Source organism: Sphingomonas sp. BRN-1R, assembly GCF_057748035.1.
Genome location: NZ_CM173236.1, coordinates 2,756,983 through 2,868,519, shown reverse-complemented (window position 1 = coordinate 2,868,519; position 111,537 = coordinate 2,756,983). Strand labels below are relative to the sequence as shown.

The 111,537-nt window shown below is 67.9% G+C and carries 110 protein-coding genes and 4 tRNA genes (2 of these 114 cut by a window edge); 58 read left to right on the top strand and 56 right to left on the bottom strand.

What is annotated here, in order from left to right:
• The 5 genes from leuC to AC3ANX_RS13270 all read right to left on the bottom strand — a co-directional run.
• On the bottom strand, positions 1-983 hold the 5' portion of the coding sequence (gene leuC, locus AC3ANX_RS13290; RefSeq protein ID WP_488333743.1) for a 3-isopropylmalate dehydratase large subunit. The gene continues 457 nt to the left of window position 1, outside the view; 983 of the gene's 1,440 nt are visible here — the first part of the coding sequence; it begins with the start codon at positions 981-983; its stop codon lies beyond the left edge, outside the window.
• 127 nt (positions 984-1,110) lie between these two features.
• Positions 1,111-1,995: an alpha/beta hydrolase gene (locus AC3ANX_RS13285; protein WP_488336952.1), complete on the bottom strand. Its 885-nt coding sequence runs from the start codon at positions 1,993-1,995 to the stop codon at positions 1,111-1,113.
• Positions 1,995-2,642 carry a CoA transferase subunit B gene (locus tag AC3ANX_RS13280; protein ID WP_488333742.1) on the bottom strand — a complete coding sequence of 216 codons (648 nt, stop codon included), beginning with the start codon at positions 2,640-2,642 and terminating at the stop codon, positions 1,995-1,997. Before AC3ANX_RS13280 ends, AC3ANX_RS13285 begins: the two co-directional genes overlap by 1 nt.
• Positions 2,642-3,934 (bottom strand): HAD family acid phosphatase, encoded by a 1,293-nt coding sequence (locus tag AC3ANX_RS13275; RefSeq protein WP_488333741.1) that lies wholly within the window; start codon positions 3,932-3,934, stop codon positions 2,642-2,644. Before AC3ANX_RS13275 ends, AC3ANX_RS13280 begins: the two co-directional genes overlap by 1 nt.
• Positions 3,931-4,635, bottom strand: coding sequence for a CoA transferase subunit A (locus AC3ANX_RS13270; RefSeq protein ID WP_488333740.1), 705 nt, complete (start codon positions 4,633-4,635; stop codon positions 3,931-3,933). The genes AC3ANX_RS13275 and AC3ANX_RS13270 overlap by 4 nt, the downstream gene beginning before the upstream one ends.
• Positions 4,636-4,761: 126 nt before the next feature.
• On the opposite strand from AC3ANX_RS13270, the gene AC3ANX_RS13265 reads away from it, so the two are divergent.
• From AC3ANX_RS13265 to AC3ANX_RS13225, 9 genes are all read left to right on the top strand, one after another.
• The gene (locus tag AC3ANX_RS13265) at positions 4,762-5,130 is read left to right on the top strand and encodes a BlaI/MecI/CopY family transcriptional regulator (protein ID WP_488333739.1); all 369 of its coding nucleotides are present in this window, start codon (positions 4,762-4,764) and stop codon (positions 5,128-5,130) included.
• Positions 5,127-6,755 (top strand): M56 family metallopeptidase, encoded by a 1,629-nt coding sequence (locus tag AC3ANX_RS13260; protein ID WP_488333738.1) that lies wholly within the window; start codon positions 5,127-5,129, stop codon positions 6,753-6,755. Before AC3ANX_RS13265 ends, AC3ANX_RS13260 begins: the two co-directional genes overlap by 4 nt.
• 55 nt (positions 6,756-6,810) lie before the next feature.
• Positions 6,811-7,668, top strand: a complete 858-nt coding sequence (locus AC3ANX_RS13255; protein ID WP_488336951.1) for an MBL fold metallo-hydrolase — start codon at positions 6,811-6,813, stop codon at positions 7,666-7,668.
• The gene (locus AC3ANX_RS13250; RefSeq protein ID WP_488333737.1) at positions 7,658-8,386 is read left to right on the top strand and encodes a DUF4230 domain-containing protein; all 729 of its coding nucleotides are present in this window, start codon (positions 7,658-7,660) and stop codon (positions 8,384-8,386) included. Before AC3ANX_RS13255 ends, AC3ANX_RS13250 begins: the two co-directional genes overlap by 11 nt.
• 59 nt (positions 8,387-8,445) lie before the next feature.
• The gene (gene nadA / locus AC3ANX_RS13245) at positions 8,446-9,447 is read left to right on the top strand and encodes a quinolinate synthase NadA (protein ID WP_488333736.1); all 1,002 of its coding nucleotides are present in this window, start codon (positions 8,446-8,448) and stop codon (positions 9,445-9,447) included.
• 232 nt (positions 9,448-9,679) lie between these two features.
• Positions 9,680-10,534 carry a hypothetical protein gene (locus AC3ANX_RS13240; RefSeq protein WP_488333735.1) on the top strand — a complete coding sequence of 285 codons (855 nt, stop codon included), beginning with the start codon at positions 9,680-9,682 and terminating at the stop codon, positions 10,532-10,534.
• A 69-nt stretch (positions 10,535-10,603) separates the two neighbouring features.
• On the top strand, positions 10,604-11,140 hold the full coding sequence (locus AC3ANX_RS13235) for a 3'-5' exonuclease (protein ID WP_488333734.1): 537 nt from the start codon (positions 10,604-10,606) through the stop codon (positions 11,138-11,140).
• A gap of 72 nt (positions 11,141-11,212) precedes the next feature.
• Positions 11,213-12,061, top strand: coding sequence for a carboxylating nicotinate-nucleotide diphosphorylase (nadC, locus tag AC3ANX_RS13230; RefSeq protein WP_488333733.1), 849 nt, complete (start codon positions 11,213-11,215; stop codon positions 12,059-12,061).
• A gap of 42 nt (positions 12,062-12,103) precedes the next feature.
• A complete protein-coding gene (locus tag AC3ANX_RS13225) occupies positions 12,104-12,808 on the top strand; it encodes a ribonuclease T2 family protein (protein WP_488336950.1) in 705 nt (234 codons plus the stop codon).
• 90 nt (positions 12,809-12,898) lie between these two features.
• Here the strand turns inward: AC3ANX_RS13225 and AC3ANX_RS13220 are convergent, their stop codons facing one another.
• Genes AC3ANX_RS13220 through AC3ANX_RS13210 form a run of 3 tightly spaced genes read right to left on the bottom strand, consistent with a single transcriptional unit; the run spans position 12,899 to position 15,692 of the window.
• On the bottom strand, positions 12,899-13,321 hold the full coding sequence (locus AC3ANX_RS13220; RefSeq protein WP_488333732.1) for a DUF4112 domain-containing protein: 423 nt from the start codon (positions 13,319-13,321) through the stop codon (positions 12,899-12,901).
• A gap of 6 nt (positions 13,322-13,327) precedes the next feature.
• On the bottom strand, positions 13,328-14,776 hold the full coding sequence (locus tag AC3ANX_RS13215; RefSeq protein ID WP_488333731.1) for an ABC transporter substrate-binding protein: 1,449 nt from the start codon (positions 14,774-14,776) through the stop codon (positions 13,328-13,330).
• A 49-nt stretch (positions 14,777-14,825) separates the two neighbouring features.
• A complete protein-coding gene (locus AC3ANX_RS13210) occupies positions 14,826-15,692 on the bottom strand; it encodes a helix-turn-helix transcriptional regulator (protein WP_488333730.1) in 867 nt (288 codons plus the stop codon).
• Between the two features lie 90 nt (positions 15,693-15,782).
• Between AC3ANX_RS13210 and AC3ANX_RS13205 the strand changes: the two genes are divergently transcribed.
• The 4 genes from AC3ANX_RS13205 to AC3ANX_RS13190 all read left to right on the top strand — a co-directional run bounded on the left by AC3ANX_RS13205 (position 15,783) and on the right by AC3ANX_RS13190 (position 20,177).
• Positions 15,783-16,667: an SDR family oxidoreductase gene (locus tag AC3ANX_RS13205; RefSeq protein WP_488333729.1), complete on the top strand. Its 885-nt coding sequence runs from the start codon at positions 15,783-15,785 to the stop codon at positions 16,665-16,667.
• A gap of 164 nt (positions 16,668-16,831) precedes the next feature.
• Positions 16,832-17,953: a fumarylacetoacetate hydrolase family protein gene (locus tag AC3ANX_RS13200; RefSeq protein WP_488333728.1), complete on the top strand. Its 1,122-nt coding sequence runs from the start codon at positions 16,832-16,834 to the stop codon at positions 17,951-17,953.
• On the top strand, positions 17,950-18,696 hold the full coding sequence (gene xylB / locus AC3ANX_RS13195) for a D-xylose 1-dehydrogenase (RefSeq protein WP_488333727.1): 747 nt from the start codon (positions 17,950-17,952) through the stop codon (positions 18,694-18,696). Before AC3ANX_RS13200 ends, xylB (AC3ANX_RS13195) begins: the two co-directional genes overlap by 4 nt.
• 98 nt (positions 18,697-18,794) lie before the next feature.
• A complete protein-coding gene (locus AC3ANX_RS13190; RefSeq protein ID WP_488333726.1) occupies positions 18,795-20,177 on the top strand; it encodes a sugar porter family MFS transporter in 1,383 nt (460 codons plus the stop codon).
• Here AC3ANX_RS13190 and AC3ANX_RS13185 read toward each other — a convergent pair.
• Both AC3ANX_RS13185 and AC3ANX_RS13180 read right to left on the bottom strand, forming a co-directional pair.
• A complete protein-coding gene (locus AC3ANX_RS13185; protein ID WP_488333725.1) occupies positions 20,174-21,256 on the bottom strand; it encodes a LacI family DNA-binding transcriptional regulator in 1,083 nt (360 codons plus the stop codon). The genes AC3ANX_RS13190 and AC3ANX_RS13185 overlap by 4 nt on opposite strands.
• Before the next feature lie 51 nt (positions 21,257-21,307).
• Entirely contained in the window at positions 21,308-23,362 is a 2,055-nt protein-coding gene (locus AC3ANX_RS13180) for an alpha-glucuronidase family glycosyl hydrolase (RefSeq protein ID WP_488336949.1), read from the bottom strand.
• Between the two features lie 332 nt (positions 23,363-23,694).
• On the opposite strand from AC3ANX_RS13180, the gene AC3ANX_RS13175 reads away from it, so the two are divergent.
• The 5 genes from AC3ANX_RS13175 to AC3ANX_RS13155 all read left to right on the top strand — a co-directional run bounded on the left by AC3ANX_RS13175 (position 23,695) and on the right by AC3ANX_RS13155 (position 33,240).
• On the top strand, positions 23,695-26,019 hold the full coding sequence (locus tag AC3ANX_RS13175) for a glycoside hydrolase family 3 N-terminal domain-containing protein (protein WP_488336948.1): 2,325 nt from the start codon (positions 23,695-23,697) through the stop codon (positions 26,017-26,019).
• A gap of 8 nt (positions 26,020-26,027) precedes the next feature.
• On the top strand, positions 26,028-27,239 hold the full coding sequence (gene manD / locus AC3ANX_RS13170) for a D-mannonate dehydratase ManD (RefSeq protein ID WP_488333724.1): 1,212 nt from the start codon (positions 26,028-26,030) through the stop codon (positions 27,237-27,239).
• Between the two features lie 5 nt (positions 27,240-27,244).
• Positions 27,245-28,876, top strand: a complete 1,632-nt coding sequence (locus AC3ANX_RS13165) for a GH35 family beta-galactosidase (protein WP_488333723.1) — start codon at positions 27,245-27,247, stop codon at positions 28,874-28,876.
• 141 nt (positions 28,877-29,017) lie between these two features.
• The gene (locus AC3ANX_RS13160) at positions 29,018-31,948 is read left to right on the top strand and encodes a TonB-dependent receptor (protein ID WP_488333722.1); all 2,931 of its coding nucleotides are present in this window, start codon (positions 29,018-29,020) and stop codon (positions 31,946-31,948) included.
• Between the two features lie 74 nt (positions 31,949-32,022).
• A complete protein-coding gene (locus AC3ANX_RS13155) occupies positions 32,023-33,240 on the top strand; it encodes an SGNH/GDSL hydrolase family protein (protein ID WP_488333721.1) in 1,218 nt (405 codons plus the stop codon).
• Between the two features lie 191 nt (positions 33,241-33,431).
• On the opposite strand, the gene xylA is transcribed toward AC3ANX_RS13155, so the two are convergent.
• From xylA to AC3ANX_RS13135, 4 genes are all read right to left on the bottom strand, one after another.
• The gene (gene xylA, locus AC3ANX_RS13150) at positions 33,432-34,742 is read right to left on the bottom strand and encodes a xylose isomerase (RefSeq protein WP_488333720.1); all 1,311 of its coding nucleotides are present in this window, start codon (positions 34,740-34,742) and stop codon (positions 33,432-33,434) included.
• Positions 34,742-36,190, bottom strand: coding sequence for a xylulokinase (gene xylB, locus AC3ANX_RS13145; RefSeq protein ID WP_488333719.1), 1,449 nt, complete (start codon positions 36,188-36,190; stop codon positions 34,742-34,744). The genes xylA and xylB (AC3ANX_RS13145) overlap by 1 nt, the downstream gene beginning before the upstream one ends.
• Before the next feature lie 8 nt (positions 36,191-36,198).
• Entirely contained in the window at positions 36,199-37,284 is a 1,086-nt protein-coding gene (locus AC3ANX_RS13140; RefSeq protein ID WP_488336947.1) for a glycoside hydrolase family 43 protein, read from the bottom strand.
• Between the two features lie 174 nt (positions 37,285-37,458).
• Entirely contained in the window at positions 37,459-37,998 is a 540-nt protein-coding gene (locus tag AC3ANX_RS13135) for an alpha/beta hydrolase (protein WP_488333718.1), read from the bottom strand.
• A gap of 330 nt (positions 37,999-38,328) precedes the next feature.
• Here AC3ANX_RS13135 and AC3ANX_RS13130 point away from each other — a divergent pair, with 330 nt between their 5' ends.
• A complete protein-coding gene (locus AC3ANX_RS13130) occupies positions 38,329-39,141 on the top strand; it encodes a ferredoxin--NADP reductase (protein WP_488333717.1) in 813 nt (270 codons plus the stop codon).
• 18 nt (positions 39,142-39,159) lie between these two features.
• Here the strand turns inward: AC3ANX_RS13130 and AC3ANX_RS13125 are convergent, their stop codons facing one another.
• The gene (locus AC3ANX_RS13125) at positions 39,160-40,509 is read right to left on the bottom strand and encodes a glycoside hydrolase family 28 protein (RefSeq protein WP_488333716.1); all 1,350 of its coding nucleotides are present in this window, start codon (positions 40,507-40,509) and stop codon (positions 39,160-39,162) included.
• A gap of 185 nt (positions 40,510-40,694) precedes the next feature.
• On the opposite strand from AC3ANX_RS13125, the gene AC3ANX_RS13120 reads away from it, so the two are divergent.
• From AC3ANX_RS13120 to AC3ANX_RS13110, 3 genes are all read left to right on the top strand, one after another.
• The gene (locus AC3ANX_RS13120) at positions 40,695-43,538 is read left to right on the top strand and encodes a beta-galactosidase (protein WP_488333715.1); all 2,844 of its coding nucleotides are present in this window, start codon (positions 40,695-40,697) and stop codon (positions 43,536-43,538) included.
• Positions 43,539-43,577: 39 nt separating this feature from the next.
• Positions 43,578-44,105, top strand: coding sequence for a hypothetical protein (locus AC3ANX_RS13115; protein ID WP_488333714.1), 528 nt, complete (start codon positions 43,578-43,580; stop codon positions 44,103-44,105).
• A gap of 124 nt (positions 44,106-44,229) precedes the next feature.
• A complete protein-coding gene (locus AC3ANX_RS13110; protein ID WP_488333713.1) occupies positions 44,230-46,608 on the top strand; it encodes a hypothetical protein in 2,379 nt (792 codons plus the stop codon).
• Here AC3ANX_RS13110 and AC3ANX_RS13105 read toward each other — a convergent pair.
• The gene (locus AC3ANX_RS13105) at positions 46,605-47,210 is read right to left on the bottom strand and encodes an arylesterase (RefSeq protein ID WP_488333712.1); all 606 of its coding nucleotides are present in this window, start codon (positions 47,208-47,210) and stop codon (positions 46,605-46,607) included. The two genes, AC3ANX_RS13110 and AC3ANX_RS13105, sit on opposite strands and share 4 nt — an antisense overlap.
• Positions 47,211-47,260: 50 nt before the next feature.
• Between AC3ANX_RS13105 and AC3ANX_RS13100 the strand changes: the two genes are divergently transcribed.
• Both AC3ANX_RS13100 and AC3ANX_RS13095 read left to right on the top strand, forming a co-directional pair.
• The gene (locus AC3ANX_RS13100; protein WP_488333711.1) at positions 47,261-47,962 is read left to right on the top strand and encodes an ABC transporter ATP-binding protein; all 702 of its coding nucleotides are present in this window, start codon (positions 47,261-47,263) and stop codon (positions 47,960-47,962) included.
• Positions 47,959-50,460, top strand: a complete 2,502-nt coding sequence (locus AC3ANX_RS13095; RefSeq protein WP_488333710.1) for an ABC transporter permease — start codon at positions 47,959-47,961, stop codon at positions 50,458-50,460. Before AC3ANX_RS13100 ends, AC3ANX_RS13095 begins: the two co-directional genes overlap by 4 nt.
• Here AC3ANX_RS13095 and AC3ANX_RS13090 read toward each other — a convergent pair.
• Positions 50,446-51,051, bottom strand: coding sequence for an alpha-ketoglutarate-dependent dioxygenase AlkB (locus AC3ANX_RS13090; RefSeq protein ID WP_488333709.1), 606 nt, complete (start codon positions 51,049-51,051; stop codon positions 50,446-50,448). The genes AC3ANX_RS13095 and AC3ANX_RS13090 overlap by 15 nt on opposite strands.
• 20 nt (positions 51,052-51,071) lie before the next feature.
• Positions 51,072-51,359: a hypothetical protein gene (locus AC3ANX_RS13085; protein WP_488333708.1), complete on the bottom strand. Its 288-nt coding sequence runs from the start codon at positions 51,357-51,359 to the stop codon at positions 51,072-51,074.
• 136 nt (positions 51,360-51,495) lie between these two features.
• Here AC3ANX_RS13085 and AC3ANX_RS13080 point away from each other — a divergent pair, with 136 nt between their 5' ends.
• Positions 51,496-51,687: a ComEA family DNA-binding protein gene (locus AC3ANX_RS13080; protein WP_488333707.1), complete on the top strand. Its 192-nt coding sequence runs from the start codon at positions 51,496-51,498 to the stop codon at positions 51,685-51,687.
• An 8-nt stretch (positions 51,688-51,695) separates the two neighbouring features.
• Here the strand turns inward: AC3ANX_RS13080 and AC3ANX_RS13075 are convergent.
• From AC3ANX_RS13075 to rpsA, 3 genes are all read right to left on the bottom strand, one after another.
• Positions 51,696-51,778 (bottom strand) — tRNA-Leu (locus tag AC3ANX_RS13075).
• A gap of 52 nt (positions 51,779-51,830) precedes the next feature.
• Positions 51,831-52,109, bottom strand: coding sequence for an integration host factor subunit beta (locus AC3ANX_RS13070; protein ID WP_488333706.1), 279 nt, complete (start codon positions 52,107-52,109; stop codon positions 51,831-51,833).
• A gap of 196 nt (positions 52,110-52,305) precedes the next feature.
• On the bottom strand, positions 52,306-54,024 hold the full coding sequence (rpsA, locus tag AC3ANX_RS13065; protein WP_488333705.1) for a 30S ribosomal protein S1: 1,719 nt from the start codon (positions 54,022-54,024) through the stop codon (positions 52,306-52,308).
• Positions 54,025-54,379: 355 nt separating this feature from the next.
• Here rpsA and AC3ANX_RS13060 point away from each other — a divergent pair, with 355 nt between their 5' ends.
• On the top strand, positions 54,380-54,508 hold the full coding sequence (locus AC3ANX_RS13060) for a hypothetical protein (protein WP_488333704.1): 129 nt from the start codon (positions 54,380-54,382) through the stop codon (positions 54,506-54,508).
• A gap of 39 nt (positions 54,509-54,547) precedes the next feature.
• Here AC3ANX_RS13060 and cmk read toward each other — a convergent pair whose 3' ends face one another.
• On the bottom strand, positions 54,548-55,192 hold the full coding sequence (gene cmk, locus AC3ANX_RS13055) for a (d)CMP kinase (RefSeq protein ID WP_488333703.1): 645 nt from the start codon (positions 55,190-55,192) through the stop codon (positions 54,548-54,550).
• Positions 55,189-56,535, bottom strand: coding sequence for a 3-phosphoshikimate 1-carboxyvinyltransferase (aroA, locus tag AC3ANX_RS13050; protein ID WP_488333702.1), 1,347 nt, complete (start codon positions 56,533-56,535; stop codon positions 55,189-55,191). Before aroA ends, cmk begins: the two co-directional genes overlap by 4 nt.
• A gap of 120 nt (positions 56,536-56,655) precedes the next feature.
• Between aroA and AC3ANX_RS13045 the strand changes: the two genes are divergently transcribed.
• From AC3ANX_RS13045 to AC3ANX_RS13025, 5 genes are all read left to right on the top strand, one after another.
• Positions 56,656-56,970 (top strand): TIGR02300 family protein, encoded by a 315-nt coding sequence (locus AC3ANX_RS13045; RefSeq protein WP_488333701.1) that lies wholly within the window; start codon positions 56,656-56,658, stop codon positions 56,968-56,970.
• A 109-nt stretch (positions 56,971-57,079) separates the two neighbouring features.
• Positions 57,080-57,155: transfer RNA gene (locus AC3ANX_RS13040), tRNA-Ala, on the top strand.
• Positions 57,156-57,231: 76 nt separating this feature from the next.
• Entirely contained in the window at positions 57,232-58,035 is an 804-nt protein-coding gene (xth, locus tag AC3ANX_RS13035) for an exodeoxyribonuclease III (RefSeq protein ID WP_488333700.1), read from the top strand.
• Between the two features lie 318 nt (positions 58,036-58,353).
• Positions 58,354-59,403, top strand: coding sequence for an SPL family radical SAM protein (locus tag AC3ANX_RS13030; RefSeq protein ID WP_488333699.1), 1,050 nt, complete (start codon positions 58,354-58,356; stop codon positions 59,401-59,403).
• Complete coding sequence (locus tag AC3ANX_RS13025; RefSeq protein WP_488333698.1) at positions 59,400-60,119, top strand: DUF72 domain-containing protein; 720 nt, start codon at positions 59,400-59,402, stop codon at positions 60,117-60,119. Before AC3ANX_RS13030 ends, AC3ANX_RS13025 begins: the two co-directional genes overlap by 4 nt.
• Positions 60,120-60,168: 49 nt before the next feature.
• Here AC3ANX_RS13025 and AC3ANX_RS13020 read toward each other — a convergent pair whose 3' ends face one another.
• On the bottom strand, positions 60,169-60,510 hold the full coding sequence (locus AC3ANX_RS13020) for an SWIB/MDM2 domain-containing protein (RefSeq protein WP_488333697.1): 342 nt from the start codon (positions 60,508-60,510) through the stop codon (positions 60,169-60,171).
• A 167-nt stretch (positions 60,511-60,677) separates the two neighbouring features.
• Here AC3ANX_RS13020 and AC3ANX_RS13015 point away from each other — a divergent pair, with 167 nt between their 5' ends.
• On the top strand, positions 60,678-60,932 hold the full coding sequence (locus AC3ANX_RS13015) for a hypothetical protein (RefSeq protein WP_488333696.1): 255 nt from the start codon (positions 60,678-60,680) through the stop codon (positions 60,930-60,932).
• 204 nt (positions 60,933-61,136) lie between these two features.
• Here the strand turns inward: AC3ANX_RS13015 and AC3ANX_RS13010 are convergent, their stop codons facing one another.
• A complete protein-coding gene (locus tag AC3ANX_RS13010) occupies positions 61,137-61,325 on the bottom strand; it encodes a hypothetical protein (protein WP_488333695.1) in 189 nt (62 codons plus the stop codon).
• 90 nt (positions 61,326-61,415) lie between these two features.
• On the bottom strand, positions 61,416-62,249 hold the full coding sequence (locus AC3ANX_RS13005) for a methyltransferase domain-containing protein (protein WP_488333694.1): 834 nt from the start codon (positions 62,247-62,249) through the stop codon (positions 61,416-61,418).
• A 42-nt stretch (positions 62,250-62,291) separates the two neighbouring features.
• On the opposite strand from AC3ANX_RS13005, the gene AC3ANX_RS13000 reads away from it, so the two are divergent.
• From AC3ANX_RS13000 to AC3ANX_RS12980, 5 genes are all read left to right on the top strand, one after another.
• Positions 62,292-63,017, top strand: a complete 726-nt coding sequence (locus tag AC3ANX_RS13000) for a ComF family protein (protein ID WP_488333693.1) — start codon at positions 62,292-62,294, stop codon at positions 63,015-63,017.
• A 35-nt stretch (positions 63,018-63,052) separates the two neighbouring features.
• The gene (gene grxC / locus AC3ANX_RS12995) at positions 63,053-63,310 is read left to right on the top strand and encodes a glutaredoxin 3 (RefSeq protein WP_488333692.1); all 258 of its coding nucleotides are present in this window, start codon (positions 63,053-63,055) and stop codon (positions 63,308-63,310) included.
• Positions 63,307-64,128, top strand: a complete 822-nt coding sequence (locus AC3ANX_RS12990; protein WP_488333691.1) for a carbon-nitrogen hydrolase family protein — start codon at positions 63,307-63,309, stop codon at positions 64,126-64,128. The genes grxC and AC3ANX_RS12990 overlap by 4 nt, the downstream gene beginning before the upstream one ends.
• Positions 64,125-64,577 (top strand): DUF1178 family protein, encoded by a 453-nt coding sequence (locus tag AC3ANX_RS12985; protein WP_488333690.1) that lies wholly within the window; start codon positions 64,125-64,127, stop codon positions 64,575-64,577. The genes AC3ANX_RS12990 and AC3ANX_RS12985 overlap by 4 nt, the downstream gene beginning before the upstream one ends.
• Before the next feature lie 47 nt (positions 64,578-64,624).
• Positions 64,625-64,701 (top strand) — tRNA-Arg (locus AC3ANX_RS12980).
• Positions 64,702-64,754: 53 nt separating this feature from the next.
• Here the strand turns inward: AC3ANX_RS12980 and AC3ANX_RS12975 are convergent.
• The 3 genes from AC3ANX_RS12975 to AC3ANX_RS12965 all read right to left on the bottom strand — a co-directional run bounded on the left by AC3ANX_RS12975 (position 64,755) and on the right by AC3ANX_RS12965 (position 68,485).
• The gene (locus AC3ANX_RS12975; protein WP_488333689.1) at positions 64,755-65,390 is read right to left on the bottom strand and encodes a hypothetical protein; all 636 of its coding nucleotides are present in this window, start codon (positions 65,388-65,390) and stop codon (positions 64,755-64,757) included.
• A gap of 133 nt (positions 65,391-65,523) precedes the next feature.
• On the bottom strand, positions 65,524-65,796 hold the full coding sequence (locus tag AC3ANX_RS12970) for an SWIB/MDM2 domain-containing protein (protein ID WP_488333688.1): 273 nt from the start codon (positions 65,794-65,796) through the stop codon (positions 65,524-65,526).
• 211 nt (positions 65,797-66,007) lie between these two features.
• The gene (locus AC3ANX_RS12965) at positions 66,008-68,485 is read right to left on the bottom strand and encodes a TonB-dependent receptor (RefSeq protein WP_488333687.1); all 2,478 of its coding nucleotides are present in this window, start codon (positions 68,483-68,485) and stop codon (positions 66,008-66,010) included.
• 224 nt (positions 68,486-68,709) lie between these two features.
• On the opposite strand from AC3ANX_RS12965, the gene folE reads away from it, so the two are divergent.
• The 3 genes from folE to AC3ANX_RS12950 are packed head-to-tail and all read left to right on the top strand — an operon-like array spanning position 68,710 to position 70,476.
• The gene (gene folE / locus AC3ANX_RS12960; RefSeq protein WP_488333686.1) at positions 68,710-69,330 is read left to right on the top strand and encodes a GTP cyclohydrolase I FolE; all 621 of its coding nucleotides are present in this window, start codon (positions 68,710-68,712) and stop codon (positions 69,328-69,330) included.
• Positions 69,331-69,335: 5 nt separating this feature from the next.
• On the top strand, positions 69,336-70,100 hold the full coding sequence (locus AC3ANX_RS12955; RefSeq protein ID WP_488333685.1) for an SDR family oxidoreductase: 765 nt from the start codon (positions 69,336-69,338) through the stop codon (positions 70,098-70,100).
• Position 70,101: 1 nt separating this feature from the next.
• A complete protein-coding gene (locus AC3ANX_RS12950; protein ID WP_488336946.1) occupies positions 70,102-70,476 on the top strand; it encodes a dihydroneopterin aldolase in 375 nt (124 codons plus the stop codon).
• A gap of 190 nt (positions 70,477-70,666) precedes the next feature.
• Here AC3ANX_RS12950 and leuA read toward each other — a convergent pair whose 3' ends face one another.
• On the bottom strand, positions 70,667-72,328 hold the full coding sequence (leuA, locus tag AC3ANX_RS12945; protein ID WP_488333684.1) for a 2-isopropylmalate synthase: 1,662 nt from the start codon (positions 72,326-72,328) through the stop codon (positions 70,667-70,669).
• A 273-nt stretch (positions 72,329-72,601) separates the two neighbouring features.
• Between leuA and AC3ANX_RS12940 the strand changes: the two genes are divergently transcribed.
• Positions 72,602-73,003, top strand: coding sequence for a BLUF domain-containing protein (locus AC3ANX_RS12940; protein ID WP_488333683.1), 402 nt, complete (start codon positions 72,602-72,604; stop codon positions 73,001-73,003).
• On the opposite strand, the gene AC3ANX_RS12935 is transcribed toward AC3ANX_RS12940, so the two are convergent.
• The 6 genes from AC3ANX_RS12935 to miaA form a co-directional block, all read right to left on the bottom strand.
• Positions 72,988-73,617 (bottom strand): TMEM175 family protein, encoded by a 630-nt coding sequence (locus AC3ANX_RS12935; RefSeq protein ID WP_488333682.1) that lies wholly within the window; start codon positions 73,615-73,617, stop codon positions 72,988-72,990. The genes AC3ANX_RS12940 and AC3ANX_RS12935 overlap by 16 nt on opposite strands.
• Positions 73,614-74,231: a YceI family protein gene (locus tag AC3ANX_RS12930; RefSeq protein ID WP_488333681.1), complete on the bottom strand. Its 618-nt coding sequence runs from the start codon at positions 74,229-74,231 to the stop codon at positions 73,614-73,616. The genes AC3ANX_RS12935 and AC3ANX_RS12930 overlap by 4 nt, the downstream gene beginning before the upstream one ends.
• 392 nt (positions 74,232-74,623) lie before the next feature.
• The gene (ilvC, locus tag AC3ANX_RS12925; protein WP_488333680.1) at positions 74,624-75,643 is read right to left on the bottom strand and encodes a ketol-acid reductoisomerase; all 1,020 of its coding nucleotides are present in this window, start codon (positions 75,641-75,643) and stop codon (positions 74,624-74,626) included.
• Between the two features lie 137 nt (positions 75,644-75,780).
• Positions 75,781-76,296, bottom strand: a complete 516-nt coding sequence (gene ilvN, locus AC3ANX_RS12920) for an acetolactate synthase small subunit (protein WP_488333679.1) — start codon at positions 76,294-76,296, stop codon at positions 75,781-75,783.
• A gap of 114 nt (positions 76,297-76,410) precedes the next feature.
• A complete protein-coding gene (ilvB, locus tag AC3ANX_RS12915; RefSeq protein ID WP_488333678.1) occupies positions 76,411-78,168 on the bottom strand; it encodes a biosynthetic-type acetolactate synthase large subunit in 1,758 nt (585 codons plus the stop codon).
• A 77-nt stretch (positions 78,169-78,245) separates the two neighbouring features.
• Positions 78,246-79,166 (bottom strand): tRNA (adenosine(37)-N6)-dimethylallyltransferase MiaA, encoded by a 921-nt coding sequence (miaA, locus tag AC3ANX_RS12910; protein ID WP_488333677.1) that lies wholly within the window; start codon positions 79,164-79,166, stop codon positions 78,246-78,248.
• A gap of 99 nt (positions 79,167-79,265) precedes the next feature.
• On the opposite strand from miaA, the gene serB reads away from it, so the two are divergent.
• The 7 genes from serB (at position 79,266) to AC3ANX_RS12875 (ending at position 87,004) form a co-directional block, all read left to right on the top strand.
• Positions 79,266-80,147: a phosphoserine phosphatase SerB gene (gene serB, locus AC3ANX_RS12905; RefSeq protein ID WP_488333676.1), complete on the top strand. Its 882-nt coding sequence runs from the start codon at positions 79,266-79,268 to the stop codon at positions 80,145-80,147.
• Between the two features lie 91 nt (positions 80,148-80,238).
• Positions 80,239-82,764, top strand: coding sequence for a thiamine pyrophosphate-binding protein (locus AC3ANX_RS12900; RefSeq protein WP_488333675.1), 2,526 nt, complete (start codon positions 80,239-80,241; stop codon positions 82,762-82,764).
• The gene (locus tag AC3ANX_RS12895; protein WP_488333674.1) at positions 82,751-83,728 is read left to right on the top strand and encodes an NAD-dependent epimerase/dehydratase family protein; all 978 of its coding nucleotides are present in this window, start codon (positions 82,751-82,753) and stop codon (positions 83,726-83,728) included. Before AC3ANX_RS12900 ends, AC3ANX_RS12895 begins: the two co-directional genes overlap by 14 nt.
• Positions 83,725-84,360 (top strand): hypothetical protein, encoded by a 636-nt coding sequence (locus tag AC3ANX_RS12890; protein WP_488333673.1) that lies wholly within the window; start codon positions 83,725-83,727, stop codon positions 84,358-84,360. The genes AC3ANX_RS12895 and AC3ANX_RS12890 overlap by 4 nt, the downstream gene beginning before the upstream one ends.
• Positions 84,357-85,286, top strand: coding sequence for a glycosyltransferase family 2 protein (locus AC3ANX_RS12885; RefSeq protein ID WP_488333672.1), 930 nt, complete (start codon positions 84,357-84,359; stop codon positions 85,284-85,286). The genes AC3ANX_RS12890 and AC3ANX_RS12885 overlap by 4 nt, the downstream gene beginning before the upstream one ends.
• The gene (locus tag AC3ANX_RS12880) at positions 85,279-85,683 is read left to right on the top strand and encodes a GtrA family protein (RefSeq protein WP_488333671.1); all 405 of its coding nucleotides are present in this window, start codon (positions 85,279-85,281) and stop codon (positions 85,681-85,683) included. The genes AC3ANX_RS12885 and AC3ANX_RS12880 overlap by 8 nt, the downstream gene beginning before the upstream one ends.
• Positions 85,667-87,004 carry a hypothetical protein gene (locus tag AC3ANX_RS12875; RefSeq protein ID WP_488333670.1) on the top strand — a complete coding sequence of 446 codons (1,338 nt, stop codon included), beginning with the start codon at positions 85,667-85,669 and terminating at the stop codon, positions 87,002-87,004. Before AC3ANX_RS12880 ends, AC3ANX_RS12875 begins: the two co-directional genes overlap by 17 nt.
• Here AC3ANX_RS12875 and AC3ANX_RS12870 read toward each other — a convergent pair.
• From AC3ANX_RS12870 to AC3ANX_RS12800, 15 genes are all read right to left on the bottom strand, one after another.
• Positions 86,914-87,411 carry a hypothetical protein gene (locus AC3ANX_RS12870; RefSeq protein ID WP_488333669.1) on the bottom strand — a complete coding sequence of 166 codons (498 nt, stop codon included), beginning with the start codon at positions 87,409-87,411 and terminating at the stop codon, positions 86,914-86,916. The genes AC3ANX_RS12875 and AC3ANX_RS12870 overlap by 91 nt on opposite strands.
• 10 nt (positions 87,412-87,421) lie before the next feature.
• Positions 87,422-87,985, bottom strand: a complete 564-nt coding sequence (locus tag AC3ANX_RS12865) for a hypothetical protein (protein ID WP_488333668.1) — start codon at positions 87,983-87,985, stop codon at positions 87,422-87,424.
• On the bottom strand, positions 87,985-88,869 hold the full coding sequence (locus AC3ANX_RS12860) for a DUF4123 domain-containing protein (RefSeq protein ID WP_488333667.1): 885 nt from the start codon (positions 88,867-88,869) through the stop codon (positions 87,985-87,987). The genes AC3ANX_RS12865 and AC3ANX_RS12860 overlap by 1 nt, the downstream gene beginning before the upstream one ends.
• Position 88,870: 1 nt before the next feature.
• Entirely contained in the window at positions 88,871-89,230 is a 360-nt protein-coding gene (locus AC3ANX_RS12855) for a PAAR domain-containing protein (RefSeq protein WP_488333666.1), read from the bottom strand.
• A gap of 174 nt (positions 89,231-89,404) precedes the next feature.
• On the bottom strand, positions 89,405-89,707 hold the full coding sequence (locus AC3ANX_RS12850) for a hypothetical protein (protein ID WP_488333665.1): 303 nt from the start codon (positions 89,705-89,707) through the stop codon (positions 89,405-89,407).
• A gap of 59 nt (positions 89,708-89,766) precedes the next feature.
• Positions 89,767-90,537, bottom strand: a complete 771-nt coding sequence (rfbF, locus tag AC3ANX_RS12845; protein ID WP_488333664.1) for a glucose-1-phosphate cytidylyltransferase — start codon at positions 90,535-90,537, stop codon at positions 89,767-89,769.
• Between the two features lie 63 nt (positions 90,538-90,600).
• Positions 90,601-90,822 carry a hypothetical protein gene (locus AC3ANX_RS12840; protein ID WP_488333663.1) on the bottom strand — a complete coding sequence of 74 codons (222 nt, stop codon included), beginning with the start codon at positions 90,820-90,822 and terminating at the stop codon, positions 90,601-90,603.
• A 65-nt stretch (positions 90,823-90,887) separates the two neighbouring features.
• Entirely contained in the window at positions 90,888-92,141 is a 1,254-nt protein-coding gene (locus tag AC3ANX_RS12835; protein WP_488333662.1) for an N-succinylarginine dihydrolase, read from the bottom strand.
• Entirely contained in the window at positions 92,141-93,157 is a 1,017-nt protein-coding gene (locus tag AC3ANX_RS12830) for an arginine N-succinyltransferase (RefSeq protein WP_488333661.1), read from the bottom strand. The genes AC3ANX_RS12835 and AC3ANX_RS12830 overlap by 1 nt, the downstream gene beginning before the upstream one ends.
• On the bottom strand, positions 93,154-94,362 hold the full coding sequence (locus AC3ANX_RS12825; RefSeq protein ID WP_488333660.1) for a hydrolase: 1,209 nt from the start codon (positions 94,360-94,362) through the stop codon (positions 93,154-93,156). Before AC3ANX_RS12825 ends, AC3ANX_RS12830 begins: the two co-directional genes overlap by 4 nt.
• 56 nt (positions 94,363-94,418) lie before the next feature.
• Positions 94,419-94,928 (bottom strand): hypothetical protein, encoded by a 510-nt coding sequence (locus AC3ANX_RS12820; RefSeq protein WP_488333659.1) that lies wholly within the window; start codon positions 94,926-94,928, stop codon positions 94,419-94,421.
• Between the two features lies 1 nt (position 94,929).
• Positions 94,930-95,529: a hypothetical protein gene (locus AC3ANX_RS12815; protein ID WP_488333658.1), complete on the bottom strand. Its 600-nt coding sequence runs from the start codon at positions 95,527-95,529 to the stop codon at positions 94,930-94,932.
• A gap of 128 nt (positions 95,530-95,657) precedes the next feature.
• On the bottom strand, positions 95,658-96,575 hold the full coding sequence (locus tag AC3ANX_RS12810; RefSeq protein ID WP_488333657.1) for a DUF481 domain-containing protein: 918 nt from the start codon (positions 96,573-96,575) through the stop codon (positions 95,658-95,660).
• A 70-nt stretch (positions 96,576-96,645) separates the two neighbouring features.
• Positions 96,646-97,131, bottom strand: coding sequence for an RNA pyrophosphohydrolase (locus AC3ANX_RS12805; protein ID WP_488333656.1), 486 nt, complete (start codon positions 97,129-97,131; stop codon positions 96,646-96,648).
• The gene (locus tag AC3ANX_RS12800; RefSeq protein ID WP_488336945.1) at positions 97,128-98,048 is read right to left on the bottom strand and encodes an alpha/beta hydrolase; all 921 of its coding nucleotides are present in this window, start codon (positions 98,046-98,048) and stop codon (positions 97,128-97,130) included. Before AC3ANX_RS12800 ends, AC3ANX_RS12805 begins: the two co-directional genes overlap by 4 nt.
• A 127-nt stretch (positions 98,049-98,175) precedes the next feature.
• On the opposite strand from AC3ANX_RS12800, the gene AC3ANX_RS12795 reads away from it, so the two are divergent.
• From AC3ANX_RS12795 to AC3ANX_RS12780, 4 genes are all read left to right on the top strand, one after another.
• Positions 98,176-99,075: a histone deacetylase family protein gene (locus AC3ANX_RS12795; protein ID WP_488336944.1), complete on the top strand. Its 900-nt coding sequence runs from the start codon at positions 98,176-98,178 to the stop codon at positions 99,073-99,075.
• Positions 99,076-99,213: 138 nt separating this feature from the next.
• Entirely contained in the window at positions 99,214-101,151 is a 1,938-nt protein-coding gene (locus AC3ANX_RS12790; RefSeq protein WP_488333655.1) for a potassium transporter Kup, read from the top strand.
• Positions 101,148-101,681, top strand: a complete 534-nt coding sequence (locus tag AC3ANX_RS12785) for a 2'-5' RNA ligase family protein (RefSeq protein ID WP_488333654.1) — start codon at positions 101,148-101,150, stop codon at positions 101,679-101,681. The genes AC3ANX_RS12790 and AC3ANX_RS12785 overlap by 4 nt, the downstream gene beginning before the upstream one ends.
• A gap of 44 nt (positions 101,682-101,725) precedes the next feature.
• Positions 101,726-101,802, top strand: a tRNA-Met gene (locus tag AC3ANX_RS12780).
• Between the two features lie 7 nt (positions 101,803-101,809).
• Here AC3ANX_RS12780 and fdhD read toward each other — a convergent pair.
• The gene (gene fdhD, locus AC3ANX_RS12775) at positions 101,810-102,604 is read right to left on the bottom strand and encodes a formate dehydrogenase accessory sulfurtransferase FdhD (protein WP_488333653.1); all 795 of its coding nucleotides are present in this window, start codon (positions 102,602-102,604) and stop codon (positions 101,810-101,812) included.
• Positions 102,601-103,137 (bottom strand): molybdenum cofactor guanylyltransferase, encoded by a 537-nt coding sequence (mobA, locus tag AC3ANX_RS12770; protein ID WP_488333652.1) that lies wholly within the window; start codon positions 103,135-103,137, stop codon positions 102,601-102,603. The genes fdhD and mobA overlap by 4 nt, the downstream gene beginning before the upstream one ends.
• Before the next feature lie 266 nt (positions 103,138-103,403).
• Between mobA and trxB the strand changes: the two genes are divergently transcribed.
• Entirely contained in the window at positions 103,404-104,369 is a 966-nt protein-coding gene (gene trxB / locus AC3ANX_RS12765) for a thioredoxin-disulfide reductase (protein WP_488333651.1), read from the top strand.
• Positions 104,370-104,538: 169 nt separating this feature from the next.
• On the opposite strand, the gene AC3ANX_RS12760 is transcribed toward trxB, so the two are convergent.
• From AC3ANX_RS12760 to AC3ANX_RS12750, 3 genes are read right to left on the bottom strand one after another with little or no spacing between them, the layout of a single operon-like run.
• Positions 104,539-105,315 carry a hydrolase 1, exosortase A system-associated gene (locus tag AC3ANX_RS12760; RefSeq protein WP_488333650.1) on the bottom strand — a complete coding sequence of 259 codons (777 nt, stop codon included), beginning with the start codon at positions 105,313-105,315 and terminating at the stop codon, positions 104,539-104,541.
• Positions 105,303-106,001: an alpha/beta hydrolase family protein gene (locus tag AC3ANX_RS12755; RefSeq protein WP_488333649.1), complete on the bottom strand. Its 699-nt coding sequence runs from the start codon at positions 105,999-106,001 to the stop codon at positions 105,303-105,305. The genes AC3ANX_RS12760 and AC3ANX_RS12755 overlap by 13 nt, the downstream gene beginning before the upstream one ends.
• Before the next feature lie 10 nt (positions 106,002-106,011).
• Entirely contained in the window at positions 106,012-106,281 is a 270-nt protein-coding gene (locus AC3ANX_RS12750; protein WP_488336943.1) for an acyl carrier protein, read from the bottom strand.
• Between the two features lie 105 nt (positions 106,282-106,386).
• Here AC3ANX_RS12750 and AC3ANX_RS12745 point away from each other — a divergent pair, with 105 nt between their 5' ends.
• From AC3ANX_RS12745 to AC3ANX_RS12725, 5 genes are all read left to right on the top strand, one after another.
• Positions 106,387-107,895, top strand: coding sequence for an acyl-CoA ligase (AMP-forming), exosortase A system-associated (locus AC3ANX_RS12745; protein ID WP_488333648.1), 1,509 nt, complete (start codon positions 106,387-106,389; stop codon positions 107,893-107,895).
• On the top strand, positions 107,892-109,142 hold the full coding sequence (locus tag AC3ANX_RS12740) for a pyridoxal-dependent decarboxylase, exosortase A system-associated (RefSeq protein WP_488333647.1): 1,251 nt from the start codon (positions 107,892-107,894) through the stop codon (positions 109,140-109,142). The genes AC3ANX_RS12745 and AC3ANX_RS12740 overlap by 4 nt, the downstream gene beginning before the upstream one ends.
• Positions 109,143-109,241: 99 nt before the next feature.
• On the top strand, positions 109,242-109,853 hold the full coding sequence (locus AC3ANX_RS12735) for an XrtA/PEP-CTERM system exopolysaccharide export protein (RefSeq protein ID WP_488333646.1): 612 nt from the start codon (positions 109,242-109,244) through the stop codon (positions 109,851-109,853).
• A 13-nt stretch (positions 109,854-109,866) separates the two neighbouring features.
• Positions 109,867-111,390: an XrtA system polysaccharide chain length determinant gene (locus AC3ANX_RS12730; protein WP_488333645.1), complete on the top strand. Its 1,524-nt coding sequence runs from the start codon at positions 109,867-109,869 to the stop codon at positions 111,388-111,390.
• On the top strand, positions 111,387-111,537 hold the 5' end (the start) of the coding sequence (locus AC3ANX_RS12725) for an AAA family ATPase (protein ID WP_488333644.1). 782 nt of this gene lie beyond the right edge of the window; 151 of the gene's 933 nt are visible here — the first part of the coding sequence; it begins with the start codon at positions 111,387-111,389; its stop codon lies beyond the right edge, outside the window. The genes AC3ANX_RS12730 and AC3ANX_RS12725 overlap by 4 nt, the downstream gene beginning before the upstream one ends.

Sequence of the window (111,537 nt, the reverse complement as noted above, 5' to 3'; positions counted from 1 at the left end):
TGCGCGGCGACCTGCTTGGACGGATCGGCGAAGCTCATCGGATCGGGCACGGTGCCGGTGATCGGCACGACGTCCTCGGGGCTGGTTCCCCAGGTGAGCGATGGCGCGATCGCGCCCGCGTCGATCAGCACGGTGCGGTCGTACACCGCGCCCGCGTCGCTCGGCAGCGTCTTCCAATAGGCGACCGCCGCGTCCCATGCCGCGCCCTTGGGCGCCATCGGCCGGTCCTTCAGATAGGCGAACGTCGTCTCGTCGGGGGCGATCAGGCCGGCGCGCGCGCCGCCCTCGATCGACATGTTGGCGATGGTCAGCCGCCCCTCGACCGACAGGTCGCGGATCGTCGAGCCGGTATATTCGATCACATAGCCGGTGCCGCCCGCCGCGCCGATCCTGCCGATGACGTGGAGGATCACGTCCTTCGCGGTCACGCCCGCGCCGAGCGCGCCGTCGATGCGGACCTCCATCGTCTTGGACGGGGTCAGCAGCAGCGTCTGCGTGGCGAGGACATGCTCGACCTCGGACGTGCCGATGCCGAACGCCAGCGCGCCGATCGCACCGTGCGCCGATGTGTGGCTGTCGCCGCAGACGAGCGTCGTGCCGGGGAGCGTGAAGCCCTGTTCGGGGCCGACGACATGGACGATGCCCTGTTCGGGCGCGGTCGCGTCGATATAGTCGATGCCGAACTCGGCGGTGTTGCGCTCGAGCATGTCGAGCTGCTGCGCGCTCTCCGCATCGGCGATCGGCAGGCGATGGCCCTCGGCATCGCGGCGTGGCGTGGTCGGCAGATTGTGGTCGGGCACCGCAAGCGTAAGGTCGGGACGGCGCACGCAGCGGCCGTTGGCGCGAAGCCCGGCAAACGCCTGGGGGCTCGTCACCTCATGGACGAGATGACGGTCGATATAGATGAGGCACGTGCCGTCGTCGCGCTTCTCCACGACATGAGCGTTCCAGATTTTTTCGTACAGCGTCTGCGGATTAGCCATGATGCTCGCGCTTTAACCATTTGATGCGCGGCTGCAACCTTTCGCTGCATGTTCGTTGCGCGGCCGTGCGTTGATGTGGCGTTTACCACATCATGTGGGTGCGCCATATTCGGGATGATGCGTAGGCTCAGCGCCCAAGCGTGCGGTGGAGGAAGGCAGCGCTGTCGGCCAGCACCGGCGCGATCCTGCGGAACGGCACCGACAGCGCCATCGCCACGCCTTCATGGCTGAGCGCGTCATACTCGCGCACTTCGGCATACGCCCCCAGCGCGGTGAGCCGCCGTGCGAGGCTGATCGCGTTGCGCGGCTCGACCTCGGTATCGCCTGAGGAGGTGACGAGCAGCATCGGCGGCGCGTCGGCGCGGGCATAGCTGATCGGCTGGGTGGTGAGCGGATCGCGCGTGCCCCTGAACGCCTCGATCGCGCGCGGGGAGGTCCAGGGGTAGAAGTCATAGGGGCCGGACAGGCCGACCACCGCCTTGATCGTATCGGGTGCGACACCTTGCGCCGCGAGGTAGTGCCGGTCGAGCGCGAGCAGGGTGGCGATGTGCGATCCCGCCGAATGGCCGGCGAGGCCGATCCGCGCCGGGTCGCCGCCGTAGCGAGCGACGTGGGCGCGCGTCCACTTTACCGCCTCCGCGCCATCCTCGACAAAGGCGGGGAAGCGCACGTCGGGCACCTTGCGATAATCGGGCACGACCACGACGAAGCCGGCCCGCGCGAACGCCCGCGCCGCGAAGCCGTAGGCGTCGTGCGAGCCCGCCACCCAGCCGCCGCCGTAGAAGAAGATCACCACCGGCAGCGTCTTGCTCGCCGCGTTCGCCGGCCGCCACACGTCGAGCGTCTGGCCGTGGCTGCCGAACGCCACGTCATGCCCCGGCCGGCGCGCACCCCAGCCACCACCGAGCGCCGCGTCAAGCAGGGTAAGCTGTCCCGGTGGCGTCAGCAGCAGCAGGATCGCGCCCACCAGCACCGCGACGACCAGCAGGCCGATCGCGGCGATGCGCAGCATCACGCGGCGAGGGCTACGGTGTAGCTGGCGGTGGTCTTGGCGGCGACCTCCTCAGGCGTCACGCCGGGGGCGACTTCGATCAGCGCGAACGGGCTGCTATGGTCGTGCCGCTGGAACACGCACAGATCGGTGACGATCATGTCGACCACGTTCTTGCCGGTGAGCGGCAGCGTGCAGGCGGGGATGAACTTGGGGTCGCCGTTCTTGCTGGTGTGCTCCATGACGACGATGATCTTCTTCACGCCGGCGACGAGATCCATCGCGCCGCCCATGCCCTTGATCATCTTGCCCGGGATCATCCAGTTGGCGATGTCGCCGTTCTCGGCAACCTCCATCGCGCCGAGCACGGTGAGGTCGATATGCCCGCCACGGATCATCGCGAAGCTGTCCGACGACGAGAAATAGGCGCTTTGCGGCAATTCGCTGATCGTCTGCTTGCCTGCGTTGATGAGATCGGCGTCTTCCTCGCCCGCATAGGGGAACGGGCCGATGCCGAGCATGCCGTTCTCGGACTGGAGCGTCACCTCGACACCCTCCGGGATGTGGTTCGCGACCAGCGTCGGGATGCCGATGCCGAGGTTGACGTAGAAACCGTCCTGAAGCTCGCGCGCAGCGCGCGCGGCCATGTCGTCACGGGTCCAAGGCATTATTTCGTCTCCGTAGGAGCGGGATCAGAGGCAGGGGTCGCCCCGGGCGTCCAGCGCTTGTCGGCGGGGAAGATCTCCGCCTGCGAGCCGTTGAGTGCGGTGCCGTAGGCCGGGTTGGGCAGCATGAACCAACCATGCCCCCACAGCAGATAGAGTTCCTTGCTGGCGGTAAGCTGGCGGCGCTCGGCAAGGGTAAGGTCGCTCGCGTTGAACAGATCGGTGAAATCGCCGAGCTGGTCGCCGACCATCGCGATCACGCAATAATGCACCGAAATGTCCTGCCGGCGCGCGTCCTTGCCGTTGCCGGTGCTGCCGCTGTCGCCCTTCAGCCACAGATTGGTGCCGTAAGCGACCGGCCCGACGCCGAGCCCGTTGAGCATCGCCGCGGTCTTGTCGGCGTTCGCGCCCGAACGGTTCGAATTGAAGATCACCTCGACATGCGCGTCGCGTGCGACCTTGATCGCCTCCTCGACACCGGGCGCGAGCGAGACCGCCTTGCTGCCCGATTTCTCCCAGGCGTCCCAACGCTGGGCACTGTAGCCGCCGCCGGCCGCTAGGCTCGCCTGTTCGTAGCCGAGGTTGAACACCACCGTCTCGTCGATGTCGAACACCACCGCCATCGGCTTCTGGTCGCACGGCAGGAAAGCGGGGTTCTGGAGCGTGGCGCTGGGCGTGAGCACGACCGAATGGACGATATGCCCGATCGCCCGGTCCGAGGTGACGCCGAGCAGATAATTCTCGAGCGCGATATAGGTCTGGAGATAGGCGGCGGCCGCCTCGCCCGAACCGTAGAGATATTGCATGCCCGCCGGCACCGCCGTGGTGGTGCGCGGCGCGGGTGGGGGCGGGGCCTTGCGGCGGCCGCGTGGCGCGACATAGACGCGCGATCCCGGCGCTTCCCGCGCGTCGCCGGTCTGCGCCTGTTCGACATCGGCGCTGACCATCGCGATGTCGGTCGATTTGGTCGCATCGGTGCGCGGCGAAGCGCGGCGGTCGCGCCGGCGGATCAGGCCGGAGGGCATGTCCGCCATCGCCACCGCAGGCATGATCGGCTGCACCATCGCCGCATGGATCGCGGGCGGCGCGGTGTCCGGCCCGGCGAGCGCGGCCGGGATGATCGGCGGTGCGCTCGCTTGCGTCAGATAGACGGCGAAGTCCGTGTCGCTCTCGATCCGGCCGCCCAGGCGCGCGTCGTAGTGCCGCTTGCCCATGTAATTGGCGGCCACCGGAATCGCCGCACAACCCTGTAGCAGCAGGAGCGCGGCGGGTAGTACGGCGAGGCTCAATCTCACGCGGCGCGCTCGCGCACGGTACGGAACTCGATCTTCTTGTCGTAGGGGCTGCCGACGATCAGCCGCTTCACATAGACGCCGGGCAGGTGGATCGAATCGGGGTCGAGGCTGCCGACCGGCACCACTTCCTCCACTTCCGCCACGCACATGTGGCTGGCGGTCGCCATCGGCTGGTTGAAGTTGCGCGCGGTCTTGCGGAAGATCAGGTTGCCGCTCTCGTCGGCCTTCCAGCCCTTGATGATCGACAGATCGGCGACGATGCCGCGTTCGAGGATATACTCCTCCCCGTCGAACACCTTCACTTCCTTGCCCTCCGCGACGAGCGTGCCGACGCCCGTTTTGGTATAGAAGCCGGGGATGCCCGCGCCGCCCGCGCGGCACCGCTCGGCGAGCGTGCCCTGCGGGCAGAACTCGACCTCAAGCTCACCGGCGAGATACTGGCGCTCGAACTCCTTGTTCTCGCCGACATAGGAGGAGATCATCTTCTTGACCTGACGGGTGCGCAGCAGCTTGCCGAGCCCCTCGCCGTCGATGCCGGCATTGTTGCTGGCGATGGTAAGATCCTTGGTGCCCGCGTCGCGGATCGCGTCGATCAGGCGTTCGGGGATGCCCGACAGGCCGAAGCCGCCCGCGCAGATCGTCATGCCGTCGCGGAGCAGGCCATCGAGGGCTGCGGCGGCGTTCGGGTAGAGCTTCTGCATGCGTACTCCTCCAATATCCGGCGGATAGGGGTGCGGTGCAGCACTGGTCAAGGGAGCATGCGCCGGGGCTCTTGACTACATGCGTAATCGTATGAGACTACAAGCGTAGTCGACAAGGAGCGAATCGTGGCTGAACGGATCAGCGATGCCGAGCATGCGGTGATGGAGGTGCTGTGGGACGATTCCCCGCTCACCGCGCAGGACGTGTCCGAACGGGTCGCGCCGGGGCGCGACTGGTCCGCCAACACGGTGAAGACGTTGCTCGGGCGGCTGCTCGCCAAGAACGTGATCGCGCACGAGGCGGAGGGGCGGCGGTATCTGTACCGCCCGCTGGTTGCGCGCGAGGATTATGTCGCGGGCGAATCGCGACGGCTGATGGACCGGCTGTTCGGGGGGCGGTTGAGCCCGCTGGTCGCGCATCTCGCCGAGCGTGACGCGCTGACGACGCAGGATATCGCCGAGATCGAGGCGTTGCTGAAGGAGCTGAAGGCATGATCGGCTGGGCGATCGAGGCGTTGGTCGCCTCCGCGGTGTTGATGGCGCTGGTGCTGGCGATCCGGAAGCCGGTGCGCCGCGCGTTCGGGCCGGAGGTGGCATATGCCTTGTGGGCGCTGCCGGTGTTGCGGCTGTGCCTGCCGCCGCTGCCGCAGGTGGTGCCGCAGGCGATCCGCCACGCGGCAATCGCGCCCGTCGCCGATGTCGGCGCGCCGATGACGATCCTGCTCGCCAGGCCGGTCCACGGCGCGGCACAGGTGGCGGCGCAGGGGTTCGACTGGGCGATCCTCGTGCCGGTGCTGGCGGGCGTGTGGCTGGTCGGCGCGGCCGTGTTCGCCGGCTTCCACGTCCTCGCGCACCGGCGCTTCTGTCGCGATCTGCTCGCCGGGGCCGCGCCGGTCGAGGCGCGGGGCGGCATCGACGTGATCGAGACGCCCGCCGCGCGCGGGCCTCTCGCGTTCGGCATCTGGCGGCGCTACGTCGCGTTCCCGGCCGATTTCAGCGAGCGCTACGACGATGCCGAGCGCGACCTCGCGCTCGCGCACGAACTCGGCCACCATGCGCGCGGCGATCTCGTCGCCAACTGGATCGCGCTCGCGGTGCTGGCGTTGCACTGGTTCAATCCGCTGGCGTGGGTCGCTTTCCGGGCGTTCCGCACCGATCAGGAGGTGGCGAACGACGCGCGCGTGCTCGCCGGGCGGCCCGCGATCACCCGCCACACCTATGCGTGCGCGATCCTCAAGGCGGCGCACGGCGGCACGGTGTCGGCGGCGTGCCACCTCCACACGATCGACGATCTGAAAGGGCGGCTGCGTATGCTGACCACCCGCCGCATCTCGCGCGTTCGGCTCGCCGGGGGTGCCGCCACCGTCGCGCTGGTCGGCGTGGCGACGCTCGCGCTCACCGCCTCGGGCACGCAGGCGGCCGAGCATGTCCGCGCGAAGGTGCGGACGGTGACGGGCGTGGACTTCGATCATATGCCGTCGATGCCTGCCATGCCGTCGATGCCCGTTATGGCGGCGCTGGCGCACGGTCTGCCGAACGGCGGCCTCGGGAAAGCGAGCATCGTCCCGGCGGCCAAGCCGGACATCTATGTCGAGCCGCCGCGCATCTTTGATGTGCCTGTCGAGACGTCGCGCTCGTCGACGATCTTCGTCGAGCCGCCGCGCGCACCCGAAGCGCCCGTTCGCCCTGCCGGCGCGCCGCCTGCGCCGGTTGCGCCGCCCGCGCCCCCGGTGCCGCCCATGACGGCAACCATCGACCGCGCCACGGTGGCAAGCGGTCTCGCCAGCGCCGACGCGCAACTCGCCAACATGCCGCGCGTGACCAGCACGAACTGTGGCGGCGATCGGCCGATGGTGATCCACAGCGTTCGGGATGGCCGCCGCAGCATCACCATCTGCAACGATCGGATCGAGCGTGCCGCCGCGCGCGGCGAGGCGCTGGCGGCGAACGGCGTGGCACGGGCGCAGCGCAGCTATGGCACCGCGCTCACCGCGCTCCGCAGCGCCCGCGCCCGCATCGCGGCGGACGCGCATATGCCAGCCGATGCGCGCAGCGAAACGCTCGCCTCGATCGACGAATCGATCGCGAACCTGCGCGAGGACATGGCGGACCGCGACTGACCGCAGGCCGGGCGCGGACTTGCGTTCCGCGCTCGTCGCGGCCACATCGGCCGCTATGGATGAGCAGCACACCGGCACCGCGCAACATCTGGAGCCGCTCGTCGCGCGGGTGCTCGCGCCCAATCCGTCGCCCTTCACCTACACCGGCACGCAGACGCACATCGTCGGCACCACCGATCTCGCCGTGATCGACCCCGGCCCCGACGACCCCGCGCACATCGACGCGATCGTCGCCGCGATCGCGGGCCGGCCGGTGCGCGCGATCGTCATAACCCACACTCACCGCGATCATAGCCCGGCCTCGCGCCCGCTCGCCGCCTTGACGGGCGCGGCCGTAGTCGGGTGTGCCCCGCTTGCCGGCAGCGATACCGGCCCGCGTCTCGAAGCGGGGTTCGACATGGACTATGCCCCCGACCGCGTGCTCGCCGAGGGCGACACCGTGGCGGGGGACGGGTGGACGCTCACCGCGCTGCACACGCCCGGCCACACCTCCAACCATCTGTGCTTCGCGCTTGAGGAGATCGGCGCCTTGTTCAGCGGGGATCATGTGATGGGCTGGTCGACCAGCGTCGTCGCGCCGCCCGATGGCGATATGGCCGATTACATGGCGAGCCTCGAAAAGCTGATGCAGCGTGACGATCGCATCTATTACCCCGCGCATGGCGACCCGATCGAGAACCCGCGCCGATTGGTGCGCGGGATGATGGGGCACCGCAAGCAGCGCGAGGGGCAGATCCTGCGCCTGCTGCGCGAGGGCGCGCGGGGCGTACCGGCGATGGTCGAGCGGATGTACGTCGGGCTCGACCCCAAGCTGTTCCCCGCCGCCGGTCGCTCGGTGCTCGCGCATCTCATCGACCTGCGCACGCGCGGGCTGGTGCGCGAGGACGGCGAGGTCTGGTCGCATGTCGGCTGAACCGCCGCGCCGGCTGCCGCTGTGGCTTGCCCCGGCGATCGCGGGGGCGGTGGCGCTGACGGTGCTGATCGGGCTCGGCTGGATCGGCTACGGCGCGTACCAGCGCTATACGGTGCACTACACGGTCGAGCGCGAGAGCGACGGCATGACGATCTCCAAGGTGGTGGACGCGACGCTTTCCGGCGCGACCGATCTGCGCGTCAGCCGGCTGACCGGCACGGTGCAGGCGACCGCATCGGATGCGGGCTGGGGCGGCATCCTGCCCTCGGGGCTGGTGTTCAAGGCACCGTTCGCGGCGGACTATTTCGTCGATCTCAGCAAGCTCGATCGCAGCCGCTTCTTCTGGAACGCGAAGACGCGCACGCTGATCGTCACGCCGCCCGACGTGCGCGTCGACGGCGTCAACATTGACGAGGCGCGCGCGACGGTCGATCAGGCGACCGGCCTCATCGTCACGCGCGGCGCGATGGCGCGGTTGCGCCAGCGTGCCTCGGGCCGCGCCGAGCATGTCGTGCAGGCCGAAGCGAGTAGCGCCGCAAACATGATAAAGGCGCGCGAGGCGGCGCGGCGCGAGATCGCCGACCTCTACCAGCGCCCGCTCACCATCGCCGGGGTCGATGCGCACGTCGTCGTGCAGTTCCAGGGCGAGGGGCAGCGCAATTCGGAGCAATGGGACCGCAGTCGCTCGCTCGAGGAAATTCTCGCCGCCGGCAAATAGGGATCGGCTGACAAGCGCGCGCCAAGCTCCTATCTGCACGCGCGAGGGAGACCAAGCGCATGACCGTTCAGACTCAAGACTTGCAGGGGCTCGACCTGCGCGCCGAGATCGACCGGCTGCGCAAGGAGCGCAACGCCGTCATCCTCGCGCATTATTATCAGAAGTCCGAGATTCAGGACTTGGCCGATTTCGTCGGCGACAGTCTCGATCTGTCGCGCAAGGCGCAGGCGACCGATGCCGATGTGATCGCCTTCTGCGGCGTGCGCTTCATGGCCGAGACCGCCAAGATCCTGTCTCCTGAGAAAATCGTCGTGCTGCCCGATATGGACGCGGGCTGCTCGCTCGAGGATAGCTGCCCGCCCGAGCAGTTCGCCGCCTTCCGCGCCGCGCACCCCGATCACATCGCGCTCACCTACATCAACTGTTCGACCGAGGTGAAGGCGCTCTCCGACGTGATCGTCACCTCGTCTTCGGCCGAGAAAATCCTGTCGCAGATTCCGCCCGAACAGAAGATCATCTTCGGGCCGGACAAGAACCTCGGCGGCTATCTCGCGCGGAAAACCGGGCGCGAGCTGCTGCTGTGGCCGGGGGTGTGCATCGTCCACGAGGCGTTCAGCGAGACCGAATTGCTCAAGCTCCAGATCGAGCATCCCGGCGCGCCGATCGCCGCACATCCCGAATGCCCGCCCTATATCCTCGACCATGCCGATTACGTCGGCTCGACCAGCGGCATCCTCGCCTTTGCCGATACGATGCCGGGCGACACTTTGATCGTCGCCACCGAGCCGCACATCATCCACCAGATGCAGAAGGCCGCGCCGGCCAAGACCTTCATCGGCGCGCCCGGCGCCGACGGCAACTGCAACTGCAACATCTGCCCGTACATGGCGCTCAATACGATGGAGAAGCTCTACATCGCGCTGCGCGATCTCACCCCGCGCGTCGAGATCGAAGAAGGCTTGCGGCTGCGCGCCAAGAAGAGCCTCGATGCGATGCTGGCGATGGCGTCGGGCACGGTGGGGCTGGGCGATCTCGGGCCGCTTCGCGCGACGGCCGGTTAGGCGCGCCGCCACCAGACAAGCGTCACTCCGGACCTGTTCCGGGGTCCACGGTGGCGCAGGAGCGGCGGCCTGAGCGTGCGCGGAGCCGTGGATGCCGGATTACGTCCGGCATGACGGAAGGGGGGGGCTGTGTGCAAGTCCGCCCGTCTGCGTCCGAAGCGGCTATAATAGCGCTTGCCTACAGGCCGTGATCTGGAGAACATCCAGCCCGGTTTCTGTGGGGGAGGCTATGATGAGCGTTGCGGCTGCCGTGCGTGCCAGTGATATCGTCGCCAAATTCGCGCCGGGCGCGCACACCAATTACAAGCAGGCGTTTCAACACGGCGATGCGCTGCTCGCCAGGAGCGGCATCACCACGCCACTTCGACTTGCGCACTTCATGGCGCAGGTTCTGCACGAGACCGGCGGTCTGACGATCCTGGTCGAAAGCGGCGCCTATTCTGCCAAGAACCTCGGCGATATGTGGGATACGGGCAATTGGCACACGTATTTCGCCAATCGTGCCGCCTGCGTGAAGATGGCCGACCAGTGCAAGGCCGATCGCGGGGTGGCGCTGTTCAGCCGTGTCTATGGCGGCCGCATGGGCAATGGCCCCGCCGCCACGCAGGATGGCTGGATCTATCGCGGGCGTGGCCTCCTCCAGACCACCGGGCGTGCGGCATACGCCACGTTCGGCACCCGCTGCGGGGTCGATTTCGCTGCTCAGCCCGATCTCGTCGCCTCCGCCGAACATGCGCTCAAACCCGCGCTCGCCGAATGGGACGATTCGCATTGCAACGCCGCTGCCGACCATAACGATATCGAACTGGTGACACGGCTGATCAACGGCGGCCTCATCGGACTTGTCGGGCGTCGAAAATGGTTCGCGAAAATCTGGCCGTTCGTGATCGGCGCGCCACCGGTCGAACATTCCACAGAGTTTCGCGTGCAGGCCGCGCTCGATGCGGCGGGGTTCGATTCGGGCGACCCCGACGGCGTGGTCGGCAGCACCACCCGCGCTGCGATCCTCGGCTATCGCGCCAAGATGCACCTGCCGATGACGCCCGCGATCAGCAACGACCTGCTGCTGTCGCTCGGGCTGCACTAAGCGTTGTGCGCCGCACAAACACCGTGACAGGAAACATATTTGTCGCCAGAGTGTCACGCGGAGGTGATCTTGGCGACTCGTTTGCTTTCCGGTGAGGTGACGCGGCAGGTGGCGATCATCGATTTCGAGGCGTCCTGCCTCCCCGAGGCGGGCGAGTCCTATCCGATCGAGGTCGCGCTGGCGAAGGTCGACGGTTCGACGCGAAGCTGGCTGATCCGTCCGCTGCCGCAGTGGCAATATTGGGACTGGTCAGTCGAGGCCGAGCACCTCCACGGCATCAGCCGCGACATGCTGCTCGAACATGGCCAGCGCCCGCAGGAGGTGCTCGACGAACTGATCGCCGAGGCGGGCGGCTGTGACGTTTACGCGGATTGCGATCTCGACGCCTATTGGCTCGAAACGCTGGCGCACGGCTGCGAGCGTGCGCCGCCGTTCACGGTGCGCTACCTCGGCGAACTGCTCTGCGCCGAGGGTGTGTCGCGCGGCGATGTCGTCTCCGCGCTCGACCGCGCCAAGCGGCTGCTCCCGGCCGAACACGTCGCGCGTGACGATGCCAGCCGGCTCGCGCTGGCGCTGCGCCTGCTGGCTTTGTCGCGCCCGCACTGACGACGCGGCTGTTCGCACAAGCGGCGATCTGGCAAGGCGGTGACGCCGATCAACCGTTCCCGGACCCTGCCGATGCCTTTCCATCTCGACCGCTTCGATCTCGACGCCTTCGTCGCCGCGACGCTTGCCGAGGATCTTGGCGATGGCGGCGACATCACCGCGGCGGCGGTGATCCCGGCGGATGCGCGCTTCACGGGCGTGATGGACAGCCGCGACGCCATTGTCGTGGCGGGGCTGCCGATCGCCGAAGCCTTTTTCCGCGCGCTCGACCCCGAGGTGAAGATCACGCGGCTGGTCGAGGATGGCGAGCGCGTCGCGCCCGGCACCGAATTGCTGCGGCTCGAAGGGGCTGCGCGCGCGATGCTGACGGCGGAGCGGTCCGCGCTCAACACGGTGCAGCATTTGTCGGGCATCGCCACGCTGACGCGCAGCTATGTCGATGCGATCGCGGGCACCGGCGCGACCCTGCTCGACACGCGCAAGACCATCCCGGGCCTGCGCGTGCTGGAGAAATACGCCACGCGGATGGGCGGTGCGACCAACCACCGCATGGGGTTGTGGGATTCGGCGATGATCAAGGACAATCACGTCGCGGTGGCGGGCGACATCGGCGAGGCGGTGCGGCGCGCGAAGGCGGCGGGGATTGCCGCGATCATCGCCGAGGTCGACACGCTCGCGCAGATCGCGCCCGCGCTGGCGGCGGGGGCGACGCATCTGCTGCTCGACAACATGGGGCCGGAGATGCTGCGCGAGGCGGTTGCGCTGGTCGCCGGGCGCGTGCCGACCGAGGCGTCGGGTGGGGTGCGGCTCGACACGATCCGCGCGCTGGCGGAGAGCGGCGTCAGCTATGTCAGCGTCGGGCGGATCACCCAGTCGGCACCGGCGGCCGATATCGGGCTTGATTTCGCCGCGCTTTCCTGACTTTGCCGGCAGCGGTGACGAAGGGGAAATGCTGCCGTGAAGCTGACTCATATCCTGCCGCTGCTTGCGGTCGCTCTGCCCGGCGTCGCGCAGGCGCAGGCGCTGCAATGCGCGATCCCCACATCGGTGCCGCGCCCGCATCCCGAACTGCCGTCCGAGAAGGAGCCGGTGCGCAACCTGCCGATCGGCAGCTACACGCTCGCACTGACCTGGGCGCCCGAATATTGCCAGGCGCACCGCCGCGACAGTGGGGCGGACATGGAATGCGGCGGCAATAATCGCTTCGGCTTCACGCTGCATGGGCTGTGGCCTGATGGGGTCGGTCCGCAATGGCCGCAATATTGCCAGGCGACGCCGATCCTGCCGGCTGCGCTCATCAAGCAGCATCTGTGTTCGACACCCTCGGCTCAGTTGATGCAGCACGAATGGGCCAAGCACGGTACCTGCATGCCGACGACGCCTGCGGCCTATTTCAAGCGTTCGACCGGGCTATACGGCAAGCTGCGCTACCCCGACATGGACGCACTGTCGCGTAAAGCCCTGACGGCGGGCGACTTCGCGGCGGCGTTCGCGGCGGCCAATCCCGGGCTACCGGCGAGCGCGATCCGCGTGACTGCGAACCGCAAGGGCTGGCTCGATGAGTTGTGGCTGTGCCTCGACAAGAGCTTCGCGTTTGAACGGTGCAAGCCGAACTCGGGCGGGGTTCCGGCTGGCATGGCGCTCAAGATCTGGCGCGGGCACCGCTAAGCGTCACGCCGGCGCAGGCCGGGGCCGCTGCGTGGCTTGGCGAGCTGTTCGCGCAAAACTCAGCGGCCCCGGCCTGCGCCGGGGCGACGATTATTGATCGACCACCGCGTTCGACGGGTAGGTCTTGTCGATATGGCGCTTGATGATCTTGAGGTTGCGCGAGTTCGAGCGGAACAGCGCATCGGGGATCGCGCCGATGAACGGGATCAGCCCAAGCGCGAAGTCGACGCCGACATTGCCGAGCATCCGCGCGATCTGCGTCTTCGACATGCCGAGGTTGCGCGCCTCCCACACCATGTACGCGCCCATCGCCGCACCGACCGCATCGCCGCCGACCGGGATGAGGTCGAGGATCACGTCGAGCCCGATCCGCCGGTTGATGCCGGGGATGACGAACAGCCCTTCGAGCAGATGTTCCAGCGCCTCGATCCGCTTGCGCACCGCCGCAACGTCACGACCGGCATAGCCGCCGAAGGCATGGAGATCGGGCTTGATGCGAGTGGCTTGGGTCATGTCACCTCAAATGGTATCGGAGCGTAGCCGATTCAACGGATGCCATGCGCGCGGGTTCCCCGTCCACGCCTTGAGCCGCAGCGACACCAGCGACCAGCGCAGCGGCCGCGCGATCGGCACGAACGCCACATCGGCGGCAAGCGCGGCGTCCGCCTCGGCGATGTGGCGCGCACGTTCGACCAAGGTGGGGGCGTCGCGTGCGGCGTCGATCGCGGCCTGAGCAGGTTCGCCGCACGGCTGGCAGGCGGTCGCCAGATACCAGCGCGCGCTGTCATACGGGGCGACCGCGTCGACCAGCCGCAAGTCGGCGAGGTCGGCCCATCCGACCCGCTGCGGCGTTATGCCGATCCGCATCAGCGCGGCGGCGACGTGGCCATAGAGGATCGTCGCCCCTGGCCCGTCGGGCAGGGCGATGCGCATCACGAGCGGCGACGGGTGTGCTTGCCGCCACGCCTGCACGCGGCTGGCTGCCGAAACCGCACCGATCGCCTGCGGCCAGTTCGGTGCCGTCGGCGGTGCGGCCGAATCGAGTTGTTCGGGCAGGACCGTCTGGGTCGCTGCCAGGGGCGCGAACGCCGCGACGATCGCGTCGCGATCGATCACGCTGGCGATGGCGGCGCGGTTGCCCGCATCAGCAAGGAAGTCGCTGCGGCTGGCGATCGCGAAGCCGAACAGCCCGGCGGCGGGATCGACGTGCAGGTTGGCCGGCGCGATCGCCGCTTGCGCGAGCAGAGGCCAGTCGGCGAACGTGCCCCCTGTCACCAGATCGGACTGCTGGCGGGCGAAGCGCAGCACGGCCTTTGCCGCACGTTCCCCGATCAGGCGGACCGAAGCGTCCGACCGGGGCGCGTCGGCATCGTCGTCGCCCGCGCGCTGCGGGTCGGGGGCGGGGCGCAGCGTCATGCGCTCGCCGCGGGCGGCGGCGATGCGGAACGGGCCGCTGCCACCGGGCGGCGCGGTGCGGAAGATCGCCAGTTCGGGCTGGGCGAACAGCTTGAGCAGATCGGGCCGGGGCCGGGCGAGACGCACCTCGATCACCTCGGGTGTCATCTCGACGATCTCGTCGATCGCGCTGAGGAACGGGCGCAGCGGGTTGTGCGAACTGCGCGCGAGCTGGCGCTTGAGGATGGCCACCACCTCGGCAGCGGTGACGGGCTTGCCGTCGCTCCATGCCGCATCGCGGATGCGGAAGATGTAGCTCATGCCGCCGTCGATCACCGTCCAGCGTTCGGCGACGCCGGGTTCGATCTGCCCGGCGGCATCGAAGCGCACCAGCCCCTGCGCGGCCGAGTCAAGGAGCAGCCGGTCGGGCGCGGCGAGTAGCCCCCGCGACGCGTCCTTCAGTTCGGGGGCGGCGCCGATCGCGCTCACCACCACCGCGCCCGCGTCGGGCCGCGCGTCGCACCCGGCGAGCGCGAGCAGAAGGGTGAGGGGCAGCAGGCAGCGTCGCATCATCGTACCGCGTCTTGCCACCGCGCGCGCGTCGCCGCCACCGGCGCAGCGGTCAGCGCGCAAAAAACGCCGGCACCGTGTCCGCCGCTTCGGCGGGCGGGTACAGCAAGGTGCGGATCCGCGCGGCATCATCGGGCGTCGCAGGGTTATAGACGATCAGCCCGAGGTCGGGCCGCCCGTCCACCGCAAACGCCGAATATTCGAACGAAACCGGGCCGAGCACGGGATGGCGCAGGTTCTTCACGCCGTCGCCATAGTGGCGCACGTCGTTGTCCGCCCACAGCCGCGCGAAATCCGCGCTGGTTCCGCACAGCTCCTCCACCAGCGCACTCGCCTGCGCGGTCGCGCCCGCGCGCACCACGTCCGCGCGAAACGCCGCGACGACGAAGCGCGCCACGCTCTCCCAATCATATTGCGCGGCGCGGACCTGCGCATTGCCGAACATGTTGCGCAGGATGTTGCGCCGTTCGGGCGGGAGCGCGCCGTAGTCGGTCAGCACCGTCGCCGCAGCGCGGTTCCACGCCACCACATCCCACGTCAGCGTCTTGACCAGCGCGGGGCTTGTCTCCAGCGCATCCAGCACCCGTTGGAGACGCGGCGTGACGCCTTCGCTTTGCTGATAGCGCACCTCGGGCTGGCGGCCGAGGCCGAGCAGGAAGATATGCTCGCGCTCGACATCGGTGAGCATCAGCGCGCGGGCGATGCGGTTGAGCACATCGGCGGAGGGCGCGCCGCCACGCCCCTGCTCGAGCCAGGTGTACCAGGTCGCGCTGATGTTGGCGCGCTGTGCGACCTCCTCGCGGCGCAACCCCGGCGTGCGGCGGCGTGAGACCGGAAAGCCGAGCGACGCCGGATCAAGCCGTACTCGCCGGTCGCGCAAATAGGTGCCGAGTGGATTGTCGTCGCTGCGCGTCGCCATGCTGTTACTCGCTATACCCGGATAATGTCCCTACTTTAACCCGATAACGCCGCGTCCGATAGCCTCCGCTTCAACCAGAGGAGATGTGGCATGCGTGTTTTCGTAACCGGGGCGACGGGGTTCGTCGGGACGGCGGTGGTGCGCGACCTGATGGCGAACGGCCATGCGGTGACCGGGCTCGCGCGTTCGGATGCGGCGGCAGCGACCTTGGAGGCGGTCGGCGCGGGCGTCCAGCGCGGGACGCTCGGCGATCTCGACAGCCTGCGCGCGGGCGCCGAGGCGGCGGATGCGGTGATCCATACCGCCTTCGACCATGATTTCTCCAAGTTCGCCGCCAATGCCGCCGAGGATGCGCAGGCGATCGCGACCATGAGTAAGGTGCTGGCCGGCTCGACGCGACCGATGCTCGTCACCTCGGGGCTGGCGATGCTGGCGAGCGGGCGGCTTGCGACCGAGGATGACGCCCCGGCGGCGCACTTCCCGCGCGTGTCGGAACAGGCGGCGGGCGAGGCGCGCGCGGGCGGTGCGCGGGTGGCGACGGTGCGGCTGGCGCCGACGACGCACGGCGCGGGTGACCGCGGCTTTGTGCCGACGCTGATCGACATTGCGCGGCGCAAGGGCATGTCGGCCTATGTCGGGGATGGCGGCAACCTGTGGTCGGCGACGCACCGGTTCGATGCGGCGCGGGTGTACCGCCTCGCGCTGGAGCAAGGCGCGCAGGCGGACGTCTATCACGCGATCGCCGAGGAAGCGCTGCCGTTCCGGACCATCGCCGAGGCGATCGGGCGCGGGCTGGGTGTGCCGACCGTGTCGGTGTCGGCTGAGGCCGCGCCCGAGCATTTCGGCTGGTTCGCGATGTTCGCAGGCATCGACATCGCCGGTTCGGGTGCGCGGACGCGCGCCGCGCTCGGCTGGGAGCCGACCCAGCCGACGTTGATGCAAGACCTTGCCGACGCAGGGTATTTCACCGCCTGACGGTTGGCGTGGCGCGAGCGCGGCAGATCGTTTACTGCCGCGCCCGTCATGTTTGTGTTTGAAAATTGCGCCTTTGCTGCGCAAGGCGATGACCCACTACTTGACAGAAGCGCGCGCCGCGTGCTGGTAGCGCTATCAAATCGAAAACGTCAGCGGAGTGGGATATGAGGGGCGAAACCGCAATCACCGGCAGCTTGCCAGCGGACTGGCAGGCCGGCCGCTTCGTCGGCCGCGTGATGACGCAGGCTGGCCCGAGCCCGGTACTGGTGCTCGGCGGCGAAGTGTTCGACATGTCCCGCGTAGCGCCAACCGTCTCGGCGCTGGTCGAGGCGGGGGATTTCTCCGGCGCGGGCGGCGTGTCGCTCGGCGCGCTCGATGCGGCCGATCTTGCGGTGCTGAGTCCGATCGACCTGCAATGCGTCAAGGCGTGCGGCGTCACCTTCGCGGTGTCCGCTGTAGAGCGCGTGATCGAGGAGCGCGCGCGCGGCGATTGGGCGGCGGCGGGCGCGATCCGCGACAGTCTGGAGGCACGCGTCGGCGGCTCGATCCGCTCGGTGCGGCCGGGGTCTCCGGAGGCGGCGGAACTCAAGGCGGCGCTGGTCGAAGCAGGGCTGTGGTCGCAATATCTCGAAGTCGCGATCGGTCCGGATGCCGAGGTGTTCACCAAGGCGCCGGTGCTGGCGACGGTCGGGCCGGGCGACGAGATCGGCATCCGCTCCGATTCGAGCTGGAACAACCCCGAGCCCGAGATCGCGCTGCTTGTCGACAGCCGCGGCACGGCGGTCGGCGCGACGCTCGGCAACGACGTCAACCTGCGCGATTTCGAAGGGCGTTCGGCGCTGCTGCTGGGCAAGGCGAAGGACAATAACGCGTCCTGCTCGCTCGGGCCGCTGGTGCGGCTGTTCGACGACGGCTTCACCATCGACGACGTGCGCAAGGCCGAGGTTCGCCTCACCATCGCGGGCGAGGACAATTACCGGCTGGAAGGCGCGAGCAACATGGCCGAGATCAGCCGCGATCCGCTCGATCTCGTCAGGCAGACGCTCAGCGAGCATCAGTATCCCGACGGCTTCGTGCTGTTCCTCGGCACGTTGTTCGCGCCGGTGCAGGACCGTGACGAGCCGGGCCGCGGCTTCACCCACAAGGTCGGCGATACCGTGACGATCGAGAGCGATCGGCTTGGCCGGCTGGTCAACCGCGTGGTCTTCTCGCGCGATGCTGCACCTTGGGAAACGGGAATCAGCGCGTTCTTCGCCAACCTCGCGAAGCGCGGCCTGCTCGCATGAGCGGTGCCGTCTATCCGAGCCTGAAGGACAAGCGCGTGCTGGTGACCGGCGGCGCGACCGGGATCGGCGCGGGGCTGGTCGAGGCGTTCGCGCGGCAGGGCGCGCGCGTCGCGTTCCTCGATATCAACGCCGAGGCCGGTGTGGCGCATGCGGCGCGGTTCGACGGCGTCGTCTTCAAGCCGTGCGACCTGCGTGATCTCTCCGCGCTGAAAGCCGTGATCGAGGCGATCACCACCGAGCTGGGCGGCATCGACGTGCTCGTCAACAATGCCGCGAGCGACGATCGCCACACGCTCGACGAGGTGACGCCCGACTATTGGGACGAGCGGATGGCGACCAACCTGCGCCACCTGTTCTTCGCCGCGCAGGCGGTGGTGCCGGGCATGCGCGCGAACGGCGGCGGTGTGATCCTCAACTTCGGGTCGATCAGCTGGCACCTCGGCCTGCCGGGCATCGCCTTGTACGAGACCGCCAAGGCCGGCATCGAAGGCATGACGCGGGCGATGGCACGCGATCTCGGCCGCGACGCCATCCGCGTCTCGACGATCGTGCCCGGCAACGTGCAGACGCCGCGTCAGGAACGCTGGTACACGCCCGAGGGCGAGGCCGAGATCGTGGCCGCGCAATGCCTCGACGGGCGCATCCAGCCCGCCGACGTCGCCGCGCTGGCGCTGTTTCTCGCCTCGGACGATGCGCGGATGTGCACCGGTCACGAGTATTTCGTAGATGCCGGCTGGCGTTGACACCATAGCGCTGTACGGAGCGATGAGTCCGACGGTGTAACGAAAAGGAGCAGGACGTGACAGGAACGGCGGCATTATCCCCCGGACAGGCGCTCAACATGCGCTTTATCGGCCTGATCGTCGCGGTGGCGACGATCGGCGGGTTCATGTTCGGCTATGATTCGGGCGTCATCAACGGCACGCAGAAGGGGCTGGAGGCGGCGTTCGCGCTCGGCAAGCTGGGCCTCGGCATCAACGTCGGCGCGATCCTGGTCGGCTCCTCGATCGGTGCGTTCGTCGCCGGGCGGCTGGCGGATGCGATTGGCCGGCGCAACACGATGATGCTCGCGGCCATCCTGTTCCTCATCAGCGCGTTGCTTGCGGGTGCGGCGGGCAGCTCGGCGGTGTTCATCGCGGCGCGCATTCTCGGCGGCTTCGGCGTCGGCGCGGCGAGCGTGATCTCGCCGGTGTATATCTCGGAAGTCACCCCGGCGGCGATCCGTGGCCGGCTGTCGAGCGTGCAGCAGGTGATGATCATCACCGGCCTGACCGGCGCGTTCGTCGCCAATTATGCGCTCGCGCATTACGCCGGCGGCTCGACCGCGGAGTTCTGGCTCGGCTTTACGGCGTGGCGCTGGATGTTCTGGTTGCAGGCGGTGCCGGCGGCCGTTTACCTGCTCGCGCTGTTCCTCATCCCTGAAAGCCCGCGCTTTCTCGTCGCCAAGGGGCGCGACGACGAGGCACGCACCGTGCTGACCAAGCTGTTCGGGTCCGACGAAGCCGATCGCAAGGTTGCCGAAATCCGCGCCAGCCTCGCGGGCGATCACCACAAGCCCAAGCTGTCGGACCTGATCGACAAGCATACCGGCAAGATCCGCCCGATCCTGTGGACGGGCATCGGCCTTGCGGTGTTCCAGCAGCTCGTCGGCATCAACGTCGTATTCTATTATGGCGCGACGCTGTGGGAAGCGGTCGGCTTCTCCGAGAACGACGCGCTGATGATCAACATCCTGTCGGGCGTGCTGTCGATCGGCGCGTGCCTATTCACCATCGCGACGGTGGACCGGATCGGGCGCAAGCCGCTGCTGCTGATCGGTTCGGCGGGTATGACGGTGACGCTCGCCACGGTCGCCTGGGCGTTCTCGACCGCGATCACGGGGGCTGGCGGTGCGGTGACGCTGCCGGGCAACAACGGGCTGATCGCGCTGATCGCCGCCAATCTCTACACCGTGTTCTTCAATCTGAGCTGGGGCCCGATCATGTGGGTGATGCTCGGCGAGATGTTCCCGAACCAGATCCGTGGTTCGGGCCTCGCGGTGTCGGGCTTCGCGCAGTGGATCGCCAATGCGGTGGTGTCGGTGAGCTTCCCGTCGCTCGCAAAGTCACCGGGGCTTGCCGTCACCTATGTCGGCTATGCGGTGTTCGCCGCGATCTCGTTCTTCTTCGTGCAGAAGATGGTCCGCGAGACGCGCGGGCGTGAGCTGGAAGCGATGGAAGGCTAACGTCGCGGTGCCGCCCGCGCCGCCGGGCGGCGGCGCGGCGCGGCATCGGATTGCCGACGGATCAGCTCGTACTCGGCGAGCAGATGCTGGCGTGGGCCGCTCTCGCTCGCCTTGCGCGTCTTGATCTCGCGCACCAGCAGGTCGACCGCCATGCGCGACATATCGGTGACGGGCTGGCGGATCGTGGTGAGTTCGGGCCAGATCGTCGTCGCCAGCGCGGTATCGTCGAACCCGCAGACGGTGAGATCGCCCGGCACGTCGAGCCCACGCCGGTGCGCGATCGCCACCGCCGCCGCCGCCATATCATCGTTCGACGCGAAGATCGCCGACGGCGGATCGTCGAGTTCGAGCAACTGGTCCGCCGCATCGAGCCCGGAGCGATAGGTGAACAGCCCTTCCGCGATCAGTTCGGGTGCCTCTGCCAGCTTGAGATCGGCGAGCGCGGCGCGATAGCCTTCCAGACGCTCGCCGCTGGCGGTGAGATTGCGGTTGCCGGTGATGAAGCCGATCCGCCGGTGGCCGAGCCCGCCAAGATGGCGGGTCATGTCATAGGCCGCCTGCCGGTCGTCAATGCTGACCGACATCGCCCACTCCGGCGCGTGGCCGGTCGACAGCGCGACGACCGGAATATCGTAATCCGCCAACGCCGCGAGGATGGTGGGCGAATCGCCCAGCGGCGGCGGCAGCACGAGCCCGTCGATCCGGCCACGCAGCAGATGCTCGATCGCGGACGCCTCGCTGCCCTCGTCATCGCATTTCTCGACCACGATCTGCACGTTGTTGCGGCTCGCCTGATCGAGACTGCCGACCAGCAACGCGCTGAGATAGGCGAAGCTCGGGTTCGAATAGAGCAGCCCGATGCGGATTTCGTCACCCCCGGCGAGGGTGCGTGCGGCGGCGCTCGGGCGGTAGTTGAGCGCGGCGATCGCTTCCTCGACGCGGCGGCGCGTCTCGTCGCGCACGTTGGTCTCGTGATTGATGACCCGGCTCACCGTCATCGGCGATACCCCGGCCTGCGCGGCGACATCGCTGATCGTCGGCACGTTGCGCTGGCGACGGGAACCGCGAGGCTCTTTCAATGGCGAGACCTTTCCAAGGACAAATGACGCCTCCGCGAGGCTGTCATGCGATCACTTCCCCTGACCCGGCGCAAGCGGAAATTGCAACCGCTTATACCAGCCGAGATCATGCGCGGGCGCAGCCGCACCGGGGGGCAACGGCAGGTGGTTGACCGACATCCAATAGGCGAGGCTGGCGTCGCGCCACCACTGCGCCTCGCGTTCCTGCACGGCGAGATAGGTTGCGGTCTTCTGCCAGCGTTCGGCATCGACCAAGGGCTTTACCGCCGCCCAGCGCGTGCGCATGCCCGCGACATAGCCGATGCCGCGATCGTAATGCGCGACCATCTCCGCCCACAGCGTCCGGCCCGACGCCATCTTGTGATCCCACGTGACGTGGTGGAACCACAGCAGGTCGCGCTCCGGCGTCAGCGCGGGATCGGCGAAGACCTTCGCCACCGGCGGTGCATATTGCGCGACCGCGTTGCTGCCAGTCGCGGTACGATCGAAGCCGATGCCGCTCGCGTCGGCGCGGTTGTAATAGGCGGGGTTCCATTCGGGCCGGGCGAGGTCGGCGATCCACGGGCCCGGGCCGTAATGCGCGGAGGTGCCCATCTGGTGCGCGAGGCCAAGCGGCGTCATGTAATCGACCACCGCCTCGCGCGAGCCCTGCATCATCGCCACCGCCGTATCGGTGACGCGGCGATCGCTGCCGAAGGTCTGCTGCGCCCATTCGCGCGCGATCGCCTCGGAGGACAGCGACGGGTTCCACGCCAGCCGACCGAACGCATACCAGTTCGCCTGGTTGAAGGTCGAACCCGACCAGTCGCGATCGCGGCCGATGTTGGCGACGCCGGCGATGCCGGTAAGCGTGTGCCCCTCGAGCGACCCGTCGATCACTTTGGCGACGGTCGAGCCTGCACCTTTCTCGAACGTGTCGGCGTCGAGCGTTTCCTTGAACAACGGCCCGAGATAGGCGAGGTGCGTCGCGAAGCCGAGATATTCCTTGGTGATCTGGAATTCCATCATCAGCGGCGTCTTCGGCATCGCGCCGAACAGCGGGTGGAACGGCTCGCGCGGCTGGAAGTCGATCGCGCCGTTCTTGACCTGCACGATCACGTTGGGCGCGAATGTCCCGTCGAGCGGCTTGAACTCGCTATAGGCCTGCTTGGCGCGATCCTCGGCGTTGGTTTCGGCATAGACGAACGCGCGCCACATGATGACGCCGCCGTGCGGTGCGACCGCTGCCGCCATCATGTTCGCGCCATCCGCATGGGTGCGGTGATAATCGCGCGGGCCGGGCTGGCCCTCGCTGTTCGCCTTGACGAGGAAGCCGCCGAAATCGGGGATCGCACGGTAGATCTCGTCGGCCTTGGCCTTCCACCACGCGGCGACCCGCGGATCGAGCGGGTCGGCGGTCTTGAGCCCGCCGATCTCGATCGGGGCGGAGAAGCGCGCGGAGAGATACACCTTGATACCGTAAGGCCGGAAGATGTCGGCGAGCGCGGCGGCCTTGGCGATATACGGCGCGGTCAGGCTGGTCGGGTTGGAATTGACGTTGTTGAGGACGGTGCCGTTGATGCCGATGGCGGCGTTGGCGCGCGCGTAATCGACATAGCGCGGGTCGCGATAGTCGGGAAGCGTCCACCAGTCCCACAAGGATTGTCCGGCGTAACCGCGCTCGACCGTGCCGTCGAGATTGTCCCAATGGTCGAGCACGCGTAGCTTGATGCGCGGGGCGGAGGTGAGGGTGGCGGTGTCGACGTTGCCGCCGGTCTGCGCGTGGCGGATCAGCGCGAACGCACCGTAGAGGATCGCGCGGTCGCTGTTGCCTGTGACGAGCGTCACCGCGCGCCCGCCCAGCCGCACCGGGCGGATCGCATAGCCCTCGTCGCCGAGTGCGCCAAGGTCGAGCCGGAGTGCGGCCACCTGCGGATCGTCGCTGCGGGCGAGCACGATCTGGCGGGCGCTGGTTGGCAACGCCCGCCGCACCTCGTCCCCCGCCACGGCGAGCGTTGGAGAGGATCGCGGCACCGTCACCCGGGCGGGCGTATGCGGGCGATAGCGCAGCCACAGATTGTAACCATCCTCGGCGTGCGCGATGCCGCTGGTCAGGCCAAATACCATGATCGTGGCGAGTGCCGAACGAACTGCTTTCACAACCGTCTCCTGCGGTGGAGCATCATTGACAATCGTGCCGTTCCCCGCGATTGATAGCGTTATCACTACGACGGCAGCACAGCAATGCCGCTTTTCCGGTTCAATATGGGAGAGGATATGATGCAGCAAGAGCGTGCCGCCCGCACAGCGTGCGATCGCCCGTCGCGCACGATTATGGCTTCCAAACGCGCATCGCTCCGATCATATGATCTTACCAATTTGGGAGGGGTGGTCAGGTCTTGGGGTGCGGAGCTGTGAACGGCCGTCGCGATTTCCTGCGCTGGAGCGCGGGCGTGTCGATGCTGACCTTGCTCCCTGCCGCCACGCGTGCGGCTGGACCGATCTACAAGGATGCGCGCGCGCCGATCGACCTGCGCGTGCGCGATCTGATAGGGCGGATGACGCTGGAGGAGAAGGTCGCGCAGCTCGACGTGCTCTCCACCCGCAAGCGCGCGGTGATGACCCCGGCGGGCGCGTTCGACCCTGCGCTGGCGGACAAAGCGCACCCGAACGGCATCGGCCAGATCACCCGCCCGTCCGACCGCTCGGGCGCGGCGACCGCGACCAACACCGGCACCGACGTGACCGGCCGCTGGCGCAGCCCCGCCGACACGATCGCCTATGTCAACGCCGCACAGGCCTGGGCGCGGAGCCGCACGCGGCTCGGCATCCCGATCCTGTTCCACGAGGAGGCGCTGCACGGCTATATGGCGCCCGACGCGACGAGCTTCCCGCAAGCGATCGCCTTGTCGGGCACGTTCGATCGCGACCTGATGCAGCGCGTCGGCAGCGTGATCGCGCGGGAGGTGCGCGCGCATGGCTCCACCCTCGTGCTGTCGCCGGTGGTGGACATCGCGCGCGATCCGCGCTGGGGACGGATCGAGGAGACGTTCGGCGAAGATCCGTATCTGTGCGGCGAGATGGGTGTCGCGGCGGTGACGGGCTTGCAGGGCGAAGGCCACGAACTCGCGCCCGGCAAGGTCCACGCCACGCTCAAGCACATGACCGGGCACGGCCAGCCGCAGGCCGGCGACAATATCGCGCCCGCGCTGCTCGGCGAGCGCGAGCTGCGCTCCGCCTTCTTTCCGCCGTTCCGCAAGGTGGTCGAACGCACCGGCATCGGCGCGGTGATGCCGTCGTATAACGAGATCGACGGGGTGCCGAGCCACGCCAACCGCTGGCTGCTCACAAAGGTGTTGCGCGGCGAATGGGGCTTCGACGGCGCGATCGTCAGCGATTATGCGGCGATCGGCGAACTGGCGACGCTCCACCATGTCGCCGCCGATGCCGGCGAGGCGGCGCGGATGGCGCTCGATGCGGGCGTGGATTGCGATCTGCCCGATGGCAAGAGCTATGGCGCACTCGTCGATCTGGTGCGGAGCGGCAAGGTGCCGCTCGCCGCGGTCGATGCGGCGTGCCGGCGGATGCTGACGATGAAGTTCCGCGCCGGCCTATTCGAGGCCGGGCCGGTCGACCCGCATGCGGCCGCGCGGCTCACCGGCAATGACGAGGCGCGTGGCCTCGCGCTGGAGGCGGCGCGCAAGAGCATCGCGCTGCTCGTCAACGACGGCACCTTGCCGCTCGACGCCAAGGCGCTGAAGCGGGTGGCGGTGATCGGCCCGAATGCGGCGGTCGCGCGGCTGGGCGGCTATTCGTCGATCCCCAAACGAACGGTGTCGCTGCTGGAGGGCGTCACCGCGCACCTCGCCGGCAAGGCGGAGGTCGTCCATGCCCAGGGCGCGTTCATCACCCAGAGCGAGGATCGTCAGGCCAATGCAGTGCTGCTCGCCGATCCGGTACGCAACCGGGCGCTGATCGCCGAGGCGGTGGAGGTTGCAAGGAGCTCCGACGTGATCGTGCTCGCGATCGGCGATACCGAACAGACCAGTCGCGAAGGGTATGCGGCGGGGCATCTGGGCGACCGGATCGACCTCGATCTGCTCGGCGAACAAAACGCTTTGTTCGCGGCGATGAAGGCGACGGGCAAGCCGGTCGTCGTGGTCGCGATTAACGGGCGCCCGCCATCCTGGCCGAGCGTCGTCGCGCAGGCGAATGCGCTGCTCGAATGCTGGTATGTCGGGCAGGAGGGCGGCACCGCGATGGCGGAGGCGCTGTTCGGCGCGATCAATCCGGGCGCGAAGCTGCCGGTGACGGTGGTGCGCGAGGTCGGACAGGTGCCGCTCTACTATGACGAGAAGCCGAGCGCGCGGCGCGGCTATCTGTTCGCGGACAAGGCGCCGCTGTTCCCGTTCGGCTTCGGGCTCAGCTACACCACGTTCGACGTCGGCGCGCCGCGCCTCTCCGCGCCCAGCATCGCGCGCGCCGGCAGCGTCACCGTCGCGGTCGATGTGCGCAACACCGGCTCCCGTGCGGGCGACGAGGTGGTGCAGTTGTACGTCCACGACCGGGTCTCGTCGGTCAGCCGTCCGGTCAAGGAGCTGGCCGGTTTCGAACGCGTCACGCTCGCGCCGGGCGAGCAGCGCACCGTCGAGTTCGAACTCGGCGCCGAGGCGTTCCGGTTGTGGAACGCGGACATGCGCGAAGTGGTCGAGCCCGGCCTGTTCGACATCATGGCGGGGTCGAACTCCGTCGATCTGAAAACCGTCACTCTCGAAATCGCCTGAGGAGTCCCATGCCCAAGATCGTATCCGCCAAGGTCATCATCACGTCGCCCGGCCGCAACTTCGTCACGCTAAAGATCGAGTGCGACGACGGCACCACCGGCGTCGGCGACGCGACGCTCAACGGGCGCGAACTGGCGGTGGCGAGCTATCTTGCCGATCACGTCGTGCCGTGCCTGATCGGCCGCGACGCGCATCGGATCGAGGATATCTGGCAGTATCTCTACAAGGGTGCGTACTGGCGGCGCGGGCCCGTGACGATGACCGCGATCGCGGCGGTCGACATGGCGCTGTGGGACATCAAGGGCAAGCTCGCCGGGTTGCCGGTCTATCAGTTGCTCGGCGGCGCGGCGCGCGAGAGCGTGATGGTCTATGGCCATGCCAACGGCACCACGATCGAGGACACGATCGCGGCCGCGCTCGACTATCAGGCGCAGGGGTATAAGGCGATCCGCATCCAGTGCGGCGTGCCGGGCATGCCGTCGACCTACGGCGTGTCGAAAGACAAATATTTCTACGAACCCGCCGATGCCGATCTGCCGAGCGAGAACGTGTGGAACACGAGCAAATATCTCCGCATCGTACCCGAACTGTTCAAGGCGGCGCGCGAGGCGCTCGGCTGGGACGTGCATCTGCTTCACGACATCCACCACCGCCTGACGCCGATCGAGGCGGGGCGGCTCGGCAAGGATCTCGAACCCTATCGCCCGTTCTGGCTGGAGGATGCGACCCCGGCCGAGAACCAGGAAGCGTTCCGGCTGATCCGCCAGCACACCACCACGCCGCTCGCGGTGGGGGAGATCTTCAACTCGATCTGGGACGCCAAGGATCTCATCCAAAACCAGTTGATCGACTATATCCGTGCGACCGTCGTCCATGCCGGCGGCATCACGCACCTGCGCCGCATCGCCGCCTTCGCCGACATGTATCAGGTCCGCACCGGCTGCCACGGCGCGACCGATCTGTCGCCGGTGTGCATGGCGGCGGCTTTGCATTTCGATCTGTCGGTGCCGAACTTCGGCGTGCAGGAATATATGCGCCACACGCCCGAGACCGACGCGGTGTTCCCGCATTCCTATACGTTCGAGGACGGCGCGATGCATCCGGGCGACGCGCCGGGCCTGGGCGTCGATATCGACGAGGATCTCGCCAAGGGGTACGAATACAAGCGCGCCTTCCTGCCGGTGAACCGGCTGGAAGACGGCACGATGTTCAACTGGTGATCGCTATGATGCGTCCCGCCATCCTGCTCGCCGCGACCGCGCTCACCGTGACTGCGGCGCACGCGGAGGCACCGGTGCTGCGCAAGCAGGGCACCGCCACGCAATTGATCGCGAACGGTCGACCGCAACTGATGATCGCGGGCGAACTGAGCAACTCGGCATCGTCGAGCGCGGCCTATATGGCGCCGCACTGGGCGAAGCTGCGCGCGATGCATCTCAACACCGTGCTTACCCCGGTGTCGTGGGAGTTGATCGAACCGCGCGAGGGGCAGTTCGACTGGTCTTCGGTCGATTCGATGCTCAAGGCCGCGCGCGCCAATGATCTGAAGCTGGTGTTCCTGTGGTTCGGCGCGTGGAAGAACTCGATGTCCACATATGTGCCCGGCTGGGTCAAGCGCGACCAGACCCGCTTCCCCCGCGCGCAATTGCCGAACGGGCAGGGGGTCGAGATCCTCTCCACCTTCGGCGCGGAGACGGTGAAGGCGGACGCCCGCGCGTATGCCGCGCTGATGGCGCATCTGAAGGCGGTCGACGGCACCGACAACATCGTGCTGATGACGCAGGTAGAGAACGAGATCGGCATGCTGCCGGTCGCGCGCGATTACAGCGCCGCCGCCAATGCGGCCTTCGCCCAACCGGTGCCGCAGGAACTGATTGCCTATTTGACCGCACACAAGGCGGCGCTCGTCCCCGAGATGCAGCGCATGTGGGTCGAGCGTGGCGCGAAGACGAGCGGAAGCTGGGCCGAGCTGTTCGGCGAGGGCGACGCCGGTGCGGAGGTGTTCGCCGCATGGCATTACGCGCGCTATGCCGAGGCTGTGACGGCGGCGGGCAAGGCGGCCTATCCGATGCCGATGTACGTCAACGTCGCGCTCAATCGGCCAGGCCGCATTCCGGGCGAATATCCGAGCGGTGGCCCGCTGCCGCACCTGATTGACGTATGGAAGGCCGGCGCGCCGAGCCTCGACCTGATCGCGCCCGATATCTACTTCCAGAACTTCGTCGATCTGGTGAATCGCTACAAACGGTCCGACAATCCGCTGTTCGTTCCGGAAGCGAACAATGCCGACAACGCGACCGTGCCCGCCAACGGTTTCTACGCCTTCGGTCAGCTCGACGCGATGGGGTTCGGCCCGTTCTCGATCGATTCGGTCGACGACAAGCCCGGTGCGCTCGGCGACGCTTACTGCGTGCTCGAACAGCTCAGGCCGGCGATCCTCGCCGCGCAGGGCAGCGGGCGCATGGCCGGTTTCAAACCGCGCCAGCTCTACGACGACACCGTGATCTACGAACCGCAGACGCGGGTTATCGGCGATTACCGTTTCACCGTCGCATATGCCGACATCCAGAAGCCGGCGATGATGCCCGCGACGGTGGGCTATGGCGGCCTCATCATCCAGACCGGGCCTGAGGAATATCTGATTGCCGGGCAGGGGATCACCGTCACCTTCGCCGGCGTCGGCGACGGGCCGGGGCAGGTCGGGATCGATCAGGCCTGGGAAGGGCATTTCGACGCGGCAGGCAGATGGGTGCCGCTGCGGCTGCTCAACGGCGACCAGACCCATCAGGGTCGCCACATCCGCCTTGAACCCGGCACGTGGCAGATCCAGAAGGTGAAGCTGTACCGCTACCGCTGAGGCAGCCGCTCATCTGAAGCGAGTGGCTGACCAATGGTTGGCCACTTGACAAGAATCGGCCAGATAGCTAATCAAAACTGATAGCGCTAACAAAGCGCAGGCACGCCCCGCGAAGTCGGGACTTGAAGGAGGAGGGGACATATGAACTTCATCGCACGCACCACCGCAAACCGCACCGGCCTGATGACCGCCGCCGCACTCGGCGCGCTGATCGTCGCATCGGCCGCGTCCGCGCAGACCGCGCCCGCACCCACCGACGCCGCCACCAGCCAGTCGTCGGCCACCATTCCCGATGATGCCGCGCAGGACATCGTCGTCACCGGCATCCGCGCCAGCCTTCAGAGCGCGACCAACGCCAAGAAGACCTCGGTCGGCTTCGGCGATTCGATCTTCGCCGAGGATATCGGCAAGCTGCCCGCCACCAACCTCGCCGAGACGTTGAACCGCATCCCCGGTGTCCGCCTCAACCGCGACATCAACGGCGAAGGCTATCAGGTCGCGATCCGTGGGCTTGGTCCGCAATTTTCCAAGGTGCTGCTCAACGGCAGCCAGATCGCGGTCGCCTCAGACGGCGGCACCAACGGCAGCAACGCGAGCGGCGGTCGCGAAGTCGATCTCGACTTCTTCCCGTCCGAGCTGTTCACCCGTCTCGACGTGTCCAAGAGCGCGCAGGCCGACCAGATCGAAGGCGGCATCGCCGGTACGGTCAACCTCCACAACGCGCGGCCGTTCGACAACCCAGGCGATCACGTCACCGTCATCGCGCAGGGGCAATATACCGACAGCAATTTCGCGGTTTCCCCACGCGGCGCGATCGTCGCGAGCCACACCGGCAGCAACTGGGGCATCCTCGCCGGCGTGTCGGGCGTCAGCACCAAGACGCGTATCGACGGGTTCGAGACGGTCGGCTGGACCGACGGCAACGTCGCCGCCTGCGGCACCGGCTGCAAGCTGCCGACCGACACCGGCAATGGCTTCTCCTACGCGTCGGTCGTGCCCAACAACACCGGCCACGGGCTCGTCCCCGGCACCCCGGTCAACCTCGCCGCGACCTCGGGGCTGACGCTCCAGCAGATCAGCGACGCCAAGATCCCGCGTCTTGCGCGCAACAGCCTGACCGACGGCACCCGCTCGCGCATTTCCGCGGTCGCTTCGTTCGAATGGCGGCCGAGCGACGAACTGCACTTCGCGCTGGACGGCATCTGGGCGAAATCCAAGCGCGACTACACCCGTCTCAACATGAACTGGTACGTCCGCAACTCAGGCCCCGGCACCTCGCCGACCGCGACCGGCGGCATGGTGCCGATCGGCCTGACCGTGGACGGCAACGATGTCGTGACCAAGGGCACGTTCGCCAATTCGTCGTTCTTCCTCGAAGAAGATATTTTCAAGCAGACCACGACGTTCTGGAACATCAACCCGAACGTGACGTGGAAACCGACCGACAACCTGCGCATCGACGGATCGTTCAACTACAGCAAATCGGACTTCTTCCGCGAACAGCCGCAGTTCGATTTCCAGACGCCCGCGCAGTCCGGTCTCGACGTTTATTACGACAACACCAGCGGCAATCCGCAGCCGATCATCACCAGCAACCGCGATCTGGGCGATCCGAATCTCGGCTGGAAATGGTATCGTGTCAACGTCCAGGCGGTCCGGCGCAACACCAGGACGAAGGGCGCGCATATCGACCTGACCTGGGGCGACGCCAACCTGAACCTCAAGGCGGGCGCGGCGTACGACACCAATTCGCTGCGCATCCGATCGTTCGACAACAGCGCGGCGTTCCAGACCTCGGTCTGTGGCGCGACCTGCGACGGCACGACGGGCTCGGTCCCGAACAGCGCGCTTTCGCAGTATCTCCAGCGCATGACGACGACCGACTTCGGCCACCTTGCGGGCGCCAATGTCGGCTACACCAGCATGATCCAGGCGAATATCGCCGCACTGGAGAAGGCGACCAACTACGACGCCTATATCAACAACGCGCCGGAGGCGATCGGCGCGGTGACGGGCGGCGCGACCGGCCGGATCAACGAGAAGACGTTCGGCGGTTATGTCGAGACCAACGGCCTGTTCCAGTTGATGGATCGCGACCTGCGCCTCAACGCGGGCATCCGCTACTTCCACACCGATCAGGCGGTCGCCGGCCCGACCTCGACCGCGAACGGGATCGTCTATGTGTCGCAACAGGCGACCTACGACAATTTCCTGCCGTCGTTCAATCTAAGCTACGACGTCGCGCACAACCTCAAGGTTCGCCTTGCCGCCTCGCGTTCGATGACGCGCGCCGATCCGGGTTCGCTGCTGCCGGGGCTTACCTTCTCGGACCCGTCGGCGCAGATCGCGACCGCCGGCAACCCGAACCTGAAGCCGTATTATTCGAACAACATCGACTTCGGCGGCGAATATTACACCGGCGGCATCGGCTACATCGGGTTCGATCTGTTTCAGAAGGACATTTCGGGCTTCACCGTGACGCAGCAGAACACGCTGCCCTTCAATTCGTTGGGCCTGAACTTCACCGATCTGACCGTCACTCAGCAGCAGGCGATCACCCTGCGCGGCGGCGCCGACGTCGCGACGGTGGTGGTCGGCCAGCCGGTCAACCTCCAGAACCTGCGCATCCAGGGCATCGAGGCGACCTGGGTCCAGCCGCTCGACTTCCTCGTCAAGGGGCTCGGCTATTCGGTCAACGGCACGCACATTCACCAGTCTTCCGACAGCGGGCTGGTCGCGCCGGGCGTCGCGCCGTGGAGCTACAACCTCCAAGGCTTCTACGAAGGGCACGGCGTCTCGCTCAGCGTGAACTACGTGTGGACCGACAAGCTGATCGCCGCCAACGGGCCGCAGAACGGCCTGGCGCTGCCGCTCAAGGCGGATGCGCGCGGGCAGCTCGATCTGTCGGCGGGCTATCAATTGCCGTTCTTCAACAAAGCGGCGCGGATCACGCTGGACGTGCTCAACATCACCAACGAACCGATCCGCACCACCTTCGGCTACGACAACGCGACCTACAGCGTCTATTATCCGGGCCGGCAGATCCTGTTCGGCATTCGCGGCAAGTTTTGAGAGCTACACTCCCCAGTGTAATCCTTGGGGGCCGGCCGGCTTGGCCGGCCCTCTTTTTGTGTGAGGAACGGCGGATGCGGGTGATCTTCAAGGTGGCGGCGCTGGCTGGTGCGCTCGGCTGCGCGGGCGTGGCGCAGGCGGCACCGGCCTGTTCATGGCAGGCGGCGTGGGCGTCTTCGCAGATGACCCCCGATGCCGGTGCGGGCGTGCCCGCTCCCGGGCTGACCGGCGGAACGCTGCGCCAGATCGTGCGGCCGACGCTCGGGGCGAAGCAGGTGCGGGTGCGGTTCTCAAACGCGTTCGGCCGCATGCCGCTGGTGATCCTCGGCGCGGGCATCGCGCGTTCGGCGGATAATCGCAGCGCCCGCATCCTCGCGCCCACACGCCGCACGCTGACGTTCGCGGGCGCGGCCGGGATCACCATCCCGCCCGGCGGCGACTGGCTATCCGACCCTGTCGCGTTCGACCTCAAGCCGTTCGACGATCTCGCGGTGTCGCTGCGGGCTGAGGGCGATTCCGCGAGCCAGACTGCGCATCCGGGTTCACGCGCGACCTCCTATGTCGCGGCGGGCGATCAGATCGGCGCGGAGACGCTCGCCGGTGCGACGCCGGTCGATCACTGGTATATGCTCTCCGGTGTCGAGGTGGAGCGCTGCGCAGGCGCGAACGGGGTGGTTGCGCTCGGCGATTCGATCACCGACGGGCACGGCGCCACCACCAACGCCAACGACCGCTGGCCGGACGTGCTGGCGCGGCGGCTGGGCGGGCGTGCGGCGGTGCTCAACGAAGGGATCGGCGGCAATCGCGTGCTGCTCGACGGGCTGGGGCCGAACGCGCTGTCGCGGCTCGACCGGGACGTGCTGGCGGTGCCGGGGGTGCGCTATGTCCTGCTGCTGGAGGGGATCAACGATCTCGGCACGCTCACCCGCCTCGAGGCGAAGACGCCCGAGCAGCGCCGTGCTTTCATCGCCCAGCTTACCGCCGGCTATGCGCAGATCATCGAGCGGGCGCATGCGCGCGGGCTGAAAGTCTATGGCGCGACGCTGACGCCGTACATGGGCAGCGACTATTACCATCCCGATGCGGGCAGCGAGGCGGACCGGCAGGCGATCAACGCTTGGATTCGCGCGCCCGGGCATTTCGACGCGGTGGTGGATTTCGACCGGGTGACGCGCGACCCGGCTGACCCCTCGCGGCTGGCGGCGGCGTTCGATTCGGGCGATCACTTGCATCCCAACCCGGCCGGCTACAAGGCGATGGGCGAGGCGGTGCCGCTGGACTTGTTCCGCTGATGATCCCCGGCGAAGGCCGGGGGCCAGCTACGGAACGCGCATAAACGGGCGTTGCGCGTCGTAACTTCCACCTTTCCAATTAACCCCGGCCTTCGCCGGGGAACGTAACGAAAGCAGGCCCGGAACCGCGTGGTTCCGGGCCTGCTTTCGTTCAGCGAGGGGGCGGGGAGGGCGAACCTCCCCGCCGCACATCACACGAAGCGGTTGACGAGGTTCTCCAGCCGCTCCTGCTGGCCCGAGCGCGGCTTGGGATCGATCGCCTTCTCGACTGCGAGATCGGCGATGCCGGCGAGGTCAAGCCCGCCGATCTGCGTGCCGAGATCACCCGTCCAGCCGGCATAGCGCTCGGCCTTGATCTGGTCGACGCGGCCGTCCTCGATCAGCGCCGCCGCGGCCAGCAGGCCGCGCGCGACGGTGTCGATCCCGCCGATGTGGCCGTGGAACAGATCGACTGCATCCATCGACTGGCGACGCACCTTCGAATCGAAGTTAAACCCGCCGTCGGTGAAGCCACCCGCGCGGATGATCTCGACCACCGCCAGCGTCAGCTCCTCGGCCGAGTTGGGGAATTGGTCGGTATCCCAGCCGTTCTGATGGTCGCCACGGTTGGCGTCGATCGAGCCGAACAGACCGAGCGCGTTTGAGGTCGCGATCTCATGTTCGAACGTGTGGCCGGCGAGGGTCGCGTGGTTCGCCTCGATGTTGACGCGCACTTCGTTCTCGAGGCCGTAGCGCTTGAGGAAGCCGTACACGGTCGCGGTGTCGAAGTCATACTGGTGCTTGGTCGGCTCATGCGGCTTCGGCTCGATCAGGATCGTGCCCTTGAAGCCGATCTTGTGCTTATGCTCGACGACGAGGCTGAGGAAGCGCCCGAAATTGTCGAGCTCGCGCTTGAGATCGGTGTTGAGCAGCGTCTCGTAGCCCTCGCGACCGCCCCACAGCACGTAGTTCGCGCCGGCGAGCCGGTGCGTCGCTTCAAGCGCGTCGCGCACCTGCATCGCGGCGAAGGCATAGACTTCGGGGTCGGGGTTGGTGGCGGCGCCGGCGGCGTAGCGCGGGTGGCTGAACGCGTTGGCGGTGCCCCACAGCAGCTTGCGGCCCGACGAGGCCTGGAGCTTCTCGAGATGATCGACCGCTTCGGCGAAATACTGGCGGTGCTCGGCGACCGAGTGCGCGTCCGCCATCACGTCGATGTCGTGGAAGGTGTAGAACGGGATGTCGAGCTTCTGGAAGAAGTCGAACGCGACTTCACGCTTGCTCGCCGCCGCTGCGCTGTCGTTCGGGCCCTGATGCCACGGGCGGTTAAAGGTGCCGCCGCCGAACACATCGCTGCCCTGCCACACGAAGGTATGCCAGAAGCACGCGGCGAAGCGGAGGTGATCCTCCATGCGCTTGCCGAGGACGATCTTGTTCTTGTCGTAGAAGCGGTAGGCCAGCTCGTTGCGGCTGTCCGGGCCTTCGTACTGAATGGTGGGAATGTCGGCAAAGAAGTCGATGGCCATCAGGCGCTCCTTGGAGTGATTTTGGAATAGGCTTTGCGGAAGGCGTCGAGCTTGGGCGCGAAGCGATCGACCAGCGCGGCGTCGGGCGCAATCGTGTGCGAGACCGGCGGCGCGACGCAGACCTCGGCGGGCGAGCCGCCATCGACCGCGATCTGCGCAAGCCGCGCCGCGCCGAGTGCGGGGCCGACCTCGCCGCCTTGCAGATAGACCAGCGGTGTGTTGAGCGCCGCCGCGAGCGTCTGCCCCCAGTAACGCGAGCGCGCGCCGCCGCCGATCACCGACAGTTGCGCGACTTCGGTGCCCGCACCACGCAGCGCCTCGAGCCCGTCGGCGAGCGCGAACGCCACGCCTTCGAGCACCGCCTGCGCGAGCCGCTCCGGGCCGGTGTCGTTGTCGAGCCGCAGGAACGCGCCGCGCACCTCGGCATCGTTATGCGGCGTGCGCTCGCCCGACAGATAGGGGAGGAACAGCTCGGGGCCGCTGGCCGGGCCGACCGTTTCAGCGCGTGCGAACAGCTCGGCCGCGCCGGCAGCACCGGTGATGCGCGCGACCCAGTCGATGCACGACGCGGCGGAGAGGTGGACCGACATCTGGTGCCACATCGCGGGCAAACAGTGGCAGAAGGCATGCACCGCGCGCGCCGGATTGGGCTTGAACGCATCGTTGGCGACGAAGATTACCCCCGACGTGCCGAGCGACAGCAGGGCATCGCCATCCTTGACCACGCCGACGCCGGCTGCCCCTGCGGCATTGTCGCCGCCGCCGCCCGCCACTGGCACCTGATCCATGCCCCACGCTTCCGCGACCTCGGCGCTGAGCCGTCCGGTCGTCTCCGGCCCCTCGACCAGCGCGGGCATCTGGCTGGCGTCGAGCCCGCAGGCGTCGAGCAACTCGTCGCTCCACCTGCGCCCGGCCACGTCGAGCCACAGCGTGCCCGCCGAGTCGGACATGTCGGACGCCTTGTCGCCCGTCATCTTGAGGCGGACGTAATCCTTGGGAAGCAGCACCAGCCGGGTCGCGTCGAACACCTCGGGCTCGTGCTTGCGCACCCATGCCAGCTTTGGGGCGGTGAAGCCGGGCATGACGATGTTGCCGCCGATGGTGCGGAACGCCGGCGTCGCCGCTTCGAGTTCGGCGCATTCGGCGGCGCTGCGCCCGTCGTTCCACAGGATGGCCGGGCGAAGCGGGCGATCGTCCGCGCCGAGCAGGGTCGCGCCGTGCATCTGCCCGGCGATGCCGACCCCGCGCACGCCACGCCGCACGTCGGCGTCGATCGCCTGTACGGCTGCGGTGGTGGCAGCCCACCAGCTATCGGGATCCTGTTCGGACCACAACGGATGCGGGCGCTGCACGGTGAGCGGGGCGGTGCCCTGGCCGATCACCGCGCCGGCCGCGTCGATCACGACGGCCTTTACGCCCGACGTGCCAATATCGATGCCGAGAAACATGCGCTGCCTTACTTCACGAACGGATCGATGGTCTTGATCGAGCCATCGGGGTTGAAGAACAGCTCGGTCACCTTGACGTTGCGCAGGTGGTTCTTGTTGCTGAGCTGCGTGTCGGCATAGAACAGCCACCACTTGCCCTTGTCCTGGATGATCGAATGGTGCGTCGTCCAGCCCTGCACCGGCAGCAGGAAGTGGCCGCGGAACTTGAACGGGCCATAGGGGCTGGTGCCGGTCGCATAGTTGAGGAAATGCGTGTCGCCGGTCGAATAGGTGTAGTAATAGGTGGCACCGCGCTTGAACATCCACGAGCCTTCGAAGAAGCGCTTGTCGTGTTCGCCACCCTTCACCGGCTTACCGTCTTCGCCGAGGATGACGGCGTCGCGTGGGCGTTCGGCGAAGGTCTTCATATCCGGGTTCATCCGCACGACCTTGCCCGAGAGCGCGGGCTGGTCGTCCTGATGGAGATCGGTGTCGCTGCCGTTGGGATCGAACTTACCAGTCGCCCAGCGCTGGAGCTGGCCGCCCCAGATGCCACCGAAATACATATAGGTCTTGCCGTCGCCGTCGGTGAACACCGCCGGATCCATCGAGAAGCTGCCCGGGATCGGCTTGGGCTCGGCCTTGAACGGCCCCATCGGGTTCTTCGAGGTGGCGACGCCGATGCGGAACGTACCGAGCCCGTTCTTGTCGAGTACCTTATCGCGCGCCGGAAAGTACAGGTAATAGGTGCCGTTCTTGTAGGCGGCATCGGGCGCCCACATCTGCTTCGACGCCCACGGCACGTCCTTCACGTCGAGCGCGATCGGGCCGATCGTGACCGGGCCGCCGATCCGATCCATGCGCAGCACGCGGTAATCGTGCATCGCATATTCGTTGCCGAGATCGTCGTCGGGAATGTCGGTCGGCACGTCGTGCGAGGGATAGACGTAGATCTTGCCGCTGAAGACATGCGCCGACGGATCGGCGGTGTAGATCGACGTAACCAGCGGCTGCGACAGGAACTTCGCCGTGTCCGCGCCGCCGGTCTGCGCGGATGCGGCGGTTGCGCCCACGCACAGCAGCGCGGCGACCGTTAGGCTCTTTGAGATTGTCATGCCGTTCATCACCCCTCTACGCCTTCTGATGAGGCTCGCTTCCGATTAGATAGCGCTACCATATCGGCGAAGCAGAAGCGAGGCAACGCACCGCCGCAGCTTTTTACCGGGACAAAAAATGCCGTCGCGAACGGAAGTGCGCGACGGCGTGGAATGGAGACGAGGGTGTGAGGGTCAGACCCAGAGACTGTCGGCCTTGGGTTCGGGCGGTTCGACGCCCGGCGGTGAGACGCTGCCGCTTGCCGACACTTCGCTGACGTCGACGAAGCGGCTGCCCCAACAATCGACCAGCGCGAGCAGATGCCCGATCAACGGCGAGGTGCGATGCTCGATCACGGTGGAGGGGAAGGGCAGCGGCAGCGTCGGGCTCGGTTGCAGCGCCTGCGCGAGTGTCGCCTGCGCCGGCGTGAACGACAGCGGCGAGAACAGCACCGCGCCCGCGATGTTCGCGATATAGGATTTCGGCGATAGCTGCGCCCAGCGGACCACCGCCAGACAGGCGAGCCCGCGCGCCACCACGATGCGCGGCTCACGCAGCGGCCGTGCCGCCTCGTCGAGCTGCATCGCCCAGAACCCGCGATGATGTTTGTGGCTCATGTCGAGCGTCAGCGTGGCGACATCGTCGCGCCCCGCCGCCGGCCAGTCGGGCGTGCGATCACCCGCCAGCGACACCATCAGATACGGGCCTGCGCCCAACGCGCTCTCCAACGTCATGACCGTCTCCTCAAGGGATCTGCGTCTCAGGGTCGGGTGTGCCGCGACTCCCGTTTATCCGTGGAGGATATTCCCATCCTGCGCATAGGCAATCGGAATTGCGTCGAGATGATGACGGAATGCGCCGGTCCGCCGGTCGTCGTTCAAGGGCGGTTCAGCGCAGTCGTATTCTGGAAGCTTAGTATGCGCCACCTGCTATTGCGATCGACTTGCAAAAATGCGGCTGGGAGGTTGACGTCGGCGGGCGGGTCTGTAGAGCGCTGCGCGTTGCACTGGCCGCTCTAAGCCGCCACTTATGCCCCACGGTTTGACTGAACGGAAGTCTGTTACATGAATGCGCCTGTCCGAACGCCGCGCCTGCTTCCCGAGCACACGAGCTTCCACTCGGTCGCGGTGAACTGGGTCCGCCACTGGAACGAGCATCTGTTCAGCTTCGCGATCGAGCGGCCTGCGTCGTTGCGCTTCCGCTCGGGCGAATTCGTGATGATCGGGCTCGACAATGGCGGCAAGCCGCTGATGCGTGCCTATTCGGTCGCCAGCCCGGCCTATGCCGAAGAACTGGAATTCCTGTCGATCAAGGTGGAGGACGGTCCGCTCACCTCGCGGTTGCAGCAGATCGAGGCGGGCGATCAGGTCTATCTCGCGCGCAAGCCGACCGGGACGCTCGTGTGCGATGCGCTGCTGCCCGGCAGCCGGCTGTTCCTGCTGTCGACCGGCACCGGCCTCGCACCGTTCCTCAGCCTGATCCGCGACCCCGACGTGTACGATCGTTTCTCGCAGGTGATGGTGGTGCACAGCGTGCGCCGCGTCAGCGATCTTGCCTATCACGACGAACTCGCCGGCCGCCTCGCCGACGATCCGCTGGTGGCGGATCAGGCGCAGGAGCAGCTCCACTATGTGCCGACCGTCACGCGCGAGCCGTTCCATACCTCCAAGCGCATCAACGGGCTGATCGAGGACGGCACGTTGTTCAAGGGGCTTGCCGGCCCGGCCAAGCTTGACCCCGAGACCGATCGCGTGATGCTGTGCGGCAGCAACGCGATGATCCACGAATTCGCCACCATGCTCGAATCGGAAGGTTTTGCCGAAGGGTCCAACGCGAACCCAGGCCACTTCGTGATCGAGCGCGCCTTCGTCGGCTGACGGCGCGCTCGACCGGCGTCACGCGCCCGACGCGCGATAGCCTTCCTTGGGCGCAGGCGCGGTGGTGAGGGTCGGCCCGCTTTGCGGCTGGCCGTTCACGACCACATCCTCGAACTGCACGCCGTTGGTGCCCGACACCGCCAGCGTTGGCTCGACGCTTAGCTGCACCGCGACGTGGCTGATGCGGATACCGGCAATGTCGGTCTGCCCGGGGTTGGGCCGCACGATCCCGAACGAGCCGAACCGCCCGCTGATCCGTTCGAGCGTGATGTTGCGTACGATCGATTTGGGCGGGGCGGCGCCTTTCAGATCCTGATATTGCGCCCACGGCTCGACCAGCAGCAGCCGGCCGCCGGTGCTGTCGAGCGTGATGTCGCGGATGTGGACATCCTCGTAATGCTGCGGCGTGTCGGCGCGCAGCTTGAGCATCAGCAGGTTGATCGCGCCGCTCACCCGGCATTTCTCGACCACGACGTCGCGCACCAGGGTCGCCTCGCTGCCGCAGGTGAACGCCTGATGCCCGCGCCGGAAGTGGCAGCCGCGCACTCGGATATGCTCGACCGGCGGGCTCGACGTGTCGAGCAGCGCGTTCGGCCCCTTCGATCCCTTGGCGACGATGCAATCGTCCGTCACCGAGAAATAGCAATTCTCGACCAGCACACGTTGGCAACTGTCGATGTCGACACCGTCGGTGCTCGGCGCCTGTTTGTAATCGTCGGGCACCTCGAACCGGCAGGCGCGCACCGTCACGTCCTGACATTTGTAGAGGTGCAGGTTCCAGAATTGCGAATCCTTGAAGGTGATGCCTTCGATCCGCACGCCCTTGCTGTTCTCGATCAACGCCAGCCGCGCGCGCGGAATGCCGACGTTCTTGAACGTGCTCGGATCGCGGGCCTCGGCGCGCAGCTTCCAGAACAGATCCCACACCGGCCGCCCCGATCCGTCGAGCGTGCCTTCGCCGGTGATCTCCAGCCCATCGCAGCCGTCCGCGTTGATGAAGGCGGGGGTGAAACTCTCCTCGAAATGCCCCTCGATACGCGTGCGCCGGGGCGGAAAGTTCGACATGTCGTTCGAACATTTCAGCACCGCGCCCTTGTCGAGCCGCAGGTGGACGCCGGGCTTGAGGAAGATCGCGCCGCTGACGAACACGCCCGCCGGCACCACCGCCACGCCGCCGCCCTGTTGCGCCAGTCCGTCGATCGTCGCCTGGATCGCGTGCGTGTTGACCGTGGTGGCGTCGGCGCGCGCGCCGTGATCGGTGATGCGGGCTTCGCGCATGGCGGTCCTCGTCTGGGCGAGCGCCGGCCACAGCGGCACGGCGGCCAGCGACAGCGCGACGCTGCGCCGGGTGAGTTGCGGGAACGTCATGCTCGATTGCCCTCCTCGAAATCGCGCGATCGTGGCCGCGTTGTGGATCGCCTTATAGCGCGGCGGCGCAACAGGGAAAGCGGTGTCAGTGGGTCGCGCATGTGACACCGGCCGCGCTGAAGCGCCTTGCCACCGCGCCCCGGCCCGGTATTCTTGTCCGACAAACAGGGGAGATGAAGATGGGAATGCGGGCACGACGGGCGCCGTTGCTTGGCGCGGCGCTGCTGGCGATCGGGCTCGCCGCCCCGGCGCGACCGCAGGCACCGGCCACGCATCGCATCGAGATCGACGGTTACAGCTTCAAGCTGGACGGCCAGCGCGTCTATATCTGGTCGGGCGAATTCCACCCATACCGCCTGCCGAGCCCAGATCTGTGGCGCGACATCCTCCAGAAGATGAAGGCGGCGGGGTTCAACGCTACCTCGATCTACTTTTCCTGGGGGTATCACAGCCCCAGGCAGGGCGTGTACGATTTCACCGGTGTACGCGACATGGATCGGCTGCTCGACATCGCCGCCGAGGAGGGCGTGTACGTGATCGCGCGGCCGGGGCCGTACATCAACGCCGAAGTGGACAGCGGCGGCTTTCCGTTGTGGCTGACGCGACACCCGGTACGCAATCGCAGCGCCGACCCGGCCTATCTCGCGCTTGCCGATGAATGGCTGGCGAAGATCGACGCGGTCATCGCGCGGCACCAATATTCGAACGGGCAGGGCAGCGTGATCGCCTATCAGGTCGAGAACGAATATTACCGCGGCGATCAGCCCGGCGCGCGCGCCTATATGGAGCACCTCAAGCAACAGGCGATCGCGCATGGCATCACCGTGCCGCTGATCGGCAACCACAATGCCAATTTCGTCGAGGGCGAGGGTGCGCTGAAGGTCGATGGATGGGATTATTACCCGCAAGGCTTCGACTGTTCGCATCCCGAAGTGTGGAAGCCGGTGCCCGACATGGCGAGCAAGCGCGTGCCCGATCAGGCGCTCATCACGCCGGAGTTTCAGGGCGGCGCGTTCGATCCGTGGGGCGGCCCCGGCTATGCCAAGTGCGCGACGCTCATCAACGACCGCTTCGCGAGCGTGTTCTACAAGCAGAACATCGCGGCCGGCGCGACGTTTCAGAATTTCTACATGGTCTATGGTGGCACGAGCTGGGGCTGGCAGGCGATTCCGCAGAACTACACCTCCTACGATTACGGCGCGGCGATCACCGAGGGGCGGCAGTTTGACGCCAAGTACGCCGAGGACAAGCGCATCGGCTATTTCACCCATGCGGTCGCGCCGCTGACGATGACGATCGGGTCGCGGCCGGCTGGGGTGGACAACAAGGCCGTCACCGACACCGCGCGGCGCAACCCGGAGACGGGCACGCAATTCCATTATCTGCGCCACACCGACTCGACCGCGAGCACGGTGGAGCGCTTCCACCTCGACATGACGATCGCCGGGCGGCGCTACAAAAGCGTGCCGCAAGCGGCGGATACGGCGATCACGCTCGATGGGCGGCAGGGAAAGGTCCTGCTCGCCGACTATGCGCTCGGCCCGGCGAGGTTGGTCTATTCGACCTCCGAACTGATGACACACGCGCCGATTGCCGGCCGTGAGGTCGCGCTGATCTACGGCGATTCCGGCCAGCCCGGCGAGACAGTGCTGCGCACGCCTGAGCGCCCCAAGGTCGAGGTGCTGGAGGGCAAGGTCGATCAGGACTGGTCGGATGGCGACCTGCGGCTGAACTACGTTCACGGCGGCCTCGCGCGGGTGCGGGTGTCTGGCGGCGGGCTCGCCAAACCGTTGCTGCTGCTGATCGCGGACAAGGATACGGCGGCGACGTTCTGGCGGCGCGACACGCCCGCCGGCGCGGTGCTGGTGCGCGGCACGCACCTTCTGCGTGGCGCAGGCGTCACGGGCACGACGCTCGACCTGACCGGCGACACCGGCGGCGACGGCGCGGTCGAGGTGTTCGCCGACGCGCCCGCGCTCCGCTGGAACGGCGCGGCGGTGAAAGCCCGCTCCACCGCGAGCGGCAGCCTCGCCACGACGCTGCCGACCGCGCGCGCGGTGAAACTGCCGGCGCTCAAGTGGCGGATGCACGCCGAAGGTCCGGAGATCGACCCCGCGTTCGACGAGAGCGGCTGGGCGCATGCCGATCGCACCACCACCGCGAGCATCACCAAACCGGAAACGCTGCCCGTCCTGTTCGCGGACGATTACGGCTTCCACACCGGCAACATCTGGTATCGCGGCCACTTCAAAGGCACGGCCACCGGCGTGACGATCAAGGCGATCAGCGGTGGCAAGGCCGGCGCGGTCTCCGCGTGGCTCAACGGGCATTTTCTCGGCAGCGTGCAGGGTGAGAAACTCGAGCAGAACTTCGCCTTGCCCGCAGGCGTGCTCAAGGCGGATGGCGACAACGTGCTGTCGGTACTGACCGTCAACATGGGCCATGAGGAGGATTATGACGATCGTAGTGAGAACCGCACCGCGCGTGGCCTCGCCGTCGCTGCGCTGACCGGCGGCGACGCGCGGATCGACTGGCGGCTGCAAGGCGTGCGCGGGGGCGAGGATCTCGCCGATCCGGTGCGGGGGCCGCTCAACAACGGCGGGCTGTTCGGCGAACGCTCGGGCTGGTCGCTGCCCGGCTTCGCCGACCGGGGTTGGCAGTCGGTGACGCTCCCCGCCGCCGCGCCCGCGCCCGGCGTCGCCTGGTATCGCAGCCGCTTCACGCTCGCGCTGCCCAAGGGGCAGGATACGTCGCTCGCGCTCGACATCGCCGACGATCCCGCGCGGCCGTATCGCGCGACGATCTTCGTCAACGGCTGGCAGATGGGCAATTACGTCAACCAGCTCGGCCCGCAGCATCGCTTCCCGATCCCGACCGGCATCCTCAATCCGAATGGCACGAACACGGTGGCGGTGGCGGTGTGGAGCACGGCGAGCGGCGGCGGGCTCGGGCGGGTGTCGCTGGTCGATCTCGGCTCGTATCGCTCGCCGCTGCGCGTGGGGCTGGTCGCATCGCCGGGTGCGCGATAGCCGTTTGCCGGCCGCACGATCCGACGTATTCAGCGGCGCATGACCGTTTGCAAAGTCCTGTGGCTGGTGCCGCTGCTGCTCGCCGGCTGCGGCCCGCAGCGCACGCCGCCGCCATCGACGCAGTTCGGCGGATTGCCGGTGACGGGCAGCCTCGCCGATGCGAAACGCGCCGGCTTCACCGATTGCGTGTCGTTCGATGCCGCCAGCATGCGCTGCCGCAAGCACAGGGCGATGCTGGAAGGCGCCGGGCCGTATGAGGCGGCGGTCGATCTCGTCGGCGGCGACGGCAGCGGCGGCTTCGACCAGCTGACCGTGTGGCACGACACCGATCAGGATGCGGTGTACAAGATCACCGATGCGCTGGAGCGACAGGGCTGGCTCAGTTGCAACATCGCCACGCCCGACCAGCATGGCGACCAGATCATCTACACGCACCCGGGCGTGCGCAAACGCGTGTCGATGGACCTCAGCTATTGGGGCAAGCGCCGGCTGCGCGTGCTGCCCGCGTCGAACCGGGAGCGGCGCTGCGTGCCTGATCCGACCACGCGGCGCGGCCCCGCCCGCTGAGGCGCGGAACCAGCGGCGTCGGCGCGGGTTCAGGCCGGACCCTGATCTTCGCGCCGCCACCTGCCGCATTACGAACACAGGCTGGCGGCATGACCGCGGGCGACGACACGGTGCGGAGACGTTGGTGCGGCTTTTCTCTTTCCTCTGCCTGCTCGGCCTGACGCTTCCGGCCACGGCGGCGCATGCGGCGACATCCTCGTTCGATCTGGTCGGCCCGCGCCTGCGCATCACGGTGACGCACGGCGGCAAGCACCTCCCGCTCGAACGCGTGCCCAACCTCACCGAAGGCGATCAGGTCGCGATCGCGCTCGATGCGCAGGCCGGGCAGGGCGAGCATTACCGGCTGGTCGCCGCCTTCCTGCGCGGCACCACCGATCGCCCGACCGACAAATGGTTTCACGAAGCGCAAAGCTGGAAACCCAAGAAGGACTCCCTATCGCTGACCGTGCCCGAGGGCGCGCAGCAGATGGCACTGTTCATCGTGCCCGAACGCGGCGGCAGCGCCGATGCGATCAGCAGCGCGGTGCGCAAGCAGCCGGGCGCGTTCGTGCGTGCGGTGCAGGAGCTCAACCAGGCCTCGCTCGATCGTGCGCGGCTCGATCTGTTCTCGCAGACGATGCTCGCCGCCGAGCGCACCGCCCCGCAATCGGTCGCGTCGATCTCGCCGGTGCTGGCGCGCAGCCTGTCGATTCGGTTGAAGGCGGAGTGCCTCCAGCAGCCGGTCGAGCTGCAAGCCGCCTGTCTGACGGTCGATCGCGAGACGTTGCTGCTCGCCGACACGCACAGCTCCGCGCTGGCCGATACGCTGGCGGGCACGCCGACCGATCTGGCCTTCCAGTTGAGCGCGACGCCGCAGGCGGGGTACGGCTCGTACAGTTCGTATATCGGCGTGGTGCGCGATCTGTTCCGGCTGGTCGGCGCGTTCCAGTCGACCCAGTTGCAGTTCATCCCTGCGCTGTCGAAGATGGACGGCGGCGGGGTGACGGTGCTGCTCAACACGCCGATCTCCTTCGCCAAGCCCGCCTCGGTGATGGTGGTGGCGCTCCCCGCGATCGAGGCGCCCAAGCCGCCGCCGCTGCGCCGTGTCGAGCCCGCCGGCGCCTTCTGCGCTGCGCCCGGTCTCAAGCTGCCGGTGGAAGGCGCGCCGCTGATCTACGCGACCGATTATGCGTACGATATGAAATTGCGATTGAAGCGCGCCGACGGCACGACGGTGGACCTGCCGCTCCATGCCGATCCGAGCGTCGGCGGTTTCGTCGCGGACGGCGCGATCCCCGATGGGCCGTTTGGTGCGACGATCGCCGCGCAGCTCCACGGCAACTGGGGTTTCGCGCCGTTCGACGGCCCTGCCTTCACGCTGTCGAAGCCGGGTGAGGGCGCATGGAAGGCGGCCGAGCACAGCTCGCTGGTAGTCGGGCGCACCAACGAACTGGCGCTGTCGGGCGGTGGTGCCGGCTGTGTCACGAGCGTGGAGATGCGGCGCGGCGATGCGCCCGCGCAGGGCGTGACGTGGAAGCAAGCGGGGCCGGACGGCATCGTCGCGACGCTGCCGCTCGACAAGGTCGATCCGGGCACGCTCGCCATCCTCATCCATATGCGTGGGGCCAGCGATCCGGCGATGCTGACGCTGCGCGCGTTTCAGGAAAGCGGCAGCCTCGACGACCTGACCGTCTATGCCGGCGACACCGAGGCGGTGTTGTCGGGCACGCGGCTCGATCAGGTGAGCGGCGCGACGCTCGGCAAGCTGGCGGTGCAGCCGGGCGCGTTGACGCGGGTCGGCAAGCAGGACCGGCTGGCTTTACGCATGACCGATCCTGCCGCCGGCGTTGCGCTGGTCGCGGGCAAGACCGTGACGGCGGACGTCACCTTCGCCAACGGCCGCCACAAGAGCGTCTCCACCACAGTCGAGCCGCCGCGCCCGGCGGCGACGCTGGTGCGGGTCAGCGCGCAACCGGCCGCGCATGAGGGCGCGCGCGCGATCGCGCTCGGCGCGCCGGACGTGTTCGCGCAGGATTCGCGGCTGACCTTCGCCTTCCATTTCGACGGCGCGGCGGCGCTGACCGGGCACGAAACGATCGAGGTCGCCACGCTCGACGGACGTGCCCGCACGACGATCGAGGCGGGCAAGGGCTATGACTTGCAGGACGCCAGGACCGGCATCGTCACCCTCCAGCCTGCCGATGCGCTCGGGGCCGCCGGTTTCGGCCCCTTACGCTTCCGCACGGTGAGCGACGGGACGGCCTCGGCGTGGGTGCCGCTCGGCACGGTGGTGCGGCTGCCCGAGATTCGCGGCGTGTCGTGTGCGGCCAAGGGCTGCCGGATCAGCGGCGACCGCCTGTTCCTGATCGAGAAGGTCGCGGCGAGCGCATCGTTCGACGCTGCGCAGGCGGTGCCGGACGGCTTCGTCGGCGATGCGATCAGCGCCCCCGCCGCGACCGAGGGACGCATCTTCCTGCGGCTGCGCGACGACCCGCAGGCAGTCGGCTCGGTGGCGACACGCTAGCGCGGCAACGCGGCGCGCACGCTCGGTGCGATACGCGCGACGATGATGTCGACCCCGCGCGCGTTGGGGTGCAGCCCGTCCGCTTGCAGCAGCGCGCGATTCGCCGCCACGCCGCTGAGGAAGAAGGGATAGAGCGGCACATGGTGCGCCTTGGCGAGCGCGGGGTAGATCGCCTCGAACTCGCGCACGTAATCCGGCCCGAGATTGGGCGCGGCGCGCATGCCGACGAGCAGCACGGCGATATGGCGGCGCTGAAGCTCGGTCAGGATCGCGTCAAGATTGGCGCGCGCCTGCGCGACCGGCAGACCGCGCAGCATGTCGTTCGCGCCGAGTTCGACCAGCACGAGATCGGGCGTCGCACCCAGCCCGCGCAGTCCCCAGCGCAGCCGCGCACGTGCCTGCGCGGCGGTATCCCCGGCGATGCCGCCGTTGCGCACCGTCGCCGGCATTCCGTCACGGCGCAACGCCAGTTGCAAGCGCGTGGTGAAGCCTTGCACGGGCGGCAGACCGTAGCCGGCGGTGAGGCTGTCGCCGAACGCCCAGATCAGCGGCTGGCCCGGCGCGGCGACGGCAGGGGCGGCGATTGCGCCCGCCCCCAGCAAGGCGAGATGGACAAGCCGCCTTCGCCACCCGTATCGCAAGCGCTGTGACCATGACCGCATCCGCCACCGATAGCGCGCTGATCGCCGCGCGCAACGTCTCCCTGTCGATGGGCGCGCCGCCGGCACGCGTCGAGATCCTGCGCGGGATCGACCTCGACGTGACGGCGGGGGAGAGCGTCGCGCTGCTGGGGCCTTCGGGGTCTGGCAAATCGTCGCTGATGGCGGTGCTCGCCGGGCTGGAACGGCCGAGCGGGGGCAGCGTATCGGTGGCGGGGCTCGACTTCGCCACGCTGGGCGAGGATGCGCTGGCGGTGGCGCGGCGCGGGCGGATCGGCATCGTGCTGCAAGCCTTCCACCTGTTGCCGACGATGACCGCGCTGGAAAATGTCGCGGTGCCGCTCGAACTGGCGGGGGAGCGCGATGCGTTCGCGCGCGCGCGCGACGAACTCGCCGCGGTCGGCCTCGGGCACCGCGTCACCCATTATCCCGCACAGCTTTCCGGCGGCGAGCAACAGCGCGTCGCGATCGCACGCGCGCTGGTCGGCCGCCCGGCCTTGCTGTTCGCCGACGAGCCGACCGGCAACCTCGACACCACCACCGGCGCGGCGATCATGGACCTGCTGTTCGCGCGCCATGCCGACAGCGGCACGACCCTGTTCGTCATCACCCACGATCCCAAGCTGGCGGCGCGGTGCGGCCGGGTGATCGAACTGGCCGACGGGCGGATCGTCGCGGACAGGCGCACCGCGTGAGCATCGCCTGGCGGCTGGCGTTGCGCGACCTGCGGCGCGGCGGGCGCGGGCTGCTGCTGCTTGGCCTGTGCCTGTTCCTCGGCACCGCCGCGCTCGCCGGGATCGGCAGCCTGTCGGCCAGCATGCTCGCCGCGCTCGATGCACAAGGGCGGCAGATGCTTGGCGGCGACGTCGAGCTACAGGTGTCGCAACGCCGCGCTACCGTGGAGGAAGCGGCCGCGTTCGCGGCGGCCGGGCGCATGTCCGAAACCGTATCGCTGCGCGCGATGGCGGATACGGGGGCCGATGCGGGGCAGGGGCCGACGCTGGTCGATCTGCGCGGGGTGGACGATGCTTGGCCGCTGGTCGGGCGCTTCCGCCTCGCCCCAGGTGCGATCGCGGCGCGACCGCATGGGGCGCAGATCGCGATCGCGCCCGCGCTGGCGGACCGGCTCGGCGTGCGCGTCGGCGACATGCTGCGGCTCGGCACCGCGCGGCTGCGCGTGATCGGCATTATCGCCGCCGAACCCGACCGACTTGGTGCCGGTTTCACGCTCGGGCCGCCGGTGCTGGTCGACATGGCCGGGCTCGACGCGACCAGGCTGGTGCAGCCGGGCAGCCTCTACGAAAGCCACTACCGCATCGCGCTCGCCCGCCGCGACACCGCCGCCGCGACCGGTCAGCGGCTGGTCGCGCGCTTCGCCAATCTTGGCTGGACCGCCAAGACCGCCGATCAGGCGGCGGGTGGTTTGCGACGCGGCATCGCCCAGCTCGGCCAGTTCCTGCTGCTGGTCGGGCTCGCCGCGCTGGCGATCGCCGGCATCGGCGTAGGCAGCGGCGTGGCGGCGTATCTGGCGGCGAAGACGCGGATCATCGCCACGCTGAAGGTGCTTGGCGCGAGCTCCCGCACGATCGCGGCGATCTTCCTCGCGCAACTCGGCGTCGTCACGACGGCGGGGGCGGGGGCGGGGCTGGTTGTCGGCGCGCTGGTGCCGTGGCTGGTGACGGCGGTGGCCGGAGCGGCGCTGCCGGTCGTGCCCCGGCTCGCGGTATATTCGGTGCCGCTGCTGACGGCGGCGGCGCTGTCCACGCTCGTCGGCCTGCTGTTCGCGCTGCCCGCGTTGGCACGGGCGCGCGCGATCCCGGCGGCGACGTTGTTGCGCGATGCGCTGGTGGCGCGCGTGCTGCCGTCCGCACGGGTGCTGGCGGTGATGGCGCTGCTGGTGGCGGCGCTGGTCGTGCTTGCGGTCGGCACCGCGTCTGACCGCTGGCTGGCGCTCGGCTTCGTCGGTGCGGTGATGGCGCTGATCGTGCTGCTCTGGGGCCTCGGCCTCGCAATCCGCGCCGGCGCGACGCGCCTGCCGCGCCCGCGTCGCCCGCTGCTGCGGCTTGCGCTCGCCAACCTCCACCGGCCCGGTGCGCAGACCGATCGGCTGGTGGTCGCGCTCGGGCTCGGCTTTTCGCTGTTCGTCGCGCTGGCGGTGATCGACACCAGCCTCGCCGCCGAGCTGCGCGATGCCGCTCCCGCCAAGGCACCGCGCTTCTTCGCGATCGACCTCCAACCCGAAGATGCGGCGACCTTCCGAAGCGTGGTGCTTCGCGCCGCTCCCGCCGCGAAAATCGAGACGGTGCCGTCGCTGCGCGGCTCGATCAGCGCTTTGCGTGGGCTACGGGTCGCCGACATGAAATCCATCCCTGAGGGCGCATGGATCCTGCGCGGCGATCGCAACCTGACCTGGTCGGCGACGGTGCCGCCGCGCAATACGGTGGTCGCTGGGCATTGGTGGCCGGCCGGGTATCGCGGGCCTCCGCTGGTTTCGCTGGAAGACAAAGCGGCGGCGATGCTCGGGCTCAAGGTCGGCGACCGCATCACCGTGTCGGTGTTGGGTGTCGATGTGCCCGCGCGGATCGCGGCGCTGCGGCAGGTCGACTGGGGTGGGCTGGGGCTCAACTTCGCGATCGTCTTCTCGCCGGGCTATATCGAGGAAGCGCCGCACGGGCTGCTCGCCAGCGTCTATGCGCCGCCCGGGCAGGACGGCGCGATCGCGCGCGGCGTCGCGCGCGCTTTGCCCTCGGTCACGCTGATCCGCACCGGCGACGTGATCGGCCAGATCGGATCGGTGCTGGGGCAGGTCGCGCTGGCGATCCGTGCGGCGGCGGCAGTTACGGTGGCAGCGGGGATCGCGGTGCTGGTCGGCGCGGTCGCCGCATCGGCGCGGGCACGGCGCTACGACGCGGTGATCCTCAGGCTGCTCGGCGGTAGCCGGCGGCAGGTGCTCGGCGTGCAGGCGCTCGAATATGCGATGCTGTCGGCGGTGCTGGTGGCGGTCGCGCTGCTGGTCGGCGGGTGCGCGGGCTGGTTCGTGGTGGTGCGCATCTTCGCGGTGGCATGGGCGCCCGACTGGAGCGTCGTCGCGCTGACGCTCGGCGTGGCGGTGGCGATGACGCTCGGCATCGGGCTTGCCGGCAGCCTGTCGGCGCTGCGTGCGCGGCCCGCGCAGGCGCTACGGACGCTGTGAGCGCGCCGCGATGCTCCGCAAGCTGGCGGCGGTGAAGCTGCGGAAGGTGATAGACCAGCGTGGCTCGGTCATCTCGGCGATGCTGTGTTCCCACACATGCCGCGCCTCGCCGCTGAGGTGATAGATCGAGCGCGGCGCGAGATCGACCGTCGCGCGATCGAACCCCGCGTCGCGGCGGCGACGGAAGCGCAGCGTCGCCGCCACGCCCAGCGAGATGCCGACGACATGCTCGAACACCGGGCGGTCGCGGTGCCAGCCGATGCCTGCTCCCGGATCGTAGCGGATCAGCAGTGCCTGCACGAGGTCGCCTTCGGCCAGCCCTGCGAACGCGGCGGCACGCGCGCGGATCGGCAGCAGCCAGTCCGGGAGCGGATGAGTCTCCCCAAACGTGCCGCCGTCGAAATCATAATGCCAGCCGAACGATACCGTCAGCCGCTTGCCGAGCCAGCCCTGGAAGCGGAACGGCATCAGCGCCTGCGCGTCGATGTGGGCGATCAGCGCGGCTTCCTCGGCAGCGGCGAGGAACGCCTCGCGATAGGCGAGACCGGGCAGAACCGGCGTGCCGAACAGATCGCTGAGGGGAAGCGTCATTGCACCTCGCTTATCGTGCTTCAGCCCGCTTGCGTTCCGTCGGCGCGAAGATGCTCCGCCAGAGCCGCAATCCCCTCGCCCTCGAAAGCAGCATGCGCGACGCCGTCGATCTGCACCGGCCGCTCGGGCGTGAGCACTGCGGCGGAGCGATGTGCCGGATCGAGGTCGCGCCAGGCGCGCACCGCGCGCTCGAGGCTCGTCACCTCGGCCACGTCGCTCCCGCCGCGCGCGACGTTTTCGAGCGAGGCGCTCATCCGCCAGTCGATCGTCGGGGTCTTGGCGCTCTCGCCCCAGCTTGCTTCGGTCATGGTTTCATCCTTGCTGGGCCGGGCGGTGCCGGCTCTGGCTGGCAAAGCGCCTATGAGGGGCGGGATGTTCCCTCCGGCGCGGGAGCGATCGCCGTACCGTGCGCGTTACGGTGTCGGCATGAAACGAGGAGCGGACATGGCGAAGGTAAATGTGAACACGGCCGATCAGGCGCAACTTGACGGCGTGGAGGGTCTGCGCGGGCATGGCTTCGAGATCGTGCGCTACCGGGAGGAGCGTGGCCGCTTCACCAGCCTGCGCCAGCTCGACGAAGTGCCCGGCCTGTCCGGCAAGGTCGATGATGCCGCGCGCGCGCAGCTCGACGTTTAGCTTGTGAGTGGTGCGGACGGCGGGACTCGAACCCGCACTCCGAAGAGGGAGATTTTAAGTCTCCTGCGTCTACCGATTTCGCCACGTCCGCGGGTCCGTTCCGCCAAACCGCAGGAGCGGCCGCGCGTCAAGCCGGTGCCGCCTTATACGTTAAGGCGGACGCGCATTTCCTTGCCGGGCTTGAAATAGGGCACGCGTTTGGCGGTCACATCGACCAGCTCGCCGGTGCGCGGATTGCGACCGGTGCGCGCGTCGCGCGCGCGGGTGGAGAAGGCGCCGAAGCCGCGCAACTCGACACGCCCGCCGCTGGCGAGTCGTTTGGAAATCTCATCGAAAAAGGTGGCGACGATCGCTTCGATGTCCCGCAGCGCAAGATCGGGATTCTCGTCGGCCAGTAACTGGACCAGTTCCGATCGGATCATTGCGCGCTAAGCTCCAGAGGCGATGACAGACACAATCAGCGCGTCGTTCATCACCATCCGGCGCGCACTTCCGGAATAGATATACATCAATTCGCGAAAAGTAAATGCGACAATGGAGTCAAAGAAGCCGGATCGGACCGACCCGTCCCATTGTGGGTAGTAGGTGGCCGGCATTGTCGACCACCTACCAAGTCAATCAGCGCTTTTCGTTGCGAGCCTTGAGGGCCTCGCCAAGAATATCGCCGAGCGACGCGCCCGAGTCGGACGAACCATATTGCGCCACGGCCTGCTTCTCTTCGGAGATCTGCATCGCCTTGACCGAGAACGTCGGCTTCTTCGAACGGTCGAAGCCGGTCACCATCGCATCGAACTTCTGGCCGACCTGGAAACGCTCCGGACGCTGCTCATCGCGGTCGCGGCCGAGATCGGTGCGCTTGATGAAGCCGGTCGCGCCATCGTCGCCGACCTGAACCTCGAGGCCTGCATCGCGAACTTCGAGAACGGTGACGGTGACGACCGCGTTCTTGTTCAGGCCCGAACCCGAACCGCCGCCCGCTGCCGGTGCACCCGACGGCGCGCCACGCTCAAGCTGCTTCATGCCGAGCGAGATACGCTCCTTCTCGGCATCGATGTCGAGCACGACCGCCTGAACGACCTCGCCCTTGCGGTGCAGGTTGAGCGCGTCCTCGCCCGACACGCCCCAGGCGATGTCCGACATGTGGACCATGCCGTCGACGTCGTTGTCCAGGCCGATGAACAGGCCGAACTCGGTCGCGTTCTTGACTTCGCCCTCGACGGTCGAACCGATCGGATGCGCCTCCAGGAAGGCCTCCCACGGATTGGCCTGCGCCTGCTTGAGGCCGAGCGAGATGCGGCGCTTGTCGGGATCGACCTCGAGCACGACGACATCGACTTCTTGGCTAGTCGAGACGATCTTGCCCGGATGGACGTTCTTTTTGGTCCACGACATTTCCGACACGTGGACGAGGCCCTCGATGCCCGGCTCCAGCTCAACGAACGCACCATATTCGGTGATGTTCGTGACGCGGCCGGTCAGCTTCGCGCCGACCGGATACTTGGCCGATGCACCATCCCACGGATCGCTCTCGAGCTGCTTCATGCCGAGCGAGATGCGCTGCGTGTCCTTGTTGATGCGGATGATCTGGACACGGACGGTGTCGCCGATGTTCAGCACTTCCGACGGATGGCCGACGCGCTTGTAGCTGAGGTCGGTGACGTGCAGCAGGCCGTCGATGCCGCCGAGATCCACGAACGCACCGTAATCGGTGATGTTCTTGACGACGCCGTCGATGATCTGACCCTCGGCGAGGCTCAGGATCAGGCCCGAACGCTGCTCGGCGCGAGTTTCTTCGAGGATCGCGCGACGCGACACGACGATGTTGCCGCGCTTGCGGTCCATCTTGAGGATCTGGAAGGGCTGCGGGATGTCCATCAGCGGGGTGACGTCACGCACCGGACGGATATCGACCTGCGAACCGGGCAGGAACGCCACGGCGCCGTTGAGGTCGACGGTGAAGCCGCCCTTGACGCGGCCGAAGATGACGCCCTCGACGCGTGCGGTCTTGGCGAATTCGGTCTCGAGCGTGTCCCAGGCGGCCTCGCGGCGCGCGCGGTCGCGCGACAGCATCGCTTCGCCGTGGACGTTCTCGACGCGGTCGACATAGACTTCGACTTCGTCGCCGACCTTGAGGTCAGCCTTCTGCCCCGGTGCAGCGAACTCGCGCAGCGGAACGCGACCCTCGGACTTGAGGCCCACGTCAATCACGGCGAGATCGTTCTCGATGCCGGTGACGGTGCCCTTGACGACGCGGCCTTCGAAGCTGTCTGCGCCGCCGAGCGTCTGCTCAAGGAGAGCCGCGAAATCGTCGCGGGAGGGGGATGCGATAGTCGCCATAAAGGAGAGGATTCCTAAGTCTTCTGTTCCGGCCGGCCGGTTGTATCCGGCGGTCTTCTAGCCGATCCGCCGCGAAGGCCTCATGCCGCCCGCGGCATCCGAACGAACTGGCGCATGCGGAGGATGACTTCTCAAAGCCGAAAGGGCGCAGGAGGAAACCTCCGCGCCTTACCTCCACGAGCACCTGCCCGCCGGACCGCGCGCTCATAGCGGGTGGCGGGCCGAATGGCAAGGTGGCGGCCTTTGGCGCCCCACCTACGCAGAGATACGAAGATTGACGGTCGGGGCTACTCGCGAGACGCTGCGTTCACCGGTCGACGCCGGTCAAAAGAAGCGGGTCGTGAGAGGTGGGGCCATGGTGTTGCGGTGCAGGCGGGGTGAGGCGGTGGTGCTGGAGGTGCGCGTCAGTGACGTGCTGTTGGCACGGGCAAGGCGCGAGGCAGCGGTGGGGCTGCTGATCGGCCGTGCCTCCGCCGTGATCTGAGCGAAGTGATGGCGGCGGCCGGGAGCGCCGCTATCGATGCTACGGGCGGGCGCGCTCGGCCTTCAGCTTGACCTGGCGGTCGACCAGCTCGATCGCGCGCTTCACCGCCGCCTCGATCGAGAGGAAGCTGGTATCGAGCAGCGCGGCATCGTTCGCCGCCACCAGCGGTGCGCTCGACCGCATCGAGTCGCGCTGGTCGCGTGCGCGTATATCGGCGAGCACCTTGTCGATGCTCACCAGCGATCCGCGTTCGCGCAGCTCGGCGTGACGACGACGCGCGCGGATCGTCGGGGTCGCCTTGACGAACAGCTTGGCGTCCGCCTCGGGTGCGATCACCGTGCCGATGTCGCGCCCGTCGAGGACCGCGCCGCCGGGCTGGTTGGCGAAGCGGCGCTGGCGGTGGAGCAGGGCCGCGCGCACCAGCGGATGCGCCGACACGATCGAGGCGCGCTTGCCCATCTCGTCGTCGCGCAGCACCGGATCGGCGAGCAGGCTTTCGTCGAAATCGCACGCGGCCACCGCATCGGCCTCGATCGCGGGGTCGAGTTCGTGACGCGTCACGCTCGCCGCGACCGCGCGGTAGAGCAGCCCGGTGTCGAGGTAAGGCAAGCGGTAATGGCTGGCGAGCGCGCGGGCGATCGTGCCCTTGCCCGAGGCGGCGGGTCCATCGACGGCGATAATCATGCGGCAGGCACCATGTTTGCGCCACGCAAGGCGTCGATCGATTGGAAGAAGACCGGGTAGCTCGTCGCGATCGGCGCGGCATCGTCGAGCGTCACCGGCTTGCGCGCATGAAGCGCGGCGACCGCCATGCTCATCGCGATGCGGTGGTCGAGTTGCGTCTCCACCGTGCCGCCGCCGGGAATCGCGTCGCCGCCATTGCCCTGGATGGCGAGGCCATCCTCATATTCCTGCGTCTCCACGCCACACGCGGCGAGCGCCGCGGCCATCGCGGCGATCCTATCGGACTCCTTGACGCGCAACTCGTGTGCGCCGCGCGCGACCGTGCGGCCTTCAGCGAAAGCGGCGGCGACGAACAGCACCGGATATTCGTCGATCATGCTGGGCGCCAGCTCCGGCGGCACTTCGATCGCGGTGAGGCTCGCGTGGCGCACGCGCAGATCGGCGACCGGTTCGCCACCGACCTCGCGTGGGTTCTCCTCGGTGATGTCCGCGCCCATCATGCGCAGCGCGGTGAAGATGCCCGCCCGCGTGGGGTTGAGGCCGACATTCTCGACCACCACATCCGACCCCGGCACGATCGTCGCCGCGACGACGAGGAAGGCGGCGGAGGAGGGGTCGCCCGGCACGACGATGTTCTGCGGGCGAAGCTCGGCCTCGCCGGTAATGGCGATGACGCGGCCCTCCGGCGTCTGTTCGACCTGCACGTCCGCGCCGAACCCGCGCAGCATCCGCTCGCTGTGGTCGCGCGTGGCGATCGGCTCTATCACGCGGGTGATGCCGGGCGTGTTGAGCCCGGCGAGCAGCACCGCCGACTTCACCTGCGCCGAGGCGACCGGCAAGGTATAGTCGATCGGCACCGCCGGGTTGATGCCGCGCAGGATCAGCGGCAGCCGCCCGCCGGGATAAGAGGTGAACGTCGCCCCCATGCGCGACAGCGGCTCGATCACCCGGCCCATCGGTCGTTTGGTGAGCGAGGCGTCGCCGGTGAACGCCGCGGTGATCGCATGGCTCGCGACAAGGCCCATCAGCAGCCGCGTCGAGGTGCCCGAGTTGCCCATCTCCAGAGCGCCCTGCGGCTGGAGCAGCCCGCCCACGCCGACGCCGTGGATTCGCCAGATGCCGTCGTCGCCGCGCTCGATTCGCGCGCCCATTGCCCGCAGGGCGGCGGCGGTGGCGAGCACGTCCTCACCCTCGAGCAGCCCTTCGACCCGGCTCTCGCCGACCGCGAGTGCTGAGAACATCAACGAACGATGACTGATCGATTTGTCGCCGGGCACGGTGACGCGGCCGCTCAGCGGACCGGAAGCGAAGATTTCGCATGGGGAAGGAGCGGGGTGGGGCATGTGTTTCCGAGTATCTGCGGGCCCGGGCTTTTGACAGCGCCCTTGCGCTATGGCAAGGCGCGCGCCACTTTGACGGGGCACCCCCAGGGTTTTACCAAGATTGAAAGGTCCACTCGGCACATGATTAAGCCGGAATGGGGCACGAAGCGTTCGTGCCCGAAATGCGCAACGCGTTTCTACGATCTGGGCAAGGACGATCCCGTCACCTGCATCGAATGCGGGTCGACCTGGCAGCCCGAGCCGATCCTGAAGTCGAAGCAGCCGCTGCCGTTCGACGCGCCCAAGCCCGACGCCAAGAAGGACGAGGATCTGAGCGGCGACGACGAGACGCTGGACATCGGTGAAGACGAGGAGCCCTCGCCCGACGACGAGGTCGATCTTGGCGGCGACGACGATCTCGGTGTCGAGGCGCCGAACGAAGACGAAGAGCATTGATCTAAAGATTTGGGATATGAAAAAATGGCAGGCGGCGATTTCGCCGCTTGCCAAGCTGGCGACGCCCCGCTAGGGCGTCGCCTCCCAAGGGCGGAAGCGCCCGAACGATGGGGCCGTAGCTCAGCTGGGAGAGCGCTGCAATGGCATTGCAGAGGTCAGGGGTTCGATCCCCCTCGGCTCCACCACTTCCTTGAAAATCCAGTCCGAAATCGCACGTCGCAGGCGCGGCGTCGAATGCGGCGTCCGCGCGTTATATTGCGCGTGAAGATCGCAACCTACAATGTGAATGGCGTGAACGGCAGGCTTGCCGTCCTTCTGCGCTGGCTCGCGGAGACGCAGCCCGACATCGTCTGCCTTCAGGAACTGAAGGCGCCGCAGGAGAAGTTTCCTCAAGCGGCGATCGCCGATGTGGGGTATGAGGCGATCTGGCTGGGCCAGAAAAGCTGGAACGGCGTGGCGATCCTCAGCCGGGTCGGTACGCCGGTCGAAACCCGGCGCGGCTTGCCCGACGATCCCGACCCGACGCAGAGCCGCTATCTGGAAGCCGCCGTCAACGGCGTGCTGATCGGCGGATTGTATCTGCCTAACGGCAACCCGCGCCCCGGCCCCAAATTCGATTACAAGCTGCGCTGGTTCGAAGCTCTGACCGCCCATGCGGCCGACCTGTTGACGACAGGAATGCCGGTGATCCTCGCCGGGGATTTCAACGTGATGCCGACCGAGCGCGACGTGTACAAGCCCGAGCGCTGGGTGGACGACGCGCTGTTCGCGCCCGAAGTGCGTGCGGCCTTTGCGGGGCTGGTCGGGCAGGGGTGGACCGATGCCCTGCGCGCGATCCATCCGGACGAGACGATCTACACCTTCTTCGATTATTTCCGGAACGCCTATGCCCGCAACGCGGGGTTGCGGATCGACCATTTCCTGCTCAGCCCGACGATCGCGCCAAGGTTGCTAGATGCGCAAGTCGACCGCGATGTGCGCGGCTGGGACAAGACCAGTGACCATGCGCCGGTGTGGATCGAGATTGCGGACGAAGCGCCCAAGCGGCGGCGCAAGACCGTCTGATCACCGAGCTAGGGACGCCGGTGCGCTCAGGCGGCGCGGGCGAACGCCTGCGGTTCGACGTCGTTGGCGGCAGGCCGCGCGTCCGATGCATCGTCGCGGCGCAGTGACAAGAGCAAATAGATCAGCGTGAACATGATAGGCCTCGATTAAGCTGCGGTGGCAGCGTACGGTCGCGATATGTGCAACCCGCGCTTTTGCTGCAATTGCACAATTGTCGTTCGCAGTTGCACAACAAGCTACGCTGCCATGCCTGTTTGAACCGCGCACTCGGCCGCGCGTTCGGTCAGGGTGAGCACTCAACCTGCCCCTGAGCCCCCTGTGCGCGGCTGGCTGCCGCGTCGCCTGCTCGTCACGCGATCGGCGCGCGGGTTCGATCACGCACGGCGGATGCTCGAACGCGCCGCCGCGCTTGGCGTGGAGATCGTCGAGCTGGCGGGCGACCGGCTCAATCTCGCGGCGCCCGACGATCCGCGCCGCGCCTATGTCGAGGCGAAGGGCACGCTGGCGCTTGTCGTCGCGCCACCGTCGAAACGGCGGCTCCAGCCGATCGCGCCGAGCGCCGACTGGCGGGTCGATCTCGCCGAGGGGTGCCCGGCGCATTGCAGCTACTGTTATCTCGCCGGGTCGCTGAAAGGCCCGCCGATCACGCGCGTCTATGCCAATCTGGACGAGATTCTCGATGGCTTGCCTGCGTATCTCGGCAAGGGCACCATCACCACGCGCAGCGCCGCGCGGGCGCATGAGGGCACGACGTTCGAGGCGTCCTGCTACACCGATCCGCTCGCGCTCGAGCCGCTGACCGGATCGCTGTCGGCGGCGATCGCCTGGTTCGGGCGGTGGGAGGCGGACGCGCAGCTTCGCTTCACCACCAAGTTTGCGGATGTGGCGCCGCTGCTCACGCTCGATCACCAGCGCCGCACGCGGATGCGCGCGTCGATCAATCCGCCCGCGTTCGCGCGTTTCGAAGGCGGCACGTCCCCGGTCGCCGCGCGCCTGCGCGCGCTTGGGCGGATGACGGCGGCGGGGTATCCGATCGGCCTCACCATCGCGCCGATCATCGCTGCCGATGGGTGGGAGCAGGCTTATGGCGATCTGATCGACGCCGCCGCGCTGGACCTCGCGCAGGCGCCCGACCTGACCATCGAACTCATCACACACCGGTTCAATGCAGGCTCCAAGGCGGTGCTCGACAGTTGGTATCCGGGTTCCGCGCTCGACATGACGCAGCGCAACCGAGTCACCAAACGCACCAAGTTCGGCACCGAGAAGCAGGTTTACGACGCCGATACGATGCGCGCCTTGCGCGGCTTCTTCGAGCGGCGGATCGCGGACCGGCTGCCGCACGCGCGGATCCTGTACTGGACATGACGGTCACGATCGGAACGGCGGGCTGGAGCATTGCGGCGGCGCATCGCAGCGCCTTCGCCGCCGATGGCTCGTCGCTGGAACGCTATGCCGGCCGCTTCGGCGGGGTCGAGGTGAACTCATCCTTTCACCGCCGGCATCGCCCCGCCACCTGGGCGCGCTGGGCCGAGAGCGTGCCGCCCGCGTTCCGCTTCGCGGTCAAGCTGCCCAAGGAGATCAGCCATGAGCGCAAGCTGATCGGCTGCGATGCGCTGGTCGCCGCATTCCTCGCGGAGATCGCCGGCCTTGAGGCGAAGCTCGCGATCCTGCTGCTGCAACTCCCGCCCAAACTCGCCTTCGACGCGGATGTGGCCGGGCGCTTCCTCACCGGCCTTGCCGCGATGACGCGCGCGCGGATCGTGTGCGAGCCGCGCCACCCGAGCTGGTTCGAACCGGCTGCGGAGGCGCTGCTGACGCGTATCGAGGTCGCGCGTGTCGCAGCCGACCCGGCGGTGGTTCCCGCGGCGGGGCAGCCCGGCGGGTGGCGCGGGTTGACCTATCTGCGCCTGCACGGTTCCCCGAACATGTATCGCTCGGCCTATGACGACGCGCGCCTTCGCGACTACGCGCGCCTGCTCGATACCGAGCGCGGGGCGGGGCGTGACGCCTGGTGCATGTTCGACAACACCGCCGCGTCCGCCGCGACCGGGGACGCGCTCAGCCTCGCGGCGATGCTCTGATATCGGCGCGGCGCGGACGGTTCACCGCCCGTACCGCGCCGACACGCCTTCAGTCCTTCTTCGCGGTCAGATGCGCGCTGAGGTGCTTGTTCATCTCGAACATGCTGACCGATTTCTTGCCGAAGATCTTCTGGAGCTTGTCGTCGCCGTTGATCTGGCGGCGATCCTTCGCGTCCTGAAGATCGTGCTTCTTGATATATTCCCACACCTTGCTGACGACCTCGCTACGCGGCAGATCCTTCTTGCCGACGATCTCCGCAAGATCGTCCGAGGGCGTAACGGGCGCGGTGATGCCGCCGCGCGCGCCGCTGGCCGGCTTGCCCGTCGCCTTGACCTTCTTTTCCGCTGCTGCGGTTTCGTCCTTGCCGCGCTTTTCCGCCGATTTCGCCATTACATTCTCTCCTGCCTGCTTGCCGTCGATAGGACACACCGGACTATACTCCGTTCCGCCGGCTTGGTTGCCTTGCGGATACGAAAGTGGGCCACTTTACCCGTTGAGCCGCGCGGAACAAGCGCCGGGTTCATGCGGTTGTTCGGGCAAGCCAAGGGAGATCGCGCATGAACGTGGCAACAACCGGACTGACCGAGCGGATCGCCCGCGCCCTCGCAGGGCTCGACCACAGCGCGAATGCAGAGGGTGTCGAACACTCGGCGTCGACGAGCGTGGACGAGACCTGGCCCGGCTATCTCGAACAGGCGAACGCGATCCTGCGCGTGATTCGCGAGCCGTCCGAGGCGATGGCGCGGGCTGGCGACCCGCGCGTGTGGGCGGCGATGCTCGACGCGGCGATCGCGGAACACCCGCTGCCGTGACCGGTGCCGGCGCTCTTGAAGGTGCGGCGGTAAGCGACCACCACACGGCGGCCGACCCGCACGCCGGACCGGCACTTAACCGGCAGGAACGTCGCCGCCGCGCGGCGGAACGCAAGCGCGCCACCAAGCCGGCACGGACCTGTAGCTGCTGCTAAGGCATGTGGCGGCGGACGGAGCCGTGCCGCGCGGGCACGGCCCCGATGCTCAGCGGCCGCGCAGCGTGTTGAGCACCGCGATCGCCGCGACGCCGACAAAGGCTGCGCTCGTCCACGGGCGCGCCTTGGCGAAGCTCTTGGCCTTCTCGGTCAGCGGGGCATCGCCCGCGAAGTGCGTGCGGAAATCGTCGGCCAGCGCGGTCTTGCCGTTGGACGTCTGCGTGGTGGTGTCGGTCATAAAGTCTCCCTCGGTCGGCGGGCGGGTGCCGCTCGCTTCGCCCAACGCGCGAGGGCCCGGCGCGGTCCGGCGCAAGCGAGAAAATCCGGCTTACGCCTCCGGCAGCTTGAGCGCGGCGGCGAGCGAGGCGGTCGCGCTGCCGCGCCGTGCCGGTTGCGGCTGATCGGGCGAGGGTGCCCAGCCGGTCATGAAGATGATCTCGAACCGCTCGGGCACGCGCCCGTCCGGATCGGCGAGCGCGGCGAACGCCTCATAGGCGCGCGCGAGCGTGTCGCGGCGCAGCGGCTGGCGGCCGACCATCGCGTTGGTCGCGCCCATGCCGCGCAGATCGCGGAGCAGCCCGGCGAGATCGCCGTAGCGCACGTTGAGTCGCTCGCTGTCGGCGACGGGCAGCGCGAAGCCCGCGCGCATCAGCAGGTCGCCCGCCGAGCGCACGTCGATCTGCGGGTGGAGCCGCGCCGCCGGGCGATCGCCCTCCGCCACGCGCAACGCCGCGCGCAGGCTCGCGAGCGACCCCGCACCGACGAACGCGGCGAGGAACAGCCCGTCCGGGCGAAGCGCGCGCCGGATCTGGATGAGCGCGCCGGGCAGATCGTTGACGCTATCGAGCACTCCGGCTGAAACGATCAGGTCGAAGCTCGCTTGTGGGAAGGGGAGATGGTCCTCCTCGGCGACGATGCCGCCGACGCGTGCCGCGAACTGCGGGCTCGCGTCGCTACGCGTGATGGCTGCGCCGGGCATGAACCCGCCGTCGAAACAGCCGAGATCGAGAATGTCGGCGAAGTCGCGCTTCACGCTCTCGAGCCGTTCCTGAAGCCCGTCGAGCATCGCCGCGCGCAGGAAATCATGGTCGGCGAAGCCGGCGGCGGCGCGGTCACGGTGTGCGCGGCGCGCGGTACGGTCGAAGATGTCGGGGACGCTCACGCGGGCGCTTGTGCCGTGTCGCCGCGCCAGCGACAAGGGGCCGTGTCGCGCCTCACCGCTCCGTTCCACTTCGTTGCCACCCTCGCGCTGCCGCCGCGTTGCCCCGGGTGCGGCGCGGTGACCGGGGCGGACCACCGCTTCTGCGCAGCCTGCTGGAGCGATCTGCGCTTCCTCGCCCCACCGTGGTGTGCGACGTGTCAGGCACCGTTCGAGCATGACTATGGCATCTCCGACGTGTGCGCCGACTGCCTGGCCGAGCCGCCGCGCCATGCCGGCGTATTCGCCGCGGTCGGCTATGGCGATGTCGCGCGCACGCTCGCGCTGCGGCTGAAATACGGCGGGCGGATCGCCTTCGCCGAGACGGTCGCGCGACAGATGGCGCGGCTGGTGCCGGCGGGTGCCGATCTGCTCGTGCCGGTGCCGCTGCACCGCTGGCGTTTGTGGTCGCGCGGGTTCAATCAGGCCGCGCTGATCGCGCAGGCGCTCGCCCGCATCGCGGAAGTCGAGACCGATCCGCTGTTGCTGCGCCGCAGGCGCGCGACGCCGATGTTGCGCGGACTGGGCGTCGCCGGGCGCACGCGGGCGGTGAAAGGCGCGTTCGCGGTAGTTCGACCAGAGGGGATCGCGGGCAAAGCGGTGGTGCTGGTCGACGATATCTACACCAGCGGCGCGACCACCGATGCCTGCACCGCCGCGCTGCTCGACGCGGGCGCGGCGTCGGTCGCGATCCTGTGCTGGGCGCGGGTGCTCGATACGGACCATGCGTGATTGACAAGCGGCGGCCGACTGCACACCTGTATCCTATGGCAAAGACGCAAATCTATACCAAGGCCTTCTGCCCCTATTGCACCCGCGCGCTGCATCTGCTCGCGAGCAAGGGCGTCGAGGTCGAGGAGTTCGACATCACCATGGGCGGGCCCAAGCGCGCCGAAATGCTGTCGCGATCGAACGGGCGCACCACCGTGCCGCAGATCTTCATCGGCGACACGCATGTCGGCGGTTCGGACGATCTCGCCGCGCTCGAACGTGCCGGCAAGCTGGACGCCTTGCTCGCGGCATGAAGATCGCGCTGCTCCAGATGACGAGCGGGATCGACCCGCTCGCCAATGCGCGCACCATTTCCGCGGCGGTGGCCGACGCGGCGGCGGGCGGGGCGGCGATGCTGTTCACGCCCGAAATGTCCGGGCTGATCGATCAGGACCGTGTTCGCGCCAGGCCGAACCTCCACGCCGAGGGCGACGACCCGGTGCTCGCCGCGACTCGGGCGGCGGCGAAGGAGCACGGCGTCTGGGTGCATCTCGGCTCGCTCGCAGTGCATGGCGAGGACGGGCGGCTGGCGAACCGCGCCTTCGTGATCGACGATACCGGCGAGATCCGCGCGCGCTACGACAAGCTCCACCTGTTCGACGTCGATCTGCCGACCGGCGAGCGCTGGCGCGAGTCCGCCTCTTACGCGCCGGGGCAGGGTGCGGTGGTGGTCGAGACGCCGGCGGGCAAGCTCGGCCTGTCGATCTGCTACGATCTGCGCTTCGCCGATCTGTTCCGCGCATTGAGCAATGCCGGCGCGACGATCCTCGCGACGCCCGCCGCCTTCACCCGGCCGACCGGGGCGGCGCACTGGCACATCCTCCAGCGCGCGCGCGCGATCGAGTCGGCGGCCTATGTCGTCTCCGCCGCGCAGACCGGCACGCATGAGGATGGACGTGCCACCTACGGTCATTCGCTGGTGATCGACCCGTGGGGCGAAGTGCTGCTCGACATGGGCGAGGACGCCGGGCTGGGTTTCGCCGAGATCGACCCTGCGCGCATCGCCGACGTGCGTGCGCGTGTGCCGGTGATCGCGCACCGCCGCCCGATCCCGGACGTCGCCACCGCATGATCGTGTTCGATCTGCGCTGTGCCGGCGCGCATGTGTTCGAGGCGTGGTTCGGATCGAGCGCGGCTTACGAGGATCAGCGCGCGCGCGGGTTGCTGTCCTGCCCGGTGTGCGGCGATGGCGATATCGCCAAGGCGGTGATGGCGCCCAACGTCGGTGCCAAAGGCAACAGTCGCACCGTCGCCGCGCCCAAGCCCGACACGCCGCCGAGCCCGGAGGCGATCAAGGCGGCGATGCGCGCGCTTGCCGCCGCGCAGGCGAAGGCGCTGGAAAATTCGGAGTGGGTCGGCAGCGGCTTTTCCGAGCGGGCGCGCGCGATGCACGCGGGCGAGCTTCCCGCGGGCCCGATCCACGGGCAGACCTCGATCGCCGAAGCCAAGTCGCTGGTCGAGGAGGGCGTACCGGTCGCGCCGCTGCCGTTTCCGGTGCTTCCGCCCGACACGATCAACTGATCGCCGCTTGAGCACGGGCGCGACGCCCGGTAGAGGGACGTCAGAGTGGTTCCGTAGCTCAGCCGGATAGAGCGCCACATTCCTAATGTGGGCGTCGGGGGTTCGAGTCCCTCCGGGACCACCAATTCCACACGCCCGTAGCGGCGCCGGCTCACCCGGCGCCGCGTGCGCTTAGCCTTATTGCGAGGTGGTGACGCTGGTCGTGGTCTTCTCGACCGTGCTGGCGCGCGGTGCGGTCGATTTACGGACGACGCGGTGGCGCACCGCCGGGGCGGTCGATGCCTGTTTGGTCGTCTCGGTGGTGACGGTGGTGGTCGGCGTCGGCGTGGGTGCGGCGACGATCACCGGCGCGGGCGGAGTCGCACGTGCGGCGGCGGCATCGGCTGCGGCGGAAGCGGCGGCCTGCTGGGCCTGATCGGCGCGCTCGTTCGCGGCCTGCGCCTGCTGCTGCGCCTCGGCGGTCGCGGCCTGTGCATCGGCCTGCTGCGCGCTCGCCTGTGCGTTGCGCGCGCGCTGCGCCTCACCAAGCGCGGTGTCGGCGAGTTCCGAGGCATGGTGTGCGTCGGCGATGGCGGCGTCTTTCTGGCCGCGCGCGAGTTCCTCCTCGGCGGTGCGAAGCGATGCCTGCGCTTCGGCCTGCATGTGCGGCGCGTTGCCCGCCACGCCGACCTTGTTGGCTGCGTCGATCTTGCCGCGCGCCTCGGCGATGGCGGATCGCGCGCGATCGGCCTTGCCCTGCGCGAGCACGGGGGAAGCGGTGAAGATGAGAGCTGTCGCGCCAAGGCTGGCGGCGATCAAGTTGGTTCGTTGCATGACGACCTCTCCGTTGTAAGACCGGATGCGAAACGAACGCTATGTGCGGATAGTTCCGGTCTGGCCGGACCGATCCGCGTAGAGCCGGGCGGTTGCGGGCGTCGGCATGGTCGCCGGACGCCCGCAAGTCGGCTCAGGCCTTCATGTGGCCGGCGAGGTGCTTGTTCATCTCGAACATGGTCACCTTGTCCTTGCCGAAGATCTTCTTGAGGTTCTCGTCGGCGACGATCTCGCGCTTGTTCTCCGGGTTCTGGAGATCGTGCTTCTTGATATATTCCCACACCTTGGAGATCACTTCGCTGCGCGGCAGACGATCGCTGCCGACGATCTTGGCCAGATCTTCCGAAGGCTGGATCGGCGCGTGGATGCCGCCCGTCTTGGGCGCGTCGGTCGGTGCTTTGGCCATGGTAGTTCCTTCCTGCTGTGTCGTTCGTGCCGACATCGGTTCCTGCGCCGGTGCGCAGCGCGGGTGCGCTTGTGCGCCGCCTTTTGCCCGATGTCACTCTTCCCGATCGGCTGTGGCCCGTTCGTTACGGAAGCGGGCCGGGGCGCGCTCGATAGAGGCGGTTCGCCGGTGATGCAAATGCTGATCGTGAAGGTGCCGTTAGCGATCCGGCTCAGAAAAGCTTGCGAAACGTCGCGCCATAGGTGCGCGGCGGCTGGATATAGCCGCTGTAGCTGCCGTCCTGCGCGACGGTGGGAAAGGTGCTGACCACCGCCTGATCGTCCGTGAGGTTGCGCGCCCACAGCAGGATTTCGAGCCCGGCGGCGGGCAGCGTTACGCCGACGCTGGCGTTGACGATGTGGTAGCCCCAGGTCGCGACGTCGGGCGGGGAGCTTTCGGTCTGGTAGGTCGGGCTCATGTAATCATATTCGGCGCGCAGCCACGCAGCCATGCCCGGCGTGAGATCGTGGCGCAGCGTCGCGGAGGCCGATGCGCTCCATTCCGGAATGCCGGCAGGACGCTGGCCGGTGAGGTCGCGGAACAGCGGTGGCAGGCCGGTGCGCGGGTCGATCGGGCAGCGCACCGGATCGTAGCTGACGCAGGCCGCGCCTTTGAACGCATCGTAGGTCGCATCGAGATAGATTACCGATCCGGCGAGCGACAGCGGCTTGACCGGAGTCCAGGCGGTGTCGACCTCCACGCCCCGGGAGGATTCCTCGCCCGCGTTGACGAGAGCATAGCCGAACCCCTTGAAGATGTTCGACTGGAAGCCCTTGATCGTCTGTTGGAACACCGCGAGGTTGAGATAGCCGCCACGGAATTGCGCCTTCAGCCCGGCTTCGTAGAGGGTGACGTTCTCGGGCGCGGCGGTGCGGCCGACACCCGCCTGGTCGGGCGGGCGGCTGTCCGACGACAGATTGATCGCGCCCGCCTTCCACCCGGTCGCGTAGGTGACATAGGCGGTGGCAGGCCCGAGATCGTAGCTGGCGTGCGCGGTGTAGGTCACCTTGTCGCCGCTGAGGATGCCGCTTTCACGCGCATTGGGAAAGTTGACCGGCGCGTGGCCGGGGGCGTTCGCGTAGAAGAATTGCAGCGCGGTCAGCGGGCTGAACAGATTGGTCGGGATCGTCGCGCCGGCGGGCGCGGCCGGGTTGAGGATCGCCAGTGGCAGCAGCCCAAGTTCGCGCACGTTGCCGAGGTCGAGCGCGGAGAACCGATCGCGCAAGCTCACGAACGAGTGCGCCGCCTTGCGGTCATGCAGATAGGCGACGCCGCCGCCGATCGTCAGCCGCGCGGTCGGCGTATAGTCGGCATTGGCGAACAGCGAGAAGGCACGTTGCGCGAGCGTATAATGGTCGGAGATGCCCTCGCCCGGCTGGAAATAGCTGCGGCCCGGCAACACCGCCGGGTTGACCAGCGATTGCAGCGTCTCAAGCTGCCCGATCGCGCCGCCCGACAGCCCGTCCGCGAACGCGCGTGCGTCGCGGCCAAAGGTGACATCGCGGCCGGTGGCGACATGCTCGTCCTGGTAGAAGCCGCCGACCAGCCAGCTCAGCGGACCTTTGCCGGTCGAGGCGAGGCGGATTTCCTGCGTGAAGGTCTTGATGTGGTTGGCGGCGGCGTTGGTGACGATGTCCGCACCGGTGAAATCGACATCCTGCCGCGACTGGTTGATCTGGTCGCGATAGGCGGTGATCGCGGTGAGCCGCGCGACGCCGAGCGTGTAATCGGCCTGCGCGGACACGCCCTTGCCGATCAGCCGGTTGGTCGGATCGCTGTTGCTGACCGAGGTGCGTGCGAAAACATCGCTCGGATCGCCGACCGGCTTGCCAAGCCCGAACGGGGCGGGCGCGCCGATGAACTGCGTCGCCGGCCCGTTGCGGACCGAGGCGACGCCGCAGCACAGCTCGTGGATGCGGTTGTAATCGGCGATCACCCGCACCGACAGATCGGCCGATGGCCGCCACAACAGGTCGGCGCGCACCGAATGGCGATTGCGGTCGTTAATATCCTGGCCCGTGGTGAGGCTGTGGACATAGCCCGCGCGCTCGTTCAGCGTACCCGACAGGCGGACGGCGATCGTGCGCGACAGCGGGCCGGTGACGTTCGCTTTGGCCTGCATCAACCCGTATGTGCCGACGCTGAGTTCGGCCTTGCCGCCCCATGCGAAATCGGGCGCGCGCGTGACGATGTTGATCGCCCCCGCCGACACGTTCTTGCCGAACAGGGTCGATTGCGGCCCGCGCAACACCTCGACCCGCTCGACTTCAGGCAGATCGTCCATCGCCGCCGAGGTGCGTGTGCGGTACACGCCGTCGACGAAAACGCCGACCGAGCTTTCGATGCCATCGTTGCCGTTGCCGTTGCCGAAGCCGCGGATCAGGAAATTCGTCTGGCCGACCGCGTTGAACTGCTGGACCTTGAGCGAGGGCACCACCGATTGCAGATCGATCAGGTCGGTGATGTGCGCCGCCGCGATCGTCTCCGCCGAGGTGACCGATACCGAGACGGGCACCTGCCGCAGCGTCTCGTTGCGCTTGGTGGCGGTGACGACGATATCGTCCTCACGCCCCGGCGGTTGCTCCGCCGCGAAGGCGGGTGCCGCAGCCGACACCGCCATTGCGGAGGCCGCGAGCAGCACGTATCTCATCGCAATGACGACCCCCTGTTCGCGCCCGCCGTTCGGCAGATCATTGTTCTGTTTTCCCGCAGTTGGCCTAGCGTGTTGTTGAATCGGTCGTCAATGCGCGAGACGCCCATTATGTGCGAAGCGGAGTATCGTTTCACGTTCGACATGGAGATCGAAGACAATCGTGCGGTTTTGCTTGGCCGCACGGACCGGATAACTGGTCTCCATCTTACCGAGGATTTGCAATGAATTTACCACCCGACACGGCAACCTCGGGGGATCTGGTGGCGGACGACGGCAAGATCGCCGTTCCCGACGATGTCGCCGAAGCGGTTCGGACATTGATTCGCTGGGCGGGCGACGATCCGGCGCGCGAAGGCTTGATCGACACGCCCAAACGGGTGGCGCGCGCGTGGCGGGAATATTGCGCCGGCTATGGCGACGATCCGGCGCATCATCTGTCGCGCGTGTTCGAGGAAGTCGGCGGTTATGACGAGATCGTGCTGCTTAAGGACATTCCGTTCCAATCGCATTGCGAACACCACATGGCACCGATCATCGGCAAGGCGCATATCGCGTACCTGCCCGGCAATTACGTGGTCGGCATCTCCAAGCTGGCGCGCGTCCTCCACGCCTATGCGCGGCGCTTGCAGGTGCAGGAACGTCTTACGGCCGAAGTTGCCGACTGCATCTGGAACAACCTTCATCCGGTCGGCGTCGCAGTGGTGATCGAGGCGAGCCACGCCTGCATGACCGCGCGCGGCGTGCGCACCCCCGGCGTATCGATGACGACCAGCCGCATGATGGGCGTGTTCCGCGACGACGAGCGCAGCCGCAAGGAAGTCCTCGCGCTGATGGGGCTCTGACGGGCATGCGGCGCACCGTTCTCGTCACCGGCGCGGCGCGGCGGATCGGCGCGGCAATCGCGCGGACGCTGGCAGGCGCGGGGCACCGCGTGGTGATCCACCATTTCCACTCGGCCGACGATGCCGAGGCGCTGGCCACCGAATTGCGCGGCGGCGGTGCCGAGATCGCGACGATCCACGGCGATATCGCCGAGAACGCCGACCGGCTGTTCGCCGATGCGCGCGCGGCGGCGGGCTGCGTGATCGACGGGCTGGTCAACTGCGCGTCGCTGTTCGATTTCGATCGGCCGCCGCACCAGAAGCCGGAGCTGTTCGCGACGATGATGCAGACCAACCTCGCCGGCCCGGTCGCGCTGGCGACCGCGCTGGCGCGGCAGGAGGGGCTGCGCGACGGGGCCGTCGTCAACGTGCTCGACCAGAAGGTCGCCAACCTCAACCCCGATTTCTTCTCTTACTCGCTCAGCAAGACCGCGCTGGAAAGCGCGACGGTGATGCTCGCGCAGGCGTTGGCGCCACGCGTGCGCGTCAACGCGGTGTCGCCGGGGCTGACCCTGGTGAGCCACGACCAGACCGCGGGCGAGTTCGACGCAGTGGCGCGCGACACTCTGCTGCGCCGCGCGGTGTCGGTGGAGGATATCGCCGGCACGGTCGCATGGCTGTTGGCGTGCGGGAGCATCACCGGGCAGAATGTGTTCGTCGATTGCGGGCAAAGGTTCATCACCCGCGACAGCGACGTGATGTTCGCGACACGGGAGCGTGCGCTTGACTGATATCGGTTCCGGCGGCTCCGCGACGTACACCGTGCTGCTCGACGCGCTGGAGATCCAGGTCGGGCTCGGCATCCACCCGGTCGAGCGCGCCGGACCGCAGCGCGTGCTGGTGAGCGTTTGGCTGGATTGTGCCTATGGTGCGCCGCCGGAGGACCGGATCGATGCAGTGGTCGATTACGACTTCTTGCGTACCGGCATTCACGCGCTGGCGGCATCGCGGCACTTCGAGTTGCAGGAGACGTTGTGCGACGCGATCGCCGCGCTCGCGCTGACCGACCGCCGCGTGGGCGGGGTGCGGGTGCGGACGGTGAAGACCGACATCTATCCCGATGCGCGGATCGGCTGCGAGATCGTGCGGCGGCGGTCGCGGCCGTGAGGATGTGCCCCCGCGAAGGCGGGAGCACATATGCTACATCAGGCTTAATGCGCCGTCGGCAGCGCAGATCGACTGCAAGACCGTGCGGTAAAACCCGTCGCCCCGGCGCAGGCCGGGGCCGCCAGGTAATCTGGCGAAACGGGTGCCCCACACGCAGCGGCCCCGGCCTGCGCCGGGGCGACGTGTCTCGCTACGCCCGGTTCGCCGCGCTCAACACCGCACGAACCGAGGCGGTGGCGACATCCTCGTCGATGCCGACACCCCACACCGTCCGTCCGTCGGCGGTGCGTGCCTCGACATAGGCGGCGGCGCGCACGTCCGAGCCCTTGCCGATCGCATGTTCGACATAATCGGCGACTTCGAGGCTGACGCCGAACCCGTCGGCGATCGCCGCGACCACGCTCGAGATCAGGCCGTTGCCGCGCCCGCTCACCGAATGATGCTCGCCCGCCACCTCGATATCACCCCCGAAGATGCGGTCGCCGTTGGGCGCGCGCGTTTCGTCATAGGCGCCGAGCACGAAGCGATCCTCGCCCCGCGCGAGATACGTCCGCTCGAACGCGCCCCAGATGTCGGTCGCATTCAGCTCGCGGCTGGTCTCGTCGGCCAGCGCCTGGACGTGGCGGCTGAAGTCGGCCTGGAGTCGCTTGGGCAGCTTCAGCCCCTTGTCCTGCTCGATCACCCAGGCGACGCCGCCCTTGCCGCTCTGCGAATTGACGCGGATCACCGCCTCATAGCTGCGGCCGAGATCGGCCGGGTCGATCGGCAGGTACGGCACCTCCCAGAGATCGTCATTACGCGCCTCCTGCGCGGCGAAGCCCTTCTTGATCGCGTCCTGATGGCTGCCGGAAAACGCGGTGAACACCAGATCGCCCGCGTAAGGCGTGCGCGGATGGACCGGCAGTTGCGTGCAGTAATTGACCGTGTTCACCACCTCATCGATGTCCGACAGGTCGAGGCACGGCGACAGGCCTTGCGTGTACATGTTGAGCGCGACCGTCACGAGATCGCAATTGCCGGTCCGCTCGCCATTGCCGAGCAGGCAGCCCTCGACCCGGTCCGCGCCCGCCATCAGCCCGAGTTCTGCCGCCGCGACGCCGGTGCCGCGATCGTTGTGCGTGTGCAGGCTGATCGCGATCGAATCGCGGTTGCGGATGTTTTTCCCGAACCATTCGATCTGGTCGGCATAGACGTTGGGCGTCGCCGCCTCGACCGTGGCGGGCAGGTTGAGGATCAGCGGATGGTCGGGAGTGGGGCGCAGCACCTCCATCACCGCTTCGCAGACCTCCACCGAGAAATCGAGTTCGGCGGTCGAGAAGGTCTCGGGCGAATATTCGAAGAACCACTCGGTGTTCGGCTGCGCGGCGGCACAGTCGCGCAGGATCATCGCGCCTTCGATCGCGATCTGCTTGATCTGCTCGCGCGTCATGCCGAACACGATCTTGCGCCATGCGGGACTGACCGCATTGTAGAGGTGGACGATCGCCTTAGGCGCACCGCGCAAGCTCTCGAAGCTCGTCTCGATCAGGTCGCGGCGCGACTGGGTCAGCACCTGCACCGTCACATCGTCGGGAATGCGCCCGGTCTTGACGAGGCCGGAGATGAAATCGAACTCGACCGCGCCCGCGCTCGGGAAGCCGACCTCGATCTCCTTGAGACCGACCTTGCAGAGCAGATCGAACATCCGCGTCTTCTTTTCGGCGTCCATCGGGTCGATCAGCGCCTGATTGCCGTCGCGCAGATCGGTCGACAGCCAGCGCGGCGCCTTGGTGATCGTGCGCGAAGGCCATTCGCGGTTGGGCAGGTCGATTTGCGGGAAGGGGCGGTATTTGGTCGAAGGATCGCGCAGCATGGGCGTATCTCGCTCGCTGAAGGGTTGGGTCTGGCTCTCTTGCCCTCAGGCGCGTGTGCGTGAGGGGCAGCCCCCGCGCACGGTGACGGTCGCGCCTAAGGGCGCGTAAGTCGAAGCAGCAGGCCGATCCCGATCGTCATCCCGTTTGCGATAGCGCCGCCACGACCCGCTTGTCCAGACCGATCGCGCGAGCCGATGCGGGGAAATCGCGCGGCGTTAACCAATATGTCAAACACTTCGGGAGAAAAGGCCGGGAAGACAAGGAGATGCACGATGTTGCAGTTGATCTACATCAGTACGGCAGCGCCGTCGGTCGGCGAAGGTGAGGTGTCGCGAATCCTAGTGCGATCACGCGCCAACAATGCCCGCGACGATCTGACCGGATTGTTGTTCTTCAACCGCAAGCGGTTCCTGCAAGCGCTGGAGGGGCCGGAAGCGGAGATCGACCGGGCGATCACGCGCATCAGCGCCGACGATCGCCACGGCGCGCTGGTCGTGCTGTCGCGCCGCACGATCGAGACGCGCGAGTTCGGCAGTTGGGCGATGGCATCGCTGACCGGCGACGAAACCGCGGCGCGCGCCGCGATCGGACGGGTCGATGCGCTGACGGCGGACGCGTCGGCCAACGTCCGCGCGCAGTTCACCAGTTTCGCGCGGCTTCAGCCCGCCGCCTGACGCGGCGCGAACAACGTGTCGACGCGGCTCTGCGGCAGGAACCACATCAGCGCCACGAGTCCTGCGCAGCCGATGCCCAGCCACGGCGAGACGAAGGTAAGCGGAATGCCGAGCGCATAGATCGCAGAGGCGGCGAGCCCCTTGCGCGTGCTGGCCGCATAGAAGCGCTCGGCAGCCGGTCCGCGTTTGCCGGTGCGACGGATCGTCGCCTGGAGCCAGGTGTAGCACAGCGCCGGGAACAGCATCGTGGCGAGATACAGCCACGTCGCCTCGGCGTTGAAATGATGTTCGCCGAGGTACGAGGTGGAGAACGGCACCAGCGACAGCGCGAACAGCAACAGCATGTTCGACCAGACCAGCGCATTGCCGACATGCGTGGCGTGGCTGAACAGCCGGTGGTGGTTCACCCAATAGATCGCGACATAGGCGTAGCTCAGCACATAGGCGAGGAACACCGGCCAGAGCGTCCACAGCTTCTCCATCCCCGCGGACACCGGGGGATGGAGTTCGAGCACCATGATCGTAACGATGATGGCGATGACGCCGTCCGAAAACGCCTCCACGCGCCCGACGCCGGGCCGGCCTTCGATCTCTTCGGACGGCATGTCGGTCATTGGGCCTCGAATGCTGCGTTGATGGTGAGCGGTACGCTATCCGAAACCATCGCGGTGAGGAAGGTCACGCCATAGTCGCTGCGCTTGATGGTGGTGGTCGCCTGAAAGCCGATCGTCGCTTTCTTGTCCATCGGGTTGACGCCCGCGCCGACGAAGCGCGCGTCGAGCGTGAGGGGCCGCGTGACCCCGTGCAGCGTGAGCGTGCCGGCGATCGTCGCCCTGGTGCCGCTGACCGTCACCTTGGTCGAGACGAAGCGTGCGGTCGGGTATTTGGCGGCGTCGAAGAACTCGGCCGAGGCGATATGCTCGTTGAGGTGCGCGACCGTCGTCACCGCCTTGTCGATCGGGAAGCTGATGTCGAGCTTGTCGGCGGCGGGCTTCCTGGGATCGAGCACCAGCGTGCCGGTCGGCTGCGTGAACTGGCCGGTGTAGATGCTGAAGCCGAGGTGCTTGACGGTGAACAGCACCTGCGTGTGGAGCGGATCGACCGTATAGGTGCCGGCGGCGACCTGCGCGGGATTGGCGGTGCCGGGGCCGACGTCGGACGGCGCGGGGGACTGGGCCAGGGCGGGCGCAGCGACGAGGGCGAGCAGCGGGAGGAAGGCGAAACGCATGGGGGGGTCTCCTGGTGGAGACGCACATCTGGCGATCTTGCTGCGCTGCCACAAAGCCAGAGTTTGCAACAGATCGTTTCGGATCGTGCCTGAAAAGATGCGACGGTTTCCGAAAATGCAATGTCGCCGGAGATGTCTTTCCCCATCACAACCGATCCCGGACGAAGGCCGGGTTCAGTCGGAGAGACTCTCGTGGCGGAGCGTCGCGCCAGTTACCATCGTTCCGTAGCTGGACCGCGGCCTTCGCCGGGGATCGGCAGATGGCGACGGGCCAATACGGGCGCCGCGATAGCAGAGCATCGTCCGGACCTCCGTTCGGACTGAGCGAAGTCGAAGCCCGGGCGTTTGGGGCTAATCCTTCGACTTCGCTCAGGACGAACGGAGGGACTGGATCAGTTCTTCGCCTTATCGACCAGCGCGTTGGCGCCGATCCACGGCATCATCGCGCGCAGCTTGGCGCCGGTCTCCTCGATCGGGTGGCGCTGCGCGAGGCCGCGTGCCGCCTTGAGTTCAGGCTGGCCGGCGCGGTTGTCGAGCACGAAGTCCTTCACGAAGCGGCCCGACTGGATGTCGGCGAGAACGCGCTTCATTTCCTTCTTGGTCTCTTCGGTAATGATGCGCGGGCCGGTCTTGATATCGCCGTACTCGGCGGTGTTCGAGATCGAATAGCGCATGTTGGCGATGCCGCCTTCATACATCAGGTCGACGATCAGCTTTAGTTCGTGGAGGCACTCGAAATAGGCCATTTCGGGCGCGTAGCCCGCCTCGACCAAGGTCTCGAACCCGGCCTGCACCAAAGCGGTGGTGCCGCCGCACAGCACGGCCTGCTCGCCGAACAGGTCAGTCTCGCATTCCTCGCGGAAGTTGGTCTCGATGATGCCCGAACGCCCGCCGCCGACGCCGCTCGCATAGGCGAGGCCGATGTCGTGCGCGTTGCCGCTCTTGTCCTGGTGGATCGCGATCAGGCAGGGCACGCCGCCGCCGCGCACGTACTCGCTGCGCACGGTGTGGCCGGGGCCCTTGGGGGCGATCATGATGACGTCGAGGTCTTCGCGCGGCTCGATCAGGCCGAAGTGGATGTTGAGCCCGTGCGCGAACGCGATCGTCGCGCCCTGCTTGAGGTTGGCGTGGAGATCGTTCGCGTAGATCGCGGCCTGATGCTCGTCCGGCGCGAGGATCATGGTGATGTCGGCCCAGGCGGCGGCTTCGGCGGTGGTCATCACCTTGAAGCCCGCGTCGGTCGCCTTCTTGGCGGTCGCCGAACCCTCGCGCAGAGCGATCGCGACCTCTTTCACGCCCGAATCGCGCAGGTTCTGCGCATGAGCATGGCCCTGCGAGCCATAGCCGACGATCGCGATCTTCTTGTCGCTGATGAGGTTCAGATCGGCGTCGCGATCGTAATAGACACGCATTGGCAGTTCCCTTTGCTTCTGGTCCGTCATGCCAGCGCAAGCTGGCATCTCGTGCGGGTAGGGCGGTGCGCTCTCACCGGGAGATCCCAGCTTGCGCTGGGATGACGAGGGTGGTTGTCATTCAGGTCGTAGAAAGTTCAGGCGGCGTCCCGTCCGCGCGAGATCGCGACGATGCCGGTGCGCGCGACTTCGATCAGGCCGACCTCGCCCATCAACTGGACGAACTTGTCGATCTTCTCGATGCCGCCGGTCACCTCGAATACGAAGCTGGAGATGGTCGCATCGACCACGCGGGCGCGGTACACTTCGGCGAGGCGCAGCGCCTCGATCCGGTGATCGCCGGTGCCGCGCACCTTGACGAGCGCCAGCTCGCGCTCGACATGATTGCCCTCGGCGGTCAGGTCGTGGACCTTGTGGACCGGCACCAGCCGATCGAGCTGCGCGACGATTTGTTCGAGCACCGGCGCGCTCGCCGAGGTCACGATCGTGATGCGGCTGACCGCCTTGTCGTCGGTAATCTCCGAGACGGTCAGGCTCTCGATATTGTAGCCGCGCGCGGTGAACAGGCCGGCGATCCGCGCGAGGATGCCCGGCTCGTTGTCGACGATCACGGCAAGCGTGTGCCGTTCGACGGTTTGTTCCTTGATGTGCATATTACCTCGTCGCCCCGGCGAAGGCCGGGGCCGCTGGGTTGAGTTCGGGACGTCGGTTGCGCGAGAGCAACGCAGCGGCCCCGGCCTGCGCCGGGGCGACGATCGTTGCGTGCATCACACCAGCGCCCTCGCGCGGTCGTCCATCTCGCCCGAGACTTCGCTCGAATAGAGCAGCATGTCGGTATGCGCCGCACCGCTCGGGATCATCGGGAAGCAGTTGGCGAGCTGCGCGACGCGGCAATCGACGATCACCGGCCCGTCATACGCCAGCATGTCGGCAATGCCGCTCTCCAACTGGTCCGGCCCCTCGATGCGGATGCCCTTCCAGCCGTATGCCTCGCCCAGCCGAACAAAGTCGGGCAGCGCATCCGAATAGCTTTCCGAATAGCGGCTCGAATAGGTCAGCTCCTGCCACTGGCGGACCATTCCCATATACTGGTTGTTGAGGATGAAGATCTTGACCGGCAGGCGGTATTGCGTGGCGGTGGCGAGTTCCTGGATGTTCATCTGGATCGACGCCTCGCCGGCAATGTCGATGACGAGCGCGCCCGGATTGCCGAGCTGCGCGCCGATCGCAGCGGGCAGGCCATAGCCCATCGTACCGAGCCCGCCGCTCGTCAGCCACTTGTTCGGCGCTTCGAAATCGAAGTGCTGCGCGGCCCACATCTGGTGCTGGCCGACCTCGGTGGTGATGATCGGGTTGCGGGCGTGCGTCGCCTCCCACAAGGCGCGGATCGCGCGCTGCGGCATGATCTCCTCGACCGAGGGCGGGAACTCCAGGCTCTTGACCGCGCGCCAGCCCTCGATCCGATGCCACCATTCGGTGAGATCGGGCTTGGGGTGCCGCCGCGCCTTGTAGACGCGCACGATATCCTCCAGCGCACGGCCGACATCGGCCACGATCGGCAGGTCGACGCGGACGTTCTTGTTGATCGAAGACCGGTCGATATCGACGTGGATCTTGCGGCTGTTCGGGCTGAACGCGTCGAGCCGACCCGTCACGCGATCATCGAAGCGCGCGCCGAGGCACACGATCAGATCGGCCTGATTCATCGCGTGATTGGCTTCGTAGGTGCCGTGCATGCCGAGCATCCCCAGCCACTGGGGCGAGGAGGCGGGCAGCGCGCCGAGCCCCATCAGCGTCGAGGTGACAGGCGCGCCGGTGATGCGGGCGAGTTCGCACAGCAGCTTGCTCGCCTGTGGCCCTGCATTGATGATGCCGCCGCCGGTGTAGAGCACCGGCCGTTCCGCCGCCGCCAGCATGTCGACCGCCTGCTCGATCAGCGCCTGATCGGCCTTGACCTGCGGACGATAGGTCTTGTGGACGGTCGCGTTGGGCGCGGCGGGCGTCTTCGCGTACGTCGCGCTGGCGACCTGCACGTCCTTGGGGATATCGACCACGACCGGGCCGGGGCGGCCGGAGGTGGCGATGTGGAACGCCTCCTTGACGACCTCCGACAGCTTGGCCGGGTCTTTCACGAGGTAATTGTGCTTCGAGCAATGCCGCGTGATGCCGACCGTATCGGCCTCCTGGAACGCGTCGGTGCCGATCAGCGTCGTCGGCACCTGACCGGTGAGGACGACCATCGGGATCGAATCCATCAGCGCATCGGTGATGCCGGTGACGGCGTTGGTCGCGCCCGGCCCCGAGGTGACGAGCACCACGCCGGGCTTGCCGGTCGAGCGGGCATAACCCTCCGCCGCATGCGTCGCCGCCTGTTCGTGGCGGACGAGGATGTGCTTGATCCGACCGGAGCGGAACATCGCATCGTAGATCGGCAACACGGCACCACCCGGATAGCCGAACACGATCTCCACACCGAGATCGCACAGCGTCTCGATCAGGATATCGGCTCCACTTTTCTCGGCCACGGCAGGTCTCCTTTGCGGCAAGTCCATAGCATTGCCGGAGCGGCGCTGCTAATCGCACGAAACAATCGCGTCAACCATTAAATGCGCAATAAAGTTGCTAATAATGCAAATTGCTGAGTTGTTTCTGTCTCGTCAGTGCGAATCCAGCTTGGCGGGGGCTGGTTGCGGAACCAGGTATATTGCCGCTTGGCATATTGGCGGGTCAGCGTTGCGCCCTGTGCGGCGGCGGTGCCGGCGTCGATCTTCCCCGCGATCAGCCGCCCGATCTCGGCGACGCCGATAGCACGGCGCACCGGAGCCTGGGCCGCGATATCGCTGCGGGCGAGCAGCGCGGCGACCTCGGCGCGGCCGTCGCGCACCATCGTCTCGAACCGGGCGTCGATGCGCGCGTGCAGCCACGCGCGATCGGGCAGCAGCACCAGCGCGGCGAGGTCGATACGCGCGCCGATGCCGCCGGTCCTGGCGGCGCGCCAGTCGGCGATCGAGCGCCCGGTCGAGCGCACCACCTCCAGCGCCCGGCCGACCCGCGTGGTGTCGGCGGGGCTGAGCGCGGTGGCAATCACCGGGTCGAGCGCGGCGAGTTGCGCGTGCGTCTCCGCAACGGGCAGCGCGCGCACCTCCGCACGCACCGCCGGGTCGATCGGCGGCACCGGTGCAATTCCGTCGAGCAAGGTGCGCAGGTACAGACCGGTGCCGCCGACGAGGATCGGCAATTTGCCCGCGCCGTGCGCCGCGTCGATCTCGTACGCCGCCTCTGCGGCCCAGCGCGGCGCGGAATAGTCGTCATCCGCACCGTCGACATGGCCGAACAGCCGGTGCGGCGCGCTCGCCTCCTCGTGCGGGGAGGGGCGGGCGGAGACGATGCGCAGATCGCGATAGACTTGTGCACTGTCGGCGTTGACGATCACGCCATCATGCGCTTGCGCCAGCGCGATCGCGAGCGCGGACTTGCCGCTCGCGGTCGGGCCTGTAATGAGCGCGACTTTCGGGAGCGCCATCACACGCTCCGTTCGCCCTGAGCCTGTCGAAGGGCGTGTCGCGTGGTACGTGCTTCGACAAGCTCAGCACGAACGGTGGGTAGGGCCGGGGAGTAAGACATGTTCATCGCGACGCTGATAGCACCCGGACGGCTCACCGCAGGCGATATTTCCGAATGCCGAGACCGACTCGACGCGGCCGGCTGCGCAAGCGTCGCCGGCGGCTGGATCGACGAGGGCGACGCCGCCGATCTCGCCTTCACGCTCTCCCCCGATGCGGCGCGGGCCGCGTTGGAGGGCGCGTTCACGGGCGTCGACGTGGTGGTGCAGCCGGGTGAGGGGCGTCGCAAGCGGTTGCTCGTCGCCGACATGGACAGCACGATGATTACCGTCGAATGTATCGACGAACTCGCCGATTATGCCGGTATCAAGCCGCAGATCGCCGCCGTCACCGAAGCGGCGATGCGCGGCGAACTCGATTTCGAATCGGCGCTTGATGCGCGCGTGGCGCTGCTGAAGGGGCTCGACGAAGCCGTCATCCAGCGCTGTCTCGACGAGCGCGTGACGATCATGCCCGGCGCGGAGGCGCTGGTGAAGACGATGCGCGGGTGGGGGGCGACCGCGATCCTCGTGTCGGGCGGCTTCACCCGCTTCGCCGAGCCGGTCGCCGCCAGGATCGGCTTCCACCGCGCGATCGCCAACCGGCTGGAGATCGCGGGCGACATGCTGAGCGGCACCGTCACCAAGCCGATCGTCGGCGCGCAGACCAAACTCGATACACTGCGTGCTGCGAGTGCGGAGTTCGCGCTCGCCGAGGCGGAGACGCTTGCCGTGGGCGACGGCGCCAACGATCTCGCGATGATCGGCGCGGCGGGGCTGGGCGTCGCCTATCACGCCAAGCCGATCGTCGCCGCCGCCGCCGCCGCGCGGATCGACCATAACGACCTGACCACGCTGCTCTACGCGCAAGGCGTGCCGCGCCGCGACTGGGTGACGGGTTGACCCCTCCGGCATTGCCCGCAGCCGCTATTTAAGCGTTCGGTAACCAGTTTCATCAATACGTCGTTCCGGGACAGGGACGGGGTACGCGCACGTGAAGCATTGGACACCCACCGAAGCATTGCCGGCTTTGCTCGAAGCGGCTGCCGCGCGCCCGCTCGGCCAGCCGCCGCTCGCCGAGCCGCGCATCGTGCTCGATTTCGACGGGGTGTTGTTCAACAGCGCGTACGAGGCGTTTACCGTCTGCAACCTCGCCACGCGCGACGACCCGGCATACCGGCAGGGCGTGAGCTTCGAAGCGTTCATGCAGTGCCGCGTGCATTTGACCGATGCGTGGCAGTTCAACCGGCTCTATGCGGTCGAGCGCCACACCGGCCAGTTCGCCACGCTGCGTCATGCGCGCGCGGGCGAGGACGATCGCGCTTTCGCCGCCTCGTTCTTCGCGGCGCGCACCGCGATGATGCTCGATCCCGACTGGCCGAAGGCGATGGCGCCCTACGACTTCTTCTTCCAGATTCGCCCGCTGCTGATCGCGCAGCCGGAACGCTTCGCGATCCTGTCGACGCGCAACGTCGAATCGATCCGCCGCACGCTCCAGTTCTTCGGCGTGAACCCCGACAGCCTTGCCATCTTTGGGCAGGAGCATATCCGTGCCGCCGGATCGAAGCTGGCGGTGGCGCAGGGGCAGGGCTGGCTCGATGGCGACCAGTTCACCGTCTATATCGACGATATGACCGATCACCTCACCCCGTTCGAGGGCAAGGTGCATCTGCCGCTTCATGCCGACTGGGGCTATGACCGCCCGCGCGGCGACAGCCTCAGCCAGCAGCAGATGCTCGGCATTGTCACCTCGCTGCTCAGCCGCGACGAGGCGGAGACGACGCTCAAGTACAGCGACCAGATCGGCGCGTGGTTGCAGGCGGCGGGCTACACCCATTATTTCTACGTCGGCGGGGGCAACATCATGCACCTGACCGAAAGCCTCGATCGCTACCTGACCGGGGTGCCGGTGGTGCACGAGGTCGCGGCCGGCATCGCGGCGGAATATTTCAACGAGATCGCAGCACCCGCCAAGGCGCTCGCGCTGGTGACGGCGGGGCCGGGGCTGACCAATATCGTCACCGCCGTTTCGGGCGCGTATCTCGAAAGCCGCGAATTGCTGGTGATCGGGGGGCAGGTGAAAACCTCCGATCTCGCGAACGGGCAGGTCCGCTCGCGCGGGATTCAGGAGATCGACGGTGTCGCGCTGCTGCAATCGACCACCAAGAACAGCGTGCGGATGCTCGAACCGTGGAGCGCGCGCGATTTCCTCAATGCGATCGCGCCGAGCTGGGAACCGCGCAAAGGTCCGGTGTTCCTCGAACTGCCGCTCGACGTGCAGGCCGCCACCGTAACGGCCGAGCCGCTTCCGCCCGTCACCGCGCCCGGACTGCCGACCGCGCCCAACACGGGCATCGCCGAAGTCGCGAGCCTCTATGCCGCCGCCAAGCGCCCGATCGTGCTGATCGGCGGCGGCGTCGATCATGCGACGATGGCCGATCTGCGCGAGCGGTTCGCCGATCTGCGCATTCCGGTGATGACCACCTATAACGGCGCCGACCGCATCGACGGCGACGATCCCTGCTACCTCGGCCGGCCCAACACCTGGGGCCAGCGCAGCGCCAACATCGTCATCCAGAAGGCCGACCTCATCATCGCGCTCGGCACGCGGCTGGGGCTGCAACAGACCGGGTTCAACTGGCAGGAATTCGGCCGCGACGCGAAGATCGTGCAGGTGGAAATCGACCCCGGCGAACTTGAAAAGGGTCACCCCCGCACGGACCGCCGCTTCTGCGCGGATGCCAATGATTTCGTCCGCCGCCTCGTCGCGCAGCCGCTGCCGCCCAAGGACGACTGGCTGGCGGTGGCGCGCGCGATCCGGCAGGCGGTGCCGCGTGTCGAGGACGTCAACCATACCGGCGAGGGCTATATCTCGCCCTACGACTTCATCCTGCGGCTCGAACCGCTGACCCGCGCCGACGACCTCATCATCCCGTGCAGCTCGGGCAGCGCGTTCACGCTGTCGATGCAGCTCTACAAGCAGAAATACGGCCAGCGGATGCTGACCAACAAGTCGCTCGCCTCGATGGGGTACGGCCTGTCTGGTGCGATCGGCGCGTCGGTCGCGTCCCGGGGCAAGCGCCGCACCATCCTGATCGAAGGCGACGGCGGGTTCGCGCAGACCATGCAGGAACTCGGCACGGTCGAGATCAACCGGCTCGATCTCAAGATTTTCATCTTCGACGATCAGGGGCAGGCGTCGATCCGCATGACCCAGCAAAATTATTTCGACGGCAAGTACCTCGGCTGCGATCGCAAGTCCGGGCTCGGCCTGCCGCGCTGGACCCGATTGTTCGCGGCTTGGGACATCCCCGTTATTGAACTGCCGCTCGATTTCGAGAGCGATCCCACGTTCCAGGCGATGATGGTCTCCGGGCTGCCGGCCGCGTTCATCGTCCCGATCGACCCGCGCCAGACCTATTTTCCCAAGATCAGCAGCCGCATCACCGCGACGGGCTCGATGGAATCCAACCCGATCGACCGTATGTCGCCGGAGATCGACTATCTTGCCCGCCACTGACCAGACGCTGCTGCTGATCGGCGGCTCGGGCTTTTTCGGGAAGTCGTTCCTCGATGCCTACGCGCGCGGGCTGCTCGCGCCGTGGCGGATCGGGCGCGTGATCGTGGTGGCGCGGAGCGCGACCCGACTGCGCGCGACGCACCCGCTGCTGGTGCGCAGGGGTGTCGAGTTGATCGACCTCGACATAGCGGCCGCGCACAGCCTGCCGCGCGCTGATTACGTGATCCACGCCGCGAGTTCGAGCGACGCGCGCGCCTATGCCGCCGACCCGCTGGCGGAGCGCGCCAACATTCTCGGCGCGATCGACACTTACTGCCGGATCGCGGCGCGCGACCATCGCGACGCGCGTATCGTCTATACCAGCAGCGGCGCGGTATATGGCCGGCAGCCCGCCGCGCTGTCGCATGTCGCGGAGGATTTCATCCCCGGCGATGCAGCCGGTCTCGTCGCCTACAAGCGCGATTATGCCGAGGCCAAGCGGCTGTCAGAGGCGGCGCTGGCGCGGCTCGGCGGGCGGGGGCTGGCGGTGTCGGTGGCGCGCTGCTTCGCGTTCGTCGGCGCGTATCTGCCGCGTGACCAGCATTTCGCGATCGGCAACTTCCTCGCCGACGGCATCGCCGGTCGCCCGGTGCGCGTGACTGCCAGCAAGGCAGTGTATCGCAGTTACATGCACGCCGACGATCTGGTGCGCTGGCTGATGACCATCGCCGCGAACGCCTCGGCCGAGTGCCCGGTCTATAACGTCGGTTCGGATCAGGCGGTGACGATGGGGGAGCTTGCCCATGCGGTTGCCGCGCGGTTTGGCGTGGCGGCGGAGGTGCCCGCGATCACCGACCCGGCGATCGATCGCTACGTGCCGTCGATCGACAAGGCGCGGCGCGACCTTGGCCTGACGCTCGACTATGATCTGACCCGGGCGATCGACGCGGTCGCGTCGCGGCTGGTCGCGGCGGCGGCTGCATGACGCCGCGCCCCAGCCTGATCGGCACGCTCGCCGAATCGCGCCTGCTGCGGCGGCGCTGGTGGCGGCGTGGTGGCTTTGCGCTGCTGGCGGTGCTGCTCGCGCTGCTCAGTCTCTATCCCGAACGCTACCGCGCGACGATGCTGCTCGCCCCGCCTGATCGCAGCGGCGATCTCGGCACGATCGCGCAGCTCGGCGCGATGAACGGGCTGATCGGCAGCGAATATCAGCCCGAACGGCTGCTCGCGGTGGCGCGCAGCCCGCAGGTGGCGCTCGACGTCATCCGCGATCTCGGCTTGCAACAGGGCGACACGCGCGCGGCGTTGAGAACGCTCGGGTGGAAGACCAACATCCGTACCTTGCGCGGCGGCATCGTCGAGGTCGAGGCGACCGATCGCGACCCACGCCTCGCGCTGGCACTCGCGGCGAAACTGGGCGCGGCGGCGCAGGCGCGGCTGCACGCGCTATCGCCCTCGGGCGCGGCGATGCAGGTGATCCAGCCCGCGTTTCTCGACCCGGACCGGCAGGTCAATCCGCTGCCGCTCGGCTGCCTGATTGTGGCGCTGCTACTGCTCGTCGCGGTCGAATTCTACATCCTCAGCGTGCGCATCGACGCGCGGCGGAGCGCGCGATGAGTCCTGAGATTTCGGTCGTCATCCCCACCCGCAACGAGGAGGCGAACGTCACCGCGATCGCCGCCGCTGTCATCGCCGAACTCGATGCGGCGGGTGCGGACTACGAGCTGATCTTCATCGACAACGTCTCGTCCGATGCCACCGTCGCGCTGGTCAAGGCGATGTGCGTGGCCAACCCGCGCATCAAGCTGATCGTCAACACGCGCAATTTCGGGCAGATGCGCTCGCCCACGCACGGCATCTTCCAGGCGCGCGGCCGCGCCGTCATCAACATGTGCGCGGATTTTCAGGATGATCCCAAGCTGATCGGCCGCTTCATCGCGCGCTGGCGTGAGGGCGCGCCGATCGTGCTGGGCGTGCGCGAGAGCGAGGAGGGTGGCTCGGCCGGGCTGCGGCTGGCGCGGCAGGCGGCCTACGGCATCGGCGCGCGGATGGGCGACTACCAGCTCATCCCCAACGCGACCGGCTTCGGCATCTACGACCGGCGTGTGGTTGAGACGATCAAGGCGCTCAACGAGCCCGAGCCGTTCTTTCGCGGGCTGCTGGTCGAAACCGGCTTCGCGATCGAGACGATCGGTTTTCCGCGTGCCAAGCGGGGCGGGGGCAAATCGAACAACACGTTCTGGACGCTGCTCGATTTCACCATTTCCGGCCTCGCCGCGTGGTCGAAGAAGTTGCTGCGCGCGCCGATGTTCCTCGCGGTGTTCGTCGGGATCGCGGCGGTGCTGGCGCTGCTCGTCGCGCCGGTGGCGATGCTGCTCGGCTGGCCGGGCTGGCCGTGGCTGCTGATCGCCTTTGCCGAAATGCAGGTGGCGGTGCTGCTGTTCTTCCTCGGGCTGGTCGGCGATCAGCTTCGCCATGTGTCGGAGCGCACGCGCGGCTTCCCGCTGGTGGTCGAGGCGGAGCGGGTCAATTTTGGTGATTGAACCGGCGCACCCGTTCGTTGCTGGCAGGCACCGCGTTTGGGAGGTGGTGCGCTTCTATCAGGCCGCCGCCGTCAACACCGCATTCGGCTATGGCCTGTACGCGCTGCTGCTGTGGCTAGGGCTGGGGCGATACCCGGCGCAGGCGATCGCGCATGTGTGCGGGACGGGGTTCAACTATCTCACCTATTCGCGCCATGTGTTTCGCGGGCGGCGCGGCTCGCCGGGGCGGTTCGTGCTGACCTATGCGGGCAATTACGCGCTCAACCTCGCGCTGCTGGCCGCGATCAGCCTGTGGGTACGTTCGCCTTATGCGGCCGGATTGCTGGCGACGGTGGCGGCGTCGCTGGTCAATTACGTCGCGCTGAAGCTGTTCGTTTTCGATGCGCACGCTGCCTGAACGGCTGTTCGCGCTGGCGATCGTCGCGGCGCTGGCGGGCGATCTCTGCTTCTTCGCACGCGCCGGTTATCTGCTCCCGCCGTTCTTCGTCGATACTGCCGACACCTATATGGATTGGTTCAACACTGCGTGGTGGGCGCGCGACCGCGGCACCTACGACGTGTGGCGCAGCATCTATCCGCCGCTGTCGTTCCTGTTCCTGCGCGTGACGTCGGTGGCGCGCTGCTACGACGGCGATCCGTTCGCGGCGCGCGATTGCGACTGGCTTGGCACGGGCGCGCTGTGGGTGGCATGGGCGAGCGACCTCGTGCTGATCGCGGTGATCTATCGCCGGAGCGATCGCGCCACCGCATGGCCGCGTACCATCGCGCTGGGTTTGGGACTGCCGATGCTGTTCGGGCTGGAGCGCGGCAATCTCGCCATCGTCGCGCTGGCGCCGTTCATGCTGGCGTTCGGCCCCTTGCTGCGTTCCGCTCGCGCGCGCTGGCTGGCAGTGGCGGTGGCGATCAACTTCAAGCCGTATCTGCTGGTGACGCTGTTCCCTGCGCTGCTGCGGCGGCGCTGGCGCTGGTTCGAAGGCGCGACGATCGCCACGCTCGCCGTCTATGCGCTGAGCTGGGGCATGCTCGGGCGCGGCACGCCGGGTGAGATTGTCGCCAACAGCATCCGTTTCGCGCAGGCGATCAAGCCGGTGGTGGCGTGGAAGGACGTGCTGGCGGCGGAGTCCTACTCGGTGCTCGGCAGTTGGCTCGCCGGGCCGCTACCGCTTTCCGCCGTGGCAGGCTCGCGCGCGGTGGAGGCGGGGTCGGCGCTGGCCGTGCTGCTCCCGCACGTCGCGCAGGCGGTGATCGCGGCGGCGGCGTTCGCGGCGTGGCTGCGGCCCGGAGCGCTGCCGGCGCACCGCATGACGACGCTCGCGCTGCTGTTCGCGCTGGTCAGCAACGAGGCCGGGCTCTACGCCTTGGTGTTCTGCCTGTACCTGCTGTTTCTCGAACGCTGGGCCGGCGCGGGGCGCATCGCGGCGCTGGTGTGCGGGTATCTGATCTGCCTGCCGTGGGACGTCGCGGTCGCGCCGGTGTACGCCATCGTCCAGCAGAGCTGGCTGGGCGGCGCGCCGGTCACGGTCGATGATGCGGTGACGGTTGCGCCGCTGGTGCGGCCGGGGCTGGTGATCGCCTGCGCCTGTGCACTCTCGAGCGCGACGATCGCGGCGGTGTGGCGCGCGGGCGGTCAGCGGGTCGGGGCGGGAAGCTCGATCGGCTGCATTTCACCAAGCAGCGCGTCGAACACGCCGGGCGCAAACGCCGCCACCGTGCGGTAATCGTCCTCGCCATCGGCCGCATGCTTGAAGCGTCCGGTGCGGGCGTCGTAAAACCCGCCGGTGTTGATACCGAGCCGGAGGAACAGCACGCTGCCGACCCCCGCCAGCGCGCCGCCGTTGCGCGCATAAAGCCGGCGTATCACGGTCTCGGGATCGGTCGCGAACAGGTCCATATCCTCGAAGCGCACGTTGGCAACGCCCGGCGAACAATCCGCGTCGATCAGCCGATCGTCGCGATACCCGAAGCTCGGCATCGTCTCGCCGCGCGTTTCGCGCACCGAGCCGTCGAACGCCGGATCGCGGTGATGCGCCGGGCCGATCACGTGATCGGCCTGCGCGACCTGATCGGGCGTCATGCCGAAGCGTAAGGGGCCGATGCCCACGCCGGGAGTAATCGTCCAGTTCATCGCGCGCCCTCTACCTGACGATGCCGTTGCGCTTCAGACACTGCTCGTAGGCGGTGGCCTGCACGATGGCGCCGTCGTATTTCGATCCGAACTTCGCCCGCACATCGGCCACATCCATCGCGAACGCGCCGGTGAAGTTGCCCGATTGTATCAGCCGCGATTGCGCGGCGCGATAGGCGACCGCGCTGGCGCTGCTGCCATAAGAGGCGGTGCGCTTGTGATCGGCCGGATCCATCTTGATCGCCGGCCCGGCATCGCGCGGCAGCGGCGAGGCATCGGCGGAGGGCATGTGATGGCTCTCCATCCCGTCGCCCGGCGGGTTCTTCATGAAGGCGTGCGCGCCACCCTGATATCGCGCGCCCGGCGTGCCCGCCGCCTGCGCCGCGCACGGCCCCTTGCGGCAACTGACGCAGGTGTCGGCAGCGGCGGCGTCGCGGGCATTGTCCTTCGCGCGCTGGTTTGCCTTCGAGATCTGATCGGCGGCGACCGCGCCGCCGCCGACGATGCCGAGGACGATCAGGACGTCCTTGATCCCCTCGATGACGATCGGGACGGCGGGGAGCGCGGCCGCCATCAGCCCTCCGCGCGCAGACGATGGATGATGTCTTCGAACATCGCGTCGAGCATGTCGCTCGCGCTGTGGCCGTGGCGCGGATCGAACTGGTCGCGCACCGCCGGATTGGCGAACAGCGCGCCGCCGGCCATCACCTGGAGGAAGCTCCAGCGCGCGACATCGCTTTCCGTGCGGAGCCCCAGCGCCTGCGCCTCGGCATCGTGCGCGGCGACACGGTGCAGCAGCGTGGCATCGTCCACCGCAGCAAGATGCACGGGCGCCGACTCACGCAGGTACGCGGCGATGCGGCGATGTGACGCGAGCACCCGCGCCTGCGACAGCGCCGCCATCTGCTCGGCGCCGAACCGCAGCATGCCCCTCGGCTTCGCCGGCAGGCCCGCGCGGGGTCGGATCGCCGCCACCTGCTGATAATCGGGCGAGGCGAACGCCACCCCGCCAGCATCGCCGAAGAAGCGCGCTTCCTGTTCGGGCGACAGCAACGGCAGCAGCGGCGCGACCACGTTCGGGTCCCAATGCCGCAGGATCACCGTCTCCAACCCGCCGCTCTCGCCGATCGCCTCGCCCGGCACCTCGACGAGGTTGATCGATCGCAGATGCCGCCGCAGCGGATCGAGCCCGCGCGCCCAGGACCAATAGAGCGCGGTTGCTGCCACCGGCATCGTCTGAAAGCGCTCGAAGCCTGCCCGGTCGGGCAGCGCGATCAGGATCGGTCCGCTCGCCACGATCTGCGGATCGCCGCCTTCGAGGTACAGCGGCGTGGCGACGAGACCGCCCGCGCGCAGCGTCTGGAGCAGGTCCGGCACCCGTGCGCCGTCGACCACCGCGTAATAAGCAGGCGGCAGCGCGAGCACCGCCTGTCGCACAGTGGCGGCGTTCGCCTCCACGTCAGGGGCGGACGAAGGGCGAACTGTTCGCCGCCGCCGCCGCGAGGCACGGCGGTGTCGCGGGGAAGGCCGCGCCCATGCCGCCAACCCCGCCACCGCCGCCGCCGCCGCCCTGATCGCCGATGATGACGGTGGGAAGGCCGAAGACGATGTTGCCGCCGTGCACCGTCGTGTCGCCGAGCCGCGCGGCAGGCAGGCCGCCGACGAGAACGGTCGCCGAACCCTTGGCGATCATGTCAGGCGGCCCGACGCAGACGCACATGTCCGTCACCCGCGCCTGCGGCAGATTGCCGGTCAACACCGTCGGCGCGCACGGCCCGACGATCGGCCCGCCGACATGCGGCACCACTCCCGTCACCATCGGGCAGACGTGGGGATCTCCAATTCGGGCAGCGGGCGGGCACATCGTGGGAAAAGCATAACCAGCGGATGTTGCAAAAGGAAGTCCGGGGGCACGCCTCGTCCGCAGCGACCGCGCGGCCGGGCGCGATCATCGGTCCGCCACGACTTCAATCCGTCTGCAAACGCGTGCCGGTCACCGTTTGACGGGATCATACTCGCCGAAAAAGTCGTATCGGTAGTTGGTGAGCGCAGCGGCCAGACAGTCGTGCGTTCCGTCGTCATGATCCCACTGCACTTCCCCGCGCGAACGCCTGTAGTCCGCATAGGGGAGTTTGCTGCCGCGCGAGCGATGCACGCCCTCGGGGATCACGTCGCACCGGGCGGCCGCCCGCTTGAAGGCGCGTTCGGTCAGGTACGGTTTCTCGCCAAGACGCGTTGCGCAACCGGTCAGCAGAACCGGGATGATGACACTGAACAGGGCACGTTGTCTGTGCATGACGGCAGGTAATCGGAAAAGCCGACGTCAGGCAACCAGCGCCCGGCGCGTCGACATCCTCACCACAGTTTCCACGGCGCCTTGCCCTCGTTCCAGAGCGTATCGAGATAGATCTTGTCGCGCAGCGTATCCATCGGCTGCCAGAACCCCTCGTGGCGGTACGCCGCCAGCTCTCCGCCGGTCGCCAGCGCCTCGAGCGGGCCGGCTTCCCAGATCACCTCCGGCCCGGACACCAGATCGAGCACCGACGGGTCCGCCACGAAGAAGCCGCCGTTGATGACGCCGCCGTCGCCCGCCGGCTTCTCGCGGAAGTTCGTCACCTTGTGCATGTCGAATTCGAGCGCGCCGAAGCGGCCCGGCGGGGAAACCGCGGTGATCGTCGCGCGCAGCCCGTGGCTGGCGTGGAACGCCAGCAGCGCCGCCACGTCGATATCGGCGACGCCGTCGCCATAGGTGAAGCAGAACGGCTCGCCTTCGGTCAGATACGGCCGGATCGCGCGCAGGCGCCCGCCGGTCATCGTGTTCGCGCCGGTTTCGACCAAAGTGATCCGCCACGGCTCGGTGCGGGCGTGGTGGACCTCCATCTCGTTGTTGGCGATGTCGATCGTCACGTCGGCGGTATGGAGGAAGTAGTTCGCGAAGAACTCCTTGATCATATAGCCCTTGTAGCCGAGGCAGACGATGAAGTCGTTCAGCCCGGCGGCGGAATAGATCTTCATGATGTGCCACAGGATCGGCATGCCGCCGATCTCGACCATCGGCTTGGGCCGGACCGAGGTCTCCTCGCCGAGCCGGGTGCCCAAACCGCCCGCCAGCAACACCGTCCGCATGTTCCGCCCTCGCTCTTCCCCGCAACCGTCTTGGGCGGAGCGCGATTCGCTTGTCAACGGGCGTCAGCGCCAGTCGTTGCGTTCGACCGAATCGAGGATGCGCGCCCCGGCCATGAACACCGCGAGCGGGCAGACCGCGAACAGCATCCAGCCGCCGGCGCTGCCATGATATTGCTCGACGTAATGCACGCCGCGTTCGACCGAGCCGAGCCCGAGGCCGTAGATGACCACGAACGCCTCGAACTTGTTCTTGATGACGAACAGTCTGGAGATTTTGTGCCACATGCCAGGATGTTAAGCAAAGAGCAGGCCAATGGCGGATTTGCGTGCTTCCGGCTTAACGAACATGGTTACGTGTCAGTTAATTCGACAAGGTCGAGCGCCTCCAGCAGCGCCCGCCGCGCGCCCTCGATCGTGGCGATCAGCGCGGGGTCGCCGATCGCATCGTGGTCGATCTGTTCGGGCCAGTGCGCGGTGACGATTCGCTCGATCAGGTCCAGCCGCGCGGCATCGACCAGGAAGCGCGGATCGACCGTGGCCGGATCGGCGACGACGCGCAGCCGCAGGCACGCTGGGCCGCCACCGTTCGCCATGCTTTGCCGCACGTCCACCACCGCGACGCGCCGGATCGGGCCGTTGCCGGCGAGCATCGCGCGCAGATAGCTCCGCACGGTCAGGTTGCTCGCCGCCTCGCGCGGGACGATCAACGTCATGCCGCCTTCGGGTGGCGTGACGAGTTGCGCGTTGAACAGATAGGAGGAGATCGCATCGGCGAGGCTCACATCGGCGGCTGGCACCTCGACGATCTCGATCTCGGGCAGACGCGCGCGCAGATCGGCGTAGAAGCCGGCGCGATCGGCGAAGGCCAGTTCGTGCGTGAACAGCACACGTTCGTTGGCGACCGCCACCACGTCGTTATGGAACGCCCCCGCCGCGATCGCCGCGTCGGATTGCTGCACGAACACTGTGCGGTCGGGCGCGAGGCCGTGCGCGCGCGCCACCGCCGCGCTCGCCTCCGGGTGCTGGCGCGCGGGGAAGGGGCCGCCGGGCACGCCATAGACGAACACCTCCACCCCCGGGGCGCCGTGGTGCGCGCACAGCCGCATGTGGTTGGCTGCGCCCTCGTCCCCGAACGGCGCGGGCACCGGGCCGTGCACCGCGAAGGCGGGATCGGCGAAGGCGAGGCGAAGCTGCGCGAGCGTGCCCGGCCATTCGTGGCTGCGATGCGGCATCGTCACCAGATTGGCGACCGACAGGTGGCACTTGCCATCGGCGGTATCGGGCGCGGGCGACACGGTTGCGGCGTTGGCCGCCCACATCGCCGATGCGGACAGCGCCTGCGCCTGAAGGTGCGGCGCGGCCTGTGTAAAGTCGGTCGACAGCGATGCCAGCCAGCGGTGATCGGGCCGGGCGAGCGGCACGAACACGCCCTGCGTCAGCCCGAGCGCGAGGTTGGCGCGCATCTTGGCGATCCCCTCCAGCGCCGCGGTGCGCGGGTGCGATGGCGCGCCGGCACTCGCAGTCGCGGCGAGGTTGCCGGGGCTGAGCCCTGCGAAATTGTGGCTGGGGCCGATCACCCCGTCGAAATTGATTTCCTTCAGCATCAGTAGCGCGCCACCCAGGCGAGGTCGTCGCCTTCGCGCAAGCCGAGCGCGTCGGCACACGGACGGTCGATCACCACGCCGTCGCCGGCCGCGCGCAGCTTGCCATATGCGCAGCGGAAATCGCCCAGCCGTCCGGCCGCGACGAGCGCCGGATCGCCGCCGTCGCCGTCGATCGCGATCAGGCGCGCCGGACGCGCGTTGGCGATCGTCTTCACCCGGTCGGTCGGCGCGGTCATGGTCGGGCCGCCGTCGAAAATGTCGACGTACTTGTCGAACGCGAACCCTTCGATCTCCAGCATCCGCATCGCCGCGCGGCCGGAGGGGTGGGGCAGGCCGATCGCGGCACGCGCCGCTTCGGGCAGCATGGCGATGTAGATCGGGTGTTTGGGGAACAGATCGGCGATGAACTGGTGGCCGTGGATCGCGTTGAACTGGTCCGCATCCTGGAAGTTCATCCCGAAGAATCGACCGGCCAGCCCGTCCCAGAACGGCGACCCGCCCGCCTCGTCGATCACGCCGCGCAGCTCGGCGAGGATACGGTCGGCAAAGCGTGCGCGGTGCTGCGCGATGAACATGTAGCGGCTGCGCGCGAGCAGCATGCCGAGGCCCCCGGCGCGCTCGCCCGGGTGGAGGAACAGGCCGCCCACCTCGCTGCACCCTTCGAGATCGGTGGTGAGGCTTAACTGGTCGGCGCGGAAGGTGCGCGCGAGTTCCTTGCTGTGCTGCGTCAGCGTGCCGATGCGGTAGCTGTAGAACGGGTAATGCTGGCCGACATGCGTGAAGATCTGGCAGGTGCCGCGCACCTCGCCGGTGTCGACATTCTCCAGCACCAGCACGAACAGCTCGTCGGCTAGGCCGTCGTTGGTCTTGGCGAAGGCGACATGGCTCTTGTCGAGCTTGGCCTTCAGCGAGCGCCGGTCGGGCGGCAGGTTGGTGAAGCCGCCGCCGGTCAGCTTGGCCATCTCGTAGAGCGGCTGAAGATCCTCGTCGCGCGCGGCACGGATGCGAAAACTCACAGGCTTCCCTTCTCGGCGATACGCAGGATGGTGAGCGCCGACAGTGCGGCGCGTTCGGGCAAGCTGTCGGGGATGAGGAACTCCTGCGCTGAGTGGATCGCGCCGCCGCGCACCCCCATCGTGTCGACCACCGGCACGCCGCACGCGGCGATGTTGTTGCCGTCGCACACGCCGCCGGTGTCGCGCCACGCGATGTCGAGGCCGAGGTCGGCGCCGGCCCGCTTCACCACGCCGAACAGCTTCGCCGCGCCCGCGTCGATCGGCTTGGGTGGCCGGTTGAAACCGCCGTGAACGCTGATCGCGACCTCGCGCGCGGCGGCGACCTCAGCCACCACCGCGTCGATGTGCGCCCGCGCACGCGCGATCTCGTCCGCGTCGGCGGGGCGGAAGTTGACGCGCAGCACGGCGAGATCGGGCACGACATTGTTCGGCCCGCCGCCCTCGATCCGCGCGGGGTTGACCGACAGGCGCGGGGAACGGGCCTCCGCCAGCCGCAGCGCGACATCTGCGGCGGCGAGCAGGGCGTTGCGGCCATCGTCGGGGTTGCGCCCGGCATGCGCGCTGCGCCCGCGCACGACAATCGAGAAATTGCCCGTGCCGCCGCGCGCACCCGCCAGCGTGCCGTCGGGCAGCGCGGGTTCGTAAGTGAGCGCCGCCGCCTTGCCCTGCGCGGCGCGTGCGATCAGCGGGGCGGAGGAGAAGGAGCCGGTTTCCTCGTCCGATCCGATCACCACCTCATAGCCGATCCGCGCGGCGAGCGGGCTCGCCTCCACCGTCGCCAGCGCGGCGAGCATCACCGACAGGCCGCCTTTCATGTCCGCCACGCCGGGGCCGTTGAGGCTGCCGTCGTCCTGCCAGCGTACGCTCTGGAACGGGTGATCGGCAGGGAACACCGTATCCATATGCCCGGTCAACAGGATGCGGACAGGCGCGTCTGGTCGCACGTTCAGGTGGAGATGCCGACCGTGATCGAGCGCGGCGACGGTGCCGTCCGCCAGCACCGTCTCGGCAGGTGCCGGCGCGGCGAGCGCCACGTCGCCGGGCAGGATGGCGAAAGCATCGGCGAGTTCGCCCGCCACCGCCGCCAACCCCGCAAGGTTGCGCGTGCCCGAGTTGATCGCCGCCCAGCGCTGCGTCTGCGCGAGCATCGTGGCACCGTCGATGCGGTCGATCGCGTCGCGTTCGAAGCGGGAGAGCGTGTCCATCGCAGGGGTGTAGCGCGGGACGCGGCGCTACTCCACCCGCGCGGCGGTGGCGTACGTCACTTGGTGAGATCGAACATCTTGGCCTCGGCGGCGATCTCGCGGACGAAGCGACCCGAACTGGCGAGGCGGTACACCGCGAAGGCGGGGCGGCGCGCGACGACGGCGTCGTCCTTCTCGCCGGTTTCCTCGACGATGCCCGACACCGCGATCGAGCAAAGGCCCGTCACCGAATCCGGGAACAACGTCACGTCGAGGGCATGGCCCTGATAGTTTTCCGTCGCATCGGATTCGCTGTACGGGCGGAGCAACAGGTTGGCGATCTGGAGCGTGCCGTTGCCCTGCTGGGTGAAGTCGTACGTGGCCTTTACCGTGCGTCCGCGTCCGATCGCCAGCGCGCGCGTGATCGGCGCTTTGGCAGCCTCGACCTGTCGGAAGATCGTCGCGGCGCCAGCACCGCCGATGTTGCGGACCTGGCAGGCGGTAGCCGCGGCGGGCGCGGCGGCGACTGGCGTATAGCCGGGCAGCGTGGCCAGCAGACACGCGCTCGTCGCGATCAGGCTGCGCATCTCAGGGCTGCGCCGTTGCGGCGGCAGCGGCGGGTTTGGCCGGGGCGGGTGGGAGCGGCTTGGGAAGTTCAATGGGCGTCTCCTTGCCGGCGGCAATGCCGTTTGCGCGTTCGACGATGCGATCCGAATAGTTCTGCGAATAGCTCGACCCGTTCGACGTGATGACGCTGCGCCCGTTATAGCGGCGAAACGCGGTAGCCCAGCCATCGAAGCTCGACGTCGGGGTCAGGCGGGGTGCTTTGCCCGATTTGCCGAAGCCCTTGCGCGCCAGATATGCCAGCGCGGCCTTCATATTGCCTTCCAGCGTGCCTTCGTTGCGCTGCGTCGGCTCGGTCAGGCCCAGGTCCTTCTTGTAATCGTTCCAGTCGCCGGGGACGTTGACCTGCGCCGGATCCTTCAGCCACGCCGCGATCGACCGCGCGTCCGAGCCGCCCGATTCCTGGATCAGCCATGCCTTGAACATCCCGACCGTCATGTCCGGGATCTGTTTGACCTGATCTTCGGTGGCATCGATCCGGGCGGCTTTGTTCGCGTTGAAATCATCGACCACGGTTTTGATGAGATCGTCGTTCGCCTTGTACCTGTCGTTATCGTACGGCATCGATGCGGCCCCTCTCCAAGTTCGGCACGAACATGCGAAACTGTAGAAGGTCGCTCGCTGCGGGGGAAGCAGAAAGCCACATCCGACTGGTATTCGTCGCAAACGCGACTTGTGGCGAAACGATCAGATCAGAAACTATACACGATCGACGCCGTGCTCGACGTGTCGGTGCTGACCCGTCCGATCGGCGGCTGGCTTTCATATTGCACCGCATAGGCGAGTTTCGCCGACAATGGCCCGAACAGCTTGGCGTTCACGGCAGTGGTGCTGCTGACCGTGCTGTTGATCCGTTGGAGGTAGGCGGAGGCGGCCTGCGTCACCGAAATCGCGCGGTTGAGCTTGAGGTTGAAATCCACCGATCCGCGCGCGGCGAAGCTGTTTTCCTGCGTCGCATCGGTGAACGAGGTGCGGCGATAGGCCGGCCCGAGTTCGAGATCGAGCTTGACGTTCGACGCGCGCACCACCCCGTAGCCCGCGCCGACCGATCCCGCATAGCGATCGTAATAGCCGAGGAACCGGTCGCTCTCGTAGCTGGCGGTGCCGTAGATATAGCCCCGTTCGGAGAATTTGTAGTTGGGCTCGTACGAGGCGAGATAATGTTCGCGGCTGATGACGCCGCTGCTCTGCTTGTAATCGACCGCGAGCGTGACGGTGTGCTTCCACTGCAACGTCTCGCGCGTCAGCTTCACCGCCGCGCTGACGCCGACGTCGTTGGTGTTGCCGGTGGTGGCATAGCCGCCGAGCGTGGCGCTGCCCTTCCACAGATCGAACGGGCCGGCCTCGACGATGGTCTCGACCCGCTTGGCCTCGCGCGCCTTGCGCCAGCCGTCGACCGATGCCTTGATCGTCTTGGCGGATTCGGGGGCGGCGTTGGCGGCGTATTTCGAGATGATGGTGATGTCGTTCTCGTTGCCCGAGGCGATCGCGGCATCGAGCATCGCCTTCAACTGCGGCGGGATCGGCTGATCGGTCTTGATGGCGGGTGCGGTGGCCGGAGGCGCGGGGGCAGGGACAGGCGCCGCGACGAGAAGTACCGGAAACAGCATGTCGATCCCTTAGCAGTCGCCGCAGCGCAGCGAAAACCCGGTTGTCGCGCGCGCCCTTCCGCTGGCCGCATTACACCAGATGGCTGCCGAACATCATGAGGATGTCTTCATACAGCGCCTTTTTGAAAGGCACGATCAGCACCGGCAGATCGGCAGGCTCGATCCAGCGCCAGGCGATGAACTCCTCGTGTTCGGTCGCGATGTCGATATCGCTGTCCTGCCCTAGGAAGCGGTAGAGGAACCAGCGCTGGCGCTGCCCGCGCCATTTGCCCTTCCACACCTTGCCGACCAGATCGGGCGGCAGATCATAGGTGAGCTCGTGCGGGGCGACCGCGATCAGCTCGACCTTGTCGGGGGTGATGCCGGTCTCCTCGCCCAGTTCGCGCAGGGCAGCGGTCTCGGCGTCCTCGCCGGGGTCGATTCCGCCTTGCGGCATCTGCCAGGCTTCGATGCTGGTGTCCTTGCGCTGGCCGACGAACACCTTGCCGTCGCGGTTGAGGATCATCAGCCCGGCGCACGGGCGGTAGGGAAGCGAATGGTGGTCGGTGCCGGTCATGCTGTGCCCGTTTGGAGTGAGGGGTCGCCGGAGGGTAAGCGCGCGGCCAGGCTTTCGGCAATGAGTGTCTTGGCGGCGGCGAACGCGCCCGCGCAATCGGCGACGGCGGAGGGGATCGCCTGACGCAGCGTGATGAAGCCGTGGATCGTGCCCTCCGCCTCGCGGAACACCACCGGCACCCCCTTCTGCGCGAGCGCTGCCGCATAGGCACGGCCCTGATCGCGGATCGGATCGAGGTTGGCGGTGAGGATCACGGCGGGCGGCATCGCGTAGAGATCGCCGAGCAGCGGCGAGGCGCGCAGGTCCGACTGGTCGGCGCGATAGGCGTCGCGGAACCATTCGAGGCTGGCGCGATCGAGCAGATAGCCGCTTTCGAACGCGAACAGGCTGGGATAGTCGCGCGTGCCGTCGGTGGCGGGGTAGAACAGCACCTGCGCGAGCACCGGCGCGGCGGCGGGTTCGTCGCGCAAGGCCATCGCCGTCACTATCGCGAGGTTGCCGCCCGCGCTGTCGCCGCACACGACGAGGCTGGTGACGTCGCACGGCAGCGCCTCGGGCGCGCCCGCCGCCCAGCGCGCCGCCGCGACGCAATCCTCGGGCGCGGCGGGCCAGGGGTGTTCGGGCGCGAGCCGGTAATCGACCGCGAGCACAGGCAGATCGAGCGCGCGCGCCATCTCCGCGCAGAAGCTGGCGTGCGTGTCGAGATCGCCGATCACGAAGCCGCCGCCGTGGAAGAACAGCACCAGTGGCCCCGCCTCGCGGTTCTCGCGCGGATCGAACAGCCGCGCGGGCAGGTCGCCCGCCGGGCCGGGGATGGTCACGTCACGCAGCGTGCCGAGCGGCCCGACCGGCAGATCGGCGATATCCTTGATCGCGCGCAGCCCGAGCCGCGCGCGGGCGGCATCGAGTTCGTACATGCGCGGGCCCGGCGCGGCGTTGAGGAAGGCGAGAAAGCCGCGCACATCGGGTCGGACGAACACTTCCACATCTGCCTCCAGCCGGTCGCGCTTTGCGATGTGCGCCGTGGCACCTTACCTAAGCTGGGTGATCCCGGTCGTCCATCATCCCGCCTATGTTTCCGCCGCCCATGTGCGCAGCCCGACCCAGCTCAGCAAGAACGGTCTGGTGCGCGATCTGCTTCGCGCGGAAAGCGACGTCGCATGGTTCGAACCGGAGCGGATGCCGCGCGCGTGGCTGGAGGCGGTCCATGACCCCGAATATATTGCCGAGGTGCTGGAAGCGCGCGTGCCGCCTGACAAGGAACGCCGCATCGGTTTCGCGGTGACGGCGGGTGTGGCGGAACGCTCGCAGCGTGTCGTCGGGGGGACTTGGGCAGCGGGCAGGCTCGCGCTCGAACATGGCTTCGCCGCCAACACCGCCGGGGGCAGCCACCATGCGCTTGCCAACACCGGGGCGGGCTATTGCGTGCTCAACGATCTCGCGGTGGCGGCGGTGCGGCTGGTCGAGGAGGGCGCGGTCGAGCGGCTGCTGGTGGTCGATTGCGACGTGCATCAGGGCGACGGCACCGCCTCGCTGTGCGCGGGCCGCCCCGGCATCGCCACCTATTCGATCCATGCCGAAAAGAACTTTCCGGTCCGAAAGGCGCGCTCGACGCTCGACGTGCCGCTCGCCGACGGCACCGGGGACGACGCGTATCTCGCCGCGCTGGAGGAGAGCCTCGCGCCGATGCTCGACAGCGTGCGGCCGGGGTTGATCCTGTATCAGGCGGGCGTCGATCCGTTCGGCGGCGACCGGCTCGGCCGCCTCGGGCTCACCGAAGCGGGGCTCGTCGCGCGCGAGGCGCTGGTCGGCCGCCTCGCGATCGCGCGGGGCATTCCGCTCGCCAGCACCGTGGGCGGCGGCTACGGCGCGGACACCGCCGCGATCGCCGCGCGCCATGTCGCCGCGATCCTTACGCTGGGGCGCGCTTATGCGGGGACTTGATCCGTTCCGGTACATCCCCACATGCAAAGTTGCGAGGGCCTTGGCACCATGCTAGGGCCCTGCCGCTGTGGATCACAGGGGCGCAATCGGTCTGCATATGTCGTATATGATTGATTTCCGGGCAAGAACAGCCCGCCCGTGAGCACAAATCTTCTCAGCGCGGCCGAGCCTGCGCCCGCTGGAGTCGATCCGTCGACGTCCGGTCACTCGCCCCGTTCCGGCGATGCCTTGCCCAAGCTCGCGCTCGGCGCGATCGGCGTGGTGTTCGGCGACATCGGCACCAGCCCGCTCTACGCCTTTCGCGAGACGTTCGCCGGGCACCACAAGCTCGACGTCGACGCGATGCACATCATGGGGGTGTGCAGCCTGATCTTCTGGTCGATGTTGCTGGTCGTGACGATCCAGTATGTCACCATCATCATGCGCGCCGATAACAAGGGCGAGGGCGGCAGCCTCGCGCTGCTCGCGCTCATCTCCGGCCGGGTGAAGCAGATCCGCTGGTCGCGCGGCATCGTGCTGCTCGGCGTGTTCGCGACGGCGCTGTTCTACGGCGACAGCATGATAACGCCCGCCGTCACCGTGCTCGGCGCGGTCGAGGGGCTCGCGGTCGCGCAGCCGAGCCTGTCGCATCTGGTGCTGCCTTTGTCGGCGCTCATCATCGTCGGGCTGTTCGTCATCCAGTCGAAAGGCACTGCCAAGATTGGGCTGTTCTTCGGCCCCGTGATGCTGCTGTATTTCGTGGTGATCGCCGCGCTGGGCGTGATGAGCATCGTCAAGACGCCGGGCGTCCTGTGGTCGCTGTCGCCGCATTACGCGATGATGTTCTTCGTTCACGACCCGGTGCGCGCTTTCCTTGCGCTCGGTTCGGTCGTGCTGGCGGTGACGGGGGCGGAGGCACTCTATGCCGACATGGGGCATTTCGGCCGCAAGCCGATCCGCGTGTCGTGGATGTTCTTCGTGCTGCCGGCGCTGATGCTCAACTATATGGGGCAGGGCGCCCTGCTGTTCCGCGACGGTGCGCCCGCGCTGGAGAGCCCGTTCTACAAACTGGCACCGGACGAGTGGCAGCTTCCGCTGGTGCTGATCGCGACGGCGGCGGCGATGATCGCCAGTCAGGCGGTGATCTCGGGCGCGTTTTCCGTCACGCAGCAGGCGATCCAGCTCGGCTTCATGCCGCGCCTGCGGATCGAGCATACCAATGCGCAGACCGCCGGGCAGATCTATATCCCGCTCATCAACTGGCTGTTGCTGACGATGGTGCTGCTGCTGGTCGCGTTCTTCCGCAGCTCCTCCAACCTCACCGCCGCCTATGGCATCGCAGTGACGGGGGCGATGCTGATCGACACCTGTCTGCTCGCGGTGGTGCTGCGCCGGCTGTGGAACTGGCCGATCTGGACGGCGGCGCCTCTGCTGACCCTGTTCTTCGTGGTCGACGGCGCGTATTTCACCGCCAACATGACCAAGATCGTGTCGGGCGGCTGGTTCCCGCTGCTCGCCGGGTTCATCATCTTCACGGTGCTGACGACCTGGTCGAAGGGCCGTCAGTTAATGATGGCGCGGATGCGCGAGGGGGCGATGCCGATCAAGGTGTTCATCCAATCCGCCGCCAGCGCCGCGACTCGCGTGCCGGGCACGGCGGTGTTCATGACCTCGACGCCCGAGGGCGTGCCGCACGCGCTGCTCCACAACCTAAAGCACAACAAGGTGCTGCACGAGCGGATCATCCTGCTGACTGTCAAGATCGTCGACGAGCCCTATGTGGCCGAGGGGCAGCGCTGCTATCTCGAGGATCTGACCCACGGCTTCCACCGCATGGTGCTGAAATACGGCTTCATCGAGGAACCCGACGTGCCGGTCGCGCTCGCCAACGTGCATCGCTGCGGCGCCGAGTTCCGCATGATGGACACCAGCTTCTTCCTCGCGCGGCAGACGTTGCTGCCGTCGTCGCGGCCGGGAATGATGATCTGGCGCGAGAAGCTGTTCGCGTGGATGCTGCGCAACGCCGAAAGCGCGATGGAGTTCTTCCGGCTGCCGACCAACCGCGTGGTCGAACTCGGCAGCCAGCTCGAGATTTGAACGACTCCGCTGCTCTCTCGGCGCCGATCCCCGCGCCGATCATCGTCACGGCGCTGTTCGGCAAGGCTGACGCGGCGTATTTCGATGGCCTGCGCGCACGGCATTTCCCGCCCGAGCGCAACCACCTCGCCGCGCATCTGACGATGTTCCACCACCTGCCGCCCTCCGTCACGCACGAACTCAAGCGCCGGCTGTCGGCGGAGACGCGCGGGGTGCCCCCGCCCGACGCGCGAATCGGCGGGCTGATGTCGCTCGGGGGCGGCGTCGCGTTCCGTATCGAGAGCCCGGCGCTGGCGGCGATCCGCGATTCGCTCGCGCACGCCTTCGCCGCGCTGCTGACGCCGCAGGACCGTGCCGGCTGGCGACCGCACGTCACCGTCCAGAACAAGGTGCCTGCGTCCGAAGCCAAGGCGCTGCTGCACACGCTGGAGGCGGATTTCCGCCCGCGCGCCGTGGCGATCGCGGGACTAGCGAGCTGGTATTATCGTGGCGGACCGTGGGAGCCGCTGTCGCGCCATATGTTCGCTTGACCGCGCGGTTCCGGGCCCATATAGGCGCCGCTCTCGAATGGCAGGGCGAAGTAGCTCAGCTGGTTAGAGCACGGGAATCATAATCCTGGGGTCGGGGGTTCAAGTCCCTCCTTCGCTACCATTCGAGATTACAGCCGCGCCGCGAAGGCGCGGTGCGGATCGTTCAGCACCAGCATCGAATCGGCGCGCGCCAAGGCAACCAGGCTGAGCCCGTGCGCGCGCGCGTGGTCGACCGCGAGCGCGGTCGGTGCGGAGATGCCGGCCAGCAGCGCTGCGCCCGCGACCAGCGCCTTGTCGACCATTTCGAAGCTGATCCGGGAGGTGACGAGCAGGAACCCCGCCGCGAGGTCTTCGCCCGCACACGCCCCGATCAGCTTGTCGAGCGCGTTGTGGCGGCCGACGTCCTCGCGCGCCGTGCGGATCGCGCCCTCGGCATCGCACCAGGCGGCGGCATGAAGCGCACCGGTGCGTGCGGTGAGCGGCTGGTGCGCGCGCATGCCGTCGAGCGCGGCGAACAGCGCTGCGGCGGTCGTGCGCGGGGCGGGGGCGGCGCGCGCGACCGGGCGGACGACCTGTTCAAGCCCCGAAACGCCGCACAGCCCGCAGGCGGTGTCGCTGGTGCGGTGGCGCACGCGATCGTGGATGCGCGCGGCGCAACGCTCGGCGACGGTGGCGCGGACGATCCAGCCGGTCGGCGTCTCGAACGGATCGAGGTCGATCAGGTCGGCGCCCGAGTCGATCAGCCGCTCGGTCAGCAGGAAACCGGTGGCGAGATCGGCGAGCGCATCGGGCGTCGCCATCAGCACGGCATAGCCGATGCCGTTGACCTCGATCGCGATTGCCGTCTCCACCGCAATTTCGCGGGTCGCCGTATGCGCGCCCTCGCGGGTGAGGACCAGGACGGCTTCGGTGCGCGTGGTCATGCCGGCAGGTCCGCTGGTGTGTTGACGTTGAACAACGGCGCAGGGGCGGCAAGTGGTGACGCGCCGATCGCGTCGGCCCAGCGGCGGATCGACAGCGCACCATTCCTGACGCCGCTTTGGTGCCCCGCCAGCCGCGCTGTCAGCGCGCCCGCCGCACCGGCCGGCCAGCAGCCGAGGATCGGCGCGTCGCTGCAATAGGCCGGCGCGCGGGCGATCAGGTCCGCGAGCAGCGCCGCCGGCACGCGCGGCATGTCGCAGCCGATCGTCAGGACGTGCGCATGGCCCCGCGTCTCCGCATAGGAAAGCGCGGCGGCGATCCCGCCGAGTGGCCCGAGCCCCGCCACCGGCCGGTCCGCGAGCGAGGGCAGATTGGCCCATTCCCGCCCGCACACGACGACCTCGTCCACCAAGGGGGCGATCGCCGCGATGGCATGCGCGATCAGCGGCGTGCCGTCGAGCAGCGCGAACGCTTTGTCACTGCCGAACCGGCTCGACGCGCCGCCAGCGATGATCGCGCCGAGGATCACGACCATGCCCCCATGGTTTGTCCCGAGCGAAGTCGAGGGATAGGGCCGGAGCGCAGGTGCCTCGACTTCGCTCGGCACGAACGGATTGTGTGAAGGCCTGGATCATCGGTCATGCCCGCGATCCTACGCCGCCCTTGCGCATAGCGCCACGTCGCGAAGGCAAAGCAAAACTGCGGCGCGTGCGGTTTGAACACGCCGCCCGGCGCGCCCATGTTGCAATCCGGCGCTCGCCCCAATAGCAGCGCCGCTAGAGCCACGCTGGAACACCATTCATGACCACGCATCACACCCGCATGTTGATCCTCGGCTCCGGCCCCGCCGGCCTGACCGCCGCCATCTACGGCGCGCGTGCGGGCATGCAGCCGATCCTTGTGCAAGGCATCCAGCCCGGCGGCCAGTTGATGACCACCACCGACGTGGAGAACTACCCCGGCTTCGCGGATGTGATCCAGGGGCCGTGGCTGATGGAGCAGATGCAGAAGCAGGCCGAGCATGTCGGCACGCGGCTGATGTACGACACCGTGGTCGAGGTCGATCTGTCCAAGCGCCCGTTCCGGCTGATCGGCGACGGCGGCGACGTTTATGAGGGCGATACGCTCGTCATCGCCACCGGCGCGCAGGCCAAGTGGCTCGGCCTCGACAGCGAGGAGGCGTTGAAGGGCAAGGGCGTCAGCGCCTGCGCGACGTGCGACGGCTTCTTCTATCGCGGCAAGAAGGTCGCGGTGATCGGCGGCGGCAACACCGCGGTCGAGGAGGCGCTGTACCTCACCAACCATTCGCCCGACGTGACGATCATCCACCGCCGCGACCATTTCCGCGCCGAGAAGATCCTTCAGGACCGGCTGTTCGCGCACAAGGGCGTGACGGTGCTGTGGAACAAGGAAGTCGCCGAGTTCATCGACGGCGGCGGCACGGCGGGGCTCGTCGGGTTGCAGTTGCGCGATACGGTAACAGGCGAGTTGTCGCGGCTCGATACCGACGGCGGCTTTGTGGCGATTGGCCACCATCCCGCGACCGAGTTGTTCCGCGGCCATGTCGAACTGGATGCGGACCATTACATCAAGGTCGAGACCGGCACGACCAAGACCAACGTGCCCGGCGTGTTCGCGTGCGGCGACGTGATGGACAAGCATTACCGTCAGGCGGTGACGGCGGCGGGCAGCGGCTGCATGGCCGCGCTCGATGCGGAGCGCTTCCTTGCGGAGCAGGATTTCAAGGTGGCGGAAGCGGCGGAGTAACGGGCGCCGTTACCGTCATCCAGCCCTCTCTCGTCATCCCAGCGCAAGCTGGGATCTCCCTGTGGCGACCACGGTGCCTGGCCCCAAGGAGACCCCAGCTTGCGCTGGGGTGACGTGTGGGGCGGAGCGCCACGACGCGAGGTTACGCACGGGCAGGAGACCGTAGGCGCTACCCGATCGCTTCGACGATGCGCTCGAACAGCCAATCCGCATCGCCCGGCAGCGCGAAGCTATGCGACGCGCTGTCGAGCCTCTCGATGCCCGCCATCAGCGCCACGCCCTTCACCGCATCCTGAAACGCGATTCCCGTGGCGTCGCCGCTGGCGAGCAGGATCGTCGCGCGGCCGCCCCAATCGGAGAGCGCCGCAATCAGCCGCGACGCCAGCGCCGCCTCGCCCGCATCGGCTGCCTGTGCGACCTTGCGCAAGCCCCCCGCCAGTTTGCGCACGTTGACCCCGCCGGACGCCAGCCGCAGCCATTCGCGGGGGGAGCGCAGCTTCGCGGCATAGCGCGCGCGGATCGCGGCGGCAGGCGGCAGGTCTCCGCCGCCCTCGATCACCCACGGATTGGCGAGGATCAGCCGGTCGATCCCGGCACAATCGCCGAACAAAGCGAGCGCGGTCGCTGCGTCGCAATTGCCGAAGGCGACGAGGCGGCGCACCCCGGTTTCGGCAGTGAAGGTCGCCGCCGCCGCCGCGATGTCAGGCGCGGAGGAGAGGAAGCCGCCGTTCTCCCCATTCGAATCACCCACACCGCGCCGGTCGAAGCGGAACACCGGCACGCCGGCCGCCGCCAGCCGCGCGGCCAGCGACGCCATGCCGCGATGCGCGCCGCAGCGGATCTCGTTTCCGCCCGAGACGATCAGCAACCCGGTTTCGCCTGCTGCCGCATCCAGCGTGCCGAGCAGCCGCGCGCCTGCGCAGGGGAAGGAGATCAGCCGCCGCATCGCGCGATCCATTCGGCGATATCGTCGGCAAGCACGTCGACGAGCGCGAGGTCGTTGCCCGGCTCGGCCCGGCGCCACAGCGGCGCGCCCTCGACCTTGCGGTCGGCGGGTTGCGGATCGCTGGCGAGGCGCACGGTGCGCAGCGGCACTTCGGACGCTGCGATCTCGTCATCGTCGGCGAGTGCGCCGAACAGCGGCAGCGCGATACGGTTGCCGGCAAGCAACACCGGCTCCGTGCCCCCGATCGAGATCGACACCGGCGTGCCGCGCGTGCGTGCGCCCGCCGTCGCGGCGCGCTGCATGTCCGCCAGCGCCGCCGCGCCCGCGATCGGCGTCAGCCGCCAGCGCGTCGCGAGCGCGGCATCGCCGTCGATCGCCGCACCGCTGCGCAGCGCCACGCCGTGGACATGCCCGCCAAGACTGGCGGCAGCGGCGGCGAATGCCGCGCGCCAATCTGGCAGGCGCGCGTCTTCGGTTGCGATCAGGCTTTCGCCCTGGCCGGGCAGATCGGGCAGCGCGCTGGCCACGCCCCGCGTGGCAAGCGCGCGGCACAGAGCGACCGCGAAGGCGCGGAGGCGATTGGCTTCCTCGAACAGCGGCATCGCGACCACCACGACCGGCCCGGCGGCGGGGCCGAAGCGCAGCATCGCCTCGCGACGCCCACGCCAGTCATACTGGTCGATCAACCGCGCATGCTCAGTGCGGCGTCTTGGCGACGGCGAAGCGCACCAGCGACCCGAACGTCTCTAGCATTTCGCCGTCGACCTCGTCGTCCTCGATCAGAATGGCGAGCCGTTCCTCAAGTTCGGTCAGCACGCCGGCCACCGCCATCGAATCGAGTTCGGGCATTGCGCCGAACAGCGGCGTCTCGTCGCGCAACTCGGCAGCGCGGGCTTCGCTCAGCCCCAGCACATCGCGCAACACCGCGCGCACCGTCGTCTCAATCGTGGTAATATCGTCTGGCAGCACGCTACGGCCCCGTGGTTATGCTTTAGCGCGCGTTAAAGAAGCGCGCGGCATCTGCCAAGCCGGCCCCCTTCACAGCGCGGCAGGCTCGGCTATCAGGGGCGGATGATCGCGCTCGATGCCACGCCCCGTCCGATCGACACGCTGCCCGCTCGCGGGGCGGCGGGTGACGTGGCGCTCGCGTTTCGCAGCGGCGTGCTGACTTTCGCCGATCTGGAAGCCCGCACCGGGATGCTCGCGGCATCGCTGGCGCGCGCGGTCGACGTGCCGGGGGAGCGCGTGGCGAGCTGGCTGCCCAAAACCGCAACCGCATGCGTGCTGCCGCTGGCGGCCCCGCGCGCCGGGCTGGTGCATGTGCCGATCAACCCGGTGCTCAAGCGCGCGCAGGTCGCGCATATCCTCGCCGACAGCGGCGCACGGCTGCTCGTCACGCAGGCGAGCCGCGCGGCCACGCTGGAGCCGGGCGACGTGCCGGCCGATTGCCGCATCTTGCTGGAGGAGGAGCTTGACGGCACCGATGCGCTGCCGCCCTCTGATGCCGATCCCGATACGCTCGCCGCGATCCTCTATACCTCCGGCTCCACGGGAAAACCCAAGGGGGTGATGCTCAGCCACGCCAACCTTTGGCTCGGCGCGATCAGTGTTGCGCACTACCTCGGCATTATGCCCGACGACCGCGTGCTCGGCGTGTTGCCGCTCAGCTTCGATTACGGACAGAACCAGCTTTTCTCGACATGGGCGGCGGGCGCCTCGGTCGCGCCGCTCGATTATCTGACCGCGCGCGACGTGGTGAAGGCGGTGGAGCGCTTCGGCGCAACCACGCTCGCAGGCGTGCCGCCGTTGTGGGTGCAATTGCTCGATGCCGAATGGCCGACGGAGACGGCGGCGCGGCTGCGGCGGCTCACCAACTCGGGCGGGGCGCTGACCCGGCCGATAGCCGCGGGCCTGCGTGCGCGGTTCCCGCAGGCCGATCTGTACCCGATGTATGGACTCACCGAGGCGTTCCGCTCAACCTATCTCGCCCCCGATCTGGTCGATGCGCACGCTGACGCGATCGGCCGCGCGATCCCGTTCGCCGAGGTGATGGCGGTGCGCGCCGATGGCAGCCGCGCCGCGCCCGACGAGCCGGGCGAACTGGTCCACGCCGGACCGCTCGTCGCGCGAGGGTATTGGCAGGACGCCGAGCGCACCGCCGCGCGCTTTCGGCCAGCGCCCGAATGGTCGCGGAGCGGCGGCATGGCGGTGTGGTCGGGCGATACCGTGGTGGAGGGCGCGGACGGGCTGTTCCGCTTCGTCGGCCGCGACGACGAGATGATAAAATCGAGCGGCAACCGCATCAGCCCGACCGAGATCGAGGAGGCCGTCCTGCGCGGCGGCGAGGCGGGCGAGGCGGTGGCGATCGGCGTGCCGGACGCGCGGCTCGGGCAGGCGATCGTGGTGGTGGCGCGCGCGGTCGGCGATGTGGCGGATGCGGAGGTACGGCTGCGTGCCCGGTTGCGCGCCGAACTGCCGAGCTTCATGCAGCCGACACGCTACGAATGGCGCGACGCGTTGCCGACCAACGCCAACGGCAAGCTCGACCGCGCCGCGTTGCGAGCGGAGGCGACGGCATGAAGCCGATGGGTACGATCCCCGCGGAATACGCCGGTGCGCCGCTCGTCATCGCCGGGCGCAGCGCGGAGGAATGGGCGCAGGCAGCGGGCGATACGCCGCTGTTCGTCTATGACTTCGCCGCCGTCGCGCGCCGCATCGCCCGCTTCCGCGCGGCGTTTCCGGCGGTTGATCTGCATTATGCGATCAAAGCCAATCCGTTCCCGCCGCTGCTTGCCGCGATGACGCCGCTGCTCGATGGCTTCGATGTCGCCTCGGCTGGGGAGTTGGCACGCGTCGCCGGGCTGCGGCCGATCAGCTTCGCTGGGCCGGGCAAGCGCCGTGACGAGATCGAGACGGCGATCCGTGCGGGCGTGACGATCAACCTCGAATCCGAAGGGGAGGCCGCACGCGCGATCGCGATCGGCGACATGCTCGGGCTGGTGCCGCGCCTCGCGGTGCGGGTGAACCCCGAGATCGAGCTGCGCGGATCGGGCATGCGCATGGGGGGCAGGGCGTCGCCGTTCGGGATCGACGCCGAGCGCGCCGCTGCGGTCGCGCGCGAGGTGATCGACTATGGCGCGGACTGGCGCGGCTGGCACATCTTCGCCGGATCGCAGGCGCTCGACGAAGGCGCGATCGTCGAGACGCAGGCGGAGACGCTCGCGCTGGCGGCACGGCTGAGCGAGGAGGTCGGCGTGACGCCGCCGCTGGTCAATCTTGGCGGCGGGTTCGGCATACCGTATTTCCCGGGCGAGCAGCCGCTCGACATCGAGACCGTCGGCGCGGCGCTGTGCGAGCGGCTCGCCGCGCTCCCGCCGGTTCTCGAAACCACGCGCTTCGCGATCGAGCTTGGCCGCTGGCTGGTCGGCGAGGCGGGCGTGTATCTGACCCGCGTGGTCGATCGCAAGACGAGCCGGGGCGAGACTTTCATCGTCACCGACGGCGGGATGAACCACCAGCTCGCCGCCACCGGCAATCTCGGAACGGTGGTGCGCCGCAACTATCCGGTCGCGGTTGCCACCGCCGCGCCCGACGCGCCGACCGAAGTTGCCAGTATCGTCGGACCCTTGTGCACTCCGCTCGACCGGCTTGCCGATCGGGTCGAGATTGCGCAGGCACAACCGGGCGATCTGATCGCGGTGTTCATGGCCGGCGCTTATGGCTTGTCGGCCAGCCCGGCGGGCTTCCTCGGCCACGCGGCCCCGCGCGAAATCCTCGCGGGCGCACCTGACGTTCCTAACGCAATCTTCACCTCTCCACAGGCATAGCCGGACCATCGCCGCGAACCTGCCCGCGTGACACGCGCGCGCGGGCTGTAGCAGCAGGGAGTTTGGTGAATGCGTACTTCGAGGCTTCTCAAGGGCTTGATGGCGAGCAGTGCACTCGCGCTGGCGTTGAACGGCTGCGCGACCGGTGGGGGCACGCAATTGCCCCCCGCCGCCTTCGTCGCGACGCAGGAGCAGCCGGGCGAGGAATATGTCATCGGCCCGCTCGACCAGCTCAACATCTTCGTGTGGCGCAACCCCGAACTGTCTTCGAAGGTGCAGGTGCGCCCCGACGGCCGCATCACCACCCCGCTGGTGAGCGACATGCCCGCCGTGGGCAAGACCCCGGCTATGCTGGCAGACGACATGAAGATCGCGCTCGGCGAATACATCAAGGATCCGATCGTCTCGGTGATCGTCGAGAATTTTTCGGGCACGTTCAGCCAGCAGGTCCGCATCGTCGGCGCGACCGCCAAGCCCGCGTCGATCCCGTACCGCGCCAACATGACCCTGCTCGACGCGATGATCGCGGTCGGGGGCTTGAACGAATATGCGGCGGGCAACCGTGCCAAGCTGGTCCGCTACGATCGCAACACCGGCAAGCAGGTCGAATACAACGTCAAGCTGTCGAGCCTGCTGAAGAACGGCGATTCGCGCGCAAACGTCCGGCTAGAACCGGGCGACGTCATCATCATCCCCGAGAGCATGTTCTGAGGGGGATGGGCGCGTGAACGGTCTTTATGACGAACTGAGGGTCGCGCTCCACGCGGTCTGGATGCGGCGCTGGCTCGCGCTCGGCGTCGCTTGGGGCGTGGCGATCGTCGGCTGGCTGTTCGTGGCGCAGATCCCGAGCAGCTACGAATCGACCGCGCGCGTGTTCGCGCAGATGCAGACGATCCTGCCGACCGCGGTCGGCATCACCCCCGCCGACCAGCAGAAAAGCCTCGACACGGTCCGCCAGACGCTGACCTCGGCCGACAATCTCGAAAAGGTCGTGCGCGGCACCGATCTCGCCAACACGGTCGCCACCGACAAGGACGTGGCGGACCGCGTGGCCGCGCTCCAGACGGCGGTGAAGATCACCTCCGAGCAGGACAACACCTTTACCATCTCGGTCAGCCAGCGCAGCCCCAAGATCGCGCGGCAGGTGGTGCAGAAGCTGCTCGATCTGTTCGTCGAACAGAATCTTTCGGGCGACAAGGCCGAGATGAGCTCGACGCTCCAGTTTCTCGACCAGCAGCTCGCGCAGAAGCAGAGGCAGCTCCAGGACGCCGAATCGAAGCGCGAGGCGTTCCAGAACCAGTTCCTCGGCTCGCTGCCCGGCACCGGCTCGATCGCGGACCGGCTGGCGGCGGCGCGCGCGCAGATGTCGCAGGTCGACAGCGATCTCGCCGCCGCGCAGTCGAGCCTCGCGGTCGTCAACGGCCAGATGGCCGGCACCCCGGCAAGCGTGCCCGGCGCGGCCGCCAGCGCAGGCAGCGCCGGCCCGGCGCGGGCGCGGCTCGCGGCGATCCAGGGGCAGCTCGCCGATGCGCGCGCACGCGGTTATACCGAGCAGCATCCGGACGTGATCGCGCTGAAGAGCCAGCTTTCGGCGGCGCAGGCGGCGGCGCGGAACGAACCGCTGGTCGGCGGTTCGGCGGCGGGTGGCGCGTCCAACCCGCTGTATCTTCAGCTCAAGTCGAACCAGGCCGACAAGCAGGCGCAGGTCGCCGCCGCACTCAGCCGCAAGCGCCAGTTGCAGGGTGATATCGATGCGATCAGCGCTAAGCTGACCGGCGATTCGTCGCAGATGCAGGAACAGTCGCAGATCGAGCGCGACTACCAGGTGCTCAAGGACAGCTACGACAAATTGCTGTCCGATCGCGAGGACGTGCGGCTACGCGGGCAGGCTCAGTCGCAAACCGACCAGATCAAGTTCAGCGTGCTCGACCAGCCGAGCGCGCCGCGTGTGCCGACCTCGCCGAACCGTCCGCTGCTGCTGACCGGCGTGCTGATCGCGGCGCTGGCGGCGGGCGGTGGCGCGGCCTTCGCGATGACCCAGCTCCAGACGACCTTCCCGACCGCGAAGCGGCTCGAGGCGGCGACCGGGCTCAGCGTGATCGGCTCGATCGGCGAGAGCGTCACCAGGCTCCAGATCGCGCAGCGGCGGCGGCAGCTCGGTTACTTTGGCGGCGGTGCGGCGGCGCTGGTGGTGGCCTGGGTGGCGCTGCTCGGCGTCGAGATGCTCCAGCGAGGACTTGCGGCATGAACGAGATGACCCCCCGTAAGCTGGGCGGATCGCTGATCGAGCGCGCCGCGACCGTGTACGATTTCAGCGCGGAACTGCGTGCGCGGAGTCCGCTGCCGCCGGTGGTGGAAAGCGACGCCGCGCCCGAGCCGAAGCCGTTGAAGCTGG

What these genes read in the sequence shown, in the direction of transcription:
- AC3ANX_RS13285 (WP_488336952.1), bottom strand. Translation starts at nt 1,995, where the DNA reads ATGCTGCGCATCGCCGCGATCGGCCTGCTGGTCGTCGCGGTGCTGGTG.
- AC3ANX_RS13280 (WP_488333742.1), bottom strand. Translation starts at nt 2,642, where the DNA reads ATGCCTTGGACCCGTGACGACATGGCCGCGCGCGCTGCGCGCGAGCTT.
- AC3ANX_RS13270 (WP_488333740.1), bottom strand. Translation starts at nt 4,635, where the DNA reads ATGCAGAAGCTCTACCCGAACGCCGCCGCAGCCCTCGATGGCCTGCTC.
- AC3ANX_RS13260 (WP_488333738.1), top strand. Translation starts at nt 5,127, where the DNA reads ATGATCGGCTGGGCGATCGAGGCGTTGGTCGCCTCCGCGGTGTTGATG.
- AC3ANX_RS13255 (WP_488336951.1), top strand. Translation starts at nt 6,811, where the DNA reads ATGGATGAGCAGCACACCGGCACCGCGCAACATCTGGAGCCGCTCGTC.
- AC3ANX_RS13250 (WP_488333737.1), top strand. Translation starts at nt 7,658, where the DNA reads ATGTCGGCTGAACCGCCGCGCCGGCTGCCGCTGTGGCTTGCCCCGGCG.
- nadA (WP_488333736.1), top strand. Translation starts at nt 8,446, where the DNA reads ATGACCGTTCAGACTCAAGACTTGCAGGGGCTCGACCTGCGCGCCGAG.
- AC3ANX_RS13240 (WP_488333735.1), top strand. Translation starts at nt 9,680, where the DNA reads ATGAGCGTTGCGGCTGCCGTGCGTGCCAGTGATATCGTCGCCAAATTC.
- nadC (WP_488333733.1), top strand. Translation starts at nt 11,213, where the DNA reads ATGCCTTTCCATCTCGACCGCTTCGATCTCGACGCCTTCGTCGCCGCG.
- AC3ANX_RS13220 (WP_488333732.1), bottom strand. Translation starts at nt 13,321, where the DNA reads ATGACCCAAGCCACTCGCATCAAGCCCGATCTCCATGCCTTCGGCGGC.
- AC3ANX_RS13215 (WP_488333731.1), bottom strand. Translation starts at nt 14,776, where the DNA reads ATGATGCGACGCTGCCTGCTGCCCCTCACCCTTCTGCTCGCGCTCGCC.
- AC3ANX_RS13210 (WP_488333730.1), bottom strand. Translation starts at nt 15,692, where the DNA reads ATGGCGACGCGCAGCGACGACAATCCACTCGGCACCTATTTGCGCGAC.
- AC3ANX_RS13205 (WP_488333729.1), top strand. Translation starts at nt 15,783, where the DNA reads ATGCGTGTTTTCGTAACCGGGGCGACGGGGTTCGTCGGGACGGCGGTG.
- AC3ANX_RS13200 (WP_488333728.1), top strand. Translation starts at nt 16,832, where the DNA reads ATGAGGGGCGAAACCGCAATCACCGGCAGCTTGCCAGCGGACTGGCAG.
- xylB (WP_488333727.1), top strand. Translation starts at nt 17,950, where the DNA reads ATGAGCGGTGCCGTCTATCCGAGCCTGAAGGACAAGCGCGTGCTGGTG.
- AC3ANX_RS13190 (WP_488333726.1), top strand. Translation starts at nt 18,795, where the DNA reads ATGCGCTTTATCGGCCTGATCGTCGCGGTGGCGACGATCGGCGGGTTC.
- AC3ANX_RS13180 (WP_488336949.1), bottom strand. Translation starts at nt 23,362, where the DNA reads ATGGTATTTGGCCTGACCAGCGGCATCGCGCACGCCGAGGATGGTTAC.
- AC3ANX_RS13175 (WP_488336948.1), top strand. Translation starts at nt 23,695, where the DNA reads ATGCTGACCTTGCTCCCTGCCGCCACGCGTGCGGCTGGACCGATCTAC.
- manD (WP_488333724.1), top strand. Translation starts at nt 26,028, where the DNA reads ATGCCCAAGATCGTATCCGCCAAGGTCATCATCACGTCGCCCGGCCGC.
- AC3ANX_RS13165 (WP_488333723.1), top strand. Translation starts at nt 27,245, where the DNA reads ATGATGCGTCCCGCCATCCTGCTCGCCGCGACCGCGCTCACCGTGACT.
- AC3ANX_RS13160 (WP_488333722.1), top strand. Translation starts at nt 29,018, where the DNA reads ATGAACTTCATCGCACGCACCACCGCAAACCGCACCGGCCTGATGACC.
- AC3ANX_RS13155 (WP_488333721.1), top strand. Translation starts at nt 32,023, where the DNA reads ATGCGGGTGATCTTCAAGGTGGCGGCGCTGGCTGGTGCGCTCGGCTGC.
- xylA (WP_488333720.1), bottom strand. Translation starts at nt 34,742, where the DNA reads ATGGCCATCGACTTCTTTGCCGACATTCCCACCATTCAGTACGAAGGC.
- xylB (WP_488333719.1), bottom strand. Translation starts at nt 36,190, where the DNA reads ATGTTTCTCGGCATCGATATTGGCACGTCGGGCGTAAAGGCCGTCGTG.
- AC3ANX_RS13140 (WP_488336947.1), bottom strand. Translation starts at nt 37,284, where the DNA reads ATGACAATCTCAAAGAGCCTAACGGTCGCCGCGCTGCTGTGCGTGGGC.
- AC3ANX_RS13135 (WP_488333718.1), bottom strand. Translation starts at nt 37,998, where the DNA reads ATGACGTTGGAGAGCGCGTTGGGCGCAGGCCCGTATCTGATGGTGTCG.
- AC3ANX_RS13130 (WP_488333717.1), top strand. Translation starts at nt 38,329, where the DNA reads ATGAATGCGCCTGTCCGAACGCCGCGCCTGCTTCCCGAGCACACGAGC.
- AC3ANX_RS13125 (WP_488333716.1), bottom strand. Translation starts at nt 40,509, where the DNA reads ATGACGTTCCCGCAACTCACCCGGCGCAGCGTCGCGCTGTCGCTGGCC.
- AC3ANX_RS13120 (WP_488333715.1), top strand. Translation starts at nt 40,695, where the DNA reads ATGCGGGCACGACGGGCGCCGTTGCTTGGCGCGGCGCTGCTGGCGATC.
- AC3ANX_RS13115 (WP_488333714.1), top strand. Translation starts at nt 43,578, where the DNA reads ATGACCGTTTGCAAAGTCCTGTGGCTGGTGCCGCTGCTGCTCGCCGGC.
- AC3ANX_RS13100 (WP_488333711.1), top strand. Translation starts at nt 47,261, where the DNA reads ATGACCGCATCCGCCACCGATAGCGCGCTGATCGCCGCGCGCAACGTC.
- AC3ANX_RS13090 (WP_488333709.1), bottom strand. Translation starts at nt 51,051, where the DNA reads ATGACGCTTCCCCTCAGCGATCTGTTCGGCACGCCGGTTCTGCCCGGT.
- AC3ANX_RS13085 (WP_488333708.1), bottom strand. Translation starts at nt 51,359, where the DNA reads ATGACCGAAGCAAGCTGGGGCGAGAGCGCCAAGACCCCGACGATCGAC.
- AC3ANX_RS13080 (WP_488333707.1), top strand. Translation starts at nt 51,496, where the DNA reads ATGGCGAAGGTAAATGTGAACACGGCCGATCAGGCGCAACTTGACGGC.
- AC3ANX_RS13070 (WP_488333706.1), bottom strand. Translation starts at nt 52,109, where the DNA reads ATGATCCGATCGGAACTGGTCCAGTTACTGGCCGACGAGAATCCCGAT.
- rpsA (WP_488333705.1), bottom strand. Translation starts at nt 54,024, where the DNA reads ATGGCGACTATCGCATCCCCCTCCCGCGACGATTTCGCGGCTCTCCTT.
- AC3ANX_RS13060 (WP_488333704.1), top strand. Translation starts at nt 54,380, where the DNA reads ATGGTGTTGCGGTGCAGGCGGGGTGAGGCGGTGGTGCTGGAGGTGCGC.
- cmk (WP_488333703.1), bottom strand. Translation starts at nt 55,192, where the DNA reads ATGATTATCGCCGTCGATGGACCCGCCGCCTCGGGCAAGGGCACGATC.
- aroA (WP_488333702.1), bottom strand. Translation starts at nt 56,535, where the DNA reads ATGCCCCACCCCGCTCCTTCCCCATGCGAAATCTTCGCTTCCGGTCCG.
- AC3ANX_RS13045 (WP_488333701.1), top strand. Translation starts at nt 56,656, where the DNA reads ATGATTAAGCCGGAATGGGGCACGAAGCGTTCGTGCCCGAAATGCGCA.
- AC3ANX_RS13025 (WP_488333698.1), top strand. Translation starts at nt 59,400, where the DNA reads ATGACGGTCACGATCGGAACGGCGGGCTGGAGCATTGCGGCGGCGCAT.
- AC3ANX_RS13020 (WP_488333697.1), bottom strand. Translation starts at nt 60,510, where the DNA reads ATGGCGAAATCGGCGGAAAAGCGCGGCAAGGACGAAACCGCAGCAGCG.
- AC3ANX_RS13015 (WP_488333696.1), top strand. Translation starts at nt 60,678, where the DNA reads ATGAACGTGGCAACAACCGGACTGACCGAGCGGATCGCCCGCGCCCTC.
- AC3ANX_RS13010 (WP_488333695.1), bottom strand. Translation starts at nt 61,325, where the DNA reads ATGACCGACACCACCACGCAGACGTCCAACGGCAAGACCGCGCTGGCC.
- grxC (WP_488333692.1), top strand. Translation starts at nt 63,053, where the DNA reads ATGGCAAAGACGCAAATCTATACCAAGGCCTTCTGCCCCTATTGCACC.
- AC3ANX_RS12990 (WP_488333691.1), top strand. Translation starts at nt 63,307, where the DNA reads ATGAAGATCGCGCTGCTCCAGATGACGAGCGGGATCGACCCGCTCGCC.
- AC3ANX_RS12985 (WP_488333690.1), top strand. Translation starts at nt 64,125, where the DNA reads ATGATCGTGTTCGATCTGCGCTGTGCCGGCGCGCATGTGTTCGAGGCG.
- AC3ANX_RS12975 (WP_488333689.1), bottom strand. Translation starts at nt 65,390, where the DNA reads ATGCAACGAACCAACTTGATCGCCGCCAGCCTTGGCGCGACAGCTCTC.
- AC3ANX_RS12970 (WP_488333688.1), bottom strand. Translation starts at nt 65,796, where the DNA reads ATGGCCAAAGCACCGACCGACGCGCCCAAGACGGGCGGCATCCACGCG.
- AC3ANX_RS12965 (WP_488333687.1), bottom strand. Translation starts at nt 68,485, where the DNA reads ATGAGATACGTGCTGCTCGCGGCCTCCGCAATGGCGGTGTCGGCTGCG.
- folE (WP_488333686.1), top strand. Translation starts at nt 68,710, where the DNA reads ATGAATTTACCACCCGACACGGCAACCTCGGGGGATCTGGTGGCGGAC.
- AC3ANX_RS12955 (WP_488333685.1), top strand. Translation starts at nt 69,336, where the DNA reads ATGCGGCGCACCGTTCTCGTCACCGGCGCGGCGCGGCGGATCGGCGCG.
- leuA (WP_488333684.1), bottom strand. Translation starts at nt 72,328, where the DNA reads ATGCTGCGCGATCCTTCGACCAAATACCGCCCCTTCCCGCAAATCGAC.
- AC3ANX_RS12940 (WP_488333683.1), top strand. Translation starts at nt 72,602, where the DNA reads ATGTTGCAGTTGATCTACATCAGTACGGCAGCGCCGTCGGTCGGCGAA.
- AC3ANX_RS12935 (WP_488333682.1), bottom strand. Translation starts at nt 73,617, where the DNA reads ATGACCGACATGCCGTCCGAAGAGATCGAAGGCCGGCCCGGCGTCGGG.
- AC3ANX_RS12930 (WP_488333681.1), bottom strand. Translation starts at nt 74,231, where the DNA reads ATGCGTTTCGCCTTCCTCCCGCTGCTCGCCCTCGTCGCTGCGCCCGCC.
- ilvC (WP_488333680.1), bottom strand. Translation starts at nt 75,643, where the DNA reads ATGCGTGTCTATTACGATCGCGACGCCGATCTGAACCTCATCAGCGAC.
- ilvN (WP_488333679.1), bottom strand. Translation starts at nt 76,296, where the DNA reads ATGCACATCAAGGAACAAACCGTCGAACGGCACACGCTTGCCGTGATC.
- miaA (WP_488333677.1), bottom strand. Translation starts at nt 79,166, where the DNA reads ATGGCGCTCCCGAAAGTCGCGCTCATTACAGGCCCGACCGCGAGCGGC.
- serB (WP_488333676.1), top strand. Translation starts at nt 79,266, where the DNA reads ATGTTCATCGCGACGCTGATAGCACCCGGACGGCTCACCGCAGGCGAT.
- AC3ANX_RS12890 (WP_488333673.1), top strand. Translation starts at nt 83,725, where the DNA reads ATGACGCCGCGCCCCAGCCTGATCGGCACGCTCGCCGAATCGCGCCTG.
- AC3ANX_RS12885 (WP_488333672.1), top strand. Translation starts at nt 84,357, where the DNA reads ATGAGTCCTGAGATTTCGGTCGTCATCCCCACCCGCAACGAGGAGGCG.
- AC3ANX_RS12875 (WP_488333670.1), top strand. Translation starts at nt 85,667, where the DNA reads ATGCGCACGCTGCCTGAACGGCTGTTCGCGCTGGCGATCGTCGCGGCG.
- AC3ANX_RS12870 (WP_488333669.1), bottom strand. Translation starts at nt 87,411, where the DNA reads ATGAACTGGACGATTACTCCCGGCGTGGGCATCGGCCCCTTACGCTTC.
- AC3ANX_RS12865 (WP_488333668.1), bottom strand. Translation starts at nt 87,985, where the DNA reads ATGGCGGCCGCGCTCCCCGCCGTCCCGATCGTCATCGAGGGGATCAAG.
- AC3ANX_RS12855 (WP_488333666.1), bottom strand. Translation starts at nt 89,230, where the DNA reads ATGGTGACGGGAGTGGTGCCGCATGTCGGCGGGCCGATCGTCGGGCCG.
- AC3ANX_RS12850 (WP_488333665.1), bottom strand. Translation starts at nt 89,707, where the DNA reads ATGCACAGACAACGTGCCCTGTTCAGTGTCATCATCCCGGTTCTGCTG.
- rfbF (WP_488333664.1), bottom strand. Translation starts at nt 90,537, where the DNA reads ATGCGGACGGTGTTGCTGGCGGGCGGTTTGGGCACCCGGCTCGGCGAG.
- AC3ANX_RS12840 (WP_488333663.1), bottom strand. Translation starts at nt 90,822, where the DNA reads ATGTGGCACAAAATCTCCAGACTGTTCGTCATCAAGAACAAGTTCGAG.
- AC3ANX_RS12835 (WP_488333662.1), bottom strand. Translation starts at nt 92,141, where the DNA reads ATGCTGAAGGAAATCAATTTCGACGGGGTGATCGGCCCCAGCCACAAT.
- AC3ANX_RS12825 (WP_488333660.1), bottom strand. Translation starts at nt 94,362, where the DNA reads ATGGACACGCTCTCCCGCTTCGAACGCGACGCGATCGACCGCATCGAC.
- AC3ANX_RS12820 (WP_488333659.1), bottom strand. Translation starts at nt 94,928, where the DNA reads ATGCGCAGCCTGATCGCGACGAGCGCGTGTCTGCTGGCCACGCTGCCC.
- AC3ANX_RS12815 (WP_488333658.1), bottom strand. Translation starts at nt 95,529, where the DNA reads ATGCCGTACGATAACGACAGGTACAAGGCGAACGACGATCTCATCAAA.
- AC3ANX_RS12810 (WP_488333657.1), bottom strand. Translation starts at nt 96,575, where the DNA reads ATGCTGTTTCCGGTACTTCTCGTCGCGGCGCCTGTCCCTGCCCCCGCG.
- AC3ANX_RS12805 (WP_488333656.1), bottom strand. Translation starts at nt 97,131, where the DNA reads ATGACCGGCACCGACCACCATTCGCTTCCCTACCGCCCGTGCGCCGGG.
- AC3ANX_RS12800 (WP_488336945.1), bottom strand. Translation starts at nt 98,048, where the DNA reads ATGTACGAACTCGATGCCGCCCGCGCGCGGCTCGGGCTGCGCGCGATC.
- fdhD (WP_488333653.1), bottom strand. Translation starts at nt 102,604, where the DNA reads ATGACCACGCGCACCGAAGCCGTCCTGGTCCTCACCCGCGAGGGCGCG.
- mobA (WP_488333652.1), bottom strand. Translation starts at nt 103,137, where the DNA reads ATGGTCGTGATCCTCGGCGCGATCATCGCTGGCGGCGCGTCGAGCCGG.
- trxB (WP_488333651.1), top strand. Translation starts at nt 103,404, where the DNA reads ATGACCACGCATCACACCCGCATGTTGATCCTCGGCTCCGGCCCCGCC.
- AC3ANX_RS12760 (WP_488333650.1), bottom strand. Translation starts at nt 105,315, where the DNA reads ATGCGGCGGCTGATCTCCTTCCCCTGCGCAGGCGCGCGGCTGCTCGGC.
- AC3ANX_RS12745 (WP_488333648.1), top strand. Translation starts at nt 106,387, where the DNA reads ATGATCGCGCTCGATGCCACGCCCCGTCCGATCGACACGCTGCCCGCT.
- AC3ANX_RS12740 (WP_488333647.1), top strand. Translation starts at nt 107,892, where the DNA reads ATGAAGCCGATGGGTACGATCCCCGCGGAATACGCCGGTGCGCCGCTC.
- AC3ANX_RS12735 (WP_488333646.1), top strand. Translation starts at nt 109,242, where the DNA reads ATGGCGAGCAGTGCACTCGCGCTGGCGTTGAACGGCTGCGCGACCGGT.